The sequence below is a fragment of the Zobellella denitrificans genome (genome assembly GCF_002407485.1).
GTDB classification, from domain to species: domain Bacteria; phylum Pseudomonadota; class Gammaproteobacteria; order Enterobacterales; family Aeromonadaceae; genus Oceanimonas; species Oceanimonas denitrificans.
The window spans coordinates 27,501-141,584 of record NZ_CP012621.1 but is presented as its reverse complement, the minus strand read 5'-3'; the positions used below and the strand labels follow the sequence as shown (position 1 = coordinate 141,584).

The window sequence follows — 114,084 nt, the reverse complement described above, 5'->3', positions numbered from 1 at the left end:
CTCCCACGCCCCCGCCTCCCGCCCCCGAACCCACCCCGGTGGTGGAAGCCGAACCCGAGCCGCAACCCTTTGAAAACGGGGTGATCAGCGTGCCGGTCAGCCCGGTGCTGGAAGTGCCCGAGAGCTGGTGATCATGGAGCGCTACATCGGCATCATGTCCGGCACCAGCCTGGACGGCATCGACGCCGTGCTGGTCGAGACCGACGGCGAACGAGTCCGCCTGCTTGAACGCACCACGGCCCCCTTCGAGCCCGGGCTGCGCGACCGGCTGCTGGCCCTGGCCGGCGGCGGCGCCGTCACCGCCCGGCAATGGGGCGAGCTCGATGCCGAACTGGGCCGGGCCTATGCCGATGTGGTGCGGCAACTGCTGGCGGCATCCGGCCGGCAGGCGTCCGAGATCAGCGCCATCGGCTGCCACGGCCAGACCGTCTGGCACCAGCCCGGCGGCCCCCTGCCCTTCTCCCTGCAACTGGGCGACGGCAACCGGCTGGCGGCCGAGACCGGCATCACCACCGTCAACGACTTTCGCCGCAAGGACATGGCCCTGGGCGGCCAGGGCGCGCCCCTGGTGCCCGCCTTCCACCGCCAGGTGCTGGGTGGCACCGACAAGGTGCGGCTGGTGGTGAACATCGGCGGCATCGCCAATATCACTGTGCTGGCGCCCGAGGCGCCGGTGCGGGGCTACGATGTCGGCCCCGGCAACATGCTGATGGATCTCTGGTGCCGGCGCCACACCGGCGCGCCCTTCGACCGGGACGCCGCCCTCGCCCGCCGTGGCCGGGTGCTGCCCGCGCTGTTGTCGCGCTTGATGGCCGAGCCCTGGCTGGCCCTGCCCGCGCCCAAGAGCACCGGGCGGGAGCTGTTCAACGAACACTGGCTGGACCGGCAGCTCGCCGGCGACGAGGCGGTGGCCGACGTACAGGCCACCCTGGCCGAGTTCACCGCCACTGCCATCGTCCGCGAGGCGCAACAGTGGCCGGCGGGCGAGCTGCTGGTGTGCGGCGGCGGCGGCCACAACCCCCTGCTGCTGGAACGCCTCGCCGCCCTGCTGCCCGGCTGGCGGGTGGACACCACCAACGCCGCCGGGGTGGACATGGACGCCATGGAGGCCATGGCCTTCGCCTGGCTGGCCCACCAGACCCTGCACGGCCTGGCCGGCAACCTGCCGGCGGTGACCGGCGCCCGCCGTCCCGCCATACTGGGCGCCATCCACCCGCCCGGCTGAACCCGAAGGTATCCCCATGCAACATCACGACCTGCTCAACGATCTGGCCCAGCTGACCTCGGAAGGGCGCAACCCCGACACCCTGGATATCGATCTCAAAAGCACCCTCGACATCGTCACCACCATCAACGCCCAGGACCAACGGGTACCGGAGGCGGTGGCCCGGGTGCTGCCCGAGATCGCCGCCGCCGTGGATCTCATCGTCGCGGCGCTGCGCCGGGGCGGGCGCCTGGTCTACCTGGGCGCCGGCACCAGCGGCCGACTGGGGGTGCTGGATGCGTCCGAATGCCCGCCCACCTTCAGCGTGCCGGCAGGCATGGTGGTGGGGCTTATCGCCGGCGGCGAGGCGGCCATGTTCCGCGCCCAGGAGGGGGCGGAGGACGACGCCACCCGGGGCGAGCAGGATCTGCGGGACATCGATCTGTCCGACAAGGACGTGGTGGTGGGCATTGCCGCCAGCGGCCGCACCCCCTATGTGCTCGGCGGCCTGCGCTACGCCCGTGCCCTGGGCGCCGGCACGGTGGCGCTGGCGTGCAATCCGGGATCGGCCATCGGCCGGGAAGCGGCCATCGCCATCGAGCCCGAGGTAGGGCCCGAGGTGATCACCGGCTCCACCCGGCTCAAGTCCGGCACCGCCCAGAAACTGGTGCTCAACATGCTGAGCACCGCCAGCATGATCCGCCTGGGCAAGGTGTACCAGAACCTGATGGTGGATGTGAACGCCAGCAACGAGAAGCTCGAGGCCAGGGCCATCCGCATCGTGATGCAGGCCACCGGCGCGGACGAAAGCACCGCCGCCCGGGCGCTGGAGCACGCCGACCGGGAGGTCAAGCTGGCAATACTGATGCTGCTGTCGGGGCTGAACAAGGCCGAGGCCCGGGCCCGGCTGCAACGGGGCCAGGGCGTGCTGCGCCGGGCGCTGGAGGATTAGGGCTCACCGGAGGACGACTCGTCGTCCTGGGCCAGCCGGGCGCGCAGCTTCTCTTCCCGGCGGCGATACCAGTGGGCCTTGAACGCCGTCCACCAGTCGTGGGACAGCTCGCCGCCGTAGGCCTCCAGCAGGGCGATCACCCGATCCAGGGTCAGCACGGCGGCGTCGTAATCGATATCCAGCCAGTGCTTGCGCACCACCACCTTGACCACGCCCGGCTCGGTGCCGAACACCTCCGCCAGCTGCTCTATCTGCAACTGGTTCATATGGTCGAGCTTGAGATGCCGCCGGACCAGGGCGACTTCGTCCTGGCCGTCGGTGGGTGAAGTGGTCATACGCTGCTCCTGTGCCCTGTCTTTATTTTAGTTCCGATCCGCCAAGGGCCAGTCAAGCGCAAAGCGCACGCAAAAGCAAGGCCGCCCGCCCGTTGCAAAGCGGCGCCGACTGCGCCACCATAATGCGGAATTCATTTCCAAAAAATGAGAGGGACAGATGGACGCCACCGTCACATTCAAGGCCATGGCCGGCCAGCCGGCCATCGAGCTGCCCGCCATCGGCCAGGGCACCTGGTACATGGGCGAAGGACTGGCCCCGCGGCAGGACGAGGTCCGGGCCCTGCAGCAGGGGCTGGAGCTGGGGCTGACCCTTATCGACACCGCCGAGATGTATGCCGACGGCGGTGCCGAGGAAGTGGTGGGCCAGGCGCTGAAGGGCCGCCGGGAGCAAGCCTTCCTGGTGTCCAAGGTCTACCCCTGGAACGCCGGCCGGCAGAGCGCGATCCAGGCCTGCGAGCGCAGCCTCCAACGCCTGGGCACCGACCATCTGGATCTCTACCTGCTGCACTGGCCGGGCAGCGTGCCCCTCGACGAAACCCTCGAGGCCTTCGAGCGGCTGCAAGCGCAGGGCAAGATCCGGCGCTTCGGGGTGTCCAACTTCGATATCGACGAGATGCGGGAACTGGCGTCCCTGCCCGGCGGCGAGCGCTGCGCGGTCAACCAGGTGCTCTACCACCTGGGCTCCCGGGGCATAGAGCATTCGCTGCTGCCCTGGCAGCGCCAGCAGGGACTGCCCACCATGGCCTACTGCCCCCTGGCCCAAGGCGGCCGGCTGCGCCGGGAGCTGCTCGGCCACCCGGAGCTGCAGGCCATTGCCGCCGAGCTCGGCGCCACCCCGGCCCAGCTGCTGCTGGCCTGGGCCATCCGCCCGGTGAACGGCCGGCGCGACGTCATCGCCATCCCCAAAGCGGTGCAGCCCGAGCATGTGCAACAGAACGCCGGGGCCCTGCACCTGCGGCTGGGCGACGAGGTCCTGGCCCGGCTGGACGCCGCCTTCCCGCCGCCCCGGCGCAAGGAACCGCTGGATATCGTGTAACGCTACACCAGCAGCAGGAAGGGGCAGACGATCACCGCCAGCAGCACCAGGATGATCACCGAGATATAAGGCAGAACCGAGCTGAACGACCTGTTCAGCGGCAAACCTCCTATGGTGCCGGCGATCAGCAGGCACAGGCCGTAGGGTGGCGTGATCAGGCCGATGGACAGGGTGATGATGACGATGATCCCCATCTGCACCGGCTCCACCCCAAGCAGCAGGGCGGTCGGGTAGACCACCGGCACGAACAGCACCATGGCCGGTATCGCGTCCATGAAAGTGCCGATGAACAGGAAGAGCAGCACCACCACAAACATGAACAGGTACTTGTTGCCGCCCAGCCCGGCGAAAAACTCGGCCACCAGGCTGTTGATCCGGTAGTAACCGAGGAACTCGCCCAGTGCCGAGGCCGCCGCCAGGGCGAACAGCGACAGGCAGCTCAGCTTGAGGGTGTCGATAAAGATCTCGGGCAGATCGCTCAACCTGATGGTCTTGTAGTAGAAGGCGCTGATCAGGTAGGCGTACACCGCCGAGAACGCCGCCGCCTCGGTGGGAGTATAGATGCCTCCGACGATGCCGCCGATGATGATCAGCGGGGTGATCATCGCCGGAATGGCGTCCTTCAGCAGCGCCATGAATTCGCTGCGCGATACCTTGTCCGCCACCGGCAGTCCGTCTTTCCTGGCGAAGTGGCTGATCAAGGCCATCATGCCGAAGCCGATCAACAACCCGGGGAGCAGGCCGCCGATAAACAGCTGGCCGACGGAGGTGTTGGTCAGGCCGCCGTAGATCACCATGGTGATGCTGGGCGGTATAATGCTGCCGATGGTGGACGACGCCGCCGTTACCCCCACCGCCATTTCCGGGCTGTAGCCCTTCTTGGTCATATTGGGGATCAGGATCTTGCCCACCCCGGCAGTGTCGGCGGTGGAGGAGCCGCTGACCCCGGCGAACATCATCGACACCATCACATTGGCATGGGCCAGGCCGCCCGGCTTGCGGCCGACCAACGCGATGGAAAAGTCGATCAATTTGCGTGAAATCCTGCCGCTGTTCATCAGGTTGGCGGTCAGGATGAACAAGGGCACCGCCAACAGTACATAAGAGTTGAGTCCATAGAACATCTTCATCGGTATGACCGTATTGGGTATGCCACTTATCGTGGATATCCCAATCAGGGCGGCGATGCCGATGGCAAAAGCAATGGGAATGCCGAGAATGATCAAGGCGACGAACAGTACCACTATCAGCCCTAGCTCCATGCCGGCTTCTCCCTTTTGACGCAGACCCGGATCTCCTTCAACATGCCCTCGAGCAGGTAAAGCGAAGAAGTCGCAAAACTAACCGGCAATACCAGCCAGACATAGCCCTGCTGCAACGATGGCAGGGTGACCCATTTGGAATGCCAGAAGGTATCGGTGATCTCCACGCTGTAGAAAGCGCATAATACGCAGAACACCAGCATGACCGACCGCTCGAACAGCACCAGCGCCAGGCGGGTTCGACCGGTCAATTTCATCGCCAGCGCATTGAAGCTGAAGTGCTTTTTCTCCCGCACCATAACGGCGGCACCGGAAAATATCGCCCAGATAAAGGCGTTGACCGCCACTTCCTCGGTCCACAGCACCGAGATGTTCAGGTAGCGCGCCAACACCTGCAGCAGGGTGGCGGCCACGAAGATAACCAGCGCCAGGGTCCCGATCGCGAGCTGGAGCCTGGCCAACCAGGTGATAAATCGTTCCATCGTCACTCCCCGTTGTATGGGGCTGCACCCGGGGTGCAGCCGATCCCTTGAGGTTTCACGCTCGGGCGACCGTTACCGGGCCTGGCGGATCTGCTCAACCAACTCGCTCATGCCGTGCCGTTCGGCCCATTGCTGCTGGATCCCTTGCGCCAGCTCCATGAATGGCTGGCGGTCCGGGGTATTGACGATGGCGCCGCCCTCGATGGCCTGCTGTTTGTACTGGCTTTCCTCGGTATAGATGGCCTGGCGCTCGGCCTGGGTCGCCTGGTGCACCGCCGCCATGAAGCGTGTGCGCTGCTCGTCGCCCAGTTTCTCCCAGGTGGCGTTGCGCAGCAGCAGCAGCCGGGTGGTGTAATCGTGGCCGGTTTCCGAAATGTATTTGCCGTTCGCGGTCTTGTGATGCTCCATCGGCACCAGGTAGGGGTAGGCGTTCTCGGAGGCATCGACCACGTTGCTGGACAGGGCCTGATACAACTCGGCCCAGGCCACCGAGGTGGGCACCGCTCCGGCGTCGCGCCAGAACTGGGACACCACCCCGGAGGTCTGAGTGCGGATCTTCATCTGCTTCAGGTCGTCCAGGCTGTTGACCGGCTGCTTGCCATACCAGTGGCGCACCCCAGCCGACCAGTAGCCGACGACGCGGTATTTCTCGCCCGACTTAGCGAAGATGATGTCCGCCATCTTGTCGCCGACCTCGCCGTCGACCACCGTCTCCCAGTGCTCGTAATCGTCGAACAGATACAGCAGGGAGAAGAGATCAACCTCATCGATACCGGCGGAGGTCATGAAGCCCGGCGATACCAGCACCAGGTCGGCGCCGCCCAGCACCAGCTTTTCCATCAGTTCGTTTTCGTTGGTGCCGATGGTGCCTGCATGCACCTCCACGCTGAACTCCCCGCCCTGCTCGGCCACCTCTTTCAGCTTCAACATCCCTGTCTGATAGGGGCTGGAGATGTTGGTCTGGTTGTGCGCGGCGATGATGTTGATGGCGCCGGAATCCGCCTCCTGCTCGCCACACCCCGCCAATGCCGCCGCTACCAATAACGCCAATACCTTTTTCATTCCGTCCTCCAAAATCCTGAGTCATGTTCCGTGTGCAAGGCACAGCCCTTGGGCACGAAAGAATAATGGAACCGGTTCCTAAAAAAGAAAACGGACTCACGCCAATTTTGTGACGACACCCGGCAGATCGGAAAATAGTGCGTGACGAAGCTCATGGATTTACAGGAAAAGGCGACAAAAAAACCGCCCACCGGCGGTTTTTTGCGCACGCTGGCTTCGGTTCCCCACCGCTACATAGCGGTGGAGCCGCGGATCACCAGCTCAGCGGGATACAAATGGGACTCATAAGCGCCGGTATCGCCCTCGATCCGCCTGAGCAGCAGGGTACAAGCGGTTTCGCCGATCAACTGGTTGGGCTGGCGCACCGAGGTAATGCCAGTGCCGGGCAGCTCGGCCCAGTCCAGATCGTCGACACTGAGCAGGCCGATCTGGGTTCCCCAATCGATGCGCAGCCGTTTCAAGGCCTTGGCGGTGATCATGGTGACCACCCCATTGGCGGTAACGATGGCCTTCTTCAGCCCCCGATTGGCCGCCACAAAATCCGCAATGGCGTGGTCAACCTGCTGTTCTTCCTTGGTAAATTCGAAATAGCTGCAGCTCATGCCAGGCTCATCTCCCACGAACTCCCGCAGCGCCCTCAGCCGCTCGCTGCGGGTATCGATGGCCAGCGACTGGGTCAGGAAGAGGATGGACTCGTACCCCTGCTCGATCAGGTGGGCGGCGGCGATGTTCATCGCCTGGCGGTTGTCCAGGCCCACCACGTCACAGTCGAAGCCGGCGCTCTTGCGGTCCACGAAGACGAAGGGACAGTCGATGTCGGCAAAGGCCTGCAGCGACTCGTCGGACATGCCCACGGAATTGATGATCACGCCGTCGACCCGATGGCTGCTCAACAAGGCGAGATAGCGATTCTGCTGCTCGGGCTCGTTGTTGGTGTTGCACACCATCAGCATGTAGCCGGCCTCGTTGCAGATCTTTTCGACTCCCCGCAGCACGCCGATGGAGTAGGGATTGGTGATGTCCGCCAGCACCAGGCCAATCAGTTTGGAGCGCCCGGCCTTGAGCGCCCGGGCGGACTGGCTGGGCCGGTAATCCAGCGCCTTGATCGCCGCGCCGATGCGACTGCGCAGATCCTCCGACAGCAGCTGCAGCTCGCCATTGAGGTAGCGGGACACGCTGGTCTTGCCGACCCCGGCCTGCCTGGCCACGTCGGATATAGTTGCATGACTTTGTTTTTTAATGTTTTTTTTCAAATCAACACCATCCTGTTCGGGCACGGCAACCATGGCGGAGGGGACCCGGCGCCGTGCTTGCCCCGGTTTCGGCATCTCCCGCCGTGACACTGTCATATTATGCTTTTTTTCTGAGCCGTTTCACAAAATTGGATAGCACTACTTTAACACTCAATGGAACCGGTCCCATAATCCTTTTCCGTCGGCCAGGGCCGACACCGGCTGACCGCAGCCAGGGATCCCGGCGCCGTCGGGACGCGAACTTCAACCTCACAAGCGAGAGGATGCCATGACATCGGTACAGAGTCTGGATGTGGTGACCATAGGGGAAGCAATGGCCATGTTCACGGCCCAGCAGAGCGGCCCCCTGGCGGACGCCAGCAGCTATGTCCGCCGCCTGGCGGGGGCCGAGCTGAACGTGGCCATCGGCCTGGCCCGGCTCGGCTTCGGCGTGGGCTATGTCACCAGGGTCGGAGCCGACGCCTTCGGCGAATACATTCGCCGTGCGATCGCCGGGGAAGGGATCTGCACCGAGCGGGTGATCACGGATCCACGCTTTCCCAGCGGCTTCCAACTGAAGGCCAGGACGGACGACGGCAGCGATCCCCGGGTGGAGTATTTCCGCCGGGGCTCGGCGGCCAGCACCCTGTCGACCGCCGACTACGACGCCAGCTTCTTCACCGCCGGCCGGCACCTGCACCTGAGCGGGGTGGCGACAGCGGTGTCCGACAGCCTGCGCGCCCTGCTTCATGCCGCCCTCGACGGCATGAAGCAGGCCGGTCGCACCGTGTCGTTCGACACCAACCTGCGCCCGAGTCTGTGGCCGGACGCACAAACCATGGTGGCCGAAGTGAACGCCCTGGCCTGCAAGGCCGACTGGGTGCTGCCGGGCATCGAGGAAGGCGAAATCCTCACCGGGCGGCGGGAGCCCGAGCACATCGCCGACTTTTACCTGGCCCGCGGGGCCGGCACCGTGGTGGTCAAGCTGGGCCCCGCCGGCGCCTACTACAAGACCGCCCGCGGCGAGCAGGGTACGGCGGCGCCCTTCCCGGTGACTAAGGTGGTCGACACCGTGGGTGCCGGCGACAGTTTCGCCGTGGGCGTGATCTCCGCCCTGCTGGAAGGCCAACCCCTGGCCCGGGCCGCCCGGCGGGGCAACCTGCTGGGTTCGCTGGCGGTCCAGGTGGCCGGCGACAGCGAAGGCCTGCCCGACCGTTCCACCCTCGACCGGCTGCTCGCCGACAAGGACCACGCATGAAACCGAAAATCGTGTTGTACAAAGCCCTTCCCGAGGCGGAGCTGGCCCGCTTGCGGGAGCGGTTCGAGGTCAGCGCCTTCGACGGCATCGGCCCCCACAACAGGGCCGAAGTCATGGCGGCCCTCGCCGAGGCGGAGGGGCTGATCGGCGCCAGCGTCCCGATCACCGCCGAGATGCTGGCGCAGGCGTCCCGGCTGCGGGCGGTATCCACCATCTCGGTGGGCATCGACCAGTTCGATCTGAACAGCCTCAACCGGCGCGGCATCGCCCTGATGCACACTCCGTCGGTGCTGACCGAAACCACGGCGGACACCCTCTTCGCCTTGGTCATCGCCACCGCCCGGCGGGTGGTGGAGCTGTCCAACCTGGTGCGCGACGGCCGCTGGCTGGGCAGTATAGGGCCGGAGCATTACGGAGTGGACGTGCACGGCAAGACCATGGGCATCATCGGCATGGGCCGCATCGGCTATGCCCTGGCCAGACGTGCCCACCTCGGCTTCGACATGAAGATCCGCTATTACAACCGTAGCCCGCATCCGCAGGCGGAAGCGCTGCTGGGCGCCACCCGGATGCCGCTGGACGCCCTGCTGGCCGAGGCCGATTTCGTCTGCCTGGTGCTGCCGCTCACACCCGGGACCGAGCGCTTCATCGGCCGGGAGCAGTTCGCGCTGATGAAGCCCGACGCCATCTTTATCAACGGCTCGCGCGGCAGGGTGATCGACGAGCAGGCGCTGATCCTGGCCCTGCAGGAGCGCCGCATTCGCGCCGCCGGCCTGGACGTGTTCGAGGTCGAGCCGCTGCCGGGCAGTTCGCCCCTGTGCCGGCTGGACAACGCCGTGCTGCTGCCGCACATCGGCTCCGCCACCCACGAAACCCGGCTGGCCATGGTGCGCTGCGCGGTTGACAACCTGATCGCCGCCCTCGATGGGGACCTCGGCCAAAACTGCGCCAATGTCTCGGCCTTGGCTCGCACCGGCTGACAGCCGGCCTTGCCGCGTCTTTTCTTAACTGAAAATGGAACCGGTACCATTTTATTTTCCGATACTGCTCGCATCCAAACCACAGGAAGCCCTTATGCACACAGAGGTCATCGTCGTTACTTCCGCCTACGGTCACGACAAGGTTCGAGCCCTGGGTGGCCAGGCGGCATTGCTGCCGATCATCGCCGCCAGTGGCGCAGATGGCGTGGAAATCCGCCAGGAGCTGCTCGACCGGGGCGACACCCTGGCCGTACTGGGAGAGCAGATTCGGGCGCATCACCTGAGCTGCGTCTATTCCTCACCCGCGCCCCTGTACGACCCGCAAGGCCGACCGGATCTGGCCGGTCTGCGGCAGCGGCTGGCGGAGGCAGCCGAGCTCGGCGCCCGGCTGCTCAAGCTGCCCCTCGGCCATGCTCCGGACAACCCCGGACTGGCCGGCCTCGAGGGCCTGCTGCGCGCCGGCGATATCCGGCTGGTGATCGAGAATGACCAGACCCCGGAGGGCGGCACCCTGGCGCCGCTGCTCCGCTTCTTCCAGGCTGTCGCGCGGCAAGGCGCACCCGTGGGCATGGCCTTCGACATGGCCAACTGGCACTGGCTGGGGGAAAACAAGGCCCAGGCCGCCGCCCAGTTGGCGCCCTTTGTGGACTACATCCACGTCAAGGCCAGCCGGGAGCATGACGGCAAGGTGCATGCCGTGGCCCTCGACGAGGCACCAGCCACCTGGGCCCCGCTACTGCCTCGGCTGCCGGTGACGGTACCGCGCGGCATCGAATCTCCGCTGCAAGGGGACGATCTGGCGGCAGTCACCCGCGGCTACGTGACCCGGCTGCGCAGCCCGGCCGGCTGAGTCAGGCGGAGGATTGTCAGTAACTGGAACCGGTACCAAAACTAAACGAACAGGGAGTTCCTTATGCATCCTATCCTTGACCGGGTCACCGCCCGGATCCGGGCCCGCAGCCAGACCAGCCGGGACACTTACCAGCGGCGTATGGAGCACCAGGCCGCCCAGGGCAAGACCAGGGCAGGCCTGGCCTGCGGCAACCTGGCCCATGTGGTGGCCGCCGCCTGCCCGTCGCAGAAGGCACGGCTGCTGGACATGACCCGGGCCAACCTGGCCATAGTAACCGCCTACAATGACATGCTGAGCGCCCATCAGCCCTACCAGGCCTACCCGGATGCCATCAAGGCGGCACTGGCCGAACGGGGCCACAGCGCCCAGGTGGCCGGCGGCGTGCCGGCCATGTGCGACGGCATCACCCAGGGCCGGCCGGGCATGGAGCTGTCCCTGCTCTCCCGGGATCTGATCGCCCAGGCCACTGCCGTTTCGCTCAGCCACGACGCCTTCGACGCCACCCTGCTGCTCGGCATCTGCGACAAGATAGCCCCTGGCCAGTTGATCGGCGCGCTCAGCTTCGGCCAGTTGCCTACTGCCTTCATCCCCGCCGGCCCCATGGCCACCGGCATCGGCAACGAGGACAAGGTCCGCGTACGCCAGCAGTACGCCGCCGGCCAGGTCGGCCGCGAGGCGTTGCAGGAGATGGAAAACCGGGCCTACCACTCCCCCGGCACCTGCACCTTCTACGGTACCGCCAACAGCAACCAGCTGGTGTTCGAGGCCATGGGGCTGATGCTGCCGGGATCCGCCTTCGTTGCGCCGGACAGCCCGCTGCGCCACGCGCTGACCACGGAGGCGGCGATGCGCCTGGCGGCCCAGGCGACGGGGGTGGCGAGCCGCCCCCTGTACCGGGTGCTGGACGAAAAGGCGGTGGTCAACGGGGTGGTGGCACTGCTCGCGTCCGGCGGCAGCAGCAACCACACCCTGCACCTGGTGGCCATCGCTCGGGCCGCGGGCTGGGTACTGAACTGGGACGACTTCGACGAACTCTCCGCCGCCGTGCCCCTGCTGGCGCGGATCTACCCCAACGGCCCGGCCGACATCAACGCCTTCCAACAGGCGGGCGGCGTGCCGCTGCTGCTGCACCGGCTGGCCGAACGAGGGCTGCTGCACACCAACGCCCTGCCAGTTTACGGCGACTACCAGGACCACTTCAGTGCGCCCGCCCTGACGGTGGACGGCCGCCTGCACTGGCGCCCCTGCGCCGACACCCGGGATCCGACGGTGATCGCCTCCCGGGACCAGCCCTTCAGCGCCAGCGGCGGGCTCAAGGTGCTCGACGGCAACCTGGGCCGCGCCATCATCAAGGTCAGCGCCGTGGCGCCGGAGCATCGCCGGATCCGGGCGCCGGCCCGAGTATTCGACAGCCAGCAGGCGGTGGTCGATGCCTACCGGGCGGGGGAATTGCAGCGGGATGGGGTGATAGTGGTGCGCTTCAATGGCCCGGCGGCCAACGGCATGCCCGAGCTGCACCAGCTAATGCCACTGCTCGGCAACCTGCAGCAGGCCGGCCACCGAGTGGCGCTGGTCACCGACGGCCGCCTGTCCGGCGCCTCGGGCAAGATACCGGCGGCCCTGCACCTGACCCCGGAGGCGGCCCGGGGCGGCCCCCTGGCGCGGCTGTGCGACGGGGATCTGATCACCCTGGACGCGGAGCGCGGCACCCTGACGGTGGACGCCCCCCTCCAGGAGCGCCCGTCCGCCACCCCGGACCTGAGCGACAACGACGCCGGCTGTGGCCGGGAGCTGTTCGCTCCCCTGCGGGCGCTGGTGTCCGACGCGGAGCACGGCGCCAGCCTGTTTTCACCCCCGGCGCCGGCACGACCGGCCCGCTCACAAGAGGAAGAACCAAGATGACATGGCAACTCCAACCCGACGCGGTCTTCGCCGCTTCCCCCCTGATGCCGGTGATGGTCGTCGACCGGCCCGAGCAGGCGGTGCCCCTGGCCCGCGCCCTGTTGGCCGGCGGTATCGACGTATTCGAGGTAACCCTGCGCACCGATGCGGCCCTGGCCGCCATCACCGCTATCGCCGAAGCCCTGCCCGAGGCGTTAGTGGGGGCCGGTACCGTGCTGACCCCCGAGCAATACGATGCCGCCGTGGCCGCCGGCGCCCGTTTCGTGATCTCGCCGGGCTGCACTCCCCGCCTGCTGCAGCACGCCGCCCGGGGCAGCGCCCCCCTGATCCCCGGGGTCAGTACCCCCTCGGAGATCATGCAGGCACTCGAGCTCGGCTACAGCAGGCTCAAGTTCTTTCCCGCCGAAGTCAACGGCGGGGCGGCGGCGCTCAAGGCCATGTCCGCCCCCCTGCCCCAGATACGCTTCTGCCCCACCGGCGGCATCAACCCGGACAACCTCACCGGCTACGCCCGCCTCAGCTGCGTGGCCACGGTAGGCGGCAGCTGGATGCTGCCCGCCGACGCCATCGCAGCCGGCGACTGGGAACGGGTGACCCGCCTCAGCCGGGAAGCGGTCACCCTGCTCGGGGAGCTGCACCGCCAGGCCGGTTAAGGCACCATGTAGCCGGCAGGCAAACACCGCCGTGTGCAGCTGCGCACCTTGCTGGTGGAGCGCAGGCGGCCCGCCTGCCTTCGCGCACGGCGCGAACCCTCGGATTGGTCTGCCACGCCACAGGTTTGAAAAGGCGCGGGACAGAACGAGCATCGCGGGTTGGGCTCTGTCTTTGCCCACCCCGGTGCCTCCTTCATGCGGGCGGGCCGCCCGCGCCCCAGGCATCGTCGCCGCCTGGACTTAACACGACATGGTTCTCTGGCCCTCCCATTTAACCATTTGAAAACAGATGGTTATCATTATTTGTGGTTGCCATCCCGCCCCTTCCGGCCCTATGGTGGAAGGGGTAGCGGCTGGCGGAGCCGCCCACGGGAGAGAGCACCACCATGCAGACATCGGCACCGCGCTGGCACCGGCTGACCACGGAGCAAACCGCCTCGGCGCTGGACACCGACAGCGGTCGCGGCCTGAGCGACCAGGCCGCCCGGCAACGGCTGGCCGAGTACGGCGAGAATCGCCTGGCCGAAACGGCGCCCCGCCCCCCCTGGCTCCGGTTCCTGGATCAGTTCAAGGCCGTACTGGTGCTGGTGCTGCTGTTTGCCGCCGGGCTGGCCTGGGCCATCGGCGATCTGAAGGATGCGGTGGTCATCCTGCTGGTGGTGCTGTTCAACGCCGCCCTCGGCTTTTACCAGGAGCACCGGGCGGAACGCACCCTGGCCGCGCTCAAGGGCATGCTGGTGCCCAGGGCCAGGGTCAGGCGCAACGGCCAGGTGCAGGAACTGGCCGCCGCCGAGCTGGTGCCCGGCGACCTGGTGCTGCTGGAAGCGGGCGATCAGGTGCCGGCCGACGGCCGGGTGCTGGCCGCCCACGCCCTGGAGGTGCAGGAGGCGGCGCTGACCGGGGAGTCCCAGCCGGTCGGCAAGCTCGCCCCGCCGCTGGCGGAGGACGATCTGCCCCTGGGCGAGCGCTGCAACATGCTGTACATGAACACCACCGTCAGCCGGGGCCGGGGCGAAATGCTGGTGGTGGCCACCGGCATGAACACCGAAATGGGCGGCATAGCGACGCTGATCGCCCAGGCCCCGGAAGGGGAAACCCCGCTGCAGCGGCAGCTGGATCGGCTGGGCAAGCGGCTGGCGGCCATCGCCGGGGTGGTGGTGGTGGCCATCTTCGCCATGACCCTGCTGCGCGGCACGCCCTGGGCCGAAGCGGCGATGACCTCGGTCGCCCTGGCGGTGGCCGCCGTGCCCGAAGGCCTGCCCGCCGTAGTCACCGTGACCCTGGCCATCGGCATGTGGCGCATGGCGCGCAAGAAGGCCATCCTGAAGAAACTGGCGGCGGTGGAAACCCTCGGCGCCACCACGGTGATCTGCACCGACAAGACCGGCACCCTCACCCTCAACCAGATGACCGCCCGGGCCGGCTGGCACGCGGGCCACCGCTTCAGCGCCAGCGGCCAGGGCTATGGCAGCGACGGCCGGATCCACAGCGAGGGCGGCCCCGGGCCGGCGGCCATGCTGCCGCCCATGGCGCTGTGCACCGAATCGCGGGTGCGCGACGGCAAGCTCATCGGCGATCCGACCGAGGGCGCCCTCTATGTGCTGGCCCAGAAGGGCGGCCTGGATCCCCAGCGGGAGCAGGAGCGCGCGCCGCGCCTCGCCGAGATCCCCTTCGACTCGGCCCACAAGTTCATGGCCACCTTCCACCACCGGGGCGACCGGGTGCTGATGTACATCAAGGGGGCGCCGGACATCCTGCTCAGCCACGCCAGCCACTGGCAACACGGCGACGGCCCCCGCCCGCTGGACGACGCCGCCGCCCGCGCCATCACCCGGGAAAACGACCACCTCGCCGGTCAGGCGCTGCGGGTGCTGGCCGTGGCCCAGCGGGAGATCCCGGCCCGCGATTTCGACCCGGGCGAGGATCTCTGGCGCTGGGTCGGCGACTGGACCTTCCTGGGGCTGGTGGGGCTGATGGATCCGCCGCGCCCCGAGGCGGCCGAGGCCATCGCCCACTGCCGGGCCGCGGGCATCCAGGTGAAGATGATCACCGGCGATCACAAGACCACGGCGGCGGCCATCGCCCGGGAACTGGGGCTGCCGGGCGGGGTGCTGTCCGGTGCCGAGCTGGAGCGCATGGACGACGCCGAACTGGCCCGCCGCATCGACGACATCACGGTATTCGCTCGGGTCTCTCCCCAGCACAAGGTCAAGATCGTCCGGGCGCTGCGGGCCGACGGCCACGTCACCGCCATGACCGGCGACGGGGTCAACGACGCCCCCGCCCTCAAGGCGGCGGACATCGGCGTCGCCATGGGCATCACCGGCACCGCCGTGACCCGGGAGGCGGCGACCCTGGTGCTGACCGACGACAACTTCGCCACCATAGTGCAGGCGGTGGAGGAAGGCCGCACCATCTACGACAACATCGTCAAGTTCGTGCGCTTCCAGCTGTCCACCAACATCGCCGCCATCCTCACCGTGCTCACCGCCACCCTGCTGGGCCTGCCGATGCCCTTTACCGCCATCCAGCTGCTGTGGATTAACATCATCATGGACGGCCCGCCCGCCATGACCCTGGGGGTGGAGCCACCCCGGCCCGGCCTGATGCGGGAGCCGCCGCGCCCGCCCGGGGCGCAGATCCTGTCCGGCCGGCGCCTGGGCCGGCTGGCGCTGTACGGCCTGACCATGACGGCGGGCACCCTGGCGATGTTCGTCTACGGCCTGGCGCAGGACGCGCCGGAGCGGGCCGGCACCCTGGCCTTCACCACCTTCGTGCTGTACCAGTTCTTCAACGTGTTCAACGCTCGGGTGGAGCAGGGCTCGGCCTTCAACCGCCATTTCCTGGCCAACGGCAAGCTGTGGCTGGCGCTGGCGGCCGTGCTGCTGCTGCAGCTGCTGGTGGTGCACTGGCCGCCGTTGCAGCAGGTGTTCGCCACCGTCGCCCTCGGCCCGGGCGACTGGCTGCGCTGCGCCCTGGTGGCGTCCAGCGTGCTGCTGCTGGACGAAGCGGCCAAGCTGAGTCTGCGGCTCTGGGCCCGCCACCGTTCTTCCACCGCCGGCTGAGCCGGGACACCGAGGAGGCCGTATGGAGTTCGTTCTGTTAATCGCCCTGATCCTGTGCAACGGCCTCTTCGCCATGGCGGAGATCGCCCTGGTCACCGCCCGCAAGAGCCGCCTGCAACGGCTGGCCGACGAAGGCGACCGGGCGGCGGCGGTGGCGGTCCGCCTCGGCCGGGAGCCGACCCAGTTTCTTTCCACCGTGCAGATCGGCATCACCGCCATCGGCCTGCTCAACGGCATAGTGGGGGAAGCGGTCCTGGCCGGTCCCCTCGCCGGGCTGTTGCGGGAGGCCGGCCTGAGCCCGGGCGCCAGCGCCATCGCGGCCACCGTGATGGTGGTGGCCGGCATCACCTATGTCTCCATCGTCGTCGGCGAACTGGTGCCCAAGCGGCTCGCCCAGTTCAACGCCGAGGGCATCGCCCGGCGCGTGGCCCGGCCCGTGTCCTGGCTGGCGCAGCTGTCGCGCCCCTTCGTCTGGTTGCTGTCCGTCTCGACCGACGGCCTGCTGCGGCTGCTCGGCCAGCAGGCGCCGGGCGGCAGCCACCTGACCGAGGAAGACATCGACGCCATGCTGGTGGAAGGCTCCCTCAGCGGGGTGATCGAGCCCTATGAACACGACATGGTGCGCAAGATTTTCCGCCTCGACGACCGACGGATCCTCTCGCTGATGACACCGCGCAGCGACATCGTCTTCCTGGACATCGATCATCCCCGGGAGCTCATGCTGGCGCGGGTCAACGACTCCGAGCATTCCTGCTTCCCGGTGTGTCGGGGCGATATCCAGGAGGTGCTGGGCGTGGTCACCGCCAAGCAGTTGTTGCGCCAGCAGCTCAGTGCCTCGCCGCCGGCGCTGGGCGAGCTGCTGCAACCCGCGGTGTTCGTGCCCGAATCCCAGACCGGCTTGCAACTGCTGGCGCAGTTCCGCCGCTCCGGCATCCGCATGGTGTTCGTGGTGGATGAATACGGCGACGTCCTGGGGCTGGTGACCCAGCAGGATCTGCTGGAAGCCCTGGCCGGGGAGTTCAGCTCACCGGAGCCCGGGGAGGCCTGGGCCGTGCAACGGGAAGACGGCTCCTGGCTGCTGGACGGCCTGCTTCCGGTGCACGAGCTGCAGGACCGGCTCGGCCTGAAGCGGCTGCCGGGAGACGGACGCGGCCGCTACCATACCCTGGGCGGCATGCTGCTGTGGCTGTGGGGGCGCATGCCCGGCACCGGCGAACACCTGGACTGGGAGGGCTGGCGGCTGGAGGTGGTGGATCTCGACGGCAACCGCATCGACAAGGTGCTGGCCAGCCCGCTGGCCGACGCCGGTGGGCAGGCATCGGCCGGCGGCGAGACGCCCTGAGCCGGGGTGCCGACGCCGCCGGGAGGCCAACCAACTCAATCGCGATCGCGCCTCTGAACAAGCCAAACTAAAGCGCGCCACATCATCATCCTGGTCGCTCGGGAAACGCCCTGCTCCTCATGGCTGCGAGGCCGGGCCCAGGCTGTGCAGCCATTCACGCCAGATCGCCACCAGCAACGCCATCAGCACCGGGCCGATAAAAAGACCGACAATGCCCATGGTGGTCACCCCGCCGACAAGGCCGAAAAAGGTCGGCAGAAAAGGCAACTTGATGGGGCCGCCCACCAGCCGCGGCCTGATGGTCTTGTCGACGATAAACAGCTCGATCACGCCCCACAAAAACAGGCCCGCCGCCATCACTGTCTCTCCGGTGCCGGCCAGGTAGAGCGAAACCAGGGTAAAGGACAGCGGCGCGCCGCCGGGGATCAGGGCCATAAAGCCGGTCAACACCCCCAGCGCCACCGGAGACGGCACGCCGGCAAGCCAGTAGGCGATGCCCAGCACCGCCCCCTCGCCCAGGGCGACCAGCCCCATGCCGGTGACGGTGGAGCTGACGGTGGCCGGCACCATGCGGGAAAACCGGGCCCAATGTCCGCCCAGCACGGACTCGCCCACCCGATCCAGTTGAACGGCGAGGGCATGCCCGTCCTTGTACACGAAGAACAGGGTGATCAGCAGGCTCGGGTGTCCGGCAGCATAGCCACGGGCTGGCCAAGACTCCAGCCCGTCCGCCTCATTTGCTACGGGTGATCTTGTCCAGATAGCCCATGGCGAAGGCCGACAGCACGAAGGTGATATGGATCAGCAGGTACCACTTGATCTTGTCGTTGGGAATATTCTCGGTGTTCATAAACACCTTCAGCAGGTGGATGGAGGAGATCGCCACTATGGAGGCGGCCACCTTGTTCTTCAGCGAGCCGGCGTCGAGCTTGCCCAGCCAGCCCAGCTTGTCGTCGCTCTCCTCCACGTCCAGCCGGGACACGAAGTTTTCGTAGCCGGAGAACATCACCATCACGATCAGGCCGCCCACCAGGGCGATGTCGATCAGCGACAGGGTGACCAGGATCAGATCCACTTCCTTCATCGCCAGGATATTGGGCAGGATATGCAGGATTTCCTGGAAGAACTTGACGCCCAGCGCCACCAGCACCAGGCTCAGCCCCAGGTAGATCGGCGCCATGATCCAGCGCGACGAATACATCAGTTTTTCAATCAGTCTTTCCATCAGGGATACGCTCGCTCATCGGCAGAAGCAGAAGGGGCCATGCCCCGGAAACCGGGCCATCTTAGTGGTCATGTCGCCTATAAGGCAACTGGCACTCACACCACCTGGCCGGCGCACCAACCGGAGCTCCAGGCCCACTGGAAGTTGTAGCCGCCCAGCCAGCCGGTGACGTCCATCACCTCGCCCACGAAATAGAGGTTGGGCACCTTGTTGGCCATCATGGTCTTGGAGGAGAGTTCGTGGGTGTCCACCCCGCCCAGGGTCACCTCGGCGGTGCGGTAGCCCTCGGTGCCGCCGGGCTTCAGCGACCAGGCCGTCAGCCTTTCCTCTATCGCCGCCAGCTCCCTCGGGGTGTATTGCTTGAGCGGCTTGTTCACCAGCCCTTCCCGCGCCAGCAGCGCCTCCACCAGCCGTTTGGGCAGTTGGCGGCCGAGCCAGGTCTTCAGTTCCTGGTTGGGGCTGTCCGCCACTCCCTCGGCCAGCCGGCCGGCGGGCAGCAGCTCGAAGCAGACCCGCTCGCCGGGTTGCCAGTAGGAGGAGATCTGCAGCACCGCCGGGCCGGACAGGCCCCTGTGGGTGAACAGCAGGTTTTCGGCGAAGCGGGTGCCGTCCTCGCTCTCGGCCACCACCGGCAGGCTCACCCCGGCCAGGGGCTCCAGGCTTTGCTTGTCTTCCGGCTGCAGGGTAAAGGGCACCAGGCCGGCCCGGGTGGGCAGCACCCGCAAGCCGAACTGCTCCGCCAGCTTGTAGCCGAAGGGGGAGGCGCCGATCTTGGGCATGGACAGGCCGCCGGTGGCCACCACCAGGGAATGGCAGCTGTAGGCTTCGTCGTGGGTGGCGACCGTAAAGCCCTCGCCCAGCCGCTCCACCTCCAGGATCTCGGCCCGCAGGCGGATGCTGACGCCGGCCTGTTCGCACTCTTTCACCAGCATATCGACGATGTTCTGTGCCGAATCGTCGCAGAACAGCTGGCCCAGGGTCTTTTCGTGGAAGGCGATACGGTGCTTGTCCACCAGGGCGATAAAGTCCCACTGGGTATAGCGGGCCAGGGCCGACTTGACGAAATGGGGGTTGGCGCAGAGGAACGCCTTGGGCTCTACATGGTAGTTGGTGAAGTTGCAGCGGCCGCCACCGGACATCAGTATCTTGCGGCCGATGCGCTTGCCGTGATCCAGCACCAGCACCCGCCGCCCCCGCTTGCCCGCCTCGGCGGCACACATCAGGCCGGCGGCGCCGGCGCCGATCACGATTACATCCCAGGCCTGCATGGGCTTCCCCTCTCGTCGACACAAAGGCGCTATTCTAGCGCCCCGGTCCCGCCCCCGCTATCACGGCGCCGGGCTCGGCGCTATAATCCGCCCCCATGAGCGACCTGGCCGATCTTTTCGATACCCTGAGCACCCTGCTGCACCGCACCCGCGGCGACTGGCAGCGCTATCCCTTTACCTGCGATTCCCTGCCCTGGCCGGAACTCGCCCCCCTGCTCGAAGAACTGGACGACGCCCAACTGGAGGCGCTGGAGGCCGACCCGGCCGCCGCCCAGGCCTGCCTGGCCGAGTGGCGCCCGGACGCCGTCGCCCTCAACCGGCCGCGGCTCCCGCCGCTGGCGCGGGCCGCCGACTATGCCACCCCGCGCTGGAGCAACGGCATCCCCGGACGGAAATGGGCGCAGATCAAGGATTTTGCCGCCAATATCAGCGGAACTCATCCCATCCTGGAGTGGTGCGCCGGCAAGGGCCACCTCGGCCGGCTGCTGGCCCAGCAGTCGGCGCGGCCGGTCACCAGCCTGGAATGGAACCCGGATCTGTGCCGCCAGGGCGAGCAGCTGGCCGAGCGACTCGGGCTCGAGCACCGCTTTGTCTGCGCCGATGCCCTGGCCGAGGCCGCCGCCGGGCTCTTCGCTGCCGAGCAGCAGGCCCTGGCCCTGCACGCCTGCGGCGAGCTGCACCTGCGCTTTTTGCGCCATGCGGCCGCCGCCGGCACCCGGACGCTGGCGCTCTCTCCCTGCTGCTACCACCTGATCGAGGGCGACCGCTACCGGCCGCTGTCCGCCGCCGGCCGGGCCCGGGATCTCGGGCTGGACCGCCAGGATCTGCGGCTGCCGCTGCAGCAGCAGGTGACCGGCGGCGAACGGGTGCGCCGGCTGCGCCGCATCGAGCTGAGCTGGCGGCTGGCCTTCGACGAGCTGCAACGGGCGCTGAGGGGACAGGATGAATACCTGCCGCTGCCCTCCTTCCCCAAACAGCTGCTGAGCGGCGATTTCGCCGACTTCGCCCGCTGGGCCTGCGGGCAAAAGGAGATCCCCGCCCCCGCCACCCTGAACGGCGAGCACTGGCTGGCCCGGGCCGAGCCGCGCCGGCTGATGGTCCAGCGCATCGAGCTGGTGCGCCACCTCTACCGCTACCCGCTGGAGCTGTGGCTGCTGCTGGACCGGGCCCTGTTCCTCGAAGAGCGGGGCTACCGGGTACGACTGGGCACCTTTACCGAACCGGCCAACAGTCCCCGCCGTTATTTGATCCAGGCCAGCCGGGGCTGAAATAGCGTCCCGGCCATCTTGTCCCGGCCGCCCGTCCTGGCCTATGCTGCTGGCATCAGGCGCGGTGCGAAATTCCCGCCCAGCTCACGGTTTAACGGCTAATGGATTGATAGACTTGGGAAAAAAGGAGAAGTGCCATGACAGAACCCTATCAGTACAAGCATATCCTGGCGGCGGTCGACATGACCGAGAAAAACCGCAAGGTGATCGCCAAGGCGGTGGATCGCGCCCGTGCCAACCAGGCCAAGTTGTCCGTCATCCACGTGGATGTGGATCTCAAGGATCTCTACACCGAGATGATCGACATCGATATCGACAATATCCAGGATCAGGTGGTGGCCGACGCCAAGCAGCGGCTGGAGGAATACCTGGGCGATCTGGGCTATCCCATCGAGAAAAAGCTGGTGATCTGCGGCGATCTGGCGCTGAAAGTGAACGAAGCGGTGGAGCAGAACCAGATCGACCTGCTGGTCTGCGGCCACGAGCAAAGCTTCTGGAGCCTGCTCACCTCCTCCGCCCGTCAGTTGATGAACACCGTGCCCTGCGACATGCTGGTGGTGCCCCTGCCCAAGGAATAAGCCCCAAGGGCGGTTGGCTGCTGACAAACCTTCGGGCTTACCTAAACAGGCAACACCTGAACCAGTACAGGCGGACAAAGGGAACGGCTCCGCCGACCGTCACATGCCAGGGATGGCATGTGCGAGCTTACAGGGGGCGAGCTTGCTCGCCGCGACGAGCGGTTTCGGCCTGACCGAACATCCAGTGAATGTTCGCAGCAGGCCGAAACAGCGAGTGTCATATTTTGTAGCGTGTCGGCGGAGTTGGCCCTTTGGCCGACTCCTGCCAGTGCAACAGGCGAGGTTGTCATCAAGCCGCGGCCCTCACTCCACCCGGCACAAGCTCTCTCCCACCTCCCGCAGCAGTTGCCGGAACCAGACCAGCGCCGGATCGAACTCGGTCAGCGGATGCTGGGCCAGCACATAGGTGCTGTACAACGGCTCGTCCAGGCGGTGGCTCTGCAACGGGTAGTAATGGCAGAAATCCCGGGCGATCAGCTCCGGCACCATGGCCAGGTAGCGACCGGTGGCCAGCAGCTTGGGCAGCGCCTCGAAGCTCGGCACCCACACCGCGATATGGCGCTCCAGCCCCTGCTCCTTCAGCCAGTGTTCCACCAGGGTCTGGTTGTGGCCCCAGGTGGAGGTGGACACATGGCTCCAGGCCACCAGTTCGGCGGCCGACATCACTTCGGGCAGGCCGCTGCCCCGCGCCGACAGGCACACCATGGGGTTGTCGAACCAGGGTTCGCACAGCAGCCGCGGGGACAGGTGGCCGGCGCCGGCAAAGCCCACCACCAGATCCAGGCCGCCCCGGGCCAGACTGTCTTCGTAGTCGGAGTCGACCAGCTCGCTGATGGCCAGCCGGCAGGCCGGCGCCCGCCGGTGCAGCAGCTCCACCAGTTGGGGCACGGCGCCGTGTTCGATGGAGGACGGCACCGCCAGGCGGAAAGTGCGGGTCGAGGAGGCGGGTTCGAACCCCGCCGACTGGCGCACCCCCTGCTCCAGCAGGGCCAGGGCCTGGCGCACCGGTGCCGCCAGCGCCTGGGCCCGGCCCGTGGGCCGCATCTCCTTGCGGGTCATCACGAACAGGGGATCGCCCAGAGCCAGGCGCAGCCGGGCCAGGGCATGGCTGACGGTGGACTGGGACAGGTTCAGCTGCTCCGCCGCCCGGGTGACGTTGCGGCTTTGCATCAGCACGTCGAACACCCGCAGCAGGTTCAGATCCAGCCGTTGATAGAGATTATCCATCGATATTTACCATACTTCCATGGTGATAATTCATTTCTTACATGAATTATCTGACCATAGAATGTGCGCCACAGACAAGTTAATCGTCGGCGTGGTGGAGTTGTTTCATCCGGCGGCCTGACCGAACAGGGTTCTGGGCATGGTGGCATCATGGGGGGTACTGCCTGTCTGTCGTGATACCGGGGTTATTCGAGGTAATGCCGGTATGACGACAAAAACGGAATGTTCGGGGTCGGGCGGCACGGGTTGCCACGCTGACAACCTTTTCGGGCGCGATGCCCAAGAGTTCTGCGTGTGGTGTTGAACCACTTTGTTTGGGGACGTCATTCTCTCCTTTATGACAAACCTGATGTTGGTCCCGGGCCGGTGCATTGCGCCGGCTTTTTTTATGGGCCCGCGGCTGGATCGGCCCCCGGCTTTGCGCCATCATAGCGCCCCATCTTTACCAATGACGAAAATTCACCCATGTCCTATCTGGTCTTTGTCACCCTGCTGTGGGCCTTTTCCTTCAGCCTGATCGGCGTCTACCTGGCCGGCGCCGTGGACAGCTACTTCTCGGTGCTGAGCCGCGTGGCCCTGGCCGCCCTGCTGTTCCTGCCCTTCCTCTCCCGGCGCCTGCCGGCGCGGCTGGCGCTGGGGCTGATGGGCTGCGGCGCCGTGCAGCTCGGCATCATGTATCTCTTTTATTACCAGTCGTTCCTGTTGCTGACGGTGCCCGAGGTGCTGATCTTCACCGTGCTCACGCCCATCTACGTCACCCTGATCTACGATCTGCTCAACCGGCGCTTCAACCCCGGCTACCTGCTCACCGCCGCCCTGGCGGTGCTGGGCGCCCTGGTGATCCGCTTCGACGGCATCACCGACACCTACCTGCTCGGTTTCGCGGTGGTGCAGGGCGCCAACCTCTGCTTCGCCCTCGGCCAGGTCGGCTACAAGGTGCTGATGGAGCGCTATCCGCAACATCCGCCCCAGCATCGGCTGTTCGGCTATTTCTACCTGGGCGCCCTGCTGGTGGTGGTGCCGGCCTGGCTGTGGCTCGGCAGCGACCGCTACCCCGCCAGCGGCCTGCAGTGGGGCATACTGCTGTGGCTGGGCCTGGGCGCCTCGGGCCTGGGCTATTTCCTGTGGAACAAGGGCGCCACCCTGGTCAATGCCGGCGCCCTGGCAATCATGAACAACGCCCTGGTGCCCGCCGGCCTGCTGGTCAACCTGCTGATCTGGAACCGGGAAGCGGACCTGCTGCGGCTCGGCCTGGGCGGACTCATCATCATCGCCTCGCTCTGGCTCAACGAAGCCTGGATCAAAACCCCGGAAGCCGCCCGGACCTGATGGCGCCGGGGTCACAAAATCGCAATTTAGCCGGTGCCGGCCATGGCAATCCGCACCGGCCTCCTTACACTGGGTCATAGGAAACAGTGCCGAGGAGAACACCATGTTTACCGCCCTACTATTAGAAGAATCCGGCAAACAAACCCAAGCCCGCCTGCAGCGGCTGAACGAGCACCAGCTCACCACCGGCGACGTGCTGGTGAAGGTCGACTACTCCACCCTCAACTACAAGGACGCCCTGGCCATTACCGGCAAGGGCAAGATAGTGCGCCAGTGGCCCATGGTGCCCGGCATCGACTACGCCGGCACCGTGCTGGCCTCGGATCACCCGGACTACCGCATCGGCGACGAGGTGCTGCTTACCGGCTGGGGCGTGGGCGAACAATACTGGGGCGGCCTGGCGGAGAAGGCCAGCGCCAAGGGAGACTGGCTGATCCCCCTGCCGCCGGGCATGAGCGCCAAGCGGGCCATGGCCATCGGCACCGCCGGCTTTACCGCCATGCTCAGCCTGATGGCGCTGGAGCATGCGGGCATCACCCCCGGCCAGGGCCCGGTGCTGGTCACCGGCGCCACCGGCGGCGTGGGTTCGGTGGCGGTGCGGCTGCTGGCCGGCGCCGGCTTCGAGGTGCATGCCTCCACCGGCCGGCCCGAGCACGGTGACTGGCTGACCTCCCTGGGCGCGGCCGCCATCATCCCCCGCGCCGAGCTGGACGCCGAGCCGGCGCCGCTGGAAACCCAGCGCTGGGCCGGCGCCGTGGACACCGTGGGCGGCCGCACCCTGGCCAAGATCCTGAGCCAGACCAAAATGGACGGCGCCGTGGCCGCCTGCGGCCTGGCCGGCGGCGTGGCCCTCAACACCACCGTCATGCCCTTTATCCTGCGCGGGGTGCAGTTGCTCGGCATCAACTCGGTCTATATGCCCAAGGCCAAGCGCATCGAAGCCTGGCAGCGGCTGCAGGAAAGCCTGCCGCTCGACTTCGAAGACCAGGCCCAGGTGCTGACCCTGGAGCAGAGCATAGCGGCGGCCCGGGATCTGCTGGCCGGCAAACTCAGGGGCAGGGTGGTGATCCAGCCCTGAGGCATTTGTTCCCACGGCGGGCACGCCCGCCGTTCAGTTTATTGACTTCGTCGTCTGAACACCTTAACGAAGTCAGCCAAAGGGCCCACTCCGCCGACACGCTGTAAATACATCCCTGTACGCTCGCACATGCCATCCCTGGCATGTGACGGTCGGCCGGAGTGGACCCTTTGTCTTTCTTTCTGGTATAGACGTTGCCTGTTTAGTTCAGCCTGAAGTTTTCCGCCGTCTGTACGACGCGCCTACCCACCGTTGTGCCAAGGCGGTTGGTTTAAGGAAGGCCTCGGCCCTTACCCGCCCTTGTCAAAATATGTTATAAAGTAACAAAACCATTTTCCCGGACCCACTCATGAGCACTCCCGTCACCACCCACCTCGTCATGGGCTTTCTCGGCAGCGGCAAGACCACCCTGCTGCGCCACCTGCTGGCCCACAAGCCGGAGCAGGAGCGCTGGGCCATCCTGGTCAACGAGTTCGGCGAGGTGGGCATAGACGGCGCCCTGCTCAGCGATCAGGGCGCCACCATCAAGGAAGTGCCCGGCGGCTGCCTGTGCTGCGTGTCCGGCCTGCCCTTCCAGATCGGACTCAACGCCCTGCTGCACAAGGCCAGGCCCGATCGCCTGCTGATCGAGCCGAGCGGCCTGGGCCACCCCAGCCGCATCCTCGACATTCTCACCAACGAGCACTACCGGGAGGTACTGCAACTGGGCCCCGCCTTCTGCCTGGTGGACCCGCGCCAGTGGGCCGACCCACGCTACCGGGAGCACGACACCTACCAGGATCAGCTGGCCCTGGCGGACATACTGGTGGCCAACAAAACGGACCTGTGCAGCGAGGCGGAGCTCGAGGCCCTGCGCCGGGGCCTGGACGGCTACCGGCCGCCCAAGCAGGCGCTGGTGGAGGTCTGCCAGGGCCAGCTGGATCCGGCCTGGCTGCAGGGCGAGCACAATCCGGAGCGCCGGGCGGCCCATCCCCAGGCCCACGAACAGAACGCCCCCCGGCCGCTGCTCGCCGACCCCGGCCCCCGCCTCAGCCGCGGCCAGCCCTGGCGCCGCTACAGCAACCACGGCCAGGATCATTTTTCCATCGGCTGGCGCTTTCTCGACGAGGTGGTGTTCGACCAGGCGGCGGTCGAGGCGTTTTGCGCCGAATTCGAGGTGGCGAGGCTGAAGGCGGTGCTGCGGGTGGAAGACGGCTGGCGCGCCTTCAACAAGGTGGACGGCCGGCTCAGCGTCTATCGCATCGCCCCCCAGCGGGAAGGCCGGCTGGAGCTGATCGATCCCGCTCCCCTGGCCGCCCAGCCGCTGCACCAGCGGCTGATGCAGACGGTGCTATCGCTGCCCTCGTCATAAAACTGTCACGAGATTGTCTTAGTCTGCCGGCCACAAGGATACGTTAGGGTCTGGCCGATGAAAGTTTCGCTGTTTTCGATGTTGTCTTCGCTGCTGCTGATCGCCCTGGCGCTGCTGCTGGCCGGCGCCTTCTACCTGGGAGATCTGCGCCTGCAGCAGGGGGAAGCAACCCGCGCCGGGCTGGAGCAGCTGCGCCGCGATGCCAATATCTCCCTCTACCGCACCATCTCCGCCTACCTGGCGAGCGGCGACACCAGCCTGATGACCGAGGCCGAGCACCAGTTGCAGGCGATGGAAACCGCCCTCGGCCACCATGCCGGCGGCGAGCCGGCGCAACAGGCGGTGGCGCGGCTCCATCAGCAGCTGACCCACGACTTCCGCGAGGCGGGCAAGCTTTCCGGCAACAGCCAGCACCTGCTGCAACACGCCGAACAGGAGCTGGCCGACCAGCTCAGGGCCCTGGCCCGCTACGCCGACGCCCCCCACAGCCTGGCCCCCCGCTACCAGGCCCTGGTGGGGGAAATGCTGGCCGCCCTGCCCCGCCTTATCCACCTGCGCCAGGGCTATATCGGCGACAACAGCCCCCAGCTCCGCCAGGCCCTGGACTTTCAGTTGAACGAGTTGACCCAGCTGTCCGTCCAGCTCCAGGCCCTGCCCCTGCTGGGCATCTACCAGGAGCAGGAAGTGGACGAGTTCGCCCTGCGCAAACCCAAGCCGGTGGAGCTGGGCGAGGCCCCCCGCCGGGAGGTGCACAGCCTGCTCAACCGTTACCCCAAGGAGCTGGGCAACACCCAGGACACCCTGGCCCTGCGCGGCCAGGCCTCGGACGCCCTGGGCGCCAGCCTGAACGACATTGAGCAACAGCTGGATTTGCTGGTGGAGCGGCAGGAAGCGGTCCGCGTGCAGGAATACCGGCAACTGGCCCTGCTGCTGCTGGCCCTGTGCGCCACCCTGCTGCTGTTCGCCCTGCTCAGCTACCTGTTCCAGCGGGTGCTGGTGGTCAACCGCCTGCGCCTGCTGCGCAACGCCTTCCGCCAGCTGGTGCAGGACGGCCAGCTCGCCACCCTGCCGGTAACCCACCCCAACAGCGAGCTGGGCCAGATCGCCACCAGTTTCAACGGCCTGATCGAAAGCCTGCAGCAACAGCAGCACAGCCGGGCCGGGCAGCTGCAGCACGTGTCCCAGGCCCTGGAGCAGATGATCGAAGAGGTGCTGGATATCCAGCGCCATACCCAGACCACCGACCAGACCATGAGCGGCAGCGTCGACATGGTCAACGAGCTCAACCACCTGGCCCAGCAGATGCGCCAGGCCACCGACGACATCGCCCTCACCGCCCGCGACAACCTGCAGGCCATGGGCGTCAGCCGGGAAAAGGTGGAGCAATTGGTACACACCGCCGAGCAGAGCCAGCAGGCCGCCGAAACCGGCCGCCAGGCCCTGGACAGCCTGGTCCGCTCGGTCGGCGACGCCTCCGCCATCATCGGGGTGATCCAGCAGATCGCCGAACAGACCAACCTGCTGGCGCTCAATGCGGCTATCGAGGCGGCCCGGGCCGGGGAGCACGGGCGGGGCTTCGCGGTGGTGGCGGACGAGGTGCGCAAGCTCTCGGGCAATACCCAGGGCTCGCTCAGCGAGATCGGCGGCATCATGGAGCGGCTGCGCCTGGCCAGCGACGAGCTCAACCTGACCATCAGCAAGATGATGCAGGCCGCCGCCGCCCAGCACGATCAGGCCCAGACCCTGATGGAGGTGACCGAGCAGGTGCGCGCCACCTCCCAGGCCACCACCACGGTGGCGGAGCGGGGCGCCGGCCACGCCGACAGCCAGGCCGCCGAACTGGGCCGTTTCATGGGGCTGATGGACGAGCTGAAGGGCCAGTCCACCGAGGTGTCGGCCCGGGCCGGTCAGGTGGTGGCGCGCATCCGCAGCCAGGCCGGCACCATCACCGCCATGCTGCAGCAGGCCTGAGCCTGCCGTTCAGGCGGCTACAAGCGGTTGATGGGGATCTTCAGGTAGATGCCGCCGTCGTCTTCCGGCGGCGGCATACGACCGGCGCGGATATTGACCTGGATGGCCGGCAGGATCAGCCGGGGCATGGCCAGGGTGGCGTCCCGCTCGTCGCGCATCGTCACGAATTCGGCCTCTTCGACGCCCTCCCGCACATGGATATTGTGCCGGCGCTGCTCGCCGACCGTGGTCAGGTACTGGTGTTCCCGTCCCGGCCTGGGATAGTCGTGACAGATATAGATGACGGTGTCCTCGGGCAGGGCCAGCAGACGATGGATGGACTGGTACAGCCGGCTCGCGCTGCCGCCGGGAAAATCGCACCGGGCGGTGCCCACATCCGGCATAAACAGGGTATCGCCGACGAAGACCGCCTGTTCGTTGACGATATAGGCCAAATCCGCCGGGGTATGGCCGGGGGTGTGCATCACCCGGAAGCGGAGTTCGCCCACCTCGAAGGTGTCGCCATCGGCGAACAGCTGATCGAACTGGCTGCCGTCGGGCAGGAAGGCCCGTTCCAGGTTGAAGACCCGGCGGAAGATGCCCTGCACCTCCCGGATATGCTCGCCGATGGCGATCCTGCCGCCCAGTTGCTCGCGGATGAAGGGGGCCGCCGACAGGTGATCCGCGTGGGCGTGGGTTTCCAGTATCCAGTGCAGGGTCAGCCCCTGTTCCCGGACAAAGTCCACCAGTTGTTGCGCCGTGTCGGTGCGGGTACGGCCCGACTTGTAGTCGAAGTCCAGCACCGGGTCGATCACCACCGCCTGGCCGCCGGGCCGGTCGTACACCACATAGCTGAAAGTTTCGCTGTCTTGGTCCAGAAAGGCCCTGACGAGCGGGGCGCCGTGCCGAGTCATGTTGTTGTCCTCCTGATGGCGGAAGCCGATTTAAATTAGTATAAACTAATTTACAGCATACTTCCTCGCGTATCGCCATCGCAAGCAGCCCGCCCGGCTGCCGGCCTACAGCGCCGCTTTCACATAGAGATCGAAGCGGTTGTTCTTGCTCTCGATCTGCGCCGAAGGCGTGACCCCGTCGAGGAAGCCGGCGTAATCGGGCCGCTTGACCACCACCCGGGCGCGGGCCAGGGCCAGCGCCTGGGGCAGCAGGGCGTCGGCGTCTTCGTCCGCGCCCACCAGGGAGTGGAACACCCGCATTTCCTTCTTCACCAGCGCCGACTTCTTCTTGTGGGGAAACATGGGATCCAGGTAGACCACATCCGGTGCGTCGGTGATGTCCGCCAGGCCCTGGCCGAACGGCAGCAGCCGCAGTCGCTCGGCAACCCAGCCACCGATCTCCGGATCCAGGGCCGCCCGGCGCAGGCCATCGGCGAGCAGGGCGTGCACCACCGGATGGCGCTCGCACAGGGTCACGGCGCAGCCCAGCGAGGCCAGCACGAAGGCATCCCGGCCCAGGCCGGCGGTGCCGTCCACCACGCTCGGGTTGTGGCCGTGCTTGAGCCCCACCGCCCGGGCGATGCTCTGGCCCCGGCCGCCGCCGAACTTGCGCCGGTGCGCCACGGCGCCTTCCACAAAGTCCACGAACACGGCGCCGAGTTTGGGCTCGTCCAGCTTGCGCAGCTCCAGCCGGCCCTGGCTGTACACCAGGGCGAAGGGCGCCGGCGCCGTCACCCCGGCCAGGCGCCGGGCCAGTTGCCCGCCCTCGTCCGCCAGGGCGGGGTCTTCCACATCAATCTGTATCGGGTACTGAGTGTCCGCCATAGGACTCCAAAAAAGGCAGCAATTCACGAATGGCCAGGGGCCGGGCGATCAGGTAGCCCTGCAGGTAATGGCAGGGCTGGGCGGCAAGATACGCCGCCTGGGCCTCGGTTTCCATCCCTTCGATCACCACCGACATGCCCAGGTCGCCGATGATGCGCAGTATGCCCTCCAGCAGCAGGCCGTCGCGCCGGTTGCCGGGCAGGTGGTCGATAAAGCTCTTGTCGATCTTGACCAGGTCGATGGGAAAGGCGCGCAGGTAGTTGAGCGCCGAATAGCCGGTGCCGAAATCGTCGATGGCGATGCGGCAACCCGCCTCGCGCAGGGCGCGGATCCGCTCCAGGTGCTGTTCATTGCCCTGCATGAACAGGGACTCGGTGATCTCGAAGATGATGTGCCGGGGCGACAGGCCGTGCTGCTGGATCACCGACAGCCATTCGCCGCCGTCCAGCCCCAGGCTCTGGAACTCCAGGCTGGAGCGGTTGATGGCCATGTCCAGGTCGTAGCCGGCCTGGTGCAGCCGGCGCAGGTCGGCGCAGGCCCGGTTCAGCACCCAGTCGCCCAGGGCCTGCACCATGCCGCACTCCTCCGCCACCGGCACGAACTCCGCCGGGGAGATGAAGCCCAGGGCGGGATGCTGCCAGCGCACCAGTGCCTCCAGTTTGGTGATGCTGCCGGTCCCGGCCGCGACGATGGGCTGGTAGTGCAGGCTGAGGCCGCCCTGTTTGATGGCCTCCACCAGCTCGTGCTGCAGCCGCAGCCGGCGGCTCTGAAAGCGGTTGAGCTGGCTGTCGTACAGGGCCAGGGACTGCTTTTTCTGCTTGGCACCGAACAGCGCCAGCTCCGCGTGCTGCAGCAGGCTTTCGGCGTCTTCCTCCTCGGCGCCGGGCCAGAGCGCCCCGCCCAGGGTGGCATCCACGTAGAGGTGCTGGCTGGCCAGGTGCAGCGGCCGGTTGAGCGCACCCAGCAGGTGCTTGCCGAAGATGCGCGCCTGGCGGTGCTGCACTATGCCGGGCACCAGCACCGCGAATTCGTCGCTGCCGATGCGGGCCAGGAAATCGCCGCCGCGCAGCCGGCTCCGCAGCCGGCCCGCCACTTCCCGCAGCACCTGATCCCCCACCCTGTGGTTCATGGCGTTGTTGAACAGCCGGAAGTTGTTGAGATCCAGGATCATCAGGGCGAAGGGTTCACCCCCCTGGCAGCACAGGTTCAGGCGATGCTGGAAGCTGGCCCGGTTGGCCAGGCCGGTGAGGCCGTCTTCCTCCGCCAGTTGCACCGGCTGCGGCGCCGACGGCTTGACGTGGCTGATGTCGCTGAACACCGCCAGGTACTGGCGGACCCGCCCCCGCTGCCGCAGGGTGGTGATCCTGAGAAATTCCGGGTACACCTGGCCGTTCTTGCGCCGGTTCCACACCTCGCCCTGCCAGCAGCCGTGCTCCCGCAGCGCGGCGTTCATGGCCTGGTAGAACTCCTTGGCATGCATGCCCGACTTCAGCAGCGAGGGGAAACGGCCGATCACCTCGCAGGCGGTGTAGCCGGTGATGCGCTCGAAGGCCGGGTTCACCGCCAGGATGCGGGTGCTGGCATCGCAGATCATCAGCCCTTCCGGGCGGAACTGCTCCAGGCTCTGGGTCAGCTGCAGCCCGCCCTCGTCCGGACGTTGCCGCTCCAGTCCCTCCAGCAGGCCGACGAAATGATCGGGCCGGCCCTGCTCGTCGGGCACCAGGGTCAGGTGCATGCGTCCCCGGAACACCTGGCCGTTCTGGTGCAGGTAACGCTGCTCCAGGGTGGCCATGCCCTGCCCCGGCTCCTGGCCCAGGCGCTGGTAAAGGCGCAGGCTGTCGGGCCAGTCGGCGGAATGGGTCAGGTAGCTGACCGACTTGCCCGACAGCTCGGCCGGGGCAAAGCCCAGGGCCCGCTGCAGTTGGGGGTTGCTCCAGAGGATGGTGCCGGTCGGGCTCAGCTTGAGCAGCGGCAGGGGCAGATGGTTGAGCAGGATCAGCGAGCGGGTGGCGATACGGGCCCGATCGTGCTGGCTGAAGATGGCACGGAACAGCCGGGGCCAGGTGGCCGCCGGCAGGCGCTGGCCCCGGCGCTGCCACAGGAACAGCAGGCCATAGCCCGGATAACAGGGCGACAGGGACAGGAAGTAGCCCGCGCCGGCCTGCAGCGCCCGGCAGTGATGCCGGCCCAGCGGTTGCCGGCCCTTGCGCAACCCGTGCAGGGCCACCTCGGGCAAGGCCACGCCGGCGGCCAGCACCGGCTGCCATCCCCCCTCCTGCAACCGGCACAACAGGGCGCCGTCGGCCACCTGCTGTTCCACCAGTTGATCCAGGCACCAGAGGTTAAACCATGATGCGACCTTGCTTTCCATACCGCCAAATTGTCCGAGAGCCCGTGCGAGTCACCCGTGTATACCTTATCCGGCCGGGGCCTGGCCAGTGGCGGGCACAAAAAAGGTGGCCTCGGCCACCTTTTATGTTTCTGTGCCCTCAGGCGGCGATGCCGGAGTGGCGCAGCAGGGCGTCTATCTTCGGCTCCCGGCCGCGGAACTGCTTGAACAGCTCCATCGGCTCTTTCGCGCCGCCCTGCTCCAGCACCGCGTGCAGGAAGTCGCGGCCCACCCTGGCCGAGAACACCCCTTCCTCCTCGAAGCGGGCGAAGGCGTCGCTGGACAGCACCTCGGCCCACTTGTAGCTGTAGTAGCCCGCCGCGTAGCCGCCGGCGAAGATGTGGGAGAAGCTGTGCTGGAAGCGGTTGAACTCGGGCGGCGGCAGCACCGATACCCTGCTGCGCACCTGGTTCAGTATTTCCTGTACCCGGCCGGGCCGGGCGCCGTCCCGGGCCATGTGCAGGCGGAAGTCGAACAGGGCGAACTCCAGCTGGCGCAGCATCATCAGCGCCGAGTGGAAGTTGCGCGCCGCCAGCATCCGCTCCAGCATGTCCGCCGGCAGCGGCTCGCCGGTCTCGAAGTGGCCGGAGATAAAGGCCAGCGCCTCGGGCTGCCAGCACCAGTTTTCCAGGAACTGGCTGGGCAGCTCCACCGCGTCCCAGGCCACGCCGTTGATGCCGGCCACCCCGGCCACGTCCACCTTGGTCAGCATGTGATGGATGCCGTGGCCGAACTCGTGGAACAGGGTCAGCACCTCGTTGTGGGTGAACAGGGCTGGCTTGTCGCCCACCGGGCCGTTGAAGTTGCAGGTCAGGTAGGCCACCGGCTTCTGCAGGCTGCCGTCCTCCCGGTAGCGGCGGCCGATGCAGTCGTCCATCCAGGCGCCGCCGCGCTTGTTGGCGCGGGCGTAGAGATCCAGGTAGAAGCTGCCGCGCAGCTCGCCGCTGTCGTCGTAGATGTCGAAGAAGCGCACGTCCGGATGCCACACCTCCACCCCGAAGCGCTCCCTGACCTTGATGCCGAACAGCCGCTTCACGGTCTCGAACAGGCCGTGCACCACCTTCTGTTCGGGGAAGTAGGGGCGCAGCTCCTCGTCGGAGATGGCGTACTTGTGCTGCTTGAGCTTTTCGGCGTAGTAGCTGATGTCCCAGGCGTTGAGCCGCGCGACGCCGTGCTGCTCGCGGGCGAAGGCGGTCAGCTCGGCCAGTTCCGCCTCGCCCTGGGGATGGGAGCGTTCGGCCAGCTGTTCGAGGAAGTCCAGCACCTGCTGCTCGCTCCGGGCCATCTTGGTGGCCAGGGACACCTGGGCATAGTTGTCGTAGCCCAGCAGCTCGGCCAGCTCCTGCTTGAGCGCCAGGGTTTCCTCTATGATGGCGGTGTTGTCGAACTGGCCGGCATTGGGGCCCTGATCCGAGGCCCGGGTGCAATAGGCCCGGTACAGCTCCTCGCGCAGGGCGGCGTCATCGGCGTACATCATCACCGGCAGGTAGGAGGGAATGTCGAGGGTGAACACCCAGCCGTCCAGCTCCCGGGCCCTGGCCTGGGCCTCGGCCGCCGCCAGGGCGGACTCGGGCAGGCCGGCCAGCAGCGCCTGGTCGGTGATGTGCTTGACCCAGGCCTGGGTGGCGTCCAGCACCCGGTTGGAGAAGGTGGAAGCCAGCTCCGACAGCCGGGCCTGGATGGCCCCGAAGCGTTTCTTCTGCTCCGCTTCGAGGGCGATGCCCGACAGCCGGAAGTCGCGCAGGGTGTTGTCCACCTCCTTCTGCTGGGCCAGGCTCAGCTTCTTGAAATCGTCCCGGTCCGCCAGGCTTTGGTAGGCTTCGAACAGGCCCTCGTGCTGGCCCATCCAGGTATGGTACTCGGACAACAGCGGCAGGCAGGACTCATAGGCCTGGCGCAGCGCCTCGCTGTTCATCACCCCGTTCAGGTGGCCGATGGGCGACCAGATCCGGCTCAGGTGGTCGTTCACTTCCTCCAGCGGCGCCACCAGGTTGTCCCAGGTGAACTCCTCGTGGCGCGCCAGCACCGTTTCCACCCGCTTCTTGCAATCCGCAATGGCATGCTCCACCGCCGGCTTGATGTGCTCCGGCTTGATCTGGCTGAACGGCGGCAAGCCGTCCATGGTAAGTAGCGGATTCGTCATGGTCCTGTACCTCTTATTGTTTTGGCCGTCGCCTGCCCGCGGGCAGGGAGGGGATATTCCCTAACATGATGACGGCGGCGCCAATGTTCAAGCTTTTCCTGATCCTGTTCCCTGATTGACCGCCGGAGTGCTCAATTACTGACCAGATGCCCGGCAGAAACTTGGTGTACAATCGGCCAACAGTGTTAATTGACCCCCATTCCACCACGGAGCAGACATATGGCACAACATTTCGACTATATCGCCATCGGCGGCGGCAGCGGCGGTATCGCCTCCGCCAACCGCGCGGCCATGTACGGCAAGAAAGTGGCGCTGATTGAAGCCAAGGATCTGGGCGGCACCTGCGTCAACGTGGGCTGCGTACCGAAAAAGGTGATGTGGCACGGCGCCCAGATCGCCGAGGCGGTCAAGCTCTACGCCGCCGATTACGGCTTCGACCTGGAACTCAAGGGCCATGACTGGAGCACGCTGGTGGAAAGCCGCCAGGCCTATATCGGCCGCATCCACCAGTCCTACGAGCGGGTGCTGGGCAACAACAAGGTGACGGTGATCAAGGGCTTCGCCCGCTTCAGGGACGCCCACACCGTCGAAGTGAACGGCGAGGAAATCACCGCCGACCATATCCTGATCGCCACCGGCGGCGAGCCCATCATCCCCCATATTCCGGGGGCCGAGCACGGCATCGACTCCAACGGCTTCTTCGAACTGACCGAGCAGCCCAAACGGGTGGCGGTGGTCGGCGCCGGCTACATCGCGGTGGAGCTGGCCGGGGTGCTGAACGCGCTGGGTTCCGAGACCCACCTGCTGGTGCGCAAGCAGGCGCCGCTGCGCAGCTTCGATCCCCTGCTCACCGATACCCTGGTGGAGGTGATGGCCACCGAGGGCCTGCGGCTGCACCCCCATTCCATTCCCAAAAGCGTGGAAAAGCACGCCGACGGCAGCCTGACCCTGCACCTGGAAAATGGCGAGTCGCTCAATGTGGACTGCCTGATCTGGGCCATCGGCCGCCGCCCGCTGACCAAGGGCCTGAACCTGGAAGCCGCCGGCGTGTCGGTGGACCAGCACGGCTACATCAAGGTGGACGAGTACCAGAACACCACAGCCCCGGGCGTATACGCGGTGGGCGACAACATCGGCTACGTGGAGCTGACCCCGGTGGCGGTGAAGGCCGGACGGCAGCTGTCCGAGCGGCTGTTCAACAACAAGCCCGAGGCCAGGATGGACTACGATCTGGTGCCGACCGTGGTGTTCAGCCACCCGCCCATCGGCACCATGGGCCTGACCGAACCCCAGGCCAGGGCCCAGTACGGCGACGATCAGGTCAAGGTGTATAGCTCCTCCTTCACCGCCATGTACACCGCCGTGACCCGGCACCGCCAGCCCTGCAAGATGAAGCTGGTGTGCGCGGGCGACAATGAAAGAGTGGTGGGCATCCACGGCATCGGCTTCGGCATGGACGAGATCCTGCAAGGCTTTGCGGTGGCGGTGAAGATGGGCGCCACCAAGGCCGACTTCGACGCCTGCGTGGCCATCCACCCCACGGCGGCGGAAGAATTCGTGACCATGAGGTAGGCAGACGGAGCGCCATTCGGTCACCGGATGCCCATCCGTACGGCTTGGTATAGTGCCAGTCGGCGCCGACAGGAGCAGCATCGAGCTGATTGATTGTCAGACTGTTCGGCACTCCAGATGTGAAAAAGGCCGGCGTTCACGCCGGCCTTTTTTATGAGGATCAGCCACTCAGTGGTGGTGGCCACCCTCGCCGTGGGCGTGGCCGTGGGCGATTTCTTCCTCGCTGGCGGGGCGCACCGCCACCACCTCCAGTTCGAAAGTCAGGGTGCGGCCGGCCAGGGGATGGTTGAGATCCACCTCGGCCATGAACTTGCCCACCTTGAGCACCGTCACCTGGCGGTGGCCCTGGTCGGTGTGCACCACCGCGGTCATGCCCGGCCGCCAGCGCGCGGCGCCGGTGAGGTGCTTGACCGGCACCCGCTGGGTCAGGCCGTCCTTGCGCTCGCCGTAGGCCTCGGCGGCCGGCAGGGTCACGCTGAACCGCTCGCCGGCTTCCCTGCCCGCCAGGGCCTTTTCCACCCCCGCCATCATGTTGCGGTGGCCGTGCAGGTAGGCCAGCGGCGACTGGCCGGCGTTGCTTTCCAGCACCTCGCCATTCTCGCCCTTCAGGGTGTAATTGAACTGCACTACGGTGTTGTCGGTAATTTGCATGAGGGTTCCTGAAATGGGTGGTCAACGGCGCCGATGATAGCAGATGACGAGGTTGCGGAAACCACCGCCACCCCGTTGCGCGCCATGGACGGCGGCAAACGGCGTGGCGACCTCTCTCTTTCACCGTCGCTCGCCGGCTTAAGCCAGGCTTAAGTTTCCTCCTCTAGGCTTGCCGATAATGTCTGACGGAGGACATCATGAGCAAGCCACTTCATCCCCCCTACCGCTTGCGCGCGGCCGCCACCGGCACCGAGCGGGCCCGCCTGGAGGCCTTTATCCAGGCCGCCTACCTGCAGGCTTTCGAGGCCCGCATTCCGCATTTCCTGCCGCTGCTGCTGGGGCTCTATCAGTCCGACGGCGACCTGGTGGCCGCCTGCGGCCTGCAGTTCGCCGACGAGGCCCCGCTCTATCTGGAGCAGTACCTGGACCAGCCGGTGGAGCAGCGGCTCGGGGCTCACTGCCGCCGCCCGGTTCCCCGGGCCGGCATAGTGGAAATCGGCAACCTGGCGACCAGCGCACCGGGCAACGGCCGGCTGATGTTCGCCGCCATCTGCCAGCAACTCCACCGGCAGGGGCTGGAGTGGGTCGTCTTTACCGCCACCCGCGGCCTGCTCAACAGCTTTCACCGGCTGCATCTGAACCCTGCGATGCTGGCGGATGCCACCGCCGAGCGCCTGGGGCCGGACGCCGAGTGCTGGGGCAGCTATTACCGGCACCAGCCCAGGGTCATGGCCGGCGCGCTGGCCGAAGGCCAGCGCATCCTCGCCGAAAACAGCCTGCTGCTGTCGCTGATCGCGCCGGGCCCGGACCTGCATCCCCGCTCACGGGAGGCCCGCTCATGACCGATCTGTGGACCCGCCTGGCGGAGCACGCCCGCCACCGGGGCGACGCCACGGCCCTGCTCGACAAGGACCGCCGGCTCGGTTACCGGGAACTGCCCGGCCGCATCGAGCCCCTGGCCGAGGCGCTGGCGCGGTCCGGCACCCGGCGGCTGGCGCTGGCGCTGGACAACGGCATCGACTGGGCCCTGCTCGACCTGGCCTGCGCCCGGGCCGGGCTGGTGGCCGTGCCAGTCCCCGGTTTCTTCAGTGATCAACAGCGCCAGTGGCTGCTCGACAGCAGCGGTGCCGACACCCTGATCGGGCCGCCCGCCGAGGGCTGGCAACCCTGGTCCCCGGCCCCCGGACTGACCGGCTGGCGCCGCCCCTGCCCCGAACCACCGGCCCTGCCCGCCGGCACCGCCAGGATCACCTATACCTCGGGCACCACGGACCAGCCCAAGGGGGTCTGCCTGAGCCTGGTGCAGCAGTTCACCACGGTACGGGCGCTGGCGGAGCGCCTGGCCGCTCCCGAGCTGGCGCGGCACATGACGCTGCTGCCCCTGGCCACCCTGCTGGAAAACCTGGCCGGCCTCTACCTGCCGCTGTGGCTCGGCGCCACCGCCTGCCTGCCGGGCCTGGCCGAGGTCGGCTTTGCCGGATCCAGCCGGCTGGATCCGGCCCGGCTGGCCCAGGCCATCCGCCACTGGCGGCCCCACAGCCTGGTGCTGGTGCCCGAGCTGCTGCGGCTGCTGGTCGGGCTGTGCACCCGCCAGCCCGATCTGGTGTCTTCGCTCCGGCTGGTGGCGGTCGGCGGCGGCCGGGTCGCGCCCCGGTTGTTGCAACAGGCCCGCCGCCTGGGCATTCCCGCCTACGAGGGCTACGGCCTGTCGGAATGCGGCTCGGTGGTGGCCCTGAACGCCCCGGGCCGGGACAAGGCCGGCACGGTGGGCCGCCCCCTGGACCACCTGCGGGTGCGTATCGCCGACGATGGCGAAATCCATGTGCGTGGCGGCGCCATGCTCGGCTACCTGGGCGCCCCGCCCACGGCGGGCGGCGACATCGCCACCGGCGACCTGGGCCGGCTCGATGACGACGGCTTTCTGCTGCTCACCGGGCGCAAGAAAAACGTGCAGATCACCGCCTTCGGCCGCAACTTCTCCCCCGAATGGGTGGAGGCCGAAGCCCAGGGCTGCCCGGCCATCGACCAGTTGGTGATCATCGGTGACGGCCTGCCCGCCAATGTGGCGCTGATCCGGCCGGCGGCCGGGCGGGAAGACGAACTGGCCGGCCAGATCGCCGACCTCAACCGCCGCCTGCCCGACTACGCCCGCATCCATCACTGGCTGGTGCCCAGCCCGTCCCTGGCCGCCCGCGGCCTGCTTACCGCCAACGGCCGGCCCCGGCGCGACGCCATCCGCCAGGCCTTTGCCGACCATCTCCACCGACTGACAGGAGTCTCTCCATGAGTTTTTATCAATACCTGCAACAGGCCACCGCCGCCGAGCGGGAATACCTGCTGAGCGCCCCGGTGATCGCCGCCTGCCAGCGCGGCGAGGTCTCCCTCGGCCTGTATCGCGCCTTTCTCGCCCAGGCCTACCACCACGTCTCCCATACGGTACCGCTGCTGATGGCGGCCGGCGCCCGGATGCCCGCATCCCACGAGTGGGTGCGCCAGGCCCTGGTGGAATACATCGCGGAGGAATACGGCCATCAGGAATGGATCCTGAACGACCTCCGCGCCTGCGGCGGCGACGCCGAGGCGGTGCGCCAGGGCCGGCCCGGACAGGCGATCGAGCTGATGGTGGCCTTCCTCTACCACCAGATCGATCGCCACAATCCGATGGCGCTGTTCGGCATGGTGCAGGTACTGGAAGGCACCAGCGTGGCCATCGCCCTGACCGTGTCCGGGCAGCTCAGGCAGGAGCTGAAGCTGCCGGAGCAGGCCATGAGCTACCTGAGCTCCCACGGCGCCCTGGATCAGGAACACCTGCGTTTCTTCGCCGGCCTGATGGACAGGGTCACCGCCGTCGAAGACCAGGAGGCCATAGTGCATGCGGCCAGGGTGGTGTACCGCCTGTACGGCGACATGCTGCGCAGCCTGGAGGTGGCCGATGGAGCTGAATGACAAGACGGTGCTGCTCACCGGCGCCAGCGGCGGCATCGGTGCGGCCCTGGCGCAGGAGCTGGCCGCGGCCGGAGCCCGCCTGCTGCTGCAGGGGCGGGATCGCCCGCGCCTCAACCGGCTGCTGGCCGGGTTGCCGGACAGCGGCCGCCACAGGATCATCGCCGTCGATCTGCTCATGCCCGGCGCCGTCGACGGCCTAGTCCAGGCGGTGCGGGACGCCGGCGGCCTGGATCTGCTGATCAACAACGCCGGCACCAGCCGGTTCGCCTGGCTGGAGGACCAACCGGCCGGCGACATCCACCACCAGCTGACCCTGAACCTGACCATGCCCGTGCTGCTCACCCGCAGCCTGCTGCCCTGCCTGCGCCGGCCGGGGCTCATCATGAACATCGGCTCGACCTTCGGTGCCATCGGCTACCCGGGCTACAGCGTTTATTGCGCCGGCAAGGCCGGATTGCGGGGCTTCAGCGAAGCGCTGGATCGGGAGCTGGCCGGCAGCGGCGTCCGGGTACTGTACTTCGCGCCCCGGGCGACCCGCACCACCCTGAACAGCCCGCAGGTGGTCGAACTCAACACCGCCCTGGGCAACCACACCGACAGCCCGGAATGGGTCGCGGCCCAGGCACTGCAGGCCTTGCAGAAACAGCAGCAACGCCGCTGGCTGGGCTGGCCCGAACGCCTGCTGGTGCGCCTCAACGCCCTGTTCCCCGCCCTGCTGGACCGGGCCCTGGCCCGCCAGCGCGCCACCATCGCCCATTACGCCGGGCATCCCGCCGACAAGGAGATTTCGCCATGAACAAGACCCTGCTATTGCTCGCCGCCCTCGCCCTGCCCCCCGTCCAGGCCGCCGACAAGCTCGACCCCATACAGGAGCAGTGGGCCCGCTGCCAATACCAGGTGGCCGATGAGGAACGGGAAGGCTGCCTGGAGCAGCTGAGCATCCGGGCCGACCTGGCCAGCTCCGCCAACCCGACCCGCACCGATCTGCTGATCTGGTCGGCCATCGTCAAGAGCACCTGGGCCGGCGCCAAGGGCGGCCTGGGTGCGCTCAGGCTGGTCAAGGACGCCCGCCGCCGCCTGGAGCAGGCGCTGCAGCAGGATGCCAGCGCCCTCGATGGCTCGGCCTATACCAGCCTGGGCTCGCTCTATTACCAGGTGCCGGGCTGGCCGGTCGGGTTCGGCGACAAGGACAAGGCCGAGCAACTGTTGCGCCAGGCGCTGCGGATCAACCCGCAGGGCATAGATCCCAACTTCTTCTACGGCGATTTCCTGCTGCAGCAGGGCCGCAAGGAGGAAGCCAGGAGCTACCTGCACAAGGCGTTGCAGGCCCCGGCCCGGCCCGGCCGGGAGCTGGCCGATGCCGGCCGGCGCAAAGAGATTGAAGCCCGCCTCGCCAGGCTTTAACGTAAGCGGATAACCGATAGCGGAGCCGGACGATGCGAATCCTGCTGGTAGAAGACGATCTCATGCTGGGCGATGGACTGGTCGATGCCCTGCGCGCCGCCGGCTACACGGTCGACTGGCTGACCAGGGGGCTGCCGGCGCTGGAGGCGCTCAGGGCCGAGGAGTTCGCCGCCCTGATCCTCGACCTGAACCTGCCCGACATCGACGGCCAGCAACTGCTGCAGCGGTTGCGCCGGGCCGGACACGGCCTGCCGGTGCTGATCCTCACCGCGCGCGATGCGCTCGACGACCGGGTGCGCGGCCTCGACGGCGGCGCCGACGACTACCTGGTCAAGCCCTTCGCCCTGCAGGAACTCCATGCCCGGCTGCGGGCCCTGGTGCGGCGGGGACAGGGCCAGGCGCATGCCGTGCTCCGCCACGGCCGGCTCGAGCTGCACCCCGACGCCCGCCAGGCCTACTACCAGGGCGAACCGGTGTCGCTCACGCCCCATGAGTACAAGCTGCTGCAGGAACTGGTACTCAATGCAGGCAGGGTATTCAGCAAGGAACAGCTGGAACAACGCCTCTATGGCTGGGACGAAGGCGCCGCAAGCAATGCGGTGGAAGTCCACATCCACCACCTGCGCAAGAAGCTCTATCCCGAACTTATCCGCAATATCCGCGGCGTGGGCTATATCGTCGAGCGGAGCCGGGATTAGTGCGCTCCATCCGCCGTTTCCTGCTTTCCGGCGTGCTGCTGGTGGTCAGCATCAGCCTGGCCGCCAGCGCCCTGGTCGGCTACCTGGACACCAGCCACGAGCTGGAGGAACTGTTCGACGCCCGCCTGGCCCAGTCGGCCCGCATCACCCAGCGCCTGCTCAACGACTATTTGCGCCACGCCGGTGCGCCGCCGGACGGCGGCGCCGTTTACAAGGACTGGCACGATGAACACCCGCCCTCCGCGCAGGGTGACGATGACGACGGCCGGGAAGCCACCCCCTTTGGCCACCAGTACGAAAGCAAGCTGTACTTTCAATTACTGGATGCCCGGGGCCGGCTGCTGCTGCGCTCGCCGGAGGCCCCGGGCGAGCCGATCGCTCCCCTGCAGCCCGGCTTTATGATGGTGAGCGGCCAGGGGCACGACTGGCGCACCTTTACCCTGCAGGATGCGGAGCACGGCCGCTGGCTGCTGGTAGCCGAACGGGACGACGTGCGCGGCGAGCTGGCCAGCAAGCTGGCCCTGCGCGCCATACTGCCGGCCCTGCTGTCGCTCCCGCTGCTGCTGCTGTTGCTGTGGTGGCTGGTCGCCCAGGGCTTGCGCCCGCTCCGCCAACTAACCCAGGGCCTCAGCCGGCGCCACCCGGCCAACCTGAGCCCGCTGCCCACGGGCAAGGTGCGGGAGCTCCAGCCCCTGACCCGGGAACTCAACCGGCTGATGCAGGCCCTGGCCGACACCCTGGAGCGGGAACAGCAGTTCACCGACGAGGCGGCCCACGAGCTGAAAACCCCGTTGGCGGTGCTGCGCATCCATGTGGAGAACGCCCTCGCCGCCCGGGAGCCCGACCGCCGGGACCAGTCGCTGCACAAGGCATTGCAGGCCCTGGCCCGCAGCGACCGGCTGATCCAACAGCTGCTGACCCAGGCCCGGCTCGACAACCAGCAGGCGGCGGAGCTGGTCCCGCTGCAACTGGATCGGCTGCTGCGCGATACCGTGGCGGAGCTGGCTCCGCTGGCGCTGGACAAGGGACAGCAGCTCAGCCTGAACGCCGCCTCGGCCGCCCCCTGCCAGGGCCAGCCGGTCCTGCTCGGGCTGCTGTTCGGCAACCTGCTCGACAATGCCATCCGCTACACGCCCCCGGGCGGGACCATAGCAGTGACGCTGGAACGCCAGGCGGCGCATTACCTGGTCACCATCGGCGACACCGGGCCGGGCATTCCCGAGTCCCAGCTGCCCCGGCTGTGGGAACGCTTCTTCCGGGGCAACCCCCAGCAGGGGGATGGCGCCGGGCTCGGCCTGGCCATCGTCCGCCGGGCGGCCAGCCTGCATCAGGCCGGCATCGAGATCCGCAACCGCGCCGGGGGCGGCCTGCTGGTGCAGGTGTCCCTGCCGGCCCCGCCGCCAAATTGAGCACGGCCGGTGATTGGGATACACTGCCCGAACCCCAAGCCAGCCGAGAGCCCGTGCCGCATGTCCAAACCCCAGGATGATGCCCGTATTATCAAGAAATACCCCAATCGCCGCCTGTACGACAGCCACACCAGCAGCCACGTCACCCTGGCCGACATCCGCCGGCTGGTGCAGGAGGAAGAGCCCTTCCAGGTGGTGGACGCCAAGACCGGGGAAGACATCACCCGCAGCATACTGCTGCAGATCATCCAGGAGGCGGAAAGCGACGGCGACCCCATCTTCTCCAGCGACATGCTGAAGAACATCATCCGCTTCTACGGCCCCTTCCAGGGCGTGCTGGGCAGTTACCTGGAAGAGAGCATCCAGTCGATGATCGACATCCAGACCCAGGCCGGCATGCAGTCCTCCAAGGCTTGGACCGAGTTCATGCACAGCCAGGTGCCCATGATGCAGGAGCTGATGCGCCAGTACGTGGAGCAGTCCCGCCAGCTCTACCTCAACACCCAGAACATGTTCGGCCTGTTCGGCGGCTTTCCGGGCGGCAACGACCAGAACCAGGAACAAAAAAAAGACGATAAGGAATAATCCTTATCGTCCCAAACGAGATAACAACCCGTTGTTGTTATTGGTTGTCTAGTCAGCCGGCCTTGGTGGCGCGGGTGGTCTTGGCGGCGGTCGCGGTGTTGGTGGCGACGGCGGCCACGGCATTGATGCCTTTCTCGGCCGCTTCGGCCACTTGCTTGGCGGCCTTTTCGGAGCTTTCCGCGGCCTGCTTCAGGGCCTTGTCGGCGATGTCGGCGGCATCCTTGGCGGCCTTCTGGGCGCTTTCATAGGCGTCGTTGGCGTTGCTGACGGCGGTCTTCAGGGCGGTGACCGCCGGCTCGGCGGCCGCGGGCACGCTGCTGGCAAACTGCTCGACCCACTCATCCACCTGCTTGCTGCCGGCGGCAATTTGCTGCTCGCCGAACTTGGTCACTTCCTGCTGGGCGCCGGTCACCAGGGCGAACAGCTCCTTGTTGAACGCCAGTTGGCGATCCAGCAGGGCGGTGGGGCTGAAGAAGGCGGTCTGCAGCTCGAAGAAAGCCTTGGGATCCCGTACCGCCAGCAGCTTGCCGACATAGTCGAACTGGGCCGCGCTCAGCTCGGCGAAGGCCTTGGACTGCAGCTGGCCCAGCTTTTCCACGCTGGCGAACAGGCTGCCGCTCAGGCCCTGTACCTGGGCCAGGTTGGCTTGTTGGGCACTTTGCAGTTTTTCAAAATTGAACAATGACATAGTTAGCGTCTCCTGAAGAATGGGAAGGCATAGGCCCTGCACGCCAACAAAGAAATCATCATCACACTAGGGTTCTCGGCGCGCATGGTCATTATTGCACCGCACAAAAAACATTTACAAGATCTTTTTTGTGCAGCGCACAATTCCCTGCGCCCGGGATGTTTCTCCTGGCGTTTCCCCGCATCAGCCGGGGCCGCAGCGGCAAAATGGATCGATACTGAATAAATGTGACCCCCGTATGACGGAGCCGCCCATGATCACCGCCGCCGGCCCCCTGGTCGACTACCAGCCCGCCGCCCTCGACATCTGGGACGGCAAGTACCGGCTGAAGGACGACAGGGGCGAACCGCTCGACCAGGATATGCACGCCACCTTCAGCCGGGTCGCCCGGGCCCTGGCCGATGGCGAGGCCACGCCGGCCCTGCGCAAGACCTGGTACCAGCGCTTCCTGTGGGCGATGGAGCAGGGCGCCCTGCCCGCCGGGCGCATCCTGGCCAACGCCGGCGCCCAGGCCTGCCGGCCGGGCACCTCCACCATCAATTGCACCGTCTCCGGCCCCATCGCCGATACCATGGACGATATCCTGGGCAAGCTGCACCAGGCCGGGCTCACCCTCAAGGCCGGCTGCGGCATCGGCTACGAGTTTTCCACCCTGCGCCCGCGCAACGCCCCCGTGGCCGGCGCCGGCGCCAGCACCTCGGGGCCGCTGTCGTTCATGGAGATCTACGACAGGATGTGCTTCACCATCTCTTCCGCCGGCGGTCGACGCGGCGCACAAATGGCCACCTTCGACATCGCCCACCCGGATGTGCTCGACTTTATCCACGCCAAGCGCGAACCGGGCCGGCTGCGCCAGTTCAACCTGTCCCTGCTGATCGGCGAAGACTTCCTCGACGCGGTGCAACAAGGCAGGGACTGGCCGCTGCTGTTCCCGGTCACCCCGGCCGAGGTGGCGCGGGACCGGCTGGACACCGCCGACCCGGAGCAGATCCGCTGGAAGGCCGGCCCGCTCGGCCAGGGCTACCTGGAGGACGACCGGCAGCGGGTGGCCCACCGGATCTACCGGCGCATCGAGGCACGCGCCCTGTGGCGGCAGGTCATGCGCGCCACCTACGACCATGCCGAACCGGGCTTTATCCTGATCGACAGGGTCAACGAGCTGAACAACAACTGGTTTTGCGAAACCATACGCGCGACCAACCCCTGCGGCGAGCAGCCCCTGCCCCCCTACGGCAGCTGCCTGCTGGGCTCGGTCGACCTCACCCGTTTCGTGGAGGCCCCCTTCACCCCGGCGGCCCGCTTCGGCTGGGATCGCTTTCGCCGGGTGGTGGCGGTCTTTACCCGCTTGCTGGACAACGTGGTGGAGATCAGCGGCCTGCCCCTGGCCGAGCAGCGCCGGGAGCTGGCCGACAAGCGCCGCCACGGCATGGGCTACCTGGGCCTGGGTTCCGCCCTCGCCCTGCTGGGGCTGCGCTACGGCTCGGCCGAGGCCGTCGCCTTCACCGAGCGGGTGACCCGGGAGCTGGCCCTCACCGGCTGGCACACCGGGCTGGAGCTGGCCCGGGAGAAGGGCGCGGCGCCCCTGCTGCTGCGGGACTTCGAGCTCACCCCGGCGCTGCTGCGGCTGCGCCCCGAGCTGCTGGACGACGGCCACCACGCCGGCGACAAGGTGCCGGGGCGGATACTGCACGCCCGCTACAGCCGCTACCTGCAGCGGCTGGCGGAGCAGGAGCCGGAGCTGGTGGCGGACCTGGCCCGCACCGGGGCGCGTTTTACCCACCATAGCTCCATCGCGCCCACCGGCACCCTCTCCCTGTCGCTGGCCAACAACGCCAGCAGCGGCATAGAGCCGAGCTTCGCCCACCACTACAGCCGCAACCTCATCCGCCCCGGCCGCAAGAGCAAGGAGCGGGTGGAGGTGTTTTCCTTCGAGCTGCTGGCCTACCGCCGGCTGGTCAATCCGGACGCCCTGCCCGGCAGCCCGGATCCGGCCCGGGCGCTGCCCGACCATTTCGTCACCGCCGACGACGTCAGCCCCGAGCAGCACGTGGCGATGCAGGCCGCCGCCCAGCGCTGGGTCGACTCCTCCATCTCCAAGACCGTCAACGTGCCCACCGACTATCCCTTCGAGCGGTTCGAGGATCTCTACCTCCAGGCCTGCCGCCAGGGGCTCAAGGGCTGCACCACCTTCCGCTTCAACCCCGCCGCCTTCCAGGGGGTGCTGGTGCGGGACCGGGATCTGGCCGCCACCCGCTATCGCTTCCTGTTGGACGACGGCAGCACGGTCGAGGCGAGGGGCGATGAACCGGTGGAGTACGAGGGCGAGGTGCACAGCGCCGCCAACCTGTACGACGCCCTCAAGGAAGGCTACTACGGCAAGCTGTGAGCAGGTGACCCATGCGCAAGATAGAGCGGAAAATCGTCGGCTGCGAGGTGATAACGCCCAGTTCCTCCCGGGACGGCCCCCTGCCCGAGCCGGCGGCCCGGCCCGAGGCGCTGTGGGGCACCACCTACAAGATCAAGACCCCCCTGCTCGAGCATGCCCTCTACGTCACCATCAACGATCTGGTGCAGGACGAAGACGGCGGCCGGCGCCGCCCCTACGAGATCTTTATCAACTCCCGCAACATGGAGCACTACCAATGGGTGGTGGCGCTGACCCTGCTGATCTCGGCGGTGTTCCGCCGGGGCGGCGATATCCGCTTTATCGTGGATGAGCTGCGCGCCGTGTTCGATCCCCAGGGTGGCTACTTCAGGCCGGGCGGACGCTACATGCCCTCCCTGGTGGCCGAGATCGCCGATGTCATCGAGCGCCACCTGGCCGCCATCACCCCGGCAACGGAGCCGGCTCCGGAGCACAGCGGGGACGCGACCGGTTTTCCCGCCGGCGCCCGGCTGTGCCGCAAGTGCCTGACCCGGGCGGCCGTGCAGGTCGACGGCTGCCTCACCTGCCTGAATTGCGGCGACTCCCGCTGCGGCTGACGGCGGCAGCCACGGCTTCCAATGCAAATTGTTCACAATTTTGCATGCAATCTTGTATCTACACATGTGTTCGTAATACTATTGTTACCGCTCCGCGCCGGCCGCCACCGCCCCGGGATCGACGGGAACACCCCTTCCTTATAAAAGGAATCGATTTCCATTTTTAATGAAGCAATGGCGGGAATCATCAGGCGCATCGAAAATCAAAACAAAAAACCATACAAAACATAAAATTAACTACGGAAATCGTGGCGACACAACAGACCGGGGTCAACTTGCATTTTCCACAATGCAAAATTGATTTCCAAAAATATGTTGATCGTCACATTTTTTTTTGTATTATCAGCCTATGGGTTGCGCAGATGTTAACCGCCCTCACCAGGCGGGTCTGCGAGCCAACCCCCATGGACAACCAACAACGGTGCCGCGCGCACCTCAGATGAATGGATACCGACTATGGCTAAAATGAAAGCAATCGAAGCAGCCGCTAAAATCCTGGAACTGGAAGGTGTGACCAAAGCCTTTGGTGTTCCCGGCGCCGCCATCAACCCCTTCTACGCCGCGCTGCGGGGTCTCGGCTCGATCAGCCATGTGCTGGCCCGTCACGTCGAGGGGGCCTCCCACATGGCCGAAGGCTACACCCGTGCCAACCCGGGCAACATCGGGGTCTGTATCGGTACCTCCGGCCCCGCCGGCACCGACATGATCACCGGCCTGTACTCCGCCTCCGCCGACTCCATTCCGATCCTGTGCATCACCGGCCAGGCGCCGCGTGCCCGCATGCACAAGGAAGACTTCCAGGCCGTGGACATCGAGTCCATCGCCAAGCCGGTCGCCAAGTGGGCGGTCACCGTGATGGAGCCGGCCCAGGTGCCCGGTACCTTCCAGCAGGCGTTCCACATCATGCGCTCCGGCCGTCCCGGCCCGGTGCTGATCGACCTGCCCTTCGACGTGCAGATGGCCGAGATCGAGTTCGATCCGGAAGCCTACCAGCCGATGACCCCGTACAAGCCGGCCGCCACCCGCATCCAGGTTGAAAAAGCCCTGACCATGCTGAACGCCGCCGACAAGCCGCTGATCGTTTCCGGTGGCGGCGTGATCAACGCCGATGCCGCCGATCTGCTCACCGAATTCGCCGAACTGCTGGGCGTGCCGGTGATCCCGACCCTGATGGGCTGGGGCACCATTCCCGACGACCACGAGCTGATGGCCGGCATGTGCGGCCTGCAGACCTCGCACCGCTACGGCAACGCCAACCTGCTGGCTTCCGACTTCGTGATCGGCATCGGCAACCGCTGGGCCAACCGCCACACCGGTTCCGTCGACGTCTACACCAAGGGCCGCAAGTTCGTGCACGTGGACATCGAGCCGACCCAGATCGGCCGGGTGTTCGGCCCGGATCTGGGCATCGTGTCCGACGCCGGCGAAGCGCTGAAGCTGTTCGTGGAAGTGGCCAAGGAGTGGAAAGCCGCCGGCAAGCTGAAAGATCGCAGCGCCTGGGTTTCCGAGTGCCAGCAGCGCAAGCGCACCCTGCAGCGCAAGACCCACTTCGACAACACCCCGGTCAAGCCGCAGCGCGTATACGAAGAGATGAACAAGGCCTTCGGCCGCGACACCACCTATGTGTCCACCATCGGCCTGTCGCAAATCGCCGCCGCCCAGTTCCTGCACGTGTACAAGGCACGCAACTGGATCAACTGCGGTCAGGCCGGTCCCCTGGGCTGGACCATTCCCGCCGCCCTGGGCGTATGCGCCGCCGAGCCGGGCCGCCAGGTGGTTGCCCTGTCCGGTGACTACGACTTCCAGTTCATGATCGAAGAGCTGGCGGTGGGTGCCCAGTTCAAGCTGCCCTACATCCACGTGCTGGTGAACAACTCCTACCTGGGCCTGATCCGCCAGTCCCAGCGCGGTTTCGACATGGACTACTGCGTCCAGCTGTCGTTCGAGAACATCAACGCGCCGGAGCTGGGCGAATACGGTGTGGATCACAAGGCCGTGGTCGAGGGCCTGGGCTGCAAGGCCATCCGGGTATTCAAGCCGGAAGACATCGCCCCCGCCTTCGAACAGGCCAAGGCGCTGATGGCCGAGCACCAGGTGCCGGTAGTGGTGGAAGTCATCCTGGAGCGGGTGACCAACATCGCCATGGGCGTGGAAATCGACGCCATCAACGAGTTCGAAGAGCTGGCCGAGAAGGGTGCCGACGCCCCCACCGCCATCTCCCTGCTCGACTGACGGTATGGGCCCGGCCCGGGGCCGGGCCCATACTGAACTTGCCCCCAAGAACATAAGGACATCGCAATGCCGAAATTAGCCGCCAACCTGTCGATGCTGTTTACCGAGGTCGACTTCCTGGACCGCTTCGAAGCCGCCGCCAAGGCCGGTTTCAAGGGCGTGGAATACCTGTTCCCCTATGATTATCCGGCCGAGGTCATCAAGGCCAAGCTGGACGAGAACGGCCTGGAGCAGGTGCTGTTCAATCTGCCGGCCGGCGATTGGGCCGCGGGCAGCCGCGGCATTGCCGTCGATCCGAGCCGGGTTGAAGAGTTCAAGGCCGGCGTGGACCAGGCCATCGCCTACGCCAGGGTGCTGGGCAACAAGCAGGTCAACTGCCTGGCCGGCATCCCGCCCGCCGGCGTGTCCGCCGAGCAGGCCGAGGCCACCTTCGTCGCCAACCTGAAGTACGCCGCCGAGAAGCTGAAGGAAGCCGGCATCAAGCTGATTGCCGAGGCGATCAACACCCGCGACATTCCGGGCTTCTTCCTGAACAACAGCAAGCAGGCGCTGGACATCATCGAGCAGGTCGGCTCCGACAACCTGGCGTTCCAGTACGACATTTACCACATGCAGATCATGGAAGGGGACATCATCCCGACCATTGAGAAAAACCTGAGCATCATCAACCACATCCAGCTGGCCGACAACCCGGGTCGTCACGAGCCGGGTACCGGCGAGCTGAACTACCACAACATCTTCGCCTTCCTGGACAAGGTGGGCTATCAAGGCTGGGTGGGCGCCGAGTACAAGCCGGCCACCACCACCGAAGCGGGCCTGGGCTGGCTGAAGACCCACGGCGTTGCCTGAACCATCCCTGAACTGATTTCTCCCAGCGCCGGCCAGGCCGGCGCCCCAAGCCAAGAGGAAACGAACATGAAAATAGGTTTTATCGGTACCGGCATCATGGGCAAGCCCATGGCCCAGAACCTGCAAAAAGCGGGTCACACCCTGTACTTCTCCGAGCATTTCGCTCCCGCCCCGGCCGATCTGCTGGGTGACAACGGCATCGCCCTGGCCAACCCCAAGGCGGTGGCCGAAGCGGCCGAAGTCATCATCATCATGGTGCCCGACACCCCGCAGGTGGAATCCGTGCTGTTCGACGCCAACGGCGTGGCCGACGGCCTCTCCGCCGGCAAGGTAGTGGTGGACATGTCCTCCATCTCCCCCATGGCCACCAAGGGCTTCGCCAAGCGCGTCAAGGAAACCGGTGCCCAGTACCTGGACGCCCCGGTGTCCGGCGGTGAAGTCGGCGCCATCAACGCCACCCTGAGCATCATGGTCGGCGGCGACGAAGCCACCTTCGAGCGCATCAAGCCGCTGTTCGAAGTGATGGGCAAGAACATCACCCTGGTGGGTGGCAACGGCGACGGCCAGACCTGCAAGGTCGCCAACCAGATCATCGTGGCGCTGAACATCGAGGCGGTGGCCGAGGCCCTGGTATTCGCTTCCAAGGCCGGCGCCAACCCGGCCAAGGTGCGCGAGGCGCTGATGGGCGGTTTCGCGTCCTCCAAGATCCTGGAAGTGCACGGCGAGCGCATGGTCAAGGGCACCTTCAACCCGGGCTTCCGCATCGCCCTGCACCAGAAGGACCTGAACCTGGCCCTGGACGGCGCCCGCGAGCTGGGTGTATCCCTGCCCAACACCGCCGGTACTCAGGAGCTGTTCAACACCTGTGCCGCCCTGGGCGGCTCCGGCTGGGATCACTCCGGTCTGGTCAAGGCGCTGGAGCACCTGGCCAACCATAATATCCGGGGCGAGTAACCCTTTTACCGGACCGCGGCTTTTTGGCTTCAGTCGCGGCCCGGTCAAAACCGGGGCAGGCGTCGGCAGGTTCAGACTTTCACTCAGGGGGCTTTGTGTTAGATCCTGGTTGCCGTCGTCTCGCCCCACCCCGACACTTATAAGAATGTAAAGGCAGCCGTTTTTCGAGGAGTATTTGCAATGGATATCCAACCCAAGGAGTTGTTACAGCAGTTGTTCGACAGCGCCGTGGCCGCCGCCCTGCCCAAGGGCAACCTGGCCGAATACCTGCCCAAGGATACTCGTCAAAAAGCCGTTGTCATCGGTGCCGGCAAGGCCGCCGCCTCCATGGCCGCCGAGCTGGACGCCATCTGGGAAGGCGAACTGTCCGGCCTGGTGGTGACCCGCTACGATCACGGCGCACCCTGCGAGCGTATCGAAATCATCGAGGCCGCCCACCCGGTTCCGGATGACGCCGGCGAGCGGGTCGGCCGCCGCATGCTGGAACTGGTGTCCGGCCTGGGCGAAAACGACCTGGTGATCTGCCTGCTGTCCGGCGGCGGCTCCTCGCTGCTGAGCCTGCCGGCCCCGGGCCTGACCCTGTCCGACAAGCAGGCCATCAACAAGGCCCTGCTCAAGTCCGGTGCGGCCATCGACGAGATGAACTGCGTGCGCAAGCACCTGTCCGCCATCAAGGGGGGCCGCCTGGCCGCCGCTACCTACCCGGCCCGGCTGATCGCCCTCGGCATTTCCGACGTGCCCGGCGACGAGCCCACCGTGATCGCCTCCGGCCCGACGGTGGCGGACCCCACCACCTCGGCCCAGGCCCTGGCCATCCTCGACAGCTACGGCATCGAGGTCGCGCCCCATGTGCGCGCCTGGCTGCAGAGCCCCGAGTCCGAGACCGTCAAACCGGGGGACGAGCGCCTGAGCCGGGCCGAGTTCCACATGATCGCCACCCCCCAGGATGCGCTGGACGCGGCCGCCGACGTGGCCATGTCCCACGACATCACCCCGCTGGTGCTGGGTGACTGCATCGAGGGCGAGTCCCGGGAAGTGGCCAAGGTGCACGCCGCCATCGCCAAGCAGATCCAGAAGTGCGGCCAGCCCATCTCGGCCCCCTGCGTGATCCTGTCCGGCGGTGAAACCACGGTCACCATCAAGGGCAACGGCCGTGGCGGGCGCAACAGCGAGTTTATGCTGAGCCTGTTCAACGAGCTGAAGGGCCTGAAGGGCGTCTACGCCCTGGCCGCCGACACCGACGGCATCGACGGGGTGGAAGACAACGCCGGCGCCTACATCACCCCCGAGCTGTACGCCCGGGCCGAGGCGGCCGGCCTCAAGGCGGAAGACTACCTGGCCAACAACGACAGCTACGGTTTCTTCTCCCAGCTGGGCGTGCTGGTGGAAACCGGCCCCACCCGCACCAACGTCAACGACTTCCGGGCCATTCTGGTGCTGCCGGAATAACCCGAACCCGATAACAACAATAAGCAAACCCGCCGCCGGCCCCCGTGCCGGTGGCCACCCTCACCGACCAAAAACGAGAACACCAACATGACCATCACGCAGATATCCAGCCGGCGTCCAGGCCCGGCCGGCGGGCTTCGCCTTGCCGTTATTCCCCCCCGGGCCCTGCCGGCAAGGGGGCGCCCATGACCCTGCAACTCCGGGCCCAGCCGCTGACCGCCGCCGCCTTCGCCCCCTTCGGCGAGGTGATAGAGACGGAACGGCAACACCAGTTCTATATCAATGACGGCAAGGCCCTGCGCTACCACGATATCGCCCGGGCCGAAGCCCTGGGCGACGATGCCCGGGTCGCCATCAGCCTGGTGGACGTGGAGCCCTACACCCTGCCCCTGGCGGTGACCCTGATGGAGAAGCATCCCAGGGGCAGCCAGGCCTTTATTCCGCTCGACGACAAGCCCTTCCTGATCCTGGTGGCGCCACGGGGTCCGGCACCGGCGCCGGAGGCCATCCAGGCCTTTGTTTCCAACGGCCGCCAGGGCGTGAACTACCACACCGATACCTGGCATCACCCCGTCGTCTCCCTCGGCGGGCGGCAACGTTTTCTGATCGTCGACCGGGTCGGCCCGGGCGACAACTGCGACCTGCACCCGCTGCCTCCCGGCCTGCTCGAGGTAGTCAATCACTGATCCTTGGTGATCTACCGTCCGGAACAGTGAGTTACCGGCCAGATCCCGCCGCCCCCTCACCAAGCCCGCCGCCCATGGCGGGCTTGCCGTTTCTGCGGCTTCCGGTGTGACTCACACACCCAGCGCCACCTAACCGCCTACGGACCAAGGCGCAAAGATCGTAAACAGCCCCTAATGCGGCTACGTCAAGAAAGCAGGGCCGTCCTGGGAACACCCTTTTAACTCCACATAAAAATAAATATACCGATGAGAAATTTAAATTCCAAAATAGATAATAACTTTGAATAAACAGAAAAAGCCACTTAAAGAACACAATAATAAAAATAAACACATACAAAATACATTTAGCAAAAACACATAATGTGGAACATGATTTAATACAATTTAATAAATAAAAGAATCCAAAAATAAAAATACCATTAATATCATCAAGATAATTAAATTTTCATTTAAAAACATATACATAAGAGCACTCCCAGAGCCACCCCGCTGGCCATCCACGCCGACTCCAGCTGCTAACACTCATGGTAAATACATCAATTCCATAAGGTGGAAATAACTTCCAAAAAATGTTGATCCGGTGTTAATAAAGGGTTATTAATAGCCTTGAGGCCAGCCATCAATACAAACCAGCCCCGTTTTATATGCAAAACGGCGCAGGCGACCTTTTTAAAAAACTACGCCGCCCAGCGTAAATGGACTTAACTCAGTTGATGTAATGAAGGGAGAGGTCATGGAGCCCATGTCTAAAGCCAATCAGTTTTCCGCCGACACCGTGGAAAAGAAAAAGAAATCGTTCGAGATGCCGCACATCTACGTCATCCTGTTCGTGTTCAGCGCCATCGCCGCCGTACTCACCTACATAGTGCCGGCCGGCCAGTATGACCGGGTACCCGGCCCCAACGGCCGCACCACCATAGATCCCAACTCCTACCAGGTGATCGAATCCAACCCGGTCGGTCCGGTCGACTTTATGCTGGCCATTCCCAAGGGCCTGATGGACGCCGGCGCCGTGGTGTTCTTCACCTTTATCATCGGCGGCATGTTCATGGTGCTGCGCCGGACCGGCATCATCGAGATCGGGGTCGACAAGCTGACCCGCCGCTTCGCCCACAACAGCATCGTCATCATCCCGGTGCTGATGACCACCTTTGCGGTGATCGCCACCCTGATCGGCACCCAGGAGCTGGCCCTGGTCTATGTGCCGGTGATATTGCCGCTGATGATTGCCCTGCGCTTCGACTCGGTCACCGCCGCCGCCGTGGCCCTGTGCGCCACCACCGCCGGCTTTACCGCCGGGGTGCTCAACCCCATCAACACCGGCCTGGGCCAGCAGCTGGCCGACCTGCCGGTGTATTCCGGCCTGCTGCTGCGGGTGCTGGCCTTTGCCGCCATCCTGCTGGCCGGCATCTTCTACGTTACCCGTTACGCGCTCAAGGTACGCAACAACCCGGCGCTGAGCCTGATGAACGGCGACGCCAAGGAAGAGGACAAGCGCCACCGCTACCAGCATGGCAATGACGAAGGCGTGCTGACCGCCACCCCGCGCCAGAAGTGGGCCGCCTTCGCCACCTTCGCCTTCTTCGCCACCCTGGTGTGGGGCGTGCTGACCCAGGGCTGGTTCATGATGGAAATGGCCGGGCTGTTCGTGATCATGGGCGTGGTGGTCGGCCTGATCGCCGGCCTCAAGACCGAGGAGATCTGCGAGGGCTTCAACGAAGGCTTCCGCGACGTGCTGGTGGGCGCCATGATCTGCGGCATCGCCCGCGCCGTGGCGGTGGTGCTGGAAGAAGGCCAGATCATGGATACCCTGGTATACGGCTTGGGCAACCTGGTGGGCGGTTTCCCGGCCATCTTCTCCGCCATCGGCATGTTCTTCGCCCAACTCGGCTTCAACTTCGTGATCCCCTCGGGCAGCGGCCAGGCGCTGGTGACCATGCCGATCATGGCACCCCTGTCCGACCTGGTGGGCGTGACCCGGCAGACCGCGGTGCTGGCCTACCAGCTGGGCGACGGCCTGGGCAACATCCTCTATCCCACCTCCGGCTACTTTATGGCCACCCTGGCCCTGGCCGGCGTCGCCTGGAACAAGTGGGTCAAGTTCTTCCTGCCCCTGTTCGCCATCTGGATCGCCATCGCCATGGGCTTCCTGATCTTCGCCCAGGTCACCCAGTGGGTGGGCTGAGTTCCAGCGAACGGCACATCGCTTCAAGGGCCTCCCTCGGGAGGCCCTTCGTGTTTGTTTTCCGGGAAACAAGGAAAGCTCCGGCTGAGGCCCTCTATGCTTTGGTGTAAGCTGTTACCCTGGTGACTCGGGGAGGAATGCAATGGAACAGGTGCCGGTTAACAGTATCTATCGCCTGGCGCTGGACGGTGCCGGGGGCATGCGGCCGCTGGCGGCGGGGGCCGGACTGCCGGCGGACGGGCCCGCCTGGGTGCACCTGGACTACGGGGAGCCCGAGTCCGCCCGCTGGCTGAAGCAGAGCCCCTTGCTGGACGAGGTCGCCCGCGAGGCACTGCTGGGCCAGAGCAGCAGACCCAAGCTGGTGCGCCAGGGCGACAACCTGCTGCTGATCCTGCGCGGCATCAACCACAACCGGGGCCACAAGCCGGAAGAGATGGTGGCCCTGCGCATCTTCATCACGCCTTCGCTCATCATCAGCAGCCGGCGCCGGCCGCTGCTGTCGGAGCAGGACGTATTCGCCCAGCTCGAGCGCCGCTGCGGCCCGGCCAACCCGGGTGACTGGCTGGTGGAAATGAGCGACGCCCTCACCGACCGGGCCGGCGAGTTCGTGGAGGAGCTGCACGACCAGATCCTGGAACTGGAAGAGGCGGTGCTGGAACGCAAGCTGCCGGGCAACGGCCGGCTGGGGCGCATCCGCAAGCAATTGATCCTGATCCGCCGCTACCTCTCGCCCCAGCGGGATCTGGTGGCCCGGCTGGCCAACGAAAAGATCGGCTGGCTGGACGAGGACGATCGCCGCCGGCTGCAGGACATCGCCGACCGGCTGCGCCGCTGGCTGGACGATCTGGACGCGGGCGTGGCCCGCACCGCCGTGCTGGCCGACGAGATCAACAACCTGATGACCGAGGCCACCAACCGCCGCGCCTACCAGATCTCGGTGATGGCGCTGCTGTTCCTGCCCGCCACCTTTCTCACCGGCCTGTTCGGCATCAACCTGGGCGGCATGCCGGGCGCCGATCACCCCCTCGCCTTCTGGATTTTCTGCCTGATCATACTGGCGCTGGGGGTGGCGCTGGGAGCCTGGCTCAAGCTGCGCCGCTGGTGGTAGCTACAGGCCGAACACCAGCAGCAGGCCGAACAGGGCCAGCAGCCAGGCGCTGATGGCCAGTTCGTCGCAGGCATGGTTGAAAAAGCGGCGCTTGAGGGCGATGGCCTGATCCAGCTTCCGGCCCAGTTGCCGGTATTCGGTTTGCAGCCGTTCCAGGCTGGCCGGGTCGTCGCCGTGCAGCAGGGCGTCCAGCTCGGCCTCCAGCGGCGGGGCGGGCGCCTGCTCCGGCGGGCGAAAACTCAGCAGGGCGTGGCCCCAGCCGCAGGCCAGGGTAAAAAAGGCCAGCAGGCACAGCGCCAGGGCTATCCAGCCCAGGGGCCCGGCCGGGTGGAACAGCAGGGTGGCGTTGAAGGCGGTGAGCAGGCCCTGGGCCACCAGCAGCAGGCTGAACAGGGTCAGCAAGCGGCCACCCCCGCCTTCCAGCCGGCGCAGCTCCCGCCCCTGTTCGGCCAGGTGTGCGCCGAGATGGCCGATGGTCGCCTGGCTTGCGTTCATGGCTCCTCCCCTGGCGTTGTCATAATCCACCTGCCCTGAGGATAGTGAAGAATAAGCCCGTTCGGATCTCGGACGGCGGCAGGCAACGAAAAAGGGCCGGCGCACATGCTGCCGGCCCCTGGCCCGGGGTGTTTAGTAAGTGGAGCGCTGGATCGCTTCGCCGCCCGCCTCTACGTCTTGCCCAACGCCACGCATGGTGTTGCAGCCGCCGAGCAGCGACAGGGTAAGCAGCGAAAGCAGAACCAGGGCCGGGGTACGCTTTTTCATGGGGTTTCTCCTTGCCCGGGAAAAGGGACTCCCTTGAAGTCTAGCAGTCCCTCCCCGTTTGAGGGTTACCCCAGCGTCAGCACCCGATCCGCCACCTTGTTCACCAGTGCCGCCTCGTGGCTCACCAGCAGCAGGGCGCAGCCCCGCTCCCGGGCCAGATCGGTGAGCAGCCGGATGGTCTGCTGCTGGGTCACCAGATCCAGCCGCGAGGTGGGTTCGTCGGCGAACAGCAGCACCGGCTCCAGCAGCAGGATGCGCAAAATCGCCAGCCGCTGCAGTTCGCCGCCGGATACCTCCCGGGGCGAGCGCGCCAGCAGGTCGGGCGAGAGCCCCAGCCGGGGCAGCAGCCGTTCCACCTCGGCCCAGTCTTTGCGGTGCAGCTTTACCACGTCCTGCAGGCTCTGGCCCAGGCTGCACCCGGGCGCAAAGGCGGCGGGCGGATCCTGGTAGAGCTTCTGGTAGCGGGTGCGGGCCAGCGCGGGGTCGCGCCACACGGCGCCGGCGTCCGGCTCCAGCACGCCTAAGCAGATGCTGCCCAGGGTGCTCTTGCCGCAGCCGCTGGGGCCCACCACCCCCATCACCTCGCCGGCGCGCAGCTCGAAGGAGATGTCCCGGAACAGGGCGCGGCCGCCCCGCTCCTTGGCCAGCCCGTCCACCTTCAGCACGGTGGCGCCGGCGTTCAGGGGCGCCAGTGCCGGCCAGGCGGCGGGCTCGGCGGCCAGCAGGGCCCGGCCGTAGTCGCTGGCGGGCGCCTTCAGCACCTGCTCCACCGGGCCGGACTCCAGCACCTCGCCGCCCCGCACTATCATCACCTCGCCGCCCAGCTGGCGGGCCACGGCGATGTCGTGGGTAATGGTCAGCAGGCCGCCGCCCGCCTCCGCCACCTGCCGCAGCAGGCCGGTCACCTGGTCGCGGCTGCCCGCGTCCAGGCCCTTGGTGGGTTCGTCGGCAATGACGATCTCGGCGCCGCCGGTGCTGGCGGCGGCAAAGGCCAGCCGCTGCATCATGCCGCCCGAGAGCTGGCCCGGCAGCCGGTGCAGGGCGTGCCCCAGGCCGAGCCGGGTCAGATCCTGTTCGGCCTGGCGGCGGGCCTGGGCCCAATCGGCGCCGGCCACGTAGCGGTAGCCTTCGGCCACCTGCTCCACCGCCCGCATGGTCGGGTCCAGCGCCAGCCAGGGCTCCTGGGGCAGCATGGCGAGTTGGCGGCCCCACAGCCGCCGCCGGGCGGCGGCGGGCAGGTGGGTCAGCTCTTCGCCCCGCAGCCAGATCCGGCCCCGGGCCTGCAGCCCCGCCGGCAGGTTGCCCATAATGGCCTGGGCGATCAGGCTCTTGCCGGAGCCGGTTTCCCCCAGCAGGGTCAACGGCCGGCCGGCACCGAGGGTGAACGACAGCGGCCGCACTATGGCATCTGCCGCCGCCACCGCCAGTTGTTCCACTTTCAGCAGTTCGGTCATGGCTTGCGGCCTCCTGCCAGCAGGTTGAGCGCCAGCACCAGCAGGAACACCGCCGCTATGGGTTGCAGCAGCACCCAGGGCGCCTCGTGGTAATAGGGCAGCAGCTCGGTCATCATCAGCCCCAGCTCGGCGGTGGGCGGGCGCAGCCCCACGCTGACAAAGCCCAGGGCGGCGATGGCCAGGATGGCGGTGGCGGCGCCGAAGGCGCCCAGGGTCAGCACCACCGGCGCCAGGGCCGGCCACAGGTGGCGGCGCAGTATGTAGCCGGGGCCGAAGCCGAGCAGGTGCGAGGCCTCGATTTGCGGCGAGGCCATCAGGGTGCGGGTGGTCAGGCGCACCACCCGGAAGTACTCGATCCACAGCACCAGGGCGATACCCACGTACAGGGTCCAGAAGTTGCCCGGCGCTATGGCCACCAGCAGCAGCACCAGCAGCAGGCCGGGCAGGGCCAGCAGGGTGTCGGCCAGCACGCCCAGGGTCCGGTCCACCCAGCCGCCGCGCCAGCCGGCCAGCACGCCCAGCAGCACGCCGGGCACGGCGGCGGTCAGCACCCCGAGCAGGGAAAGGCCGAGGGAAAGCTGCACCGCCGAGCTCATGCGGGCCAGCATGCTGCGGCCCAGGTGATCGGTGCCCAGGGGTTCGGCCAGGCTGGGCGCAGCCAGGATCTGGCTGTAGTTCTGCCGGGCCGGTTCCAGCTCGGTCACCAGCGGCAGGCCGAGGCCGAACAGGGCCAGCGCCAGCAGCAGGGCGGCGCCCAGGCGCTGGCGGGGGCTCAACCAGCGGCGGCCGGCGGCGGGAGTCGCCGGGGCAGCCAGGGTCGCGGTTTGGGTCATGCTTCCCTCCTTCTCGGGTCGATACGGTGGCACAGCAGATCCACCAGGGCGTTGAGCAGCACGAACATCAGCCCCAGCACCAGGGCGGTGCCCTGGATCATGGGGACGTCCCGCGCCACTATGGCGTGCACCAGGGCATGGCCGATGCCGGGCCAGGCGAACAGGGTTTCCACCACCACCACGCCTTCGATCAGGTACACCAGCTGCATGGCCTGGTGGGCCAGCACCGGCACCGCCACGTTGCGCAGGCCGTGGCGGCTGAACACCCGACCCTCGCCCAGGCCCTTGGTACGGCCAAAGGCGTAATAGGCGGAGTTGGCGACCCCCTGCATGGCGTTGCGGCTCACCCGGCAGGCCACGGCGGCCAGGCCCAGGGCCAGGGTCAGCGCCGGCAGCAGGGTGTGGGCCGCGGTGCCGTGGCCGGCGGCGGGCAGCCAGCCCAGCTGCACCGCCAGCAGCATCACCAGCAGGATGCCGATCACGAACTGGGGCAAGGCCCGCAGCACCGTGGCCAGCAGCAGGGTCAGCCGGTCGAGCCGGCCGCCGGGCCGGAGCCCGGCCAGAATGCCGAGCGGCGGGCCCAGCAGCAGCGACAGCCCCACGGCGGCGGCGGCCAGCTTGAAGGAGTGGCCCAGTTGGTGGCGCAGCTCGTCCACCACCGCCTCGCCGCTCACCAGGGAATGGCCCAGATCCAGCCGCAGCAGATCCCACAGCCAGTGGCCCAGGGCCTGCCAGGCGGGCAGGTCCAGGCCCAGCTCGGCGCGCACCGCGGCGGCGGCCGCCGCGTTCACATAGTCGTAGCCATAGCGGCCGGCGGCGATGCGAAAGGCCATGTCCCCGGGCAGGGCATGGGTGAGGATAAAGGTCAGCACCCCCACCATCAGCGCCACCAGGGCGGCCTGCATCAGCCGGTAGCTCAACACCGGTATCACTGGGCCCACCTCATCTCGCTCACCCTGTAGTTACGCTCGAAGGGATCGATGCTGAAGCCCTCGACCTTGCTGGAGACGGCGGCGGTTTGCTGATACCAGGCCACCGGGATCACCGGCAGTTGCTGGTGCAGTATGCCGGCGGCTTCCCGTCGCAGGCTGGCCAGGGTCTCGCCGTCGGTGTGTGCCAGCAGTTGCTGCAAAATCTCGCCCAGGCGCGGGGACTGCCAGTTCATGGCGCCCCAGTCGCCGCCTTCGGGACCATAGTCCTGCAGCAGGGTGCCGAGGGGATCCGGCACCAGCGCGAAGTTGCGCGCCATCAGGCCCAGTTGCAGGCTGCCGTCCCGGTGGCCGGCGGGGATTTCGCTGGAGTTGGTGACGTTGACCGTCAGCTCCACGCCCAATTCCCGCAGCTGATCCTGCATGGCGGTGGCCAGCAGCGGCAGCTCGGGCCGGTCGGCAAAGGTGGTCAGCGTCAGCTTGAAGGGTTCGCCGTTGCGGCTGAGCATGCCCTTGCCGTCCGCCTGCCAGCCCAGGCCGGCCAGCAAGGCCCTGGCCTGCTCCAGATTCCGCTCGGCGCCGGCCACCTCGCTCAGGTGCCAGTCGGTCAAAGACGGCGGAAACAGCTGGCTGGCCGCCGCCTCGGGGGTACGCAGCAGGGCCACGGCCATGCCGGTGCGATCCAGCGCCAGGCTCAGGGCCCGCCGGGCCTCGGGCTCGGCCAGGAAGGGGTGGCCGGCGTTCACTTTAAGGGTCACGGTGCGGGGAATGGGCTCGGAATGCACGCTGAGCCGGTTGTTGCGCTGCAGCCGGGCCTGGCTGGCCGGATCCAGGGTGAAGACGATGTCGGCGTCGCCGCTTTCCGCCATCAGCGCCCGGGTCTCGCCCCGGCCGGCGGCCAGGTAACTGATCTGTTCGATGGCGGGCGCCTCGCCCCAGTAGTCGTTGAAGGCGACGGCGGTCAGCTTTTGCGGCATCTGCAGCTGCTCGATACGGTAGGGGCCGGTGCCGATCACCTGGGTGGCCTCGCCGGTCTCGTTGTAGGAGGCGGGCGCCAGTATCTGGGCGGAGCTGTGGGCCAGCAACGCCGGCAAGGGCGCGAAGGGGCTGTTCAGGCGGATCTGCAGCTCATCGCCCTCGGCGGTAATGGCCGCTATCGGCGCCTCGGTCAGCATGCCGGGCTTGGCCAGGGCCAGTTGCAGCGCCTTGGCCGCCACCTCGGCGGTAAGCGGGCTGCCGTCGTGGAAGCGCACACCCGGCCGCAGGGCGAAACGCCAGCTCAGCTGGTCGTCGGAAACCGTCCAGCTCTCGGCCAGGCTGGGCTGGGGATGGCCCTGGTTGTCCACCTCCACCAGGGTTTCACCGATCTGCAGCCGGGTATAGACATAGCCGGCCTTGGAAGGATCGGTACTGCCGACTTCCCAGGGCGCGACGATGTCGAGCACCCCTTCAGTGGCATGGGTGGAGGCGGCAACGGCCAGCAGGCCGGCGCCGAGCAGGGAAGATCGCAGTGGCATCATGGGGGCTACCTGAACAGTGGATACGAATGAGAATAACTATTTTAGTTATAATATAACATCACAATTCATCCCCATCGTCACCCCGCTGCAAGCATTTTTTATCCGCCAGGGTCTTTGTGGCTGTAACCTTAAACCATGCCCATGGACCATCAGGGAGTGATCGAGATGAAAAAACTGTTCAGCGGCCTGTGTGGCCTGCTGCTGTGCCAGACGGCAACCGCGGCCCAGCCGGACACCGGCGCCCTGTTTGAACACCGGCTACCCCGGCTGCACTCGAACGAGACGGTGGACATGCGCCAGTTCGCCGGCCAGCCGCTGCTGGTGGTGAACACCGCCAGCTTCTGCGGCTTTACCGGCCAGTTCGAGGGGCTGGAGGCGCTGCACCAGCGTTACCGGGACCAGGGGCTGAAGGTGGTGGGCTTTCCCTCCCACGACTTCCGCCAGGAAGCCGACGACCAGGCCAAGACGGCGGAAGTCTGCTACGTGAACTTCGGGGTGACCTTCGACATGGTCGCGCCCATCAAGGTGCGAGGCGACGACGCCCACCCCATCTTCAAGGAGATCGCCCGCCAGAGCGGCAAGGCGCCGCGCTGGAACTTCTACAAATACGTGATCGATCGGGAAGGCCGGGTCACGGCGGTGTTTTCCAGCCTGACCAAGCCAGAGGACGAAAAACTGAAAACCGCCATAGAGGCGGTATTGTAGCCATCCCCGCGATATTGATGGTCACCCCCGCGCAGGCACCCTACCCCGTCTCCCCCGCGAAGGCGGGGGTCCAGGGCAGGTTACGACACCGCCCTTGCTCAGGCGGTAAGGGGAGTAATGCGTACCTGGGCGATGCGGAAGTCTTCCACTTCCGTCACCTCGAAGCGCAGATCCTCGCGCTCGAACACCGCGCCCGGCTCCGGCAACTGGCCGCTCCAGGCCAGCAGCATCCCCGCCAGGGTAGCGTAGTCGTTGTCCGGGTCCACCAGTCCCTTGCGCGCCAGCACCTGCTCCAGGTAGTGCAGATCGGTGCTGCCCTTCACCAGCCAGCCGTCTTCCTGGGCCAGCACTTCCGGGATCTCGTCCTCATCCAGGAACTCGCCGACGATGGCCTCCAGCAGATCGTGAGGCGTCACCAGCCCCTGCACGGTGCCGAACTCGTCGTTCACCAGCACCAGGTTGCCGCGTGCCTCGCGCAGTATGCTGAGCAGGCGGATCACGCTGATGCTGTCCGGCACTATGATGGGATCCTGGTTCTGGGCCAGCTCGGCCAGGGCTTTGCCCTCCTTGAGGCCCGCCACCAGCTCCTTGGAGCGTACCACCCCCAACAGGTTGTCCAACTCCCCCTCGCAGACGGGGAACTGACTGTGGGACGAGGCCATCAGCTCTTCCAGCACCAGCTCGGGATCGTCGGTCACGTCCAGCCAGACGATGTCGGCCCGGGGCGTCATCACGGTGCGGATGGAGCGCTCGGCCAGCGACAGTACCCCGCTGATCATGTGCCGCTCTTCCTCGGCAAAACCCTGCTCCCGGGCCTGCGGCTGGGCCTCAATTGATTCCTCCTCCACCCTCTTGCCGCCCCCCATCAGATTGAAGATGGCCTGGGTGGTGCGCTCGCGCAGGGGCAGACGCGCCTCGGCCTTCTGTGAGTTGCGCTTGGCCAGCTGATTAAGAAACTCGATAAGGATCGAGAAACCGATGGCGGCGTACAGATAGCCCTTGGGAATATGCAGCCCGAAACCTTCGGCCACCAGGCTGAAGCCGATCATCAGCAGGAAGCTCAGGCACAGCACCACCACGGTAGGATGGGCGTTGACGAACTCGGTGAGCGGTTTGGACGCCACCAGCATCACCACCATGGCCAGCACCACGGCGATCATCATCACCGCCAGGTTGTCCACCATGCCCACGGCGGTAATGATGGAGTCGAGCGAAAACACCGCGTCCAGCACCAGGATCTGGGCGATAACCACCCCGAAGCCCGCGTAGGCCACGCTGGTGCCGGCCTCGTGCAGCTTGCCTTCCAGCCGCTCGTGCAGCTCCATGGTCGCCTTGAACAGCAGGAAGAAGCCGCCGGCCATCAGGATCAGATCCCGCCCGGAGAAACTCAGTTCACCCAGGGTAAGCAACGGCCTGGTCAGGGTAACCAGCCAGGACACCAGGCTCAGCAGGCCAAGGCGCATGATCAGCGCCAGCGACAGGCCGATAATACGGGCCTTGTCGCGCTGGTGGGGCGGCAGCTTCTTGACCAGGATGGCGATAAACACCAGGTTGTCGATACCCAGCACGATTTCCAGGATCACCAGCGTCAGCAGGCCTGCCCAAATAGACGGATCCATCAGGAATTCCATGATTTACCTCTTGATACGTGTCGATAGGTGCAGATCAGCGAATGGCGCAAGCCAGGCCGGCAAGCTGAGTATAGCCGGGGCAGCGGACAAATCCGGATGGGGCGGCGGACGCCGGAAACGGCAAAAAGAAGGAAAGAACAGAGCAGTTAAGGGTAAGTTGCAAGCAACTTCGCGAGCAATCCATATAGTTACCGGTTTTTGACCGGGCCTCTCGGTTAAAATGAACTCATATCATATCGCCGTCGCCGCTCTTGGCAAGAGGGAAAGGGGCACAGATAGCCCTGTGCCCCTTTCCTGCTCTATTTGCAGAGCAGTTGCATTTCTTCCCGTACCTGGGGTACGGACAGCCCCACTATGATCTGGAAGTTGTTGCCACTGCGTACCACATTCACCGCCCCGGACGCCTGAAAGAAAGCGGTTTCCTTCACCCGGGCCGGATCCTTGACCTTGATACGCAAACGCGTAGCGCAGTTGGTCAGGCTGTCGATATTGTCGCTGCCGCCCAGTCCGTCTAGGAAGGCGGCTGCCATGGTGCCATCCAGGCTTTCTCCGGACTTGAGCTTCTTGAAATCCTCCTTGGTATAGAGCTTGGCACTCCCCTCACCCCGGCCTGGGGTCAGCAGGTTGAACTTCAGGATCAGGGCCCGGAACAGCACGAAGTAGATACCGGTAAAGCACAGGCCCAGCCCTATCTGCAGCAGATAGGTGGCGGCGTGGTTGCCGAACAGCGGTAACCAGTTCTGGAACACGAAGTCGATGAGTCCGGTCTGGAAGTTGCCCGATACCCCCAGCAGGTAGGCCAGGGTTGCCATGGTGGCCGACAGTATGGCATGCAGGGCAAACAGCACAGGCGCGATAAAGAGGAAGGTAAACTCTATGGGCTCGGTAATGCCGGTGAGCACGGCGGTAATGGTGGCAGAAAGCACCAGGCCCAGCACCATCTTCTTGTTTTGTGCGCTGGCCGTGGCATAGAGAGCCAGGGCGATGCCCATGGAGCCGAACACCTTGCCCATGCCGGTGAGCATCAGGCCGCCCTGGGGAAACAGGGTGGTCAGGGGTTCACTGCTTGCCGCATAGTCGGGAATGTGCTGGATCCAGTGATTAACGGTACCGCCGTCCACCGCGACCGGGCCGTAGAATACGGGACCGTAGATGAAGTGATGCAGGCCGGTCGGGATCAGGATGCGCTCCAGGAAGGTGAACAGCCAGACACCGGCGGCTCCGGACGATAACATCACCCCCTGCAGCCCCTGGATACCGGCCTGGATGGTAGGCCAGACGAAGACGGTGACGACTGCCAGGGCACACATTAGCGGGAAGCTGATGATCACCACCAGCGGGGTACCGCGGAACACGCCCAGCCAGTCCGGCAGCACCGCATCGAAGTAGCGGTTATGCAGCCACACCGTGATGGAAGCCACCACTATGGAGCCCAGCAGCGAGGTGTCCAGGGTCAGTACACCACCGACGTCGACCAGCCCCAGTTCACCGGCCTGGTAGTTGATGCCGAGCTGCTCACCCCAGGCTTCGAGAATACCACCCACGAAATAGTTGAAGGTAAAGTAGGCCACGAAGGTAGCCAGCACCGCCCGCCCCGATGCCTTCTTGGCCAGGGCGATGGGCAGGCCGAGGGCAAACAGCAGCGCCATGTTCTTGAACACCACCAGGGAGGCGTTCAGAAACAGGGTCACCACCTTGTGATAGGCGGAGCCTTCCACCGCGAACGGAAACAAATCCGGGTTCAGCAGCATCACCGTCAGCCCCAGCAGCATCCCTGCCACCGGAAACAGCAGCACCGGCACGAACATGGCAGCGCCAAAACGCTGGATCTTGTCTTTCATCAGAATTTCCCTCTCTTAATTCTCTCATGCTGGTTTTCTGAGGCCCCCGTCCGGGGGCCGGGAGGATTAACGGCCGCCAAAAAACTGGGGCAGATAGTCCCGGTTGGCATGGAGCAGTTCGTCCACTATGGCCCTCGCCTTTGGTGCATCCACCACGGTACGGTTAAGGGTCAGCGCTTCTACCAGCTGTTGCTTAGACCCCGAATACCAGGCATCGACGGTGAGCTTTTCATAGGCCAGTTGGCTTTCCATCATCGCCTTGTAGAACTGGCCGATCTTGCCGACCGCGAAGGGCTTGGGTCCGTCATTGGTGATCCTGGCGTGCACTTCCACCATCACATCGTCCTGAATGTTGCTGATGATGCCGTTGTTCTCGACGATCACGATAAAGGTATCACCCCTGTTGTAGGCCAGAGAGGCCGCCACCCGCACCATGTAACGGCCGTGGATATCGGCTTCCAGTTCCTCATGCCGGGTGGTGCCCGCCGCGATGATGCGCTGGCACAGGCTGGCCACCCGCTTTTCCCGGCCGTTGATCACCTGGTTGGCCCGGGTATTGGTGATGTCTTCCTTGGCTGCCATGTCGGAGGGGTAGAGGTAATACTGAAGGTAGGTGTTGGGCAGATACTCGGGAAAGTCGGTGAGCATGCGGCGGATGTTCTTGAAGGTCTTCTGCCAGGAAGGATCATTGGCAATTTCAGGATCCGTCGGCGCTATGCCCTGCTCCAGGATACGTTCCTTGATGACCCGGGTCAGATCCTCACCCTGCTTGTTCCGGACCGCGGTAAACCAGCCGTAGTGGTTCAAGCCAAAGTATTCCGGCACCAGATCCCAGATTTCACAACCGAGCAGGGAGGCATAGCTGACCATGATGGCCGCCGGCATATCGCAGATATTGAGGATGCGCCTGTCCCGCGGAAATTCGCGACGCAACGCCTCGGCGACGATGGCCGCCGGATTGGTGTAGTTGAGGATCCAGGCATCGGGGCTGTACTCGCGGATCTCCCTGATCAGATTGATCATGTCACCGATCGAACGCAGTCCGTAGGCCATCCCGCCGGCACCACAGGTTTCCTGCCCGACGCAGCCATGGGCCAGCGGGATCTGCTCGTCCTGCTTGCGCATGGCCAGACCACCGGTACGTATCTGGATGAAGAAAAAATCGGTGTTGGCGAAGGCTTCGGCCTTGTCCGTGGTGTAAACGAACTCCTCCACCTCCGGGTAGTGCTCGCGCAACAGGATCTCGGTGGCCTTGGCATTCAACGCCTGGCGCTCGGCATCCTGATCGAAAAACACTATGCGCTTGAGGGGCAGGTTTTCCTTCTCGGCGATCAGGCTCATGATCATGCCAATGGTGTAGGTGCTGCCGCCACCGACGATGGTCAGGTTCTGCTTTTTCATGCTGGTCTCTCCGGGTAGTGATAAAATTTGTATTAAATTAGTATCACACAAGGAACCAATTCAATACAAAAACCACTAAATCGTGATTAAAATCACAGCAAACCCCGAAATTGGACTCTTATTAGTATTAATACCTTTGCATTGAGCCGCCGCAGCCGGCGTGGTCTAATGACGTTATGGCACTCCCAGAAGCAGAACCATGGTCCAGAACCCCTTGTATCGACAGGTCGCAGACAAAATCCGCGAGCAAATCCGCAGTGGCGGGCTCAAGCCCGGCGATGCCCTGCCCACCGAAGTGAAACTGCAACAGCAGTTCGGTGTCAGCCGGGTCACTATCCGCCAGGCGATCAAACTGCTGGTGGAACAGGACGAGCTATACAGCGTGCAGGGTAGCGGCACCTATGTGCGGGAGCAGCGCATCAAGCATGATATCTACCAGTTGCGCGGTTTTAGCGAGGAAATGAGCAGCACCGACCGTCAGGCCAGCACCGAGGTGCTGGACTTTGCGGTGATGTTGCCACCTCCCAGGGTAGCCAGTGCGCTGGGGCTGACGGAGCAGGAACGGGTGGTTTACGCCAAGCGGCTGAGGCTGCTGGACGGCAAACCCCTTATCGTGGAGGAGACCTGGCTGCCGCTGGCGATGTTCCCGGATTTGAGCTTCGAGGTCATGCGACGCTCCAAATACCAGTACATCGAACAGGAGAAGGGGCTGAAAATCGATCGCAGCGAGCAGGAAATTGCCCCGGTCCTGCCCTCCCCCGATATCTGCCGGCTGCTGGGGTGCTCCGCCTCCGATCCCATACTGGAAATCAGCTCACGGGGTTTTCTCAGCACTGGAGAAATGTTTGAATTCAGCGTGCACCACTTCCTCACCCGGGAGTACAAGTTCAGTCTGGTGGCCAAGCGCTGAGCCCAGCGGCCCGGTCATCGGCTGGATTGACGGCGCTCTCAGCACATGTCCTTGTCCGCCGCTATGACATTACCCAGCCAGTTGCAAAATGCCAGGACGGAGGATGAAGGCTTGGGGTGGTGAAACAGCCAATAGGCACGCTCTTCATTGACTGGAACATCGAATAGTTGCTTCAGTGTGCCTTGCTTCAATTCGGTATCAATCAGCCGCACCGGACAAAGCGCCACGCCCTGCCCTGTGATGGCTGCAGCACTGAGCAGATTGAAATCCTCATAAACGGCTCCCTCGCTCAACACTCCCGGGATGATCCCTTGGCTCCGGAACCATTCTTGCCAGGGCAGGATAGAGTGATCATGTAACAGTTCCATCTTCAGCAGATCTACAGGCTCTCGAACCAAGCCCACTCGATCCAGATAGATAGGGCTGGCAACCGGGTAAGTCGCTCCGGAAAACAGCTTTTCACTGCAGGAGTTATCGGGAGGAGCGCCATCCAACCAGGAAATCAGCACGTCCGCATCGGTTCCGATCGGAGAGTAAAGATAGTCGGAATACTGAATGCTGATGGAAATATCAGGATGGCGTAGACGGAAATCCTTCAAGTGGGGGATCAGCCAACGCACAGCCACCGACGGCAGGCAGCAGATGCACAAGCGCCGTCCGGAAGTATCCGCAAGAATCCCGTCTACCGCCGCATCCAGCCGTTGGAATCCTTCCTTCAGTCCCTCGGCAAGACGCTTTCCTTCTGCCGTGGGCTCAATGCCACGACCGCGGCGAACCACCAAAGACAGTCCCATGGAGTCTTCCAGGCGCTTCAATTGATGGCTCACCGCTGACTGAGTAATGCACAGTTCCTGGGAGGCAGCCCTGAGGCTACCCGTACGAATGATGGCTTCAAAGGCTTTCAATGCCGATAAGGTTGGGCGCGACATGACACTTGATATAAATTCACATTAACACTTAATTTATATCACTTTTTGATAATTTAAAACATATATAACCTTTCTCTCCTCAGGTTACCTGTCTGCTCAACGCCCTATTGCTATAGCCGGTAACCACAACCTAATCATGGAACACGATTGAACGAGGTACTTATGGATACTGCCGTGTTGGTCTCCTTCGGGCTCTACCTGCTTATGATGCTGGGTATCGGCCTGTACTTTTATAGAGCTACCAAAAACCTGTCGGATTACATCCTTGGCGGCCGGAACCTGCCTCCGAGTGTGGCGGCACTGAGCGCCGGAGCCTCCGATCTCAGCGGTTGGGCCCTGATGGGGTTACCCGGCGCCATCTTTTCCCAAGGCCTGGGCCAAGCCTGGATAGCCATCTGGACCATCACCGGTATTTATCTCAACTGGACCCTTATTGCTGAACGGTTGCGGGTCTTTACCGAAGCTGCCGGAAATGCCCTGACCCTGCCCGACTATCTTGAAAGCCGGTTTGAAGACAAGGGCCGGATATTGCGTACCCTCTCCTCGGTGGTCATGCTGGTGTTCTTCACCTTCTATGTATCCGCCGGATTGGTGGGTGGAGCCGTGCTTTTTGAGGGACTGTTCGAGATAGACTACAAAACAGCCCTGTGGGTGGGAGCCTTGATCATCGTCTCCTATACCTTCCTCGGAGGCTTTCTCGCGGCTTCCTGGACCGATTTGGTCCAGGGCATCATGATGGCCCTGGCGTTGCTGGCAGTTGCCGTGACAACCTGGCTTAACTTGCCAGCTGAAAATTCTACCCTGGTCGAAGGCATCCCCTCCATGAGCGGCTTCTGGGATGGCATTACTCTGGTAGGCATGATTTCCCTCGCTGGCTGGGCCATCGGCTACTGCGGTCAGCCCCATGTGGTGGTACGTTTCATGGCGGTACGTCGCCGTGAAGACATCCGCGCCTCTCGTCGTATTGCCATGGGCTGGTCTATCGTCACCCTGGGCTCGGCAGTGGCGGTGGGGATATTTGGCTTCCACTGGTTTGGTGGCGAACTGGCAAACAGCGAACGGGTCTTTCTGGATCTGTCCCACATCATGCTCAATCCCTGGGTTGCCGGTTTTGTACTGGCAGGTGTATTAGCCGCCATTATGAGCACCATCGACTCCCAACTGCTGGTCTGTTCCGGCGCCATTTCCGAAGATATTTACCGGGGGTTGCTGCGTCCTCAAGCCAGCCAGCAGGAGCTGGTTTGGATTGGCCGACTGAGTGTAGCCGCCGTCGCCCTGCTCGCCGGCGTTATGGCCATGGATCGTGACAGCAGCATTCTGGAACTGGTGGCCTATGCCTGGGGTGGTTTTGGTGCAGCCTTCGGTCCGGTGATTCTGCTTTCCCTGTTCTGGCGCGGAATGACCCGCAACGGGGCCATCGCCGGCCTGCTCACCGGAGCCCTGGTGGTGGCGCTGTGGAAACCACTCAGTGGCGGCCCGGCCGGCATCTTTGACATATTCGAAGTCGTTCCCGGATTTTTCGCCTCCTTCCTGGCCATAGTGCTGATCAGCCGGCTGGGTACCAGTACCCGCGAGCAGGCACGCTTCGACTCCCTAATGCTCGCCATGCACAAGGCCCCCCCTTCAACAACCCTGGCCACAGCCAAGTAATAATGACACAGAGGTATAATCAACATGGCTAAAGTACCTGCTGCCTATCAGGCAACCAAAGGCTCCATACTGGATGTAAACAAGGAATTCTACGATAGTCTGACCGCGACACGCTCCGAACGCCGCCTTGTGGCAACGCTGACCGTGCCCATGCGGGATGGACTGGCCTGGGTGGTACCAGCCGGACATGTATTTCGCATCAAGGTGATAGAAGGTCCCCAGGTTGGCGATTTCAATATGTGGAATCTTCACAATCCAAGAGAACGGATGTGGGCTTCCCGCACTCGCCAGTTGCAGGCGGCCCACGTCAGCACCTATGACAGGTTGTGGTCCACACTTCCCTACCTCAGACCAATGGCCACCATTATCGAGGATACCCTGGCCGGATATGGGGTCGATGAAGACGGCGGGAGAGTCCATGATCTGCTGGGTACCCGTTGTGACCCTTATGTGAACCGCCTGCTCACCGGCGAGGATTTTGACTTCCACTGCCACTCCAACCTGGTGCGGGCGGTGCAACCCTATGGCCTGACCGAGTTTGATGTGCATGACGTGCTGAATATCTTCCAATGCACCGGCCTCAACGACGATGATCAGTACTTTATGAAAGCGTGCCCGGCCAAGAAAGGGGACTACCTGGAATTCTTTGCCGAGATCGACTTGCTGTGCGCCATGTCCTGCTGCCCCGGCGGCGACCTGTCCATCGATCTGTGGGGGCCCGAGGCACGCGATCCGCTGGAAACCTGCAACCCCCTCGGCGTGGAGATCTACGAGGTTGATCACCAACTGCTGCAAGGCTGGTCCTCACCTCAACCGGCTCCCTACAAGGGTAACCACGGCCTGCGCCTGCAACCGGTGGACTGGCCGGAACTGAAGAAACGCTGTTGCTGAGGATGAGTGCCCGGACTCCCCGAGCACAGGTAAGATAGAACTGTGTTAATAATCTCAGAAGGAACCGACATCATGCCCAAACTGCTGTTGAACGCCGACATGGGGGAAAGCTTCGGCCCCTGGGTGATGGGCTGCGACCGGGAGGTGATGCCCTTCGTGGACCTGGCCAACGTGGCCTGCGGCTTTCACGCCTCCGATCCGGACACCATGCGCCGCACCGTGCGCCTGGCGCTGGACCACGGGGTGAAAGTGGGCGCCCACCCGGCCTACCCGGATCTGGTGGGCTTCGGCCGCCGCTCCCTGGCCTGCTCCCCCGCCGAAATCGAGAACCTGGTGCTCTACCAGTTGGGGGCGCTGGACGCCCTGTGCCGGGCCGAAGGCGGCCGGGTCACTTACGTCAAGCCCCACGGCGCCCTCTACAACGACATGATGCAGGACCCGGCCCGGCTGGAGGCGGTGATCAAGGCGGTGGCCGCCTATGACCCCACCCTGCCGCTGATGGTGATGGCCACCCGGGATCCGCAGCCGGCCCGCACCCTGGCCACCCGACACGGCGTCACCCTCTGGTTCGAGGCCTTCGCCGATCGCGCCTACGACGCCCAGGGCTACTTGGTCTCGCGCCGGCTGCCCGGCGCCGTGCACCACGACCCCGCCGTCATCGTCGAGCAGGCCCGCCGCATCGCCCTGGGCCAGGCGCTCACCGCCAGCGATGGCAGCCCGCTTATGCTGGCGGCCGACACCCTGTGCGTGCACGGCGACAATCCCGAGTCCATCGCGGCGGTCAAGGCCATCCGCCAGGCCCTGGACCAACTGGCATGAGCACCCTGCCCCGGCTGGAAAACGCCGGCATGGACGCCTGGCTGGTGCGGCTGTTCGACAGCATCGACGAGCGCAACATGGGCTGGATCACCGCCCTGGTGCGCGGCTGCGAACAGGCGTTTGGCGACGACCTGGTGGATCTGGTGCCCTCCTACACCACTGTGCTGGTGCAGTACGATCCCTTGCGCCTCGGCGACGACCAGGCGCGGCAAAAACTGCAGGCCCTGTTGGCCGGGCTGACCCCGGACCGGGACCATGCCGACGCCCCGCTCAAGGAACTGCCGGTGTGGTACCACCCCAGCGTGGGCCCGGACATGGCCCGGCTGGAACGGCATACCGGCCTCGCCGCCGAGCGACTGATCCGGCTGCACAGCGAGCACGAGTACCGGGTATTCGCCCTGGGCTTTGCCCCCGGCTTCGCCTTTATGGGCAGCCTGCCCGCCGAACTGGAGCTGCCCCGGCTCGACACGCCGCGCCAGCGGGTGCCGGCGGGCAGCGTGGCCATCGCCGGCCGCCAGACCTCCGCCTACCCGCGCCCCTCCCCCGGCGGCTGGAACCTGCTCGGGCGCACCAGCGCCACCCTGTTCGACCCGCGCAGCAAAGACCTAAGCCTGCTACGGGTGGGCGATCGGGTGCGTTTCGTGCCGGTCGACAAGGCCGCCTTCGAGCGCCTCGGCGGCGATACCTCTCCCATGGCAACAAGGTAGTTCACAATGGCACAAGGATATCTCACCATTAGCCGCCCCGGCCCGCTCAGCACCCTGCAGGACGCCGGCCGCTACGGCGTGCGCCGCCTCGGCGTCACCCAGGGCGGCCCCGCCGATTTGCACGCCTGGGCCTGGGCCAACTGGCTGCTGGGCAACCCCTGGGGCGCTACGGCGCTGGAAATCACCCTGGGCGGGCTGGAGCTCAAGGCCGGGCAGGACTGCCGGCTGGCCCTGGCCGGCCCGGACATGCAGGCCACCCTGGACGGCCAGCCCCTCGCGCCCTGGCGGGCCTTCACCCTCAAGGCCGGCCAGGTGCTGAGCCTCGGCATGTGCCGCCAGGGCATGCGCGCCTACCTGGCGGTGGCCGGCGGCTTTGTCGCCGAACCGGTGCTGGGCAGCCGCGCCTGCGTGGTGCGCGACGGTCTGGGTGGCCACCAGGGCGACGGCAGCAAGCTGGCGGCCAACGACCGGCTGGCGTTCGGCGACCAAAACACTCCCGTCCCGCCCCGTACCCTGCCGCTCGCGACCCAGCCCGACTACGCCGCCCCCGTGGTGCTGGAGCTGATCCCCGGCGCCCAGATCGCCGCCTTCACCGGCCAGAGCCTGTTCCAGGCCTTCAACCGGCCCTGGCAAGTGGACAGCCGGGCGGATCGCATGGGCATCCGCCTGAAGGGGCCCGCCCTGCACTGCCGGCTGGACGCCATGGTGTCGGAGGGCATCAACCTAGGGGCGGTGCAGGTGCCGCCGGACGGCCAGCCCATAGTGCTGCTCAACGACCGCCAGACCATCGGCGGCTACCCCCGCCTCGGCACCCTGACACCCCTGGCCTGCTCCCGCCTGGCCCAGTGCCCGCCGGGCACCGAGGTCAAGCTGCGGGCGGTAAGCCAGGAACGCGCCCTGCGGGACTACTGCCGCTTCAGGGCCGGGTTTGCCTGAGGGTAGGCATTCGGTTCGGATTTCCTTATTCTGGCGGAAGCACCATATTCGCATCCGACAGGTCACCCCTATGTCATCAGGATACCTCACCATCAGCCGCCCCGGCCCGCTCAGCACCCTGCAGGACGCCGGCCGCTACGGCGTGCGCCGCCTCGGCGTCACCCAGGGTGGCCCCGCCGATCTGCACGCCTGGGCCTGGGCCAACTGGCTGCTGGGCAACCCCTGGGGCAGCACGGCGCTGGAAATCACCCTGGGCGGGCTGGAACTCAAGGCCGGGAGGGACTGCCGGCTGGCCCTGGCCGGCCCGGACATGCAGGCCACCCTGGACGGCCGGCCCCTCGCGCCCTGGCAGGCCTTCACCCTCAAGGCCGGCCAGGTGCTGAGCCTCGGCATGTGCCGCCAGGGCATGCGCGCCTACCTGGCGGTGGCCGGCGGCTTTGTCGCCGAGCCGGTGCTGGGCAGCCGCGCCTGCGTGGTGCGCGACGGCCTGGGCGGCCACCAGGGCGACGGCAGCACGCTGGCGGCCGGCGACCGGCTGGCCTTTGTGCCGAATGAAACCGCCATACCGGCGCGGCGCCTGCCCGACGACGCCCTGCCCGACTATGAGGAAACGCCCCGGCTGGCGCTGATCCCCGGCGCCCAGTTCCGCTTTTTCGATGATGCCAGCCTGCTCAACGCCTTCGGCCGGCCCTGGCGGGTGGACAACCGCTCGGATCGCATGGGCATCCGCCTGCAGGGGCCGGCGCTGCACTGCTCCATCGCCTCGATGATCTCCGAGGGCATCAACCTGGGCGCGGTGCAGGTGCCGCCGGACGGCCAGCCCATAGTGCTGCTCAACGACCGCCAGACCATCGGCGGCTATCCCCGCCTCGGCACCCTGACGCCCCTGGCCTGCTCCCGCCTGGCCCAGTGCCGGCCGGGCCAGCAGATCTGGCTGTACAGCACTGCCACCGACGCCGCCCAACGGGAATACCGGCAATTCAGGGCGCGGTTCGAGTAAGAAGAAAAGCCCTGCGCCATGCCGGCAGGGAGGAGGACTTCAAGCAGGGCCTGGCCGAGCTGCAACGCCACCATGGTAAACGCCCGGCCTGGATCACGCGGCTCAGGCAGGCCGGGTTGCTGGATTAAGCCGTCGCCCGCCAGCCGAGTTCAGCGCCGACAATAAAGTGACCGGTTGGGGCACGGGCGGACCGCCCGCGACCCAGGCGTCAGCCGAACCGGCGCGACTCCCGGTTGACCTCGTCCACCTGGCTGTTCAGGGTCCAGTAGTCGTAGAGGTAGCCGAGCAGGAAGAGGCCGCCGGTGAAAAACCAGAGGATGGCGGTGATCCACTTGCCCAGATAGAGCCGGTGGGCACCGAAGATGCCGAGGAAGGTCAGCAGTATCCAGCTGACGTTGTAGTCCTTGGGGCCGACCAGGTAGCGGCGCTCGGCGGCGCGGTCCATGGAAGGGATCAGGAACAAGTCCACTATCCAGCCAATAAAGAACAGGCCCAGGGTAAAAAAGTAGATGGTGCCGCTGATGGGGCGGCCGTAGTAGAAGCGGTGCGCGCCCATAAAGCCGAAAATCCACAGGATATAGCCGATCACCTTGCTGTGCGTGTTGTTTGCAATCACCTCTTTCCCCTCGCCCTGTCTTGAAAGGGGGGATTCTACTCCCGGAACGCCCGGGCGGCCATCCGTTAGCACAGAGGGGCGACGACAGGCGTCGCCCCGATGCGCCCTCAGCGGCTGGCGGAGTAGCTGTTGTCCCAGTCCTTCCATACCGGCTGCAGGCCGGCGGCGGCCACCGCCCTGGCCACCTCGGCCGGGGCGCGGTCGTCGTCGATCTCGAACTGCTCCAGCTCGACGCTGGCGTCGGCGTAGCCGCCGGGCTGGGTCTTGGAGCCGGCGCTGATGCTGGTGATGCCGAGCGGGATCACCTTGTCACGGAACTGCTCCGACTCCCGGGTGGACAGGCTGAGCTCCAGCTCCTGGTCGAACAGCCGGTAGGCGCAGATCAGCTGCACCAGCTGGCGGTCGCTCATCACCGACTTGGGCTCCAGGCCGCCGGCGCAGGGCCGCAGGCGCGGGAAGGACACCGAATAGCGGGTCTGCCAGTAGTGCTTCTGCAGGTAGCGCAGGTGCGCCGCCACATAGAAGCTGTCGGCGCGCCAGTCCTCCAGCCCGAACAGGGCGCCCAGGCCGATCTTGTCGATGCCCGCCTGGCCCAGGCGGTCCGGGGTTTCCAGCCGCCAGCGGAAGTCCTTCTTCTTGCCGCGGATATGGTGCTGGTCGTAGGTCAGGTGCTGGTAGGTCTCCTGGTACACCATGACGCTGTCCAGCCCGTACTCCCGCAGTTCGGCGTATTCTTCCCGGGACAGGGGCTGCACCTCCATCATCAGGTAGCTGAAGTGGCGCTTGATGATCGGCAGCACCCGCTTGAAGTAGTCGAGCCCCACCTTGCCCTCGTGCTCGCCGGTCACCAGCAGCACGGTGTCGAAGCCCATGGCCTTGATCGCCAGGCATTCCCGCTCTATCTCTGCCTCCGTCAGGGTGCGCCGCTTGAGCCGGTTGCTCATGGAGAAGCCGCAGTAGGTGCAGTCGTTGGCGCACAGGTTGGACAGGTAGAGCGGGATATAAAAGCCCACCGTATTGCCGAAGCGCTGGCGGGTCAGGCGGTAAGCCTGCTGCGCCATCTGCTCCAGGTAGGGCTCGGCGGCCGGCGAGATCAGCGCCATAAAGTCCTGCAGATCCCGTTTCGGCCGGGCCAGGGCCCGCTCCACGTCCCGCGCCTGTTTGCCGTAGATGCTCAGCTTGATGTCGTCCCAATCCAGGGACGACCAGACCTCGAAGAAGCTCATAACGCCCCCAGGAAGGCGGTGAGCGGGCTGGAGGCCTGGGCCTGGTGGCTCTGGCCGGCCAGCCCCGCTTCAAAGGCCATCCGTCCGGCTTCCACCGCCAGCCGGAAGGCCCGGCCCATGGCCACCGGATCGCCGGCCACGGCGATGGCGGTGTTCACCAGCACCGCATCGGCGCCCAGCTCCATGGCGTAGGCGGCGTGGCTGGGTGCGCCTATGCCGGCATCCACCACCACCGGCACAGTGGACTGCTCGATGATGATCTCGAGGAAGTCCCGGGTCACCAGCCCCTTGTTGGAGCCGATGGGGGCGCCCAGCGGCATCACCGCCGCGCAGCCGGCTTCTTCCAGCCGCTTGCACAGCACCGGGTCGGCGCCGCAGTAGGGCAGCACCACAAAGCCCTCCTGCACCAGCCGCTCGGCGGCGCGCAGGGTTTCGATGGGATCGGGCAGCAGGTATTTGGGGTCCGGGTGGATCTCCAGCTTGAGCCAGTTGGTGCCCAGGGCCTCCCGCGCCAGCCGGGCGGCGAACACCGCCTCGTCGGCGTTTTTGGCGCCCGAGGTGTTGGGCAGCATGTTGACGCCCAGCGCCAGCAGCGGCGGCAGTATGTCGTCGCTGTGGGCCTTGAGGTCCACCCGCTTCAGGGCCATGGTCACCAGCTCGGAGCCGCTGGATTCGAACGCCGCCTTCATGACGGCGCCGTTGGCAAACTTGCCGGTGCCGGTGAACAGGCGGGAAGTAAAGGTCTTGTCGGCGATGGTCAGGCTCATCTCAGCCTCCGGCGATGGCGTGGAACAGGGTGATGGTGTCGTCGGGCGCCAGGGCCTGCTCGGGCCAGCGGCTGCGGGCCACCACCTGCTGGTTGAGGGCGACCGCCACCCCGGGTTTGTCTTGCTCAAGCTCCGCCAGCAGCCGGCCCAGGGTGGTGCCCTCCGCCAGCTCCAGCGCTTCGTCGTTCAGGGTTACGCGCATGATGATTCTCCACTCTCTGGGCCGCACACGGGGCAGGCCGGATCCCTGGGCACCTTGAGGCTGTGCCAGCGATGGGCCTTGGCCTCGAACAGCTTGAGTTCGCCCCAGGGCACGCTGCCGGTGCCGGTTAAAAACTTGATGGCTTCCAGCGCCTGCAACAGGCCGATGGTGCCCACCACGGGGCCGATCACGCCGGCGTTGCCGCAGTTGAGCCGCTCGCTCTGTTCCGGCTGGTACAGGCAGCGGTAGCAGCCGTGATCCAGTTCCGGGTTGAGCGCCAGCAACTGGCCCTCGAAACGGATGGCGGCCCCCACCAGCAGCGGCTTGCCCCAGGCGTAACAGGCGGCGTTGATGGCCTGGCGCACCGCCATGTTGTCGGTGCAGTCCAGCACCAGATCCACCTCGGCCACGAAGTCACCCAAGGCGCCTTCGTCCAGCTTCTGGTTGACCGCGATCAGCTCCACCTCGGGGTTGAGCCTGTGCAGCCTGTCCCGGGCCACCTCGGCCTTGCTCAGCTTGAGGCTGTCGCTGTCGTACAGGGTCTGGCGCTGCAGGTTGCTCACCTCTATCTGGTCGAAGTCGGCCAGCCACAGGGTGCCTACCCCGGCCGCCGCCAGGTACTGGGCGGCGGGCGAGCCCAGGCCGCCCAGGCCGACGATCAGCACCGAGGCGTTTTTCAGCCGGAGCTGGCCGGCCTCGCCCACCTCTTCCAGCAGCAGGTGGCGGCTGTAGCGCAGGAATTCGCCGTCACTCAGCATGATCCCCCTCCACCAAGGCCAGCAGCTCGCGGGTGGCGGCATCCGGATCCGCCGCTTCGGTGATGGCGGTGACCAGGGCGATGCTGCCCACCCCGGTCTCGGCCACCAGCGGTACCCGCTCCCGGCCGATGCCGCCGATGGCCACCAGCGGGTAGTCGTCCATCAGCGCCACGTAACGGCCCAGCCGCGCCAGGCCCTGGGGCCGGGACGGCATGTCCTTGGTCTTGGTGGGGAAGATATGCCCCAGCGCCAGGTAGGAGGGCTTGAGCTCCCGGGCCCGCAGCATCTCGTAGTAGCCGTGGGTGGACAGCCCCAGTTTCAGGCCGGCGGCGCGGATGGCCTCCAGATCCGCCACTTCGATGTCCTCCTGGCCCAGGTGCACGCCGTAGGCGCCGTGGCGGATGGCCAGCCGCCAGTAGTCGTTGATAAACAACCGGGCGTTAAAGCGCTTGCCCAGGGCCACCGCCGCCTGGATGTCGGCCTCCACCTCGGCATCCATCTTGTCCTTGATGCGCAGCTGCAGGGTGCGCACGCCCTGCCCGAGCAGCCGCTCCAGCCAGGCCACCGAGTCCACCACCGGGTAGAGCCCCAGCTTCAGGGTATCCATGGCCGCGAAGGCGCCTTGGGGCAGGCTGCCCTCGAGCCCCAGTTGCTTGCCCAGGGCCGAGCCCGGCATCACCACGGAGGGGAAGTCTTCGCGTCGGTCGGGCCAGCTCAGGTGGGCTACCGGGCCGGCGCCCCGGCCCAGGCCTTCGGCGGCCTTGAGCCCCTGGTTGACGTAGGCCTTGGCCAGCACCAGGGCATCCTCGATCGGGTAGTCCTGGGCCACGGCGGTGGCAATGGCCGAGGCCAGGGTGCAGCCGGTGCCGTGACCGTGAACGGTGTCCAGCCGGGGGCTGGCCAGCCAGATCTCGCGTTGGCCGTCGGTAAAGTAGTCGAGGGCCTGATCCCCGCTCCACGCCAGGTGGCCGCCCTTGACCAGCACGGCGCGCGCGCCCAGCTCCAGCAGGGCGGCGGCACCGGCGCGCACCGCCCCGGGCGAGTCGGGCACTATGCCCGACAGGGCCGCCAGCTCGGCGGCGTTGGGGGTGACCAGGTCCACCTCGGGCAGCAGGTGCTGCTTGATGGCCGGCAGCAGGTTGGGCTCGGCCATGGCCTGGCCGGTGCTGGCGATGGCCACCGGATCCAGCACCACCCAGGGTTGCCACTGGCGCCGGTATTCCTTCAGGTAGCGGGCCAGCACCTCGGCGCGCAGGCCGCCGGGCAGCAGGCCAATCTTGATGGCCCGGGCCGGCAGGTCGGTGGCCAGGGCCACCAGCTGGCTGGTGAAGGCCTGCATCAGCACCGGCTCCACCATGGACACCGTGACCGAGTTCTGGGCGGTGATGGCGGAGATCACCGAGCAGCCGTGGCCGCCCAGCGCCTGTATGGTGTGCAGGTCGGCCTGAATGCCGGCGCCGCCGCCCGAGTCCGAGCCGGCGACGGTCCAGACGATGGGTCGGGTCATGCCTCCTCCCGCTCCAGCTTGTCGGCCTGGTGGTAGAGCTCGCCGCCGCGCTTCTTGAACTCCTCGGACATCTGGGCCATGCCGGCGACCACGGTTTCGCTGTTGCCGTCCATGTCCACCAGTTGCACCGCGATGTTGTTCTCCAGGCTGGCGGCGTAGTCGCGCACGTCCTGGGTGATCTTCATGGAGCAGAACTTGGGCCCGCACATGGAGCAGAAGTGGGCCACCTTGCCGGATTCCTGGGGCAGGGTCTCGTCGTGGTAGGCGCGGGCGGTTTCCGGATCCAGCGCCAGGTTGAACTGGTCTTCCCAGCGGAACTCGAAGCGGGCCTTGGACATGGCGTTGTCGCGGATCTGGGCGCCCGGGTGGCCCTTGGCCAGATCCGCAGCGTGGGCGGCGATCTTGTAGGTAATCAGGCCCTGCTTGACGTCTTCCTTGTTGGGCAAGCCCAGGTGTTCCTTGGGCGTCACGTAGCACAGCATGGCGCAGCCGAACCAGCCGATCATGGCGGCGCCGATGCCGGAGGTGAAGTGGTCGTAGCCGGGGGCGATGTCGGTGGTGAGCGGGCCCAGGGTGTAGAAGGGCGCCTCGTGGCAGTGCTCCAGCTGCTCTTCCATGTTGCGCTTGATCATGTGCATGGGCACGTGGCCGGGGCCTTCGATCATCACCTGCACGTCGTATTCCCAGGCCACCTTGGTCAGCTCGCCCAGGGTGTACAGCTCGGAGAACTGGGCCTCGTCGTTGGCGTCGGCGATGGAGCCGGGGCGCATGCCGTCACCCAGGGACAGGGAGACGTCATAGGCGGCGCAGATCTCGCAGATTTCGCGGAAGTGCTCGTAGAGGAAGTTTTCCTTGTGGTGGGACAGGCACCACTTGGCCATGATGGAGCCGCCACGGGAGACGATGCCGGTGACCCGCTTGGCGGTCATGGGCACGTAGCGCAGCAGCACGCCGGCGTGGATGGTGAAGTAGTCCACGCCCTGCTCCGCCTGCTCGATCAGGGTGTCGCGGAACACTTCCCAGGTCAGGTCCTCGGCCACGCCGTTCACCTTCTCCAGCGCCTGGTAGATGGGCACGGTGCCGATGGGCACCGGGCTGTTGCGCATGATCCATTCCCGGGTTTCGTGGATATAGCGGCCGGTGGACAGGTCCATCACGGTGTCGGCGCCCCAGCGGGTGGACCACACCAGCTTCTCCACCTCTTCCTCGATGGAGGAGGTCACCGCCGAGTTGCCGATATTGGCGTTGATCTTCACCAGGAAGTTGCGGCCGATGATCATCGGCTCGGATTCCGGGTGGTTGATGTTGGCGGGAATGATGGCGCGGCCTTCGGCCACTTCCTTGCGCACGAACTCGGGGGTGATGAACTCGGGCAGGTTGGCGCCGAAGTTCTGGCCCGGGTGCTGCTTGAGCAGCAGCTCGTCCCGCACCCGCTCGCGGCCCATGTTCTCGCGGATGGCGATGTATTCCATCTCGGGGGTGATGATGCCCTTACGGGCGTAGTGCAGCTGGGTCACGCACTGGCCGAGCTTGGCCTTGCGCGGCTTGGGCAGGTGCTCGAAGCGCAGGTGATCCAGGCCGTCGTCGGCCATGCGCTGCTGGGTGAACTGGGAGGTGACGCTGTCCAGCTCCTCGGTGTCGTCGCGCTCCAGTATCCACTGGCGACGCAGTTGGGGCAGGCCCTGGCGGACGTCCAGCTCGGAGTCCGGATCGCCGTAGGGGCCGGAGGTGTCGTACACCGGCACCGGCGCGTTGGCCTCGAAAATGGGGTTTTCCTTGGTACCGCCCTTGAAGCTGTCGGCCAGGCGGATTTCGCGCATGGCCACCTTCAGATCCGGGCGCGAGCCTTCGATGTAGATACGGCCGGAGTTGGGAAAGGGTTCGCCCTTGAGGTTCTGGATGTATTCCTGGGCCTGGCTGCGTACTTCGCGACGATTCGTTTTTGACATAGCAATCTCACCTTGCGTCCATTGGTTCGTGAAAATGCTTGTCAGGAGTGTTGAGGAAGAACCGGCCGGGTGGGAAAGGGTCTTGGGGCCTGATTCTCACTTGTTTCCCTTCGCAGGTATTAGCCTGATCAGGTTCAACGGATCCCGCTGTTCGCGGTCTCAGCCCTTGGGGGCACTCCGACAAGATGGACGTCAGTATAGCCAGAGCCGCCGGTCAAAAGCAAAGCGGTTGGATACAATTTTTGCAATCTTGCTTTAACTCTTTATCAACAAAGACATTAAAGCGGGGCACTACCCCCAGGCCAGCCCCAGGGCCAGCAGGCCGGTAAAGATCAGGGTGCCGCGGGCGGTCAGCCCCAGGGCCCGGTTCAGCGCCGGCCCCTGCTCGGTCAGCACCAGCCGGGTGGCGCCGGCCAGGGGCCAGAGCCCGAGCAGGGCCAGAAAACCCCAGCCCGCCATCAGCTGCGTTCCCGCCAGCAGGGCCGTGGCCAGCAGCAATAGCTGGTAGACCCTGGCCCGGGCCAGCCCCAGGCGCAGGGCCAGGGTGTGCTTGCCCGCCCGGCGATCCGATTCCAGATCGCGGATATTGTTGATATTGAGCACCGCCACCGACAGCAGGCCCGCCACCAGGGCGGCCCAGCCGGCGCCGGCTCCCGGCTGGTGCAGCATCAGCCAGCTGGTGCCCAGCACCGCCACCGGGCCGAAGAACACGAACACCGCCAGATCCCCCAGCCCCCGGTAGCCGTAGGGGCGCCGGCCCAGGGTGTAGCCCAGGGCCGCCAGCAGGGCCAAGGCGCCCAGCAGCAGAAAACCGAGCCAGGCGGCCCGGTCGGCGCCCAGGGCCCGGCCCAGCAGCAAGAGGCCGGACAACGCCGCCAGGCCGGCGGTCAGCCGGATGGCGGACCGCAGCTGCGCCGGGGTCGCCAGGCCCGAGGCCAACACCCGGGCGGGGCCGGCGCGCCCCTCGGCGTCGGTGCCGCGCACCCCGTCGCCGTAGTCGTTGGCCAGGTTGGAGAGGATCTGCAGCAGCAGGGCGGTGAGCAGGGCCAGCAGCAGCACGCCGCCGTCGAAGGCACCCTCCCCGGCCGCCACCCCGGCGCCGAGCAGGATGGACGCCAGCGCCAGGGGCAGGGTCTTGGGTCGGATGGCGTTCAGCCAGGTGCTCAGGGGCATCGGCGCTCTCTTGGTCATCAAGGAAAAAACCTATCATACCCAAGCCCCGGGCGATAAAAACAGCACTACCGTCCCCGGCGGACAGATGTTACTTTTAGTTAAAGATATTTCCGACGGCGATTAACGGGGTCACCACAAATGCATATTGCGGTTTACGGCTATGAACTTCCCCTGACCATGGCGCTCACCATCAGGGGTACCCCCCTCGGTCGCCGCCGGGGCTTTTACGTGTGCATCGACGGCCGCTGGGGCGAGGTCGCCCCCCTGCCCGGCGAGTCCCGCGAGAGCCTGGAGGACGCCCAGGACGAGCTGCTGGCCGCCTGCGCGCGGCTGGCCCAGGGCCAGCCCCACGGTGCCCGCCTGTCCTCGGTGCAATTCGGGCTGGACTGCGCCCTCACCGCCATCGACGGCGAACCGGCCCCCTCACTGCCGCTGCTGGAAGGCGAGCGGGAACCCATTATCCGCGCCTGGCGCTGCCGCCGGGTTCACCCCCAGCGGGCCTGGCTGACCCTCACCGGCGAGGTGCAGCACGACGCCGGCCTGGTGCGCGAGCTGACCCTGCTGGTACCCAGCCTGCAGCTGGTGCTGGACGCGGGCGGCCGGCTGAGCGAGGAGCAGCTGGAAGGGCTGTGGCGGCGCATCGATCCCGCCCGCATCGACTGGCTGCTGGAGCCCGCCGCCGACCTGGCCGCCAGCCAGCGACTGGCGGAGCGCCACGGCTGGCCGGTGGCCTTCGATCTCGGCCGCCATGCCTCCCCCGACTATCCGCTGTTCGACCAGCTGAAAGCCCTGGTGCTCAGGCCCAGCCAACTGGGTGGCCTGGCCCTGTGCCGGGAACTGGCCGAGGCAGCCCGGGCCCGGGGGCTGGAAGTGGTGGTGGCCGACAGCCTGGAAAGCGGCCTGGGCAACGCCCAGTTGGCCCGCCTGAGCGCCCAATGGGCGCCGGGCCAGGCGGCCATGCTGGACCGGTTGCGCTACTTGCTGGACAGGGGCGTGGACGGCAACGGCCGGCCGGACCTCGGCAGACTCACCCTGCTCCGGGAATACGGCTGACAGGCTCCGGTTGGGCACCGAAACCCGGCGCCGGGCCAAGGTTTCCTTGGCAGACGGGGGGTAAATCCGTATAGTCAGGCCGATATTTCGACAGGTTCCCTATCTATGCTTCAAGACAACCCCCTGCTGGCCCAGCTCAAGCAACAGCTGCGCGAATCCATGCCGACCAAGGAAGGCACCGTCAAGGCCACCGCCAAAGGTTTCGGCTTCCTCGAGGTGAGCGAGAAGGAAAGCATTTTCATCCCGCCGCCCTACATGAAGAAGGTGCTGCACGGCGACCGCATCACCGCCCTGGTGCGCACCGAAAACGAGAAGGAAGTGGCCGAGCCGGAAACCCTGGTCGAGCAGGGGCTGACCCGCTTCGTGGCCCGGGTGAAGTGGTTCCGCGACCGGCTCAACATAGTGCCCGATCACCCGCTGATCAAGGACGCCATCAAGGCCCGCACCATCAAGGGGTTGGATGAAAAGGGCCTGAAGGAAGGCGACTGGGTGCTGGGCGAGCTCAAGCGCCACGCCCTCAAGGACAACGGCTTTTTCGCCGAGGTGGTGGAGCTGATCGCCGGGGTCGACGACCCCATCGCCCCCTGGTGGGTGGTGCTGGCCCGCAACAAGCTGGCCAACCAGGCGCCCCGGGACCAGGACGAGTGGCAGACCCTGGAAGAATCCCTGCCGCGCCGGGATCTCACCGAGGTGCCCTTCTTCACCATCGACAGCGAGTCCACCCAGGACATGGACGACGCCCTCAGCGTGAAGAAGCTGGACAACGGCTGGGAGCTGACCGTGGCCATCGCCGATCCCACCGCCTATGTGCCCCACGACAGCGATCTGGACAAGGTCGCCGCCGAACGCGCCTTTACCGTCTACCTGCCCGGCCGCAACATTCCCATGCTGCCGCGCACCCTGGCCGACGAACTGTGCTCGCTCAAGGCCGGCGAAGAGCGCCCCGCCCTGTGCGCCCGCCTGCTGATCGACTTTGACGGCAAGGTCACCGACCAGGTGGAATTCTTCGCCGCCCGCATCCGCTCCCAGGCCAAGCTGGCCTACGACAAGGTCTCCGACTGGGTCGAGCAGAAAGGCGACTGGCAGCCGGAAAGCGAAGTGATCGCCGAGCAGCTGCGCGAGCTGACCGAACTCACCCGCGCCCGCAGCGCCTGGCGCAGCGAGCACGCCATCGTGTTCAAGGACAGGCCCGACTACCGCTTCGAGCTGGACGACGCCAGCAACGTGGTGGCCATTCACGTGGATCACCGCCGCATCGCCAACCAGATGGTGGAAGAGGCGATGATCGCCGCCAACCTGGCCTGCGGCAACTGGCTGGCCGAACACGCCGGCACCGGGGTGTTCAACGTACACGCCGGCTTCGACGCCGAGAAGCTGGCCCAGGTGGCCGAACTGCTGCAGGCCCACGAAGCCCCCTTCGAGCCGGAAAGCCTGGCCAGCCTGGAAGGCTTCTGCGCCCTGCGCCGCTGGCTGGACGCCCGCGACACCAGCTACCTGGACAACCGGGTGCGCCGCTACCAGTCTTTCGCCGCCATGAGCGTGACCCCGGCCGAGCACTACGGCCTGGGCCTGGCCGCCTACGCCACCTGGACCTCGCCCATCCGTAAATACGGCGACATCATCAACCACCGGCTGATCAAGGCGATACTGGCCGAGCAGGAGCACGAGGCCCACGCGCCCAGCGCCGAGCTGGCCCAGCACCTGTCCGAGCAGCGCCGCATGCACCGCCGCGCCGAGCGCGACATCGCCGACTGGCTCTATGTGCGCTACCTGCAGCCGGCGGTGGCCGAGGGCAAGGTATTCGACGCCGAAATCATCGACATCGGCCGGGGCGGCGTAAAGCTGCGCCTGCAGGAAAACGGTGCCGTGGTATTTATGCCCTCCTCCCTGATCCTGGCCAACCGGGACCGGCTGGAATGCAGCTGGGACGACGGCCGCGTCTACCTGGACAAGGAAGCCGTCTACGAACTGGGCCAGCATATCCAGGTAATCCTCACCGAGGCCATTGAAGACACCCGGTCGCTTATCGCCAAGCCGGCCATTCCGCTGGTACCGGAGAAGCAGGAAAAACCGGAACAACCCGCTTCCTGATCGTGAACATCTGATACTGAAAAGGCCTTCGATTGCAGGCCTTTTTTATTATCTTTTTTACCGTCAATTCAGCAGCAATTCGGCCAACCGGGCCAAGCGCTGTGGTTCCCGTTGCTTGTCAGTCAGTTGATGAATGCTTATCCCCGGCCGGCTCCTTGAGCAGGATAAAATGCTCGATTAACCGGATCATCAGGGCTTTCTGCTCCGGCAGGCTTTCCGCCACCAGCAGCGCCAGGGCCACCAGGGTGTTGTCGTTAATCAGTTGCTCCACCGGCCGGGCCAGCAATGCCGCATTACGGCGCAGGTACCACAAAAAGAGGAAGGAGCCGCAGCGCTTGTTGCCGTCTGCCAAGGGATGATTCTTGATCACAAAGTACAGCAAATGGGCGCCCCGGCTGGCCACGTTGGGATAGAACAGCTCATCGCCAAAGCCCTGCTCTATGGTGGCCAGCGCCGAGGCCAGGCCATCACCCCGCACCCTGCCAAACAGCTCGGTCGCCTCGCCCTTGGCGATCAGGGTCTGCTTGAGTTCGCCGATGGCGGCCAAGGCTTCGTCCAGCTCCAGCGGGCGCATATCCGGCTGTTTGATACCGATTTCCGCCAGTTGCTGCTCGTCGTAGCCCTGCAGCAGGCTCCAGGAGCGGGCATAGTCGCTGATCACGCCCGCCACCGCGGCCCCCTCCGGTGATACCAGCCCCTGATTGCTCAGGGTACGGCTGAGCAAATTCATCGCCTGCTCGAACTCGATGCCCCGCTCCGCCAGGCGGCGCCGGTTAAGGGTGTAGCCCTGAACCAGGTGGTCTTTCAGCACCTGGGTGGCCCACTGGCGGAACTGGGTGGCGCGTCTTGAACTGACCCGGTAACCCACTGAAATAATGGCATCCAGATTGTAATGCTTGATGCGGCGTCGAACCTGCCGCTTGCCCTCCTGACGAACTACCGAGAAATCCTCGGTAGTTGCCACTTCTACCAGCTCCCCCTCCTGATAGATGTTTTTCAGGTGCAAACCGATGTTATCGGTTGTGGTATCGAACAATACCGACATCTGGCTTTGACTAAGCCACACTGTCTCCTGCTCCAGCGCCACTTCCAGTTGCGCTTGCCCGTCGGCACTGGTGAAAATCTGGATCTGTTGGTTTGGCATCGTCTTGTTCGTTCCTTGGCCGGCATCCGGTTGGTTTAGCCTCAGTAACAATGCTTTGCCGACGGGTGTCAACCGATAAACAACATCTACTTGGCGCCGGCCATGTCCGCCAGCACCTCCGCCACCAGCGACTGCTGGTGGCCCACGCGTTGGGTGACCTGCTGAACAATCTCCATGCGGGTCTGTGCGCCCGCCTGAATGTCATCAATCGCCGCCAGCGCCTGGCTGGCCTCCTGCAAACAGGTGCCACGGGACTGGTCGATGTTCTCCAGTCCGGTGCGGGCCCTGGTGGCGGAATGCCCCAGGTTCTCGGCAATGTCCCGAATTTGTTCGCTGGACTGGTTCACCCGGCGGGACAGATTGCGCACCTCGTCCGCCACCACCGAAAAACCCCGGCCGTGCTCCCCCGCCCGGGCCGCTTCGATGGAGGCATTGAGGGCCAGCAGGTTGGTCTGTTTGGCAATGTCCTGAATATTGCCCACGATGGCGCCGATCTCGGCCGACTGAACCTGCAACTGACTGAATACCCGATCGATATTTTCCATATCACCGGCGAGTGAGCGGATCGCGGCCTCCGAGGCGCGGATGCGGTGGGCGGTCTCGGCCACCTTGCTACCGGATTGCCGGGCCAGAACGCCGGCCTGTGCCATTTCTTCCAGGATCAGCCCGGCGTTGGCGCCCAGTTGGTCGAGCTGTGCCAGCAGGCGTTGATGGTAGACCGGAGCGGGTACTGGGTGGGCTATTTTCACGGGCTCGGGTTCGGCCGCGGGTGGCAGCACAGGCGCCGTTTCAACCACGACGGGCTCCGCTGTCGGTTGGTCGACCATGCGCACCGGCAACCTCAGGGCCAGGCAAGCCGCCGCCAGGGTCAGCAGCGCGCCCGACAGAGACAGCGTCAGCGCCACGCCATCCTGACCACCCAGTCGGATGGAGAGGGCGACCAGCAGCAGGGTCGCGGTACCGATGGCGGCGATCAACACCACTTTGGTATGGGATTCCGGGTAGGTTGCGCGAACATCGCTGATTTCGTAGGAGTCCATGATGAGTTATCTCTTGCCGGTTCTGGGCTGGGTATTTGCTGAAGACAGGAGCGTTGGCGTGGATTGACGGTGGGCGCTCCCTGCAGGCAGGGGCGCCCTCGTTGCAGGTTAGCTCACTCGTTTGACCAGCAGTTCGGCGAACACCGCCGGACATTCCACCGAGGGCACATGGCCGATGTGCTCCAGGATAACCGGCTCGCCGGCGCCGCTGCATTGGGCCAGGGTGCGCAGCGATTCGGGCGGAGTGGCGATATCGTCACTGCCGCCCACCAGCAGCAGGGGCACGCCGAGGCCCTGCAGTTGCTCGCGGAAGTCGGCGCGGCCCAGCATGTCGCACAGCAGGGCGTAGCTGTTGGCGTCACCCCGCCCCATGATGGTGTTCCAGCCCTTGAGCAGGGCCGGCTCGCGCTCACAGGCGGCGGAGCCGAACCAGCGCGGCACTATGTCCACCGCCATGGCGGCCAGCCCCTTCTCCCGCACCGCCTTGGCGCGGGCCTGCCAGGCCTCGGCGGTGCCGATCACCGCCCCGGTGTTGGTGAGGGTGGCGGACAACAGACGCTCGCCATGCCGGCTGAGCAGTTGCTGGCCGATCACCCCGCCGATGGAGGTGCCGGCAAAGTGGAACCGCGCAGCGCCGGCCTGCTCGACCAGCGCCAGCAGCTCCGCCGCCAGATCGGCGGGCGTAATACGTTCGCCCTTCCAGGCCGCGCTGCTGCCATGGCCGGGCAGATCCCAGCTCAACACCCGGTAATGGGGCAGCAGGGCGGGCAGCAGGTCGTCCCACACCGCCTGGCTCATGCCCAGGGGATGGGCCAGCACCACCAGCGGCAGCGCCGGGTCGCCCAGCAGGCGGTAGCCGACGGCGCGGCCGTCAATTTCCAGAAAAGACATTCAGCCTCCGAATGGTAAAAGGTGACTCTGCCGGAATTAGGCGAGTTTGCAAACAGCACCGTTTATGGGTGCAGAGCCGGTCGGCCAAAGGGCCCACCTCCCAAGCATAGGTGCTGCCCGATCCCCGCCCCCGAAGATATGCAACGCTAGAGCACCGCTCAGTTTAAAACGCGAGCAGTGCGATATCGCACCTGTAGGCGCCCGTTTACGTGGCGCAAACCGGCAAAGGGCGGGGAATGCGGTAATTGGGCATCCTTTCCCGCCGGTTTGTGTCGGTTCATGCCGGTTCATGCCAGCTAAAGCGGCATCTACAGCGGTATCTACAGCGGCATCTACAGCAGTTTGGTGCCGCCCGCGCCCCAAGAATCATCACTGCCTAAGTTTTAAACTATATGATGCTCTAGGTAGAATTAAACCCGCTCGATCAGGGTGGCAATACCCTGGCCGACGCCCACGCACATGGTGCACAGGGCCAGGCGCTTGTTCTGCCGGTGCAGCTCGTGGGCGGCGGTTTGCAGCAGACGGGCGCCGGACATGCCCAGCGGGTGGCCCAGGGCGATGGCGCCGCCGTTGGGGTTGACCCTGGGGTCGTCGTCCTTCAGCCCCAGTTCCCGCATGCAGGCCAGGGCCTGGGCGGCAAAGGCTTCGTTGAACTCGAACAGGTCGATGTCGTCCATGGTCAGGTTGTGCTGTTCCAGCAGCTTGCGTACCGCCGGCACCGGGCCAATGCCCATGATGCGCGGTTCAACGCCACCGGTGGCCATGCCCAGCACGCGGGCCATGGGCTTGAGGCCGTGGCGCTGCACCGCGGCTTCGCTGGCGATCAGCATGGCGGCGGCACCGTCGTTCACCCCGGAGGCATTGCCGGCGGTGATGCTGCCCCCGGCGCGGAAGGGAGTCGGCAGCCTGGCCAGTTTCTCTGCCGTGGTGTCAGGGCGCAGGTGCTCGTCGTCGGCGAAGATCAGCGGCTCCTGCTTGCGGCGGGGAATTTCCACCGGCACGATTTCCTCGGCAAAACGGCCATTTTTCTGTGATTCGGCCGCCTTCTGCTGGGAGCGGGCGGCAAAGGCATCCTGATCTTCCCGGGAGATGTTGAACTGCTCGGCCACGTTTTCGGCGGTTTCCGGCATGGAGTCCACCCCGTACTGGGCCTTCATCAGCGGGTTGATAAAGCGCCAGCCGATGGTGGTGTCTTCAATGGTCTGGGTGCGGCTGAAGGCGGTGTCGGCCTTGCCCATCACGAAGGGCGCGCGGGACATGGACTCCACCCCGCCGGCCAGCACCAGCTCCAGTTCGCCGGCCTTGACGGCGCGCACGGCGGTGCCCACGGCGTCCATGCCCGAGCCGCACAGCCGGTTGATGGTGGTGCCGGGCACGCTCACCGGCAGGCCGGCCAGCAGGGACGACATCCGCGCCACGTTGCGGTTGTCTTCCCCGGCCTGGTTGGCGCAGCCCATGATGACTTCGTCGATGGCCGCCGGATCCAGCGCCGGCGCCTGGGCCAGCACGGCCCTGAACACCTGGGCGGCCAGGTCGTCGGGGCGTACCGCCGCCAGGGTGCCGCCGAAGCGGCCGATGGCGGTGCGTCTGGGGTGGCAGAGGTAAACGGGCTTCATTGGGCGGCCTCCTGGGATACCGGCTTGGCATGGTGGGCGGCGGTTCTGGCCTTGAGCGAGCGCAGGATCTCCAGCTCCTCGGCAGAAGGTTCGGGGGTTTGCGCCAGCGGCTCGGCAAAGCGCACCGGCCAGCCGGTGGCCTCGCTCACCTGCTCGCGGGTCACGCCCGGATGCAGCGAGGTCACCACCAGCTCCTTGGTCTCGGCATCGGGGGCCATCACGCACAGATCGGTGATCACCTTGGTCGGGCCCCGGCCGATGTTGGGCACACCCTCGCGGCCCTTGCCGTCCCGGCCGTAGCCCAGGGTGGTGATAAAGTCGACGGCGTCCACGAAGGCCCGCGGCGAGTGCTTGAGGGTGATGAACACTTCCCTGGCGTTGGAGGCGATTTCGGGGGCGCCGCCGCCGCCGGGCAAGCGCACCTTGGGTGCCTGGTAGTCGCCGATCAGGGTGGTGTTGAGGTTGGCGTAGCGGTCGATCTGGGCGGTGCCCAGAAAGCCCACGTCGATATGGCCGCCCTGCAGCCAGTAGCGGAACATCTCGGGCACCGCCACCGTGGTGAGCGCCTGCTCGCACAGCTCACCGTCGCCGATGGACAGGGGCAGGATGTCGGGCCTGGTCTGCAGGGTGCCGGATTCATAGATCAGCACCACCTCGGGGGCGTGGGTCAGGCGGGCCAGGTTGGCCGCCTCGCTGGGCAGGCCGATGCCGACAAAGCAGGTCATGCCGTTGCTCAGGGCGCGGGCGGCGGTGACCGTCATCATTTCGGAAGAACTGTATGCGAGTGTCATTGGGCCTGCCCTCCTGCGTTGTATACGGTTTGATCCAGCCACTGGTTGAAGGTGTCACGATCGCGGGAGATCGCGTCCCATTCCTTGTAGAAGCTGTTGTTTCTCGGATAGTAGCCGTGAGCGTAGGACGGCGCCGCGCCCCCTTTCACCTCGGCGATGGCGTCGATGGCCCAGCCCGGGATCACACAGGCATTGGGGTCGGCCTGCAGATCGTCGACGATTTCCTCCACGGTGACGATGCTGTGTTTGGCCGCCAGCACCGCTTCCTTCTGCACCCCGACGATGCCGGACACCAGCACGTTGCCCTGCCGGTCGGCGCGCTGGGCATGGATGATGCTCACATCGGGCCGCACCGCCGGCACCGCCGCCAGCCGTTCGCCGGTGAAGGGGCACTCGATAAAGCGGATCTGCGGGTTCACCTTGGGCAGGTCGCTGCCGATGTAGCCGCGCAGCACCGCCAGCGGCAGGCCGGCGGCCCCCGCCTCGTAGGCGCAGGCCATGGCGGCGTGGCTGTGTTCAAGGATTTCCAGCTTGCTGGGCCAGCCCTTTTCCACCGCATCGCGCAGCCGGTGCAGGGAGCCGACGCCGGGGTTGCCGCCCCAGGAGAAGATCAGCCGCTCGGCACAACCGGCGCCGATCAGCTGGTCGTAGAGGATGTCCGGGGTCATGCGGATCAGCGTCAGCCGGCGCTTTTCCTGGCGGATGATCTCATGACCCGCCGCAAAGGGGATCAGGTGGGTAAAACCCTCCATGGCGACGGTGTCGCCGTTTTGGAGGTAACGGGCAATCGCGTCGTGCAGGCTCATGAATTGGGCCATGGGTATCGCCTCCCTGGGTGACTTTAAAGTTCGCATTACGAACTTGGGTTTGCATTGCGAACATATTTACACCCATTCGACGGACGTGGCAAACCCCGATCCCGGCGATTTTTTTGAAAAAGAGATTAACCGGTTGAAAAAGAAAAGATTATTTTTTGCTCATCAACAGACAAAAAAGGCGGAGTGAAAACGGGGGTTCGTTATGCGAACTTTTGCTACCATGGATGGCCAGGCCCACCGCCGACACCGCCACAGGAGGAACCCCATGACCGCAGATGACAGGCTCAGCCCCGAAGACAGGGACTTCGTCGCCGCCCTGGCCAGCGGCCTGGAGGTGCTGCAGGCCTTCGATCAGCAGCATCCGCGCATGACCCTGAGCGAGGTGGCGGCCAGAACCGGCATGGACAGGGCCAAGGCGCGCCGCTTTCTGCTGACCCTGCACGCCCTGGGCTACCTGGACAAGCAGCAGCGCCACTTCGCGCTGACCCCCAGGGTGCTGCAGCTGGGCAACGCCTTCCTCTCGGCCAACCCCTACCGGGTGGTGATCCAGCACTACCTGGAGGAGATCACCCGGGAGATCGGCGAGTCCACCTCGCTGGGCGTGCTCGACGGCGACGACGTGGTCTATATCGCCCGCTCCGCCGCCGAGCACCGGCTGATGGCCATTCGCCTGTCGGTCGGCACCCGGCTGCCCGCCGCCTACACCTCCATGGGCCGGGTGCTGCTGGCCCAGCTGCCGGAAGCCGAGCTGGCCGCCTACCTGGAGCGGGTACGGCTGCAGGCCCATACCGAACACAGCATCACCGACAAGGCGGAACTGCGCCGGGCCATCGACCAGGTGCGCCAACAGGGCTACGCCATCGTCGATCAGGAACTGGATTCGGGCCTGCGCTCGCTGGCGGTACCGGCCTTCGACCAGCGGGGGCAACTGCTCGGCGCCATCAACATCAGCACCAACGCCGCCCGGGTGGACATGGACACCCTGACCGGCCGCTTCCTGCCGCTGCTGCAGGACAAGGCCCGGCTGATCCGGGAAACGCTGCAGGGCTGAGGGCGGCCAATCAGGGGTAACGCCCGGTCAGCCGGTTTTCCACCAGCTCCGCCAGTATGGTGTTGACCAGCCGCATCGCCGCGTTGGGGTTCTCGCCCCGGCGGCGGGAGGCGATCACCGGAATGGTGAGCTTTTCATCCCCCACCGACACGAACGCCACCCCATCCCGCTTCAGCTTGTGCACCTGCTCCGGCACCAGGGTGAAGCCCATTTCCGAGGCCACCAGCGACAGCGCCGTCTGCAGATCGTTGACCTGCTGGATCACCTGCAGCTTCAGGCCCCGCCTGTGGAACAGCCCCAGGGCCACGTCGACGAAGTTGGGGCCGGGGCCGGCGGGAAAGGCCACCATGGGTACTTCCGCCAGCTCCGCCATGGTCGGTGATCGCCCGACCAGGGGATGGGACGCGGGCAGGGCGATGAGCAAGGGCTCGTTGAACAGCACCTCCTGCTCCACGTCCGGATCCTCGATGTGCACCCGGCCGAAACCGATGTCGATCTTGCCGCTCTTGAGCGCCTCTATCTGCTCCCGGGTCTTGAGCTCGTGCAGCACGATCTCCAGGTTCTTGTTGCGCCGCAGCCGGCGCACCATCAGCGGCAGCTGGCCGTAGAACACCGAGGGCACGAAGCCGATGGCGAACACCGTCTTGCGCAACTGGGCGATCTGCCGCGTGCCCTCGATGCTGGCGTCCACCCGGTCCATGATGGTGCGGGCCTGCTGCAGGAAGTACAGGCCGCCCTGGGTCAGCTCCAGCCCCCTGGCCTTGCGGATAAACAGCTTCACCCCCAGCTCTTCCTCCAGCTGCTTGATCTGCCGGGTCAGGGGCGGCTGGGCGATGAACAGCCGTTCCGCCGCCCGGGTCAGGTTCAGCTCTTCCGCCACCGCGATGAAATAGCGCAGGTGTCTCAGCTCCATCCATACCTCCAGGGTATTGGTTGCGACTTAATCAATATTGGTGAGTATGACTCCGAAAATGTAACTTCATCGCAACAGACAGTTATCACTCGACGTTCGGAGCTTACATGTCAGCAACCATCCAGTCCATCGAAGCCATCCTGGTCGACATCCCGACCATACGCCCGCACAAGCTGTCCATGGCCACCATGGGCGTGCAGACCATGGTCATAGTGCGAATCAAGGACAGCGACGGCCTCGAAGGTCTGGGCGAAGCCACCACCATCGGCGGCCTGGCCTACGGCCCGGAAAGCCCCGAAAGCGTCAAGCTGACCATCGACAGCTACTTCAGCCCCCTGTTGCTCGGCCGGCCGGCGGACGCCATCAATACCCTCAGGGTAGGGCTCAACCGGGCGACCCGCGGCAACAACCTGGCCAAGTCCGCCATCGAAACCGCCCTGCTCGACCTGCAGGGCAAGCGCCTGGATCAGCCGCTGCACCAGCTGCTCGGCGGCGCCGTGCACCGGCACATCCCGGTGCTCTGGACCCTGGCCAGCGGCGACACCGCCCGGGACATCGACGAGGCCAAAAGCCTGATCGCCGCCCAGCGCCACTGCGACTTCAAGCTCAAGATCGGCTCCCGCCCGCTGATGGACGACGTGCGCCACGTGGCGGCGATCAAGGAAGCCCTGGGAGAGGGCGCCAGCGTGCGGGTCGACGTCAACCAGGCCTGGGATGAAAGCACCGCCGCCCGGGGCATGGCCGAACTGCAGGCCGCCGGCATCGATCTGGTGGAGCAGCCCACGCCGATGAAGGATCACGACGCCCTGGTGCGGCTGTCCGCGAAGTTCCACCTGCCGATCCTGGCGGACGAGGCGGTGGCCGACGCCGGCGACATGTTCCGCCTGGCCTCGGCCGGCTTCGCCGGCGCCGTGGCGCTCAAGATCGCCAAGGCCGGCGGCCCGCTGCGGGCACTGGAAGTGGCGGCGGTGGCCGGCGCCGCCGGGGTCGGCCTCTACGGCGGCACCCTGCTGGAAGGCACCATCGGCACCGCCGCCTCCCTGCACGCCTGGGCCACCCTGGACCGGCTGCACTGGGGCACCGAGATGTTCGGCCCGCGGCTGTTAAAGGACGACATAGTGGTGACGCCGCTGAATTTCCATCACAACGGCGTCGAACTGCCCGCCGGGCCCGGCCTGGGCCTGGCGATAGACGAAGACAAGCTGGCCCGGTACCGCCGGAAATAAACAGAGGCCGCGAGGCCCGCCAACAGGAGGACAAGACATGCTGTTCAAAGTCGAGATGAAGGTGAACCTGCCCCACGACATGCCGGCCGAGGTGGCCGCCGAGATCAAGGCCCGGGAGAAGGCCTACGCCCAGGAGCTGCAGCGCCAGGGCAAGTGGCGCCACCTGTGGCGGGTGGCCGGCAGCTACGCCAACGTCAGCATCTTCGACGTGGCGGACAACGCCGAGCTGCAGGAGCTGGTAAGCGCCCTGCCGCTGTTTCCCTACATGGACATCAGTGTCGCGCCCCTGTGCCGGCACCCGTCCTCCATCCACCAGGATGACCGTTAAGCAAGTAACCGTTAAGCAAGTAATCAGTACCCCTACGACCCGATAACAAGCAAGGAGCCAGAGCAATGTCAGTCAAGACCATGCACACTCAGGAAGTCACAACACTGCTGGAAAAAGTAGCCGGTCTGAACCAGGCCGGCGGCAACGAGCGGGTAAAAACCATCGTTCACCGCGTCATGCACGATGTCTTCCAGCTCATCGAGGATCTGGACATCACCCCGGAAGAATTCTGGAGTGCCGTCTACTACCTCAACGATCTGGGCAAGAACGGCGAGGCCGCCCTGCTGGCCCCGGGCCTGGGGATGGACCGCTACCTGGACATCCGCCAGGATGCCGAGGACGAACAGGCCGGCCTGGCCGGCGGCACCCCGCGCACCATCGAAGGTCCCCTGTACGTGGCCGGCGCCCCCCTCTCCGACGGCTTCGCCCGCATGGACGACGGCAGCCAGGCCGGTGAAACCATGATCCTCACCGGTCAGGTCACCGACCAGCACGGCCAGCCCCTGGCCGATGCCATCGTCGACCTCTGGCACGCCGACCTCAAGGGCGCCTACTCCTACTTTGACCAGTCCCAGAGCGAGTACAACCTGCGCCGCCGGATCAAGACCGACGCCCAGGGCCGCTACACCGCCCAAAGCATCATCCCCTCCGGTTACGGCTGCCCGCCGGAAGGCGCCACCCAGGCCCTGCTGAACCAGCTCGGCCGTCACGGCCGCCGCCCGGCCCATATCCACTTCTTCGTGTCCAAGCCGGGCTACAAGCACCTGACCACCCAGATCAACCTGGCCGGCGACGAATACACCTACGACGACTTCGCCTTCGCCACCCGCGAGGAGCTGGTGGTGGACGCGGTACGCGTCGAGGATCCGGCCGCCGCCGAACAGCTCGGCCTGAACCAGCCCTTCACCCGGGTGGAGTTCAACATCCGGCTGCTGGCCACCGACAAACCCGAACTGCAGGTCCGCCACGAGCGCAAGCGCGCCCTGGAAGGCGAAACCGCTTAATTCAGCCCAGACCACAAGCCGCCTGCCGGTCGCCCTCCACGGGAGCGGCCCGGGGAGACTCATGCCCTGAACCGGCCGGCGGCCTCACATGGAGTGACGACAGATGACTCGCCAACTCGATCGACTCGAGCACAAGATCCGCGGCGCGGTGGAAGCCGACGCCCAGAGCGGCCACTACCGCTGCGACCGCAGCATCTTCACCGACCAGGAACTGTTCGACCTGGAGATGAAGCACATCTTCGAAGGCAACTGGATCTACCTGGCCCACGAAAGCCAGGTGGAAAATCCCGGTGACTACTTCACCACCACCGTCGGCCGCCAGCCGGTGATGATCACCCGCACCAAGGAAGGCGAGCTGCAGGCACTGCTCAACACCTGCTCCCACCGGGGCGCCACCCTGTGCCGCAAGAAGCGCGGCAACAAGGCCTCCTTTACCTGCCCCTTCCACGGCTGGACCTTCAAGAACGACGGTCAGCTGCTGAAGGCCCGCGACCAGAAGAAGGGCGGCTACCCCGACAGCTTCAGCACCGACGGCTCCCACGACCTGAAGCGGCTGCCGAAGTTCGAATCCTACCGCGGCTTCCTGTTCGGCAGCCTCAACGCCGACGTCAAACCTCTGCAGGAATACCTGGGCGAAACCACCAAGATCATCGACAACATGGTCGATCAGGCGGAAGACGGGCTGGAAGTGCTGCGCGGCAGCTCCACCTATACCTATGAAGGCAACTGGAAGCTGACCGCCGAAAACGGCGCCGACGGCTACCATGTGGGCACGGTGCACTGGAACTACCTGTCCACCATGAGCCAGCGCAACTACGAGAAGGGCGGCACCGAGGCGGTGGACGCCAAGAGCTGGTCCAACGAGGGCGGTTTCTACTCCTTCGACAACGGCCACATGATGCTGTGGACCCGGCTCACCAATCCCCAGGTGCGGCCGGTGTACCAACACCAGCAACGGCTGGAGCAACAGCTGGGCGCGGCCCGGGCCGATGCCATCGTCAACACCACCAAGAACCTGTGCCTGTACCCGAACGTCTACCTGATGGACCAGTTCTCCACCCAGATCCGGGTGCTGCGCCCTATCTCCGTCGACAAGACCGAGATCACCATCTACTGCTGGGCGCCGAAGAACGAGCCGGCGGCCGATCGCGCCAAACGCATCCGCCAGTACGAAGACTTCTTCAACGTCAGCGGCATGGGTACCCCGGACGACCTGGAAGAGTTCCGCGCCTGCCAACAGGGGTACGAAGCCCGCGGCCTGAAGTGGAACGACATGAGCCGGGGCGCCACCCACTGGATCCAGGGGCCGGACGCCGGCGCCGATGCCATCGGCCTCAAGCCCATGCTGAGCGGCGCCAAACCGGAGGACGAAGGGCTTTACGTCACCCACCACCAGCACTGGGTCAAGGAGATGCTGCAAGCCGTAGCAACCGAGCGGGCCCGCCTGATTTCCATCACCGAACAGGAGACTTGCGCATGAGCATGAGCTTCGAACAAATCCAGGCCTTTATCCACCGGGAGGCCCGCCTGCTGGACGACCGCCAGTGGGACGAGTGGCTGCAGTGCTACCACGAAGAGGTGGTGTACTGGATGCCCGCCTGGGACGACGAGGACCGGCTGACCGAGGATCCCCAGCGTGAAATCTCGCTGATCTACTACCCGAACCGCCAGGGCCTGGAAGACCGCGTCTACCGCATCAAGACCGAGCGCTCCGGCGCCAGCTCCTTGCCGGAGCCGCGCACCACCCACCTGACCAGCAACCTGGAGATCCTGGAGCAGGCGGGCAACAGCGTGAAGCTGCGCTTCAACTGGCAGACCAACAGCCACCGCTACAACCAGACCCAGTTCTTCTTCGGCACCTCCTTCTACACCCTGGACACCAGCGGTGAGCAGCCGGTGATCACCGAGAAGAAAATCATCCTGAACAACGACTACATCAATCAGGTGATTGATATCTATCACCTGTAACCGGTGGGGAGAGGATCATGAGCTACAACATAGCCCTCAACTTCGAAGACGGCGTCACCCGCTTCATCAACTGCAACCCGGGGGAAACCGTGCTGGACGCGGCCTACCGCAACCAGATCAAGCTGCCCATGGACTGCTCCGACGGTGTCTGTGGCACCTGCAAGGGCAGCTGCCGCCAGGGCAGTTTCGACCTGGGCGACGACTACCTCGACGAGGCCCTGACCGAGGAGGAAGTGGCCGAGGGCAAGGTGCTCACCTGCCAGATGGTGCCCTCCGGCGACTGCGTGGTGGAGATCCCCGCCCCCTCCACCCTGTGCAAGACCGGCCAGGTGGAGTTCGGCGGCACCCTGGCCGAGGTCAACCTGATCTCCCCCACCGCCATCGAACTCAAGGTGAACGCGGACCAGGAGGTCCCCTTCCTGCCGGGCCAGTACGTCAACATCAAGGTGCCGGGCAGCGAGGAAAGCCGCGCCTACTCCTTCAGCTCGCGCCCGGGCAGCCGGGAGCTGAGCTTCCTGATCCGCAACGTGCCGGGCGGCCTGATGAGCTCCTGGCTGGTGGGCCAGGCCCGGGCCGGCGACCGGCTGAGCCTGACCGGCCCCATGGGCGTGTTCTACCTGCGCCCGGTGGCGCGCCCGGTGCTGATGCTGGCCGGTGGCACCGGCCTGGCGCCCTTCCTGGCGATGCTGGAAGATCTCAGGGCCAAAGGCTGCGACCAGCCGGTGCACCTGATCTACGGCGTGACCAACGACGACGACCTGGTCGGGGTCGAGGCGCTGGAGCGCTTCGCCGCCGAGATCGAACACTTCAGCTTCAAGACGGTGGTGGCCGGCGCCGACAGCGCCCACCCGCGCAAGGGCTATGTCACCAACCATATGGAAGACGCTCCCCTCCAGCACGGCGAGGTGGACGTCTACCTGTGCGGTCCGCCGCCCATGGTGGACGCGGTGCTGGGCTACTTCCGCAGCCAAGGCATACAGCCCGCCTCCTTCCACTACGAGAAGTTCAGCCCCAGCATCACCGCCGTCACGGAGCAGGTAGCATGAGCGCCCGCTTCCAGGACAAGGTGATGGTGATCACCGGCGCCGCCCAGGGCATAGGCCGGCGGGTGGCCGAGCGGGCAGCGGCGGAAGGTGCCCGCCTGGTGCTGGCGGATCTGGCGGATTACGTGCACGAGCTGGCGGCCGAACTCGAACAACAGGGCGCCGAGACCCTGGCGGTGCAGGCCGATCTGGAAAGCTGGGACGGGGCCGAGACCCTGATGACCAAAGCCCATGAGCGGTTCGGTCGCATCGACGTGCTGGTCAACAACGTGGGCGGCACCATCTGGGCCCAGCCTTACGAGCACTACAGCCCGGAGCAGATCCAGAAGGAAATCCAGCGCTCCCTGTTCCCCACCCTGTGGTGCTGCCGGGCGGTGCTGCCCCATATGGTGGCGCAGCGTCACGGCGCCATCGTCAATGTGTCGTCGGTGGCCACCCGCGGCCTGATGCGGGTGCCCTACGGCGCCGCCAAGGGCGGGGTCAACGCCATGACCGTCAACCTAGCCTTTGAATACGCCGAACACGGTATCCGGGTCAACGCCACCGCCCCCGGCGGCACCGAGGCACCGCCCCGGCTGACCCCGCGCAACAGCGAGGCCCAGGGCGAACGGGAACGGCAGTGGTACCAGACCCTGGTCGAGCAGACCAAGGCCACCAGCCTGATGCACCGTTACGGCACCCTGGACGAGCAGGCGGCGGCCATTTTGTTCCTCGCCTCCGACGAGGCCAGCTATATCACCGGCACCATTCTCCCCGTGGCGGGCGGAGATCTGGGCTGATACACGAAAAGGCGGCCGGAGGAATCGACCGCCTTTACATCGGAACTGCGGGGGCCCAGGCCCCCGGACTCCAGACTTAAGGACATAATGCGGAGTAACACCTGATGAAACATATCGATGTCAACGACACCATAGACAACGCCAGCTTCACCCCCTTCCACTGGAAGGTGCTGTTCTGGTGCACCCTGATCATCATTTTCGACGGCTACGACCTGGTCATTTACGGGGTGGTGCTGCCGATCCTGATGGATCAGTGGTCGCTCAACCCCTACGTGGCCGGCCTGCTGGGCAGCAGCGCCCTGTTCGGCATGATGTTCGGGGCCATGGGCTTCGGCATGCTGTCGGACAAGCTCGGCCGCAAAAACACCATACTGATGTGCGTGGTGCTGTTCAGCCTCACCACTGTGCTCAACGGCCTGGCCGCCAATCCCTGGCAGTTCGGCATCCTGCGCTTTATCGCCGGCCTCGGCATCGGCGGCGTCATGCCCAATGTGGTGTCGCTGATGAGCGAATACTCGCCCAAGAAGAACCGCAGCACCCTGGTGGCGCTGATGTTCAGCGGCTACGCGGTGGGTGGCATGATGTCCGCCGGCCTCGGCATCTGGATAGTGCCCAACTACGGCTGGGAGATCATGTTCTACCTGGCCGCCGCCCCCCTGCTGCTGCTGCCGCTGATGATCAAGTACCTGCCCGAGTCGGTGGCTTTCCTGATGGCGCAGAACCGCCAGGAAGAAGCCCGGGTGCTGCTGCAGAAGGTGGCGCCGGAGCGGCAGATTCGCGGTGAGGACAAGCTGGTGGTGCCGCCGGTCAAGGAGCAGAAGGCGCCGGTGCTGGAGCTGCTGCGCGGCGGCCGTGCCCTCAGCACCCTGATGTTCTGGACCGCTTTCTTCTGCTGCCTGCTGATGGTCTACGCCCTCGGCTCCTGGCTGCCCAAGCTGATGTCCATGGCCGGCTACGCCCTGGGCTCCAGCCTGATGTCGCTGATGGTGCTGAACATCGGCGCCATCGTCGGCGCCGTGGGCGGCGGCTGGCTGGCCGATCGCTTCTCGCTGCGCTCGGTGCTGGTGACCTTCTTTATGCTGGCCTCCGCCTCCCTGGTGCTGCTCGGCTATCCCCACCCCATGTGGCTGCTGTACAGCCTGATGGCCGTGGCCGGCGCCACCACCATCGGCTCGCAGATCCTGCTGTATGCCTATGTGGCCCAGTTCTACCCGGCCAGCATCCGCTCCACCGCCCTCGGCTGGGCCTCTGGCATCGGCCGCAACGGGGCCATCGTCGGTCCCATGCTGGGCGGCACCCTGCTGGCCCTGGCGCTGCCGCACCAGATGAACTTCCTGGTGCTGGCGATACCGGGCGCCATCGCCACCCTGGCCATCGCCCTGGTGGGCCGGCGCCTCGGCGCCAGCCAGCCCGCCGCCGAAGCCGGCGCGGCGACCCAAGGCTGATCCCTCGCGGCGATAACCATGGCCCCGGCCTTGTGCCGGGGCTATCAGTTTGTCGACAAAGCCGTCATCATGGCCCGAAGAAGTCGGCCAAAGGGCCAACTCCGCCGACACGCTTCAAGCACATCCATGTGTCGCTCGGCACATGCCATCCCTGGCATGTGACGGTCGGCGGAGCCGTTCCCTTTGTCCGCCTATTTGAGCATGGGTGCTACTGGATTGGGCGACTCCGAAAGTTTGTCGCGGCCTGATAGAACCCGCTATTTATCCCTCATATTGCTTTATTTTCAGAAGGAGCCGGATATGACCTCTTTTCTGCGCGATCTGTCGCTGCCGGCGGTGGCCGCGGGCTTTCTGGCGGTGCTGGTGTCCTACGCCGGGCCGCTCGCCATCTTCTTCCAGGCCGGCGCCAGCGCCGGCGTGTCCCAGGAGATGATGACCTCCTGGGTATGGGCCATTTCCCTCGGTGCCGCCGTCTCCGGCATGGTGCTGTCGCTCTGGCTCAGGGTGCCCGTGGTCACCGCCTGGTCGGCCCCGGGCACCGCCCTGCTGGTGACCCTGTTTCCCGGGCTGTCGCTCAACGAGGCGGTGGGCGCCTACCTTACCGCCGCCGCCATCACCCTGGTGATCGGCCTGTCCGGCAGCTTCGACGCCCTGGTGCGCGCCATTCCCAAAGGCGTGGCCGCCGGCATGATGGCCGGCATCCTGTTCCAGTTCGGGGTGGGTGCCTTCACCGCCATCGACGGCTCCCCCGCCCTGGCCCTCGGCATGCTGGCCGCCTATCTGCTGTGTCGCCGGCTCTGGCCCAAGTACAGCCTGATCCTGCTGCTGCTGGCCGGCATACTGCTGGCGATGGTGCTGGAGGGGGCGTCGCTGGCCGGCCTGCGCTGGGAGCTGGCCACCCCGCAACTGATCAGGCCGGAATGGTCGCTGGCCGCCACCCTGGGCCTGGCGCTACCGCTGGTACTGGTCAGCCTGTCCGGCCAGTTCCTGCCGGGCATGGCGATACTGCATGGCGCCGGCTACCCGGTCGGGGCCAGGCCCGTGCTCGGCGTGACCAGCCTGGTGTCCCTGCCCATGGCGCTGTTCGGCGGCATCAGCATAGTGGTGGCCGCCATCACCGCCGCCATCTGCGCCGGCAAGGACGCCCATGAGGATCCCAAGCGGCGCTATGTGGCCGGGGTGTTCAACGGCGTCTTCTACCTGGTGGGCGGCCTCTTCGCCGGCACCATAGTGAGCCTGTTCACCTCGCTGCCGGTGGCCTTCGTGGCGGTGCTGGCCGGCCTGGCCCTGCTCGGCGCCATCGGCGGCAATCTGGTGACCGCGCTGGAGGAGCCGAAGGGGCGGGAAGCCGCGCTGATCGCCTTTATCGTCACCGCCTCGGGGCTGTCGCTGTACGGGCTGTCGTCGGCCCTGTGGGGCGTGGTGTTCGGCCTGGCCGCCCACCTGGTACTGAATGGCAGCCCCGGCGGCCGCCGGGCTCCCTGGCGGGAATGGCGGCGCGCCCGGGGGCAGAAAGCGTCCTGAGCCATAAAGCCGGAAGCCGGAAGCCGGAAGCCGGAAGCCGGAAGCCGGAAGCCGGAAGCCGGAAGCCGGAAGCCGGCCATCTTCAAGCTTCCAGCGATCGGCTTCAAGCCTGGATGCCGTTGAACACCCCGGATGACAGGTAGCGATCGCCCCGGTCGCAGATGATGGCCACGATCAGGGCATCGTCGACCTGCTCCGCCAGCCGGAGGGCGCCGGCCACGGCGCCGCCGGAACTGATCCCGCAGAAGATGCCTTCCTCCCGCGCCAGCCGGAGCATGGTGTCCACCGCCTCCGCCTCGCCGATGTCCAGCACCTGATCCACCCGGCTCTTGTCAAAGATGCCCGGCAGGTAGGCCTCGGGCCAGCGGCGGATGCCGGGGATCTGGCTGCCCTCGCCGGGCTGCAGGCCGACGATTTGTATGGCGGGGTTCTGCTGCTTCAGGTATTGCGACACCCCCATGATGGTGCCGGTGGTGCCCATGCTGGACACAAAGTGGGTGAGCAGTCCCCCGGTCTGGCGCCAGATCTCCGGCCCGGTGGTCAGCAGGTGGGCTTGCGGATTGTCCGGGTTGTTGAACTGATCCAGGATGACGCCCTTGCCCTCGGCGGCCATGCTATCGGCCAGGTCCCGGGCCCCTTCCATGCCTTCTTCCTTGCTGACCAGGATCAGCTCGGCGCCATAGGCCCGCATCGAGGCCTTGCGTTCTTCGGTGGCGTTGTCGGGCATGATCAGCACCATGCGGTAGCCCTTGATGGCGGCGGCCATGGCCAGGGCGATGCCGGTATTGCCGCTGGTGGCTTCGATCAGGGTGTCGCCGGGCCGGATCCGGCCCCTGGCCTCGGCCTGGCGGATCATGTTGAGCGCCGGCCTGTCCTTGACCGAGCCCGCCGGGTTGTTGCCTTCCAGCTTGACCAGCACCTGGCTGCGGGTGTGGCCGGCCAGCCGCTGCAAGCGCACCAGGGGGGTGTTGCCGACAAAATCTTCGATGGTGGGAAACTGCATCTTGAACCTTGGTGACATGGCGTTTCCACCAGTCTACCCGCCACCGGGCCCGGGAACCACAGGAACGCGTCGTGATGAAAAAAACCACAGTGCCGGGACGCCACCATCTTGTGCAAGTTTGCGCCAGGCCCGATAATCCGCGCGCCTTATCCGGAGATCATGTCATGAACCCTTTGCTTATCACCATCGGCCTGCTGACGCTCAGCAATATCTTTATGACCTTCGCCTGGTACGGCCACCTGAAGAACATGCAGAACAGCCCCTGGATCTGGGCCGCCCTGATCAGCTGGGGCATCGCCCTGTTCGAATACCTGCTGCAGGTGCCGGCCAACCGCATCGGCGTCCAGGTGGTCAACGTGGGCCAGCTGAAGATACTGCAGGAGGTGATCACCCTGTCGGTGTTCGTGCCCTTCTCCATCCTCTACCTGAAGGAGCCCTTCCGCATGGACTTCGTCTGGGCCGGGCTCTGCCTGCTGGGCGCCGTTTTCTTTATGTTCCGGGAGCGGCTGTTCGGCTGAGCCTCCCGGCGGCAGCTATTCGGTCTGCTCGAGCCGTTGCAGGGAATCCGCCAGGCCTTCGATGCGCACCTTGGTGTCGCCCAGCAGCCGGCTGATCTCGTCCGCCGAGGCCCGGGAGCGGGCCGCCAGGGTGCGCACCTCGTCGGCCACCACCGCGAAACCCCGTCCCTGCTCCCCGGCCCGCGCCGCCTCTATGGCGGCGTTCAGGGCCAGCAGGTTGGTCTGTTCGGCGATATCGTTGATGGTGCGGGCGATATGCTGGATTTGATCGCTCGAGCCCAGCACTTCCCCCATGGCGTTGTTGGTCTCTTCGATGGTGCGCTTGCGCAGGCTGATATCGGAGCCGTACATCACCACCTTGGCCAGGTGCTGGTTCACATCCAGGATGGGGGTGAAGGTCACGTCGAGCCAGACCACCTGGCCAGCTCCGTCAGGCACTTCCAGATCCCGCTGCAGGCTCCGGCCCTGTTGCAGTTGCTGCCAGCTGTCCTCGCCCAGCAACTGGCGCAACCGCCCCAGGGGCCCCGAGGCCATGGCGGCGTGATCCCGGTGCATCAGCTTGTCGAGCAGGGCATTGGTATAGCTGAGTTCGCCGCTACCGTTCCATTCGGCCACCGCAAAGGAAGAGCCGATGGCCTCCAGCCGGGCATTGAACTCCAGCGCCTTGGACTTGGTCTCGGTGATGTTGACCTGGATGGAGATAAAGCGCTCCAGCTTGCCCTGCTCGCTGAACACCGGGTTGATGGCGAGCGACACCCAGTAGGGGTTGCCCTGCTTGTCGTAGTTGAGAATTTCGTCGTAGAAGGCCTGCTGGCGGGACAGGTAGTCGCGGATCCGCGCCCGGGTGGCCGGATCGGTCAGTTCACCCTGCAGGAAGTCGCCGGGCTTGCGGCCCCTGACCTCGTCCAGGCTGTAACCGGTCAGGCTGCAGAAGCCCGGGTTGACGTACTCGATGCGCCCCTCGGCATCGGTGATGATCACCGAGTTGTTGGTGCGGTTGGCCACCAGTGACAGCAGCCGGAATTCCTCCCGCCGCTCCACCTCGGCGGTCACGTCCTTGAGGAAGGCGGTATAGATGATGCGCCCGTCGAGCTGCACCTTGGACAGGGCCAGGGTGGCCCACAACCGGCTGCCGTCCTTGCGGAATACCGGCACTTCGCGGCTGGTGCCGACGATCTTGTCCTGGCCGGTGCGGCGGTTGGCATTCACATAGTTGTCATGGTTGGGGCGGATATCGTGGGGCACCAGCATCTTGACGTTCTGTCCCAGCACCTCGGCCCGGTCGTAGCCCCAGAGCCGCTCCGCCGCCTGGTTGAAGAAGGTGACGGTGTTGTGTTCGTCTATGGTCACCACGGCGTCGATGGCCTGCTCCAGGGTCTGGTTGATCATCTCCCGCATGTTGTGCTCGGCGGTGATGTCGCGCACGAAGGCGGTGTAGCCGATATCACGGCCCAGTTTATAGCGGGAAAGGGACAGGCTCACCCACACCATCTGGCCGTCCTTGCGCTGCAGCTGTACCTCGCGACTGGTGCCGACGATACGGTTCTCCCCGGTGTCCCGGTTGCGGTTGACGTAGCCGTCGTGGGCGGCGCGGATGGCGCCGGGCACCAGCATATTGACGTTGTTGCCCAGCACTTCGTCCCTGCGGTAGCCCCACAGCCGTTCCGCCGCCGGATTGAAGTAGACGACCCTGTTGTGCTGATCGATGCTCACCACGGCGTCGATGGCGTGTTCCAGTGCCTCGCGCAGCCGGCCATTGCCGCTGCGCCCCTGGCGGAAAAATCCCAGATGCTTGCTCAAACCCATAATGATTATCCTTAATCGTGCCCGCCTGAATAAAACTAGACGCATATGAGAACAACGACCAAGGGCGGCGGAAAAATTAACATGCCCTTGCACGCCCGCCCCCGGTCTCCGGCTTTATCATACTCAAACAGAACTTGCGGCAAGACAAGCCACGCCCTCGTGCAGGATGCTAGATTCGTATCACCCAACCCTGACACCCGCTCACGCCACTAAAAATGAAATCCGGATCAGTATCTTATAATGTGCTAGAACCACTCGGGCCCAGTCCCCTCATCCACTCAAGGAGTCGCTATGCCGCTGCAAGGACTTGACGCCCTCTTCCGGCCCGCCAGCATCGCCGTGATCGGCGCCTCCCACCGGGACAACGGCGCCGGCAAGCTGGTGATGAAAAACCTGCTGGCCGGCAACTTCAGCGGCCCGGTGATGCCGGTCAACCCCAAGTACGACGCCGTGGCCGGGGTCATGGCCTATCCGGACATCCAGAGCCTGCCACGAGTACCGGATCTGGCCATCATCTGCACCCCGGCCGCCAAGAATCCCGGCATCATCGACCAGCTCGGGCGGAAAGGCTGCAAGGCCGCCATCGTCCTGGCCGCCGGCACCAACGGCGAACAGCTGGCGCAGATGAAAGACGGCGCCCGCCGCCACGGCATGCGCCTGCTCGGCCCCAACAGCATGGGCGTGATACTGCCGCACCTGGGTCTGAATGTGAGTTTCGCCCCCTTCCCCGCCAAGCCGGGCCGCATCGCCTTCGTGTCCCAGTCGGCGGCGGTATGCGCCACCATCCTCGACTGGGCCCGCCACAACGACATCGGCTTCTCCCACTTCATCTCCCTGGGTGACGCCAGCGACATCGACTTTGCCCAACTGCTCGACTACCTGGCCCGGGACCGGCACACCAACGCCATACTGCTGTACATGGACGCCATCCAGGACGCCCGCACCTTTATGTCGGCGGCCCGGGCCGCATCGCGCAACAAGGCGGTGCTGGTGGTCAAGAGTGGCAAGACCCGGATCGGCGCCCAGCTCGGCCACCTGCACACCGGCGGCGACGTGGGGCTGGACGCGGCCTACGATGCCGCCATCCGCCGGGCCGGCATGCTCAGGGTAAGGGATACCCATGACTTGTTCGCGGCGGTGGAAACCCTCAACCATGCCCAGAGCCTGCGCGGCGAGCGGCTGGTGATCCTCACCAACGGCGGCGGCCCGGCGATCATGGCCATCGATACCCTGCTGGCCCGGGGCGGCAAGCTGGCTTCCTTGAGCGAGGCCACCCTGTCGGCCCTGGACAGGGTGCTGCCGCCGGCCTGGTCCCATACCAACCCCATCGACATCGTCGGCGATGCACCGGTGGAGCGCTATATCGCCAGCCTCAAGGTGCTGCTCGACAGCGACGACTTCGACGCCATCCTGATCATGCATGCCCCTTCCGCGGCGGTGAACAGCACCCTGGTGGCCAGGGAGCTTATTCAGGTGATCAAGGAGCACCCCCGGGCCCGGCGCTTCAACATCCTCACCAACTGGTCGGGGGAAACCAGCGTGTTCGAGGCCCGCCGCTGCTTTACCGAGGCCGGCATACCCACCTACCGTACCCCGGAAAGTGCCGCCGGCGCCTTTATGCACCTGGTGGAATACCGCCGCAACCAGAAGCAACTGATGGAAACCCCGGAGTCCGTCTCCGACATGCCGAGCGACGCCGAGACCGTCAAGGCACTGATCCAGGAGGCTTTCCAGCAGGGCCTCCAGCAGTTGGACACCCACGAGGTCAGCCGGCTGATGGCCGCCTACGGCATCCAGACCCTGCCCACCTGGATTGCCTCGGACGCCACCGAAGCGGCCCATATCGCCGAGCAGATCGGCTATCCGGTGGTGATCAAGCTGCGCTCCCCGGATATCGCCCACAAGTCCGACGTTTCCGGCGTGGTGCTCAACCTGCGCTCGGCGGCGGAGGTGGCCCAGGCCGCCGACGCCATTCTCGATCGGGTCCGGCAAACCTTTCCCAGCGCCCGCATCCACGGCCTGCTGGTCCAGCGCATGGCCCGGCGGGCCGGCACCCAGGAGCTGCACATCGCGGTGCGCTCGGATCCGGTGTTCGGCCCGGTGATACTGCTGGGCGACGGCGGCGTCGACTGGGAAGGGGAAGAGCAGGCGGCGGTGGCCCTGCCGCCGCTCAACATGACCCTGGCCCGCTACCTGGTAATCCACGCCCTGAAAAGTGGCAAGGTCAGGGCCAACCGCTCCCAGCAGGCCCTGGACATGGAGGCCGTCTGTCGGGTGCTGACCCAGGTGTCCCACCTTATCATCAACCATCCGGAGATCACCCGGCTCGACATCCATCCCCTGCTGGCCACCGGCAAGGAGATGATCGCGCTGGATGTCAGCCTCAGGCTCAGCCCCTTCGAAGGCGACGGCCAGGCCAGGCTGGCCATCCGTCCCTATCCCAAGGAATGGGAGGAGCAGGCCCGGCTGAAGGATGACAGCCCCATACTGCTGCGCCCCATACTGCCCGAAGACGAGCCGGCCCATAAGGAGTTTGTCGCCCACGTGTCCGATGAGGACAGGTACAAGCGCTTCTTCGCCGATGTGGTGATCGGCCATGAGGAGCTGGCTCATATGACCCAGATCGATTACGACCGGGAAATGGCCTTCGTGGCGGTGGCCGGCAACGGCGATATTCTCGGCGTGGTCAGGGCGGTCTCGGATCCGGACAACAGCGACGCCGAGTTCGCGGTGCTGGTGCGCTCCGATCTCAAGGGGGTGGGCCTGGGCCGGCTGCTGATGGAAAAAATCATCCGTTATGCCCGGCAACGGGGCCTGCACAGCCTGAGCGGCATCACCATGCCGTCCAACAGGGGGATGGTGGTACTGGCGCGCAAGCTGGGATTCAAGGTGACGATGCACCTGGAAGACGGCATAGTGGAACTCAGGCTGGCCCTCGACCAGGCCGGTGCAGAATGACGTATAGTTGGCAAAACATCATTATTTTTTCATAACAGGGAGTTCCGCCATGTCCGTTACACGCGTATTAGTCAGCCCCGAAGGCCCCAAGTTTTCCCGCCTGATCATGGGCTACTGGCGGCTGCTGGAATGGCAGATGTCGCCCCAGGATCTGCTCCGGTTTATCGAACAGCACCTGGAACTCGGTATCACCACCATCGACCATGCGGATATCTATGGCAGCTACGGCTGCGAGGCGGCCTTCGGCCAGGCGCTGAAACTCAAGCCCGGCCTGCGCGAGCAACTGCAGATCGTCACCAAGTGCGGCATCGCCCTGCCTTCCGCCGCCCATCCCGGCCACCAATTGCCCCACTACAACAGCGAAAAGGCCCATATCATCGCCTCGGCGGAGCAGTCGCTGCGCCATTTCGGCACCGATCACCTGGATCTGCTGCTGATCCACAGGCCCGACTACCTGATGAACGCGGATGAAATGGCCAAGGCCTTCAACAACCTGAAGAAAAGCGGCAAGGTCCGCCATTTCGGGGTATCCAACTTCACCCCCAGCCAGTTCGAGCTGCTGCAGTCCCGGCTGGACTACCCGCTGGTCACCAACCAGGTAGAGATATCTCCCCTCTACCAGGACACCCTCACCGACGGCACCCTGGATCAATGTCAGCGGCGGCATTCCAAACCCATGGCCTGGTCCTGCCTGGGCGGCGGTCGACTGTTCAAGGATCCGGCCTTCCAGGCACTGCGGGATGAGCTGGCACAGATCGCGCTGGAAGTGGATGCCGCCACCATAGAGCAGGTGGTCTTTGCCTGGGTCATGATGCTGCCCAGCCAACCGCTGCCGATCATCGGCTCGGGCAGGATTGAACGAGTCAGCCAGGCGGTACAGGCCGAGCATATCCAGCTCAGCCGCCAGCAGTGGTACCGCATCCGCCGGGCAGCCCTGGGTCGGGACGTGGACTGACATCAGAAGCAAACACGCCCCTCGCCTCGCCGAAGGGGGGGCTGCTGCAAGAGCGGCTCTGGTCAGCCGAAAACACAAAAAACCCCGACACTTTCGTATCGGGGTTTTCCAATTGGGTGCCTGGCAGTGACCTACTTTCACATGGCAGCTGCCACACTATCATCGGCGCGGGTGCGTTTCACTTCTGAGTTCGGCATGGGGTCAGGTGGGACCACAACGCTATCGCCGCCAGGCATAAACTTTAATCCGGAAAAGCTGTCTTCGATGAATTTGTTCTCGAAACCGCAAGGTCTCACACTTCTTGGGTGTTGTATGGTTAAGCCGCACGGGTCATTAGTACAGGTTAGCTGCACGTATCGCTACGCTTCCACACCCTGCCTATCTACGTCCTAGTCTCGGACGGCCCTTCAGGAGGTTCTAGACCTCTGGGATGACTCATCTCGGGGCTCGCTTCCCGCTTAGATGCTTTCAGCGGTTATCGATTCCGAACTTAGCTACCGGGCAGTGCCATTGGCATGACAACCCGAACACCAGCGGTTCGTTCACTCCGGTCCTCTCGTACTAGGAGCAACCCCCCTCAATCATCCAACGCCCACGGCAGATAGGGACCGAACTGTCTCACGACGTTCTGAACCCAGCTCGCGTACCACTTTAAATGGCGAACAGCCATACCCTTGGGACCGACTTCAGCCCCAGGATGTGATGAGCCGACATCGAGGTGCCAAACACCGCCGTCGATATGAACTCTTGGGCGGTATCAGCCTGTTATCCCCGGAGTACCTTTTATCCGTTGAGCGATGGCCCTTCCATTCAGAACCACCGGATCACTATGACCTGCTTTCGCACCTGCTCGACCTGTCCGTCTCGCAGTTAAGCTGGCTTATGCCATTGCACTAACCGTACGATGTCCGACCGTACTTAGCCAACCTTCGTGCTCCTCCGTTACGCTTTGGGAGGAGACCGCCCCAGTCAAACTACCCACCAGGCACTGTCCGCAACCCCGATTAGGGGCCTACGTTAGAACATCAAACATACAAGGGTGGTATTTCAAGGTCGGCTCCACGGCAACTGGCGTCACCGCTTCTCAGCCTCCCACCTATCCTACACATGTAGGGTCAATGTTCAGTGCCAAGCTATAGTAAAGGTTCACGGGGTCTTTCCGTCTAGCCGCGGGTACACCGCATCTTCACGGCGATTTCAATTTCACTGAGTCTCGGGTGGAGACAGCGTGGCCATGGTTACACCATTCGTGCAGGTCGGAACTTACCCGACAAGGAATTTCGCTACCTTAGGACCGTTATAGTTACGGCCGCCGTTTACCGGGGCTTCGATCAAGAGCTTCACCTTGCGGCTAACCCCATCAATTAACCTTCCGGCACCGGGCAGGTGTCACACCGTATACG

Annotated in this window: 101 protein-coding genes, 2 rRNA genes and 1 riboswitch (2 of these 104 running past the window's edge); of the genes, 59 read left to right on the top strand and 44 right to left on the bottom strand. The window is 65.7% G+C overall.

The annotated features are described in order from the left end of the window. The 3 genes in view from AN401_RS00625 to murQ are tightly spaced (at most 31 nt apart) and all read left to right on the top strand, a layout consistent with a single transcriptional unit that may run on beyond the window. Positions 1-131, top strand: the 3' portion of a protein-coding gene (locus AN401_RS00625; protein ID WP_096778283.1) for a hypothetical protein. 55 nt of this gene lie to the left of the window's left edge; only the last 131 of its 186 coding nucleotides appear in the window; its start codon lies beyond the left edge, outside the window; it ends in the stop codon at positions 129-131. Continuing rightward, positions 131-1,225 carry an anhydro-N-acetylmuramic acid kinase gene (locus AN401_RS00620; protein ID WP_232513427.1) on the top strand — a complete coding sequence of 365 codons (1,095 nt, stop codon included), beginning with the start codon at positions 131-133 and terminating at the stop codon, positions 1,223-1,225. The genes AN401_RS00625 and AN401_RS00620 overlap by 1 nt, the downstream gene beginning before the upstream one ends. A gap of 31 nt (positions 1,226-1,256) precedes the next feature. After that, complete coding sequence (gene murQ, locus AN401_RS00615) at positions 1,257-2,156, top strand: N-acetylmuramic acid 6-phosphate etherase (RefSeq protein WP_198401864.1); 900 nt, start codon at positions 1,257-1,259, stop codon at positions 2,154-2,156. Here the strand turns inward: murQ and AN401_RS00610 are convergent. After that, positions 2,153-2,491, bottom strand: a complete 339-nt coding sequence (locus tag AN401_RS00610; protein ID WP_094041427.1) for a hypothetical protein — start codon at positions 2,489-2,491, stop codon at positions 2,153-2,155. The two genes, murQ and AN401_RS00610, sit on opposite strands and share 4 nt — an antisense overlap. Positions 2,492-2,648: 157 nt before the next feature. Here AN401_RS00610 and AN401_RS00605 point away from each other — a divergent pair, with 157 nt between their 5' ends. After that, positions 2,649-3,527, top strand: coding sequence for an aldo/keto reductase (locus AN401_RS00605; RefSeq protein WP_096778280.1), 879 nt, complete (start codon positions 2,649-2,651; stop codon positions 3,525-3,527). Between the two features lie 2 nt (positions 3,528-3,529). On the opposite strand, the gene AN401_RS00600 is transcribed toward AN401_RS00605, so the two are convergent. From AN401_RS00600 to AN401_RS00585, 4 genes are all read right to left on the bottom strand, one after another. Next, positions 3,530-4,789, bottom strand: a complete 1,260-nt coding sequence (locus tag AN401_RS00600; RefSeq protein WP_096778279.1) for a TRAP transporter large permease — start codon at positions 4,787-4,789, stop codon at positions 3,530-3,532. Further along, positions 4,780-5,271: a TRAP transporter small permease gene (locus AN401_RS00595; RefSeq protein ID WP_096778278.1), complete on the bottom strand. Its 492-nt coding sequence runs from the start codon at positions 5,269-5,271 to the stop codon at positions 4,780-4,782. Before AN401_RS00595 ends, AN401_RS00600 begins: the two co-directional genes overlap by 10 nt. A 72-nt stretch (positions 5,272-5,343) precedes the next feature. Then, positions 5,344-6,333 (bottom strand): TRAP transporter substrate-binding protein, encoded by a 990-nt coding sequence (locus tag AN401_RS00590; RefSeq protein ID WP_094041034.1) that lies wholly within the window; start codon positions 6,331-6,333, stop codon positions 5,344-5,346. Between the two features lie 230 nt (positions 6,334-6,563). Beyond that, on the bottom strand, positions 6,564-7,586 hold the full coding sequence (locus AN401_RS00585) for a LacI family DNA-binding transcriptional regulator (RefSeq protein ID WP_198401781.1): 1,023 nt from the start codon (positions 7,584-7,586) through the stop codon (positions 6,564-6,566). A 268-nt stretch (positions 7,587-7,854) separates the two neighbouring features. Between AN401_RS00585 and AN401_RS00580 the strand changes: the two genes are divergently transcribed. From AN401_RS00580 to AN401_RS00550, 7 genes are all read left to right on the top strand, one after another. After that, on the top strand, positions 7,855-8,823 hold the full coding sequence (locus AN401_RS00580; RefSeq protein ID WP_096778276.1) for a sugar kinase: 969 nt from the start codon (positions 7,855-7,857) through the stop codon (positions 8,821-8,823). Next, positions 8,820-9,803: an NAD(P)-dependent oxidoreductase gene (locus AN401_RS00575; RefSeq protein WP_094041037.1), complete on the top strand. Its 984-nt coding sequence runs from the start codon at positions 8,820-8,822 to the stop codon at positions 9,801-9,803. The genes AN401_RS00580 and AN401_RS00575 overlap by 4 nt, the downstream gene beginning before the upstream one ends. 94 nt (positions 9,804-9,897) lie before the next feature. Then, complete coding sequence (locus AN401_RS00570) at positions 9,898-10,653, top strand: sugar phosphate isomerase/epimerase family protein (RefSeq protein ID WP_096778275.1); 756 nt, start codon at positions 9,898-9,900, stop codon at positions 10,651-10,653. A gap of 63 nt (positions 10,654-10,716) precedes the next feature. Next, positions 10,717-12,558, top strand: coding sequence for a phosphogluconate dehydratase (edd, locus tag AN401_RS00565; RefSeq protein ID WP_096778274.1), 1,842 nt, complete (start codon positions 10,717-10,719; stop codon positions 12,556-12,558). Then, positions 12,555-13,211: a bifunctional 4-hydroxy-2-oxoglutarate aldolase/2-dehydro-3-deoxy-phosphogluconate aldolase gene (locus AN401_RS00560; protein ID WP_094041040.1), complete on the top strand. Its 657-nt coding sequence runs from the start codon at positions 12,555-12,557 to the stop codon at positions 13,209-13,211. The genes edd and AN401_RS00560 overlap by 4 nt, the downstream gene beginning before the upstream one ends. Before the next feature lie 386 nt (positions 13,212-13,597). Continuing rightward, positions 13,598-16,276 (top strand): cation-translocating P-type ATPase, encoded by a 2,679-nt coding sequence (locus AN401_RS00555; protein ID WP_096778273.1) that lies wholly within the window; start codon positions 13,598-13,600, stop codon positions 16,274-16,276. Positions 16,277-16,298: 22 nt separating this feature from the next. Next, complete coding sequence (locus AN401_RS00550; RefSeq protein ID WP_096778272.1) at positions 16,299-17,618, top strand: hemolysin family protein; 1,320 nt, start codon at positions 16,299-16,301, stop codon at positions 17,616-17,618. Positions 17,619-17,735: 117 nt separating this feature from the next. Here AN401_RS00550 and AN401_RS00545 read toward each other — a convergent pair whose 3' ends face one another. The 3 genes from AN401_RS00545 to AN401_RS00535 form a co-directional block, all read right to left on the bottom strand. Then, entirely contained in the window at positions 17,736-18,284 is a 549-nt protein-coding gene (locus AN401_RS00545; protein WP_269769034.1) for an AI-2E family transporter, read from the bottom strand. 67 nt (positions 18,285-18,351) lie between these two features. Next, complete coding sequence (locus tag AN401_RS00540; RefSeq protein ID WP_094041177.1) at positions 18,352-18,843, bottom strand: TIGR00645 family protein; 492 nt, start codon at positions 18,841-18,843, stop codon at positions 18,352-18,354. A gap of 95 nt (positions 18,844-18,938) precedes the next feature. Beyond that, a complete protein-coding gene (locus AN401_RS00535) occupies positions 18,939-20,111 on the bottom strand; it encodes a BaiN/RdsA family NAD(P)/FAD-dependent oxidoreductase (protein WP_094041182.1) in 1,173 nt (390 codons plus the stop codon). A gap of 95 nt (positions 20,112-20,206) precedes the next feature. Between AN401_RS00535 and AN401_RS00530 the strand changes: the two genes are divergently transcribed. Both AN401_RS00530 and AN401_RS00525 read left to right on the top strand, forming a co-directional pair. After that, positions 20,207-21,379: a methyltransferase gene (locus tag AN401_RS00530; protein WP_096778271.1), complete on the top strand. Its 1,173-nt coding sequence runs from the start codon at positions 20,207-20,209 to the stop codon at positions 21,377-21,379. Positions 21,380-21,516: 137 nt separating this feature from the next. Continuing rightward, positions 21,517-21,957, top strand: a complete 441-nt coding sequence (locus AN401_RS00525) for a universal stress protein (RefSeq protein WP_094041396.1) — start codon at positions 21,517-21,519, stop codon at positions 21,955-21,957. A gap of 303 nt (positions 21,958-22,260) precedes the next feature. Here AN401_RS00525 and AN401_RS00520 read toward each other — a convergent pair whose 3' ends face one another. After that, positions 22,261-23,184 carry a LysR family transcriptional regulator gene (locus AN401_RS00520; RefSeq protein WP_096778270.1) on the bottom strand — a complete coding sequence of 308 codons (924 nt, stop codon included), beginning with the start codon at positions 23,182-23,184 and terminating at the stop codon, positions 22,261-22,263. Between the two features lie 465 nt (positions 23,185-23,649). Here AN401_RS00520 and AN401_RS00515 point away from each other — a divergent pair, with 465 nt between their 5' ends. The 4 genes from AN401_RS00515 (at position 23,650) to AN401_RS00500 (ending at position 28,913) form a co-directional block, all read left to right on the top strand. Then, a complete protein-coding gene (locus AN401_RS00515) occupies positions 23,650-24,513 on the top strand; it encodes a carboxylate/amino acid/amine transporter (RefSeq protein ID WP_096778269.1) in 864 nt (287 codons plus the stop codon). A 103-nt stretch (positions 24,514-24,616) separates the two neighbouring features. Further along, the gene (acuI, locus tag AN401_RS00510; protein ID WP_096778268.1) at positions 24,617-25,591 is read left to right on the top strand and encodes an acrylyl-CoA reductase (NADPH); all 975 of its coding nucleotides are present in this window, start codon (positions 24,617-24,619) and stop codon (positions 25,589-25,591) included. Positions 25,592-25,940: 349 nt separating this feature from the next. After that, positions 25,941-26,942 carry a CobW family GTP-binding protein gene (locus AN401_RS00505; RefSeq protein ID WP_096778267.1) on the top strand — a complete coding sequence of 334 codons (1,002 nt, stop codon included), beginning with the start codon at positions 25,941-25,943 and terminating at the stop codon, positions 26,940-26,942. Positions 26,943-26,999: 57 nt separating this feature from the next. Then, a complete protein-coding gene (locus AN401_RS00500; protein WP_096778266.1) occupies positions 27,000-28,913 on the top strand; it encodes a methyl-accepting chemotaxis protein in 1,914 nt (637 codons plus the stop codon). Between the two features lie 17 nt (positions 28,914-28,930). Here the strand turns inward: AN401_RS00500 and AN401_RS00495 are convergent, their stop codons facing one another. From AN401_RS00495 to prlC, 4 genes are all read right to left on the bottom strand, one after another. Continuing rightward, entirely contained in the window at positions 28,931-29,806 is an 876-nt protein-coding gene (locus tag AN401_RS00495; RefSeq protein ID WP_094041063.1) for an MBL fold metallo-hydrolase, read from the bottom strand. A 105-nt stretch (positions 29,807-29,911) separates the two neighbouring features. Then, on the bottom strand, positions 29,912-30,670 hold the full coding sequence (locus AN401_RS00490) for a class I SAM-dependent methyltransferase (protein ID WP_094041064.1): 759 nt from the start codon (positions 30,668-30,670) through the stop codon (positions 29,912-29,914). Beyond that, positions 30,639-33,041: a putative bifunctional diguanylate cyclase/phosphodiesterase gene (locus AN401_RS00485; RefSeq protein ID WP_096778265.1), complete on the bottom strand. Its 2,403-nt coding sequence runs from the start codon at positions 33,039-33,041 to the stop codon at positions 30,639-30,641. Before AN401_RS00485 ends, AN401_RS00490 begins: the two co-directional genes overlap by 32 nt. Positions 33,042-33,159: 118 nt before the next feature. Then, on the bottom strand, positions 33,160-35,202 hold the full coding sequence (gene prlC / locus AN401_RS00480; RefSeq protein WP_096778264.1) for an oligopeptidase A: 2,043 nt from the start codon (positions 35,200-35,202) through the stop codon (positions 33,160-33,162). Positions 35,203-35,421: 219 nt separating this feature from the next. On the opposite strand from prlC, the gene gorA reads away from it, so the two are divergent. After that, positions 35,422-36,774 carry a glutathione-disulfide reductase gene (gene gorA, locus AN401_RS00475; protein ID WP_096778263.1) on the top strand — a complete coding sequence of 451 codons (1,353 nt, stop codon included), beginning with the start codon at positions 35,422-35,424 and terminating at the stop codon, positions 36,772-36,774. 168 nt (positions 36,775-36,942) lie between these two features. Here the strand turns inward: gorA and AN401_RS00470 are convergent, their stop codons facing one another. Continuing rightward, complete coding sequence (locus AN401_RS00470) at positions 36,943-37,425, bottom strand: FKBP-type peptidyl-prolyl cis-trans isomerase (protein WP_094041068.1); 483 nt, start codon at positions 37,423-37,425, stop codon at positions 36,943-36,945. A gap of 197 nt (positions 37,426-37,622) precedes the next feature. On the opposite strand from AN401_RS00470, the gene AN401_RS00465 reads away from it, so the two are divergent. From AN401_RS00465 to phaR, 8 genes are read left to right on the top strand one after another with little or no spacing between them, the layout of a single operon-like run. Next, the gene (locus AN401_RS00465; protein ID WP_096778262.1) at positions 37,623-38,267 is read left to right on the top strand and encodes a thermostable hemolysin; all 645 of its coding nucleotides are present in this window, start codon (positions 37,623-37,625) and stop codon (positions 38,265-38,267) included. Next, positions 38,264-39,712: an AMP-dependent synthetase/ligase gene (locus AN401_RS00460; RefSeq protein WP_096778261.1), complete on the top strand. Its 1,449-nt coding sequence runs from the start codon at positions 38,264-38,266 to the stop codon at positions 39,710-39,712. Before AN401_RS00465 ends, AN401_RS00460 begins: the two co-directional genes overlap by 4 nt. Then, positions 39,709-40,371 carry a TenA family transcriptional regulator gene (locus AN401_RS00455; RefSeq protein WP_096778260.1) on the top strand — a complete coding sequence of 221 codons (663 nt, stop codon included), beginning with the start codon at positions 39,709-39,711 and terminating at the stop codon, positions 40,369-40,371. Before AN401_RS00460 ends, AN401_RS00455 begins: the two co-directional genes overlap by 4 nt. Next, positions 40,358-41,167: an SDR family oxidoreductase gene (locus AN401_RS00450; protein WP_096778259.1), complete on the top strand. Its 810-nt coding sequence runs from the start codon at positions 40,358-40,360 to the stop codon at positions 41,165-41,167. Before AN401_RS00455 ends, AN401_RS00450 begins: the two co-directional genes overlap by 14 nt. Continuing rightward, positions 41,164-41,775: a tetratricopeptide repeat protein gene (locus AN401_RS00445; RefSeq protein WP_096778258.1), complete on the top strand. Its 612-nt coding sequence runs from the start codon at positions 41,164-41,166 to the stop codon at positions 41,773-41,775. The genes AN401_RS00450 and AN401_RS00445 overlap by 4 nt, the downstream gene beginning before the upstream one ends. A 32-nt stretch (positions 41,776-41,807) precedes the next feature. Continuing rightward, complete coding sequence (locus AN401_RS00440) at positions 41,808-42,473, top strand: response regulator (RefSeq protein ID WP_094041266.1); 666 nt, start codon at positions 41,808-41,810, stop codon at positions 42,471-42,473. Next, entirely contained in the window at positions 42,473-43,882 is a 1,410-nt protein-coding gene (locus tag AN401_RS00435; RefSeq protein WP_096778257.1) for an ATP-binding protein, read from the top strand. Before AN401_RS00440 ends, AN401_RS00435 begins: the two co-directional genes overlap by 1 nt. A gap of 60 nt (positions 43,883-43,942) precedes the next feature. Then, positions 43,943-44,467, top strand: coding sequence for a polyhydroxyalkanoate synthesis repressor PhaR (gene phaR, locus AN401_RS00430; RefSeq protein WP_094041263.1), 525 nt, complete (start codon positions 43,943-43,945; stop codon positions 44,465-44,467). 52 nt (positions 44,468-44,519) lie between these two features. Here phaR and AN401_RS00425 read toward each other — a convergent pair whose 3' ends face one another. Beyond that, a complete protein-coding gene (locus AN401_RS00425) occupies positions 44,520-45,155 on the bottom strand; it encodes a phasin family protein (RefSeq protein WP_094041261.1) in 636 nt (211 codons plus the stop codon). A gap of 238 nt (positions 45,156-45,393) precedes the next feature. Between AN401_RS00425 and AN401_RS00420 the strand changes: the two genes are divergently transcribed. From AN401_RS00420 to zntB, 9 genes are all read left to right on the top strand, one after another. Continuing rightward, positions 45,394-47,541 carry an adenosylcobalamin-dependent ribonucleoside-diphosphate reductase gene (locus AN401_RS00420; RefSeq protein WP_096778256.1) on the top strand — a complete coding sequence of 716 codons (2,148 nt, stop codon included), beginning with the start codon at positions 45,394-45,396 and terminating at the stop codon, positions 47,539-47,541. An 11-nt stretch (positions 47,542-47,552) separates the two neighbouring features. Then, positions 47,553-48,137, top strand: coding sequence for a TSCPD domain-containing protein (locus AN401_RS00415; RefSeq protein WP_094041041.1), 585 nt, complete (start codon positions 47,553-47,555; stop codon positions 48,135-48,137). Between the two features lie 456 nt (positions 48,138-48,593). Further along, complete coding sequence (gene gcl, locus AN401_RS00410) at positions 48,594-50,369, top strand: glyoxylate carboligase (RefSeq protein WP_096778255.1); 1,776 nt, start codon at positions 48,594-48,596, stop codon at positions 50,367-50,369. A 66-nt stretch (positions 50,370-50,435) separates the two neighbouring features. After that, on the top strand, positions 50,436-51,218 hold the full coding sequence (hyi, locus tag AN401_RS00405) for a hydroxypyruvate isomerase (RefSeq protein ID WP_094041043.1): 783 nt from the start codon (positions 50,436-50,438) through the stop codon (positions 51,216-51,218). Between the two features lie 66 nt (positions 51,219-51,284). Then, positions 51,285-52,172 (top strand): 2-hydroxy-3-oxopropionate reductase, encoded by an 888-nt coding sequence (glxR, locus tag AN401_RS00400; RefSeq protein ID WP_094041044.1) that lies wholly within the window; start codon positions 51,285-51,287, stop codon positions 52,170-52,172. 180 nt (positions 52,173-52,352) lie between these two features. Next, positions 52,353-53,621 (top strand): glycerate kinase type-2 family protein, encoded by a 1,269-nt coding sequence (locus AN401_RS00395; protein WP_096778254.1) that lies wholly within the window; start codon positions 52,353-52,355, stop codon positions 53,619-53,621. A 185-nt stretch (positions 53,622-53,806) separates the two neighbouring features. After that, positions 53,807-54,307 carry an ureidoglycolate lyase gene (locus AN401_RS00390; protein WP_094041046.1) on the top strand — a complete coding sequence of 167 codons (501 nt, stop codon included), beginning with the start codon at positions 53,807-53,809 and terminating at the stop codon, positions 54,305-54,307. A gap of 742 nt (positions 54,308-55,049) precedes the next feature. Continuing rightward, a complete protein-coding gene (locus AN401_RS00385; protein ID WP_094041051.1) occupies positions 55,050-56,492 on the top strand; it encodes a YfcC family protein in 1,443 nt (480 codons plus the stop codon). A gap of 142 nt (positions 56,493-56,634) precedes the next feature. Next, the gene (gene zntB, locus AN401_RS00380) at positions 56,635-57,600 is read left to right on the top strand and encodes a zinc transporter ZntB (protein ID WP_094041047.1); all 966 of its coding nucleotides are present in this window, start codon (positions 56,635-56,637) and stop codon (positions 57,598-57,600) included. On the opposite strand, the gene AN401_RS00375 is transcribed toward zntB, so the two are convergent. The 6 genes from AN401_RS00375 to AN401_RS00350 all read right to left on the bottom strand — a co-directional run bounded on the left by AN401_RS00375 (position 57,601) and on the right by AN401_RS00350 (position 63,098). Continuing rightward, complete coding sequence (locus AN401_RS00375) at positions 57,601-58,095, bottom strand: hypothetical protein (RefSeq protein WP_096778253.1); 495 nt, start codon at positions 58,093-58,095, stop codon at positions 57,601-57,603. A 132-nt stretch (positions 58,096-58,227) separates the two neighbouring features. Beyond that, on the bottom strand, positions 58,228-58,362 hold the full coding sequence (locus AN401_RS00370; protein WP_094041049.1) for an entericidin A/B family lipoprotein: 135 nt from the start codon (positions 58,360-58,362) through the stop codon (positions 58,228-58,230). A 65-nt stretch (positions 58,363-58,427) separates the two neighbouring features. Beyond that, positions 58,428-59,816, bottom strand: a complete 1,389-nt coding sequence (locus tag AN401_RS00365; RefSeq protein WP_096778252.1) for an ABC transporter ATP-binding protein — start codon at positions 59,814-59,816, stop codon at positions 58,428-58,430. Further along, a complete protein-coding gene (locus AN401_RS00360; RefSeq protein WP_096778251.1) occupies positions 59,813-60,649 on the bottom strand; it encodes an ABC transporter permease in 837 nt (278 codons plus the stop codon). Before AN401_RS00360 ends, AN401_RS00365 begins: the two co-directional genes overlap by 4 nt. Next, entirely contained in the window at positions 60,646-61,581 is a 936-nt protein-coding gene (locus AN401_RS00355; protein WP_096778250.1) for an ABC transporter permease, read from the bottom strand. Before AN401_RS00355 ends, AN401_RS00360 begins: the two co-directional genes overlap by 4 nt. Further along, positions 61,578-63,098: an ABC transporter substrate-binding protein gene (locus AN401_RS00350; protein ID WP_096778249.1), complete on the bottom strand. Its 1,521-nt coding sequence runs from the start codon at positions 63,096-63,098 to the stop codon at positions 61,578-61,580. The genes AN401_RS00355 and AN401_RS00350 overlap by 4 nt, the downstream gene beginning before the upstream one ends. A gap of 165 nt (positions 63,099-63,263) precedes the next feature. Between AN401_RS00350 and AN401_RS00345 the strand changes: the two genes are divergently transcribed. Beyond that, on the top strand, positions 63,264-63,803 hold the full coding sequence (locus AN401_RS00345) for a glutathione peroxidase (protein WP_094041146.1): 540 nt from the start codon (positions 63,264-63,266) through the stop codon (positions 63,801-63,803). Positions 63,804-63,901: 98 nt separating this feature from the next. Here AN401_RS00345 and AN401_RS00340 read toward each other — a convergent pair whose 3' ends face one another. The 3 genes from AN401_RS00340 to AN401_RS00330 form a co-directional block, all read right to left on the bottom strand. Then, entirely contained in the window at positions 63,902-65,434 is a 1,533-nt protein-coding gene (locus AN401_RS00340) for a TerC family protein (RefSeq protein WP_096778248.1), read from the bottom strand. Positions 65,435-65,733: 299 nt separating this feature from the next. After that, complete coding sequence (locus AN401_RS00335; RefSeq protein WP_094041148.1) at positions 65,734-67,275, bottom strand: alpha-glucoside-specific PTS transporter subunit IIBC; 1,542 nt, start codon at positions 67,273-67,275, stop codon at positions 65,734-65,736. A gap of 66 nt (positions 67,276-67,341) precedes the next feature. After that, the gene (locus AN401_RS00330; RefSeq protein ID WP_094041149.1) at positions 67,342-68,676 is read right to left on the bottom strand and encodes a 6-phospho-alpha-glucosidase; all 1,335 of its coding nucleotides are present in this window, start codon (positions 68,674-68,676) and stop codon (positions 67,342-67,344) included. Between the two features lie 199 nt (positions 68,677-68,875). Here AN401_RS00330 and AN401_RS00325 point away from each other — a divergent pair, with 199 nt between their 5' ends. Then, a complete protein-coding gene (locus AN401_RS00325) occupies positions 68,876-69,586 on the top strand; it encodes a GntR family transcriptional regulator (protein ID WP_094041150.1) in 711 nt (236 codons plus the stop codon). A 38-nt stretch (positions 69,587-69,624) separates the two neighbouring features. Here the strand turns inward: AN401_RS00325 and AN401_RS00320 are convergent, their stop codons facing one another. Next, complete coding sequence (locus tag AN401_RS00320) at positions 69,625-70,515, bottom strand: LysR substrate-binding domain-containing protein (protein ID WP_096778247.1); 891 nt, start codon at positions 70,513-70,515, stop codon at positions 69,625-69,627. A gap of 162 nt (positions 70,516-70,677) precedes the next feature. Between AN401_RS00320 and putP the strand changes: the two genes are divergently transcribed. The 6 genes from putP (at position 70,678) to AN401_RS00290 (ending at position 76,518) form a co-directional block, all read left to right on the top strand. Beyond that, a complete protein-coding gene (gene putP / locus AN401_RS00315) occupies positions 70,678-72,165 on the top strand; it encodes a sodium/proline symporter PutP (RefSeq protein ID WP_096780268.1) in 1,488 nt (495 codons plus the stop codon). Between the two features lie 24 nt (positions 72,166-72,189). Further along, positions 72,190-73,056: an urea carboxylase-associated family protein gene (locus tag AN401_RS00310; RefSeq protein WP_096778246.1), complete on the top strand. Its 867-nt coding sequence runs from the start codon at positions 72,190-72,192 to the stop codon at positions 73,054-73,056. 72 nt (positions 73,057-73,128) lie between these two features. Then, on the top strand, positions 73,129-73,875 hold the full coding sequence (locus tag AN401_RS00305) for a 5-oxoprolinase subunit PxpA (RefSeq protein ID WP_096778245.1): 747 nt from the start codon (positions 73,129-73,131) through the stop codon (positions 73,873-73,875). Beyond that, entirely contained in the window at positions 73,872-74,582 is a 711-nt protein-coding gene (pxpB, locus tag AN401_RS00300; protein ID WP_096778244.1) for a 5-oxoprolinase subunit PxpB, read from the top strand. The genes AN401_RS00305 and pxpB overlap by 4 nt, the downstream gene beginning before the upstream one ends. A 6-nt stretch (positions 74,583-74,588) precedes the next feature. Then, positions 74,589-75,518, top strand: a complete 930-nt coding sequence (locus tag AN401_RS00295) for a 5-oxoprolinase subunit C family protein (RefSeq protein WP_096778243.1) — start codon at positions 74,589-74,591, stop codon at positions 75,516-75,518. Positions 75,519-75,588: 70 nt separating this feature from the next. After that, the gene (locus AN401_RS00290; RefSeq protein ID WP_096778242.1) at positions 75,589-76,518 is read left to right on the top strand and encodes a 5-oxoprolinase subunit C family protein; all 930 of its coding nucleotides are present in this window, start codon (positions 75,589-75,591) and stop codon (positions 76,516-76,518) included. Positions 76,519-76,726: 208 nt separating this feature from the next. On the opposite strand, the gene AN401_RS00285 is transcribed toward AN401_RS00290, so the two are convergent. The 8 genes from AN401_RS00285 to menA form a co-directional block, all read right to left on the bottom strand. Continuing rightward, complete coding sequence (locus AN401_RS00285; protein WP_096778241.1) at positions 76,727-77,134, bottom strand: NINE protein; 408 nt, start codon at positions 77,132-77,134, stop codon at positions 76,727-76,729. 107 nt (positions 77,135-77,241) lie between these two features. After that, entirely contained in the window at positions 77,242-78,360 is a 1,119-nt protein-coding gene (gene thiH / locus AN401_RS00280; RefSeq protein WP_096778240.1) for a 2-iminoacetate synthase ThiH, read from the bottom strand. Then, positions 78,357-79,127: a thiazole synthase gene (locus AN401_RS00275; RefSeq protein WP_096778239.1), complete on the bottom strand. Its 771-nt coding sequence runs from the start codon at positions 79,125-79,127 to the stop codon at positions 78,357-78,359. Before AN401_RS00275 ends, thiH begins: the two co-directional genes overlap by 4 nt. A gap of 1 nt (position 79,128) precedes the next feature. Beyond that, positions 79,129-79,329, bottom strand: coding sequence for a sulfur carrier protein ThiS (thiS, locus tag AN401_RS00270; protein ID WP_096778238.1), 201 nt, complete (start codon positions 79,327-79,329; stop codon positions 79,129-79,131). Continuing rightward, the gene (locus AN401_RS00265; RefSeq protein WP_096778237.1) at positions 79,320-80,087 is read right to left on the bottom strand and encodes a HesA/MoeB/ThiF family protein; all 768 of its coding nucleotides are present in this window, start codon (positions 80,085-80,087) and stop codon (positions 79,320-79,322) included. The genes thiS and AN401_RS00265 overlap by 10 nt, the downstream gene beginning before the upstream one ends. Beyond that, positions 80,077-81,594 carry a thiamine phosphate synthase gene (gene thiE / locus AN401_RS00260; RefSeq protein ID WP_096778236.1) on the bottom strand — a complete coding sequence of 506 codons (1,518 nt, stop codon included), beginning with the start codon at positions 81,592-81,594 and terminating at the stop codon, positions 80,077-80,079. Before thiE ends, AN401_RS00265 begins: the two co-directional genes overlap by 11 nt. Further along, positions 81,591-83,543, bottom strand: a complete 1,953-nt coding sequence (thiC, locus tag AN401_RS00255; RefSeq protein ID WP_096778235.1) for a phosphomethylpyrimidine synthase ThiC — start codon at positions 83,541-83,543, stop codon at positions 81,591-81,593. The genes thiE and thiC overlap by 4 nt, the downstream gene beginning before the upstream one ends. A gap of 87 nt (positions 83,544-83,630) precedes the next feature. Next, positions 83,631-83,733, bottom strand: a riboswitch (TPP riboswitch). Between the two features lie 101 nt (positions 83,734-83,834). Beyond that, positions 83,835-84,716 (bottom strand): 1,4-dihydroxy-2-naphthoate octaprenyltransferase, encoded by an 882-nt coding sequence (gene menA, locus AN401_RS00250; protein WP_096778234.1) that lies wholly within the window; start codon positions 84,714-84,716, stop codon positions 83,835-83,837. A gap of 138 nt (positions 84,717-84,854) precedes the next feature. Here menA and AN401_RS00245 point away from each other — a divergent pair, with 138 nt between their 5' ends. Together AN401_RS00245 and AN401_RS00240 are read left to right on the top strand one after the other, a co-directional pair. Continuing rightward, positions 84,855-85,769: an enolase C-terminal domain-like protein gene (locus AN401_RS00245; protein WP_094041259.1), complete on the top strand. Its 915-nt coding sequence runs from the start codon at positions 84,855-84,857 to the stop codon at positions 85,767-85,769. A 105-nt stretch (positions 85,770-85,874) separates the two neighbouring features. Beyond that, a complete protein-coding gene (locus AN401_RS00240) occupies positions 85,875-87,860 on the top strand; it encodes an exoribonuclease II (RefSeq protein ID WP_094041257.1) in 1,986 nt (661 codons plus the stop codon). A 118-nt stretch (positions 87,861-87,978) separates the two neighbouring features. On the opposite strand, the gene rhuM is transcribed toward AN401_RS00240, so the two are convergent. The 6 genes from rhuM to AN401_RS00210 all read right to left on the bottom strand — a co-directional run bounded on the left by rhuM (position 87,979) and on the right by AN401_RS00210 (position 94,160). Beyond that, positions 87,979-89,004: a virulence protein RhuM/Fic/DOC family protein gene (rhuM, locus tag AN401_RS00235; protein WP_096778233.1), complete on the bottom strand. Its 1,026-nt coding sequence runs from the start codon at positions 89,002-89,004 to the stop codon at positions 87,979-87,981. An 86-nt stretch (positions 89,005-89,090) separates the two neighbouring features. Continuing rightward, positions 89,091-90,044 (bottom strand): methyl-accepting chemotaxis protein, encoded by a 954-nt coding sequence (locus tag AN401_RS20230; protein WP_096778232.1) that lies wholly within the window; start codon positions 90,042-90,044, stop codon positions 89,091-89,093. Between the two features lie 108 nt (positions 90,045-90,152). Beyond that, entirely contained in the window at positions 90,153-90,935 is a 783-nt protein-coding gene (locus AN401_RS00225; RefSeq protein ID WP_096778231.1) for an alpha/beta fold hydrolase, read from the bottom strand. A gap of 410 nt (positions 90,936-91,345) precedes the next feature. Continuing rightward, entirely contained in the window at positions 91,346-92,551 is a 1,206-nt protein-coding gene (gene pcaF / locus AN401_RS00220) for a 3-oxoadipyl-CoA thiolase (RefSeq protein WP_096778230.1), read from the bottom strand. Beyond that, on the bottom strand, positions 92,548-93,342 hold the full coding sequence (locus tag AN401_RS00215; RefSeq protein ID WP_096778229.1) for a CoA-transferase subunit beta: 795 nt from the start codon (positions 93,340-93,342) through the stop codon (positions 92,548-92,550). Before AN401_RS00215 ends, pcaF begins: the two co-directional genes overlap by 4 nt. Further along, positions 93,339-94,160: a CoA transferase subunit A gene (locus tag AN401_RS00210; protein WP_094040511.1), complete on the bottom strand. Its 822-nt coding sequence runs from the start codon at positions 94,158-94,160 to the stop codon at positions 93,339-93,341. Before AN401_RS00210 ends, AN401_RS00215 begins: the two co-directional genes overlap by 4 nt. On the opposite strand from AN401_RS00210, the gene AN401_RS19625 reads away from it, so the two are divergent. Both AN401_RS19625 and AN401_RS00205 read left to right on the top strand, forming a co-directional pair. Continuing rightward, positions 94,159-94,347: a hypothetical protein gene (locus AN401_RS19625; protein WP_157772121.1), complete on the top strand. Its 189-nt coding sequence runs from the start codon at positions 94,159-94,161 to the stop codon at positions 94,345-94,347. The two genes, AN401_RS00210 and AN401_RS19625, sit on opposite strands and share 2 nt — an antisense overlap. Positions 94,348-94,425: 78 nt before the next feature. Continuing rightward, entirely contained in the window at positions 94,426-95,211 is a 786-nt protein-coding gene (locus AN401_RS00205) for an IclR family transcriptional regulator domain-containing protein (protein ID WP_096778228.1), read from the top strand. 10 nt (positions 95,212-95,221) lie between these two features. Here the strand turns inward: AN401_RS00205 and AN401_RS00200 are convergent, their stop codons facing one another. Next, positions 95,222-96,124, bottom strand: coding sequence for a LysR family transcriptional regulator (locus AN401_RS00200; RefSeq protein WP_096778227.1), 903 nt, complete (start codon positions 96,122-96,124; stop codon positions 95,222-95,224). Positions 96,125-96,231: 107 nt separating this feature from the next. Between AN401_RS00200 and AN401_RS00195 the strand changes: the two genes are divergently transcribed. The 9 genes from AN401_RS00195 to AN401_RS00155 all read left to right on the top strand — a co-directional run bounded on the left by AN401_RS00195 (position 96,232) and on the right by AN401_RS00155 (position 105,441). Beyond that, a complete protein-coding gene (locus AN401_RS00195; RefSeq protein ID WP_094040515.1) occupies positions 96,232-97,350 on the top strand; it encodes a muconate/chloromuconate family cycloisomerase in 1,119 nt (372 codons plus the stop codon). A gap of 37 nt (positions 97,351-97,387) precedes the next feature. Continuing rightward, the gene (catC, locus tag AN401_RS00190; RefSeq protein ID WP_094040516.1) at positions 97,388-97,678 is read left to right on the top strand and encodes a muconolactone Delta-isomerase; all 291 of its coding nucleotides are present in this window, start codon (positions 97,388-97,390) and stop codon (positions 97,676-97,678) included. Between the two features lie 65 nt (positions 97,679-97,743). Then, positions 97,744-98,682 carry a catechol 1,2-dioxygenase gene (gene catA / locus AN401_RS00185; RefSeq protein ID WP_094040517.1) on the top strand — a complete coding sequence of 313 codons (939 nt, stop codon included), beginning with the start codon at positions 97,744-97,746 and terminating at the stop codon, positions 98,680-98,682. 103 nt (positions 98,683-98,785) lie between these two features. After that, entirely contained in the window at positions 98,786-100,162 is a 1,377-nt protein-coding gene (locus AN401_RS00180) for a Rieske 2Fe-2S domain-containing protein (protein WP_094040518.1), read from the top strand. After that, a complete protein-coding gene (benB, locus tag AN401_RS00175) occupies positions 100,159-100,650 on the top strand; it encodes a benzoate 1,2-dioxygenase small subunit (RefSeq protein ID WP_096778226.1) in 492 nt (163 codons plus the stop codon). The genes AN401_RS00180 and benB overlap by 4 nt, the downstream gene beginning before the upstream one ends. 17 nt (positions 100,651-100,667) lie before the next feature. Continuing rightward, entirely contained in the window at positions 100,668-101,696 is a 1,029-nt protein-coding gene (gene benC / locus AN401_RS00170) for a benzoate 1,2-dioxygenase electron transfer component BenC (protein WP_096778225.1), read from the top strand. Continuing rightward, entirely contained in the window at positions 101,693-102,472 is a 780-nt protein-coding gene (gene benD, locus AN401_RS00165) for a benzoate diol dehydrogenase BenD (RefSeq protein WP_094040521.1), read from the top strand. The genes benC and benD overlap by 4 nt, the downstream gene beginning before the upstream one ends. Positions 102,473-102,576: 104 nt before the next feature. Further along, positions 102,577-103,917 carry an MFS transporter gene (locus AN401_RS00160; protein WP_096778224.1) on the top strand — a complete coding sequence of 447 codons (1,341 nt, stop codon included), beginning with the start codon at positions 102,577-102,579 and terminating at the stop codon, positions 103,915-103,917. Positions 103,918-104,217: 300 nt separating this feature from the next. Then, the gene (locus tag AN401_RS00155; RefSeq protein WP_094041152.1) at positions 104,218-105,441 is read left to right on the top strand and encodes a benzoate/H(+) symporter BenE family transporter; all 1,224 of its coding nucleotides are present in this window, start codon (positions 104,218-104,220) and stop codon (positions 105,439-105,441) included. Positions 105,442-105,544: 103 nt separating this feature from the next. On the opposite strand, the gene cysM is transcribed toward AN401_RS00155, so the two are convergent. Beyond that, positions 105,545-106,444: a cysteine synthase CysM gene (gene cysM, locus AN401_RS00150; protein WP_094041153.1), complete on the bottom strand. Its 900-nt coding sequence runs from the start codon at positions 106,442-106,444 to the stop codon at positions 105,545-105,547. Positions 106,445-106,608: 164 nt separating this feature from the next. Here cysM and AN401_RS00145 point away from each other — a divergent pair, with 164 nt between their 5' ends. After that, positions 106,609-106,962: a DMT family protein gene (locus AN401_RS00145; protein WP_094041154.1), complete on the top strand. Its 354-nt coding sequence runs from the start codon at positions 106,609-106,611 to the stop codon at positions 106,960-106,962. 15 nt (positions 106,963-106,977) lie between these two features. On the opposite strand, the gene AN401_RS20225 is transcribed toward AN401_RS00145, so the two are convergent. After that, on the bottom strand, positions 106,978-108,768 hold the full coding sequence (locus AN401_RS20225; RefSeq protein WP_096778223.1) for a PAS domain S-box protein: 1,791 nt from the start codon (positions 108,766-108,768) through the stop codon (positions 106,978-106,980). Between the two features lie 291 nt (positions 108,769-109,059). Between AN401_RS20225 and AN401_RS00135 the strand changes: the two genes are divergently transcribed. Together AN401_RS00135 and AN401_RS00130 are read left to right on the top strand one after the other, a co-directional pair. After that, positions 109,060-111,726 carry a bifunctional acetate--CoA ligase family protein/GNAT family N-acetyltransferase gene (locus AN401_RS00135; RefSeq protein WP_094041156.1) on the top strand — a complete coding sequence of 889 codons (2,667 nt, stop codon included), beginning with the start codon at positions 109,060-109,062 and terminating at the stop codon, positions 111,724-111,726. Between the two features lie 49 nt (positions 111,727-111,775). Next, positions 111,776-112,681 carry an aldo/keto reductase gene (locus AN401_RS00130; protein ID WP_096778222.1) on the top strand — a complete coding sequence of 302 codons (906 nt, stop codon included), beginning with the start codon at positions 111,776-111,778 and terminating at the stop codon, positions 112,679-112,681. Between the two features lie 118 nt (positions 112,682-112,799). Here AN401_RS00130 and rrf read toward each other — a convergent pair. Together rrf and AN401_RS00120 are read right to left on the bottom strand one after the other, a co-directional pair. Beyond that, positions 112,800-112,914: ribosomal RNA gene (gene rrf, locus AN401_RS00125) — 5S ribosomal RNA — on the bottom strand. Between the two features lie 79 nt (positions 112,915-112,993). Then, positions 112,994-114,084: ribosomal RNA gene (locus tag AN401_RS00120) — 23S ribosomal RNA — on the bottom strand; it runs 1,799 nt beyond the window's last position.

Bases quoted from the DNA above. Each gene is read 5' to 3' on its own strand.
- AN401_RS00320 (WP_096778247.1), bottom strand. From the start codon at position 70,515: ATGTCGCGCCCAACCTTATCGGCATTGAAAGCCTTTGAAGCCATCATT.
- AN401_RS00495 (WP_094041063.1), bottom strand. From the start codon at position 29,806: ATGACTCGGCACGGCGCCCCGCTCGTCAGGGCCTTTCTGGACCAAGAC.
- thiE (WP_096778236.1), bottom strand. From the start codon at position 81,594: ATGACCCGACCCATCGTCTGGACCGTCGCCGGCTCGGACTCGGGCGGC.
- AN401_RS00515 (WP_096778269.1), top strand. From the start codon at position 23,650: ATGTCCTATCTGGTCTTTGTCACCCTGCTGTGGGCCTTTTCCTTCAGC.
- AN401_RS00135 (WP_094041156.1), top strand. From the start codon at position 109,060: ATGCCGCTGCAAGGACTTGACGCCCTCTTCCGGCCCGCCAGCATCGCC.
- AN401_RS00415 (WP_094041041.1), top strand. From the start codon at position 47,553: ATGCGCAAGATAGAGCGGAAAATCGTCGGCTGCGAGGTGATAACGCCC.
- AN401_RS00390 (WP_094041046.1), top strand. From the start codon at position 53,807: ATGACCCTGCAACTCCGGGCCCAGCCGCTGACCGCCGCCGCCTTCGCC.
- AN401_RS00525 (WP_094041396.1), top strand. From the start codon at position 21,517: ATGACAGAACCCTATCAGTACAAGCATATCCTGGCGGCGGTCGACATG.
- AN401_RS00375 (WP_096778253.1), bottom strand. From the start codon at position 58,095: ATGAACGCAAGCCAGGCGACCATCGGCCATCTCGGCGCACACCTGGCC.
- AN401_RS00420 (WP_096778256.1), top strand. From the start codon at position 45,394: ATGACGGAGCCGCCCATGATCACCGCCGCCGGCCCCCTGGTCGACTAC.
- zntB (WP_094041047.1), top strand. From the start codon at position 56,635: ATGGAACAGGTGCCGGTTAACAGTATCTATCGCCTGGCGCTGGACGGT.
- AN401_RS00610 (WP_094041427.1), bottom strand. From the start codon at position 2,491: ATGACCACTTCACCCACCGACGGCCAGGACGAAGTCGCCCTGGTCCGG.
- AN401_RS00265 (WP_096778237.1), bottom strand. From the start codon at position 80,087: ATGCTGAGTGACGGCGAATTCCTGCGCTACAGCCGCCACCTGCTGCTG.
- AN401_RS00155 (WP_094041152.1), top strand. From the start codon at position 104,218: ATGACCTCTTTTCTGCGCGATCTGTCGCTGCCGGCGGTGGCCGCGGGC.
- AN401_RS20225 (WP_096778223.1), bottom strand. From the start codon at position 108,768: ATGGGTTTGAGCAAGCATCTGGGATTTTTCCGCCAGGGGCGCAGCGGC.
- menA (WP_096778234.1), bottom strand. From the start codon at position 84,716: ATGCCCCTGAGCACCTGGCTGAACGCCATCCGACCCAAGACCCTGCCC.
- AN401_RS00440 (WP_094041266.1), top strand. From the start codon at position 41,808: ATGCGAATCCTGCTGGTAGAAGACGATCTCATGCTGGGCGATGGACTG.
- AN401_RS00570 (WP_096778275.1), top strand. From the start codon at position 9,898: ATGCACACAGAGGTCATCGTCGTTACTTCCGCCTACGGTCACGACAAG.
- AN401_RS00575 (WP_094041037.1), top strand. From the start codon at position 8,820: ATGAAACCGAAAATCGTGTTGTACAAAGCCCTTCCCGAGGCGGAGCTG.
- glxR (WP_094041044.1), top strand. From the start codon at position 51,285: ATGAAAATAGGTTTTATCGGTACCGGCATCATGGGCAAGCCCATGGCC.
- benD (WP_094040521.1), top strand. From the start codon at position 101,693: ATGAGCGCCCGCTTCCAGGACAAGGTGATGGTGATCACCGGCGCCGCC.
- catC (WP_094040516.1), top strand. From the start codon at position 97,388: ATGCTGTTCAAAGTCGAGATGAAGGTGAACCTGCCCCACGACATGCCG.
- AN401_RS00460 (WP_096778261.1), top strand. From the start codon at position 38,264: ATGACCGATCTGTGGACCCGCCTGGCGGAGCACGCCCGCCACCGGGGC.
- AN401_RS00275 (WP_096778239.1), bottom strand. From the start codon at position 79,127: ATGAGCCTGACCATCGCCGACAAGACCTTTACTTCCCGCCTGTTCACC.
- hyi (WP_094041043.1), top strand. From the start codon at position 50,436: ATGCCGAAATTAGCCGCCAACCTGTCGATGCTGTTTACCGAGGTCGAC.
- AN401_RS00530 (WP_096778271.1), top strand. From the start codon at position 20,207: ATGAGCGACCTGGCCGATCTTTTCGATACCCTGAGCACCCTGCTGCAC.
- AN401_RS00240 (WP_094041257.1), top strand. From the start codon at position 85,875: ATGCTTCAAGACAACCCCCTGCTGGCCCAGCTCAAGCAACAGCTGCGC.
- AN401_RS00160 (WP_096778224.1), top strand. From the start codon at position 102,577: ATGAAACATATCGATGTCAACGACACCATAGACAACGCCAGCTTCACC.
- thiS (WP_096778238.1), bottom strand. From the start codon at position 79,329: ATGCGCGTAACCCTGAACGACGAAGCGCTGGAGCTGGCGGAGGGCACC.
- AN401_RS00520 (WP_096778270.1), bottom strand. From the start codon at position 23,184: ATGGATAATCTCTATCAACGGCTGGATCTGAACCTGCTGCGGGTGTTC.
- AN401_RS00345 (WP_094041146.1), top strand. From the start codon at position 63,264: ATGAAAAAACTGTTCAGCGGCCTGTGTGGCCTGCTGCTGTGCCAGACG.
- AN401_RS00535 (WP_094041182.1), bottom strand. From the start codon at position 20,111: ATGCAGGCCTGGGATGTAATCGTGATCGGCGCCGGCGCCGCCGGCCTG.
- AN401_RS00290 (WP_096778242.1), top strand. From the start codon at position 75,589: ATGTCATCAGGATACCTCACCATCAGCCGCCCCGGCCCGCTCAGCACC.
- edd (WP_096778274.1), top strand. From the start codon at position 10,717: ATGCATCCTATCCTTGACCGGGTCACCGCCCGGATCCGGGCCCGCAGC.
- cysM (WP_094041153.1), bottom strand. From the start codon at position 106,444: ATGCAGTTTCCCACCATCGAAGATTTTGTCGGCAACACCCCCCTGGTG.
- AN401_RS00195 (WP_094040515.1), top strand. From the start codon at position 96,232: ATGTCAGCAACCATCCAGTCCATCGAAGCCATCCTGGTCGACATCCCG.
- benC (WP_096778225.1), top strand. From the start codon at position 100,668: ATGAGCTACAACATAGCCCTCAACTTCGAAGACGGCGTCACCCGCTTC.
- pxpB (WP_096778244.1), top strand. From the start codon at position 73,872: ATGAGCACCCTGCCCCGGCTGGAAAACGCCGGCATGGACGCCTGGCTG.
- AN401_RS00395 (WP_096778254.1), top strand. From the start codon at position 52,353: ATGGATATCCAACCCAAGGAGTTGTTACAGCAGTTGTTCGACAGCGCC.
- catA (WP_094040517.1), top strand. From the start codon at position 97,744: ATGTCAGTCAAGACCATGCACACTCAGGAAGTCACAACACTGCTGGAA.
- AN401_RS00305 (WP_096778245.1), top strand. From the start codon at position 73,129: ATGCCCAAACTGCTGTTGAACGCCGACATGGGGGAAAGCTTCGGCCCC.
- AN401_RS00595 (WP_096778278.1), bottom strand. From the start codon at position 5,271: ATGGAACGATTTATCACCTGGTTGGCCAGGCTCCAGCTCGCGATCGGG.
- thiC (WP_096778235.1), bottom strand. From the start codon at position 83,543: ATGTCAAAAACGAATCGTCGCGAAGTACGCAGCCAGGCCCAGGAATAC.
- AN401_RS00505 (WP_096778267.1), top strand. From the start codon at position 25,941: ATGAGCACTCCCGTCACCACCCACCTCGTCATGGGCTTTCTCGGCAGC.
- AN401_RS00385 (WP_094041051.1), top strand. From the start codon at position 55,050: ATGTCTAAAGCCAATCAGTTTTCCGCCGACACCGTGGAAAAGAAAAAG.
- AN401_RS00370 (WP_094041049.1), bottom strand. From the start codon at position 58,362: ATGAAAAAGCGTACCCCGGCCCTGGTTCTGCTTTCGCTGCTTACCCTG.
- AN401_RS00555 (WP_096778273.1), top strand. From the start codon at position 13,598: ATGCAGACATCGGCACCGCGCTGGCACCGGCTGACCACGGAGCAAACC.
- AN401_RS00470 (WP_094041068.1), bottom strand. From the start codon at position 37,425: ATGCAAATTACCGACAACACCGTAGTGCAGTTCAATTACACCCTGAAG.
- AN401_RS00445 (WP_096778258.1), top strand. From the start codon at position 41,164: ATGAACAAGACCCTGCTATTGCTCGCCGCCCTCGCCCTGCCCCCCGTC.
- pcaF (WP_096778230.1), bottom strand. From the start codon at position 92,551: ATGAAGCCCGTTTACCTCTGCCACCCCAGACGCACCGCCATCGGCCGC.
- AN401_RS00365 (WP_096778252.1), bottom strand. From the start codon at position 59,816: ATGACCGAACTGCTGAAAGTGGAACAACTGGCGGTGGCGGCGGCAGAT.
- AN401_RS00450 (WP_096778259.1), top strand. From the start codon at position 40,358: ATGGAGCTGAATGACAAGACGGTGCTGCTCACCGGCGCCAGCGGCGGC.
- gorA (WP_096778263.1), top strand. From the start codon at position 35,422: ATGGCACAACATTTCGACTATATCGCCATCGGCGGCGGCAGCGGCGGT.
- AN401_RS00335 (WP_094041148.1), bottom strand. From the start codon at position 67,275: ATGAAAGACAAGATCCAGCGTTTTGGCGCTGCCATGTTCGTGCCGGTG.
- AN401_RS00485 (WP_096778265.1), bottom strand. From the start codon at position 33,041: ATGGAAAGCAAGGTCGCATCATGGTTTAACCTCTGGTGCCTGGATCAA.
- AN401_RS00225 (WP_096778231.1), bottom strand. From the start codon at position 90,935: ATGTCTTTTCTGGAAATTGACGGCCGCGCCGTCGGCTACCGCCTGCTG.
- AN401_RS00245 (WP_094041259.1), top strand. From the start codon at position 84,855: ATGCATATTGCGGTTTACGGCTATGAACTTCCCCTGACCATGGCGCTC.
- AN401_RS00340 (WP_096778248.1), bottom strand. From the start codon at position 65,434: ATGGAATTCCTGATGGATCCGTCTATTTGGGCAGGCCTGCTGACGCTG.
- AN401_RS00215 (WP_096778229.1), bottom strand. From the start codon at position 93,342: ATGACACTCGCATACAGTTCTTCCGAAATGATGACGGTCACCGCCGCC.
- AN401_RS00325 (WP_094041150.1), top strand. From the start codon at position 68,876: ATGGTCCAGAACCCCTTGTATCGACAGGTCGCAGACAAAATCCGCGAG.
- AN401_RS20230 (WP_096778232.1), bottom strand. From the start codon at position 90,044: ATGGACTCCTACGAAATCAGCGATGTTCGCGCAACCTACCCGGAATCC.
- rhuM (WP_096778233.1), bottom strand. From the start codon at position 89,004: ATGCCAAACCAACAGATCCAGATTTTCACCAGTGCCGACGGGCAAGCG.
- AN401_RS00550 (WP_096778272.1), top strand. From the start codon at position 16,299: ATGGAGTTCGTTCTGTTAATCGCCCTGATCCTGTGCAACGGCCTCTTC.
- AN401_RS00350 (WP_096778249.1), bottom strand. From the start codon at position 63,098: ATGATGCCACTGCGATCTTCCCTGCTCGGCGCCGGCCTGCTGGCCGTT.
- AN401_RS00295 (WP_096778243.1), top strand. From the start codon at position 74,589: ATGGCACAAGGATATCTCACCATTAGCCGCCCCGGCCCGCTCAGCACC.
- AN401_RS00205 (WP_096778228.1), top strand. From the start codon at position 94,426: ATGACCGCAGATGACAGGCTCAGCCCCGAAGACAGGGACTTCGTCGCC.
- AN401_RS00500 (WP_096778266.1), top strand. From the start codon at position 27,000: ATGAAAGTTTCGCTGTTTTCGATGTTGTCTTCGCTGCTGCTGATCGCC.
- AN401_RS00560 (WP_094041040.1), top strand. From the start codon at position 12,555: ATGACATGGCAACTCCAACCCGACGCGGTCTTCGCCGCTTCCCCCCTG.
- AN401_RS00455 (WP_096778260.1), top strand. From the start codon at position 39,709: ATGAGTTTTTATCAATACCTGCAACAGGCCACCGCCGCCGAGCGGGAA.
- acuI (WP_096778268.1), top strand. From the start codon at position 24,617: ATGTTTACCGCCCTACTATTAGAAGAATCCGGCAAACAAACCCAAGCC.
- AN401_RS00130 (WP_096778222.1), top strand. From the start codon at position 111,776: ATGTCCGTTACACGCGTATTAGTCAGCCCCGAAGGCCCCAAGTTTTCC.
- AN401_RS00180 (WP_094040518.1), top strand. From the start codon at position 98,786: ATGACTCGCCAACTCGATCGACTCGAGCACAAGATCCGCGGCGCGGTG.
- AN401_RS00210 (WP_094040511.1), bottom strand. From the start codon at position 94,160: ATGGCCCAATTCATGAGCCTGCACGACGCGATTGCCCGTTACCTCCAA.
- AN401_RS00540 (WP_094041177.1), bottom strand. From the start codon at position 18,843: ATGGAAAGACTGATTGAAAAACTGATGTATTCGTCGCGCTGGATCATG.
- phaR (WP_094041263.1), top strand. From the start codon at position 43,943: ATGTCCAAACCCCAGGATGATGCCCGTATTATCAAGAAATACCCCAAT.
- benB (WP_096778226.1), top strand. From the start codon at position 100,159: ATGAGCATGAGCTTCGAACAAATCCAGGCCTTTATCCACCGGGAGGCC.
- AN401_RS19625 (WP_157772121.1), top strand. From the start codon at position 94,159: ATGGGTATCGCCTCCCTGGGTGACTTTAAAGTTCGCATTACGAACTTG.
- putP (WP_096780268.1), top strand. From the start codon at position 70,678: ATGGATACTGCCGTGTTGGTCTCCTTCGGGCTCTACCTGCTTATGATG.
- AN401_RS00360 (WP_096778251.1), bottom strand. From the start codon at position 60,649: ATGACCCAAACCGCGACCCTGGCTGCCCCGGCGACTCCCGCCGCCGGC.
- AN401_RS00145 (WP_094041154.1), top strand. From the start codon at position 106,609: ATGAACCCTTTGCTTATCACCATCGGCCTGCTGACGCTCAGCAATATC.
- AN401_RS00590 (WP_094041034.1), bottom strand. From the start codon at position 6,333: ATGAAAAAGGTATTGGCGTTATTGGTAGCGGCGGCATTGGCGGGGTGT.
- AN401_RS00490 (WP_094041064.1), bottom strand. From the start codon at position 30,670: ATGGCGGACACTCAGTACCCGATACAGATTGATGTGGAAGACCCCGCC.
- prlC (WP_096778264.1), bottom strand. From the start codon at position 35,202: ATGACGAATCCGCTACTTACCATGGACGGCTTGCCGCCGTTCAGCCAG.
- AN401_RS00425 (WP_094041261.1), bottom strand. From the start codon at position 45,155: ATGTCATTGTTCAATTTTGAAAAACTGCAAAGTGCCCAACAAGCCAAC.
- AN401_RS00310 (WP_096778246.1), top strand. From the start codon at position 72,190: ATGGCTAAAGTACCTGCTGCCTATCAGGCAACCAAAGGCTCCATACTG.
- gcl (WP_096778255.1), top strand. From the start codon at position 48,594: ATGGCTAAAATGAAAGCAATCGAAGCAGCCGCTAAAATCCTGGAACTG.
- AN401_RS00200 (WP_096778227.1), bottom strand. From the start codon at position 96,124: ATGGAGCTGAGACACCTGCGCTATTTCATCGCGGTGGCGGAAGAGCTG.
- thiH (WP_096778240.1), bottom strand. From the start codon at position 78,360: ATGAGCTTCTTCGAGGTCTGGTCGTCCCTGGATTGGGACGACATCAAG.
- AN401_RS00580 (WP_096778276.1), top strand. From the start codon at position 7,855: ATGACATCGGTACAGAGTCTGGATGTGGTGACCATAGGGGAAGCAATG.
- AN401_RS00330 (WP_094041149.1), bottom strand. From the start codon at position 68,676: ATGAAAAAGCAGAACCTGACCATCGTCGGTGGCGGCAGCACCTACACC.
- AN401_RS00605 (WP_096778280.1), top strand. From the start codon at position 2,649: ATGGACGCCACCGTCACATTCAAGGCCATGGCCGGCCAGCCGGCCATC.
- AN401_RS00600 (WP_096778279.1), bottom strand. From the start codon at position 4,789: ATGGAGCTAGGGCTGATAGTGGTACTGTTCGTCGCCTTGATCATTCTC.
- AN401_RS00465 (WP_096778262.1), top strand. From the start codon at position 37,623: ATGAGCAAGCCACTTCATCCCCCCTACCGCTTGCGCGCGGCCGCCACC.